The sequence below is a fragment of the Pseudomonas sp. FEMGT703P genome (assembly GCF_002786345.1).
GTDB lineage: Bacteria > Pseudomonadota > Gammaproteobacteria > Pseudomonadales > Pseudomonadaceae > Aquipseudomonas > Aquipseudomonas peli.
In genome coordinates this window covers 229,504-344,846 of sequence record NZ_PGCM01000005.1, presented here as the reverse complement: position 1 = coordinate 344,846, position 115,343 = coordinate 229,504, and the positions used below count along the sequence as shown (strand labels likewise).

The window sequence follows — 115,343 nt, the reverse complement described above, 5'->3', positions numbered from 1 at the left end:
CCGCAATTAAGCGGCGTTTTTGTAGTTGCTTAATCCCGGACGTAAATGATTTCCGGGCCATCATCTTCGTCTTCTTCATCCCAGAAGCTGTCGTCTTCATCGACATCACCGACTGCCTTGACCCCGGAACGACGCAGCGCACGCTTGTCGTCCAGCGCCTGCAGCTGAGCGCGCGCTTCGTCCTCGATGCGCGTATCCAGCTCGGCCAACTCGGCGGCGTACTCTGGGTTTTCCTGAATGCGCTCAGCGCGCGCTTCAAGGAAATCCATGATGTCATAACAGAGCTTCTCAGTGCCCTGGCGCGCCAGGGCAGAAATCACATAAACCGGCCCAGTCCACTCGATCCGCGCGACGATTTCAGCAATCCGCGCTTCCTGCTCTTCATCGAGCATCTGGTCAGCCTTGCTCAGCACCAGCCAGCGCTCACGCTCAGCCAGCGACGGACTGAACTTGGTCAGCTCATCAATAATGGTGGCGGCCGACTCGGCCGGATCGGTCAGATCCAGCGGCGCCATATCAACGAGATGCAGCAACAGACGGGTACGCGACAAATGCTTGAGGAAGCGGATGCCCAAACCAGCACCGTGAGAAGCACCCTCGATCAGCCCCGGAATGTCTGCAACCACGAAGTTTTTGTAGCGATCGACACTGACCACGCCCAGGTTTGGCACCAGAGTGGTGAAGGGATAGTCAGCGACTTTCGGCTTGGCGGCCGACACGGAGCGAATGAAGGTGCTCTTGCCGGCATTCGGCAAACCCAGCAGGCCGACATCGGCCAATACCTTCAATTCCAGCTTGAGATCGCGCGACTCGCCCGGCTTGCCCGGAGTGGTTTGCCGCGGCGCTCGGTTGGTACTGGACTTGAAGCGGGTGTTACCCAGACCATGCCAACCGCCCTGCGCCACCATCAAACGCTGGCCAGCGCGAACCAAGTCACCAATCACCTCCTGAGTGCCGGCATCGATCACCGTGGTACCAATCGGCACCGGCAGGATCAGATCCTCACCCTTGGCACCGGTACAGTCGGTGCTGCCACCCTTCTCACCATTCTGTGCCTGGAAACGACGGGTATAGCGGTAATCCACTAGGGTATTGAAGTTCTCGACCGCCTCGATATACACCGAACCACCGTCACCGCCATCACCACCGTTGGGACCGCCCTTCTCGATGAACTTTTCACGACGAAAAGCCATCATGCCGTTACCGCCGTCGCCGGCTTTTACAAAAATCGATACTTCATCGACGAATTTCATTTTTACGCCTCCCGCAATCACGCGGGTCATCTAAACCGAGAAACACCAGGTTCTTGCAAAATTGACCTGCATTCAAATCGAACGCTAACACCCAGGACAGTTTGGCAAGAACCCCAAGAATACAGAAACAAAAAAGCCCCGTCGCAAGGACGGGGCTTTCCCAGCAGTCGCGCTATTAAGCCGCAACGACGCTCACGTAACGGCGGTTGAACGCGCCTTTTACTTCAAACTTGATCACGCCTTCGATTTTCGCGAAGAGGGTGTGATCTTTACCCATGCCAACGCCGTAACCGGCGTGGAACTGGGTGCCGCGCTGACGCACGATGATGTTGCCTGCTTTGATAGCCTGGCCGCCATACATCTTCACGCCAAGGCGTTTGGCTTCTGAGTCGCGACCGTTGCGGGTACTACCGCCAGCTTTTTTGTGTGCCATGAGTTCAATACTCCTATAAAGGGATCAGACCGAAACGAATCAGGCCTGGATACCGGTGATTTTGATCTCGGTGTACCACTGACGGTGGCCCTGGCGCTTCATGTGGTGCTTACGACGACGGAACTTGATGATGGTGACCTTGTCGTGACGACCTTGAGCGATCACTTCAGCAACAACTTTGGCACCTTCAACAACCGGAGCGCCGATTTGAACGTCGTCGCCATTGCCGACCAGCAGAACACGGTCAAAAGTCACAGCTGCGCCAGTGGCCAGCTCGAGTTTTTCGACCTTGAGGAATTCGCCTTCGGTGACTTTGTATTGCTTGCCACCAGTAACAATTACTGCGTACATGGTAAATCTCCGTTAATCCTGCTCACCCAGCGCTTTATAGGAATAAGTGTCGGCTGGCATGGCTGCTTGGGGCCTTCAAGGACACCCTTGCAATTGCGTAAGGCAGGGAAATACCCAGGGGGAAGTTCAGGGTGCGCGATTGTACGCAAGCAGCCAGCGCGACGCAAGGCCCCGACACCCAGAGCACCAGCCTCTTGCCTTGACAGCCCCTACCCTGCCCCCTAGCATGCCGCGCAACCCATGAGTAGCAGGTGCAAGCGATGCAACCCCAGGCTTTCTACCGCGTGGTGGCGGATGACTTTACCGCCGTCGACGGCATCATCCGCGCCCAACTGGTGTCGCGCGTACCGCTCGTAGAGAAGATCGGCGACTATATTATCTCCGCCGGCGGAAAACGCCTGCGGCCTTTGCTGGTTCTGCTCAGTGGTAAGGCGTTGGGCATTGAAGGCGACAACCTGCGCCTGCTCGCTGCCACCATCGAATTTCTGCACACCGCCACCTTGCTGCACGACGACGTGGTCGACATGTCCGACATGCGCCGCGGCCGCAGCACCGCCAATGCCCAGTGGGGCAACGCGCCAAGCGTACTGGTCGGCGACTTCCTTTATTCGCGCTCCTTCGAAATGATGGTCGAACTTGGCTCCATGCCGGTGATGAAGATCCTTTCAAAGGCCACCAGGGTGATTGCCGAAGGCGAAGTGCTGCAGCTGTCGAAGATCCGCGACGCCAGCACCACCGAAGAAACCTACATGGAAGTCATCCGCGGCAAGACTGCTATGCTCTTCGAAGCCTCGACCCACAGCGCCGCAGCACTGGCGGGCGCCAACACCGAACAGACCGAAGCGCTGCGTACCTTTGGCGACCACCTCGGCGTGGCCTTCCAACTGGTCGACGACCTGCTCGACTACCGTGGTGATGCCACTACCCTGGGCAAGAACGTCGGTGACGACCTGGCCGAGGGCAAGCCGACCCTGCCGCTGATCTACACCATGCGCGAAGGGACCCCTGAACAAGCTGCACTGGTACGCCAGGCGATCCAGAAAGGCGGCATCGAAGACCTGGAAAGCATCCGTAATGCCGTAGAAGCGGCTGGCGCGCTGGACTACACCGCACAGCAAGCGCGTGACTTCGCCGAGCGCGCCATCGCTTGCCTGGATGCGCTGCCGGCCAGCGAATACCGCGACGCACTGATCGAACTCAGCCGCTTTGCCGTAGCCCGCACGCACTAAAGTTTCCCAGGACAGACAAAAGCCCGCCATATGGCGGGCTTTTTATTAGCAGCGATCCACAGCAATCAAACCGTGCGACAAAAGGCAGCGATTAATCCTTGCTATAAATATAATAAGAATTATTCTCATCTGACCACTTGAAAGGGAGATGAGTCATGACCTATCTGATCGATGCCTGGCTGGACCGCCCGCAGCCGTATCTTCGCATTCTCAATCGCAACACCGGCGAGGTTTGCGCCCTGCTTAAGGAAGATGCCCTGGATGAGCTGCGTGATCAGGGGGATCTGGATCTGCACGAGCTGAACTCCAGCGAGCCGCTAGTGCTTAAAGAGTTGGTGCGTAATCTGTTTCTCTACTGCTACGCCCGAGCGTTGCGCCCCTGAAACGCATCGTGAGCATGGCCCGCTCCTACATCAAGTAAGAGCGGGCCATGCCCACGAAGGTAAACCGACTGAGCGTTAGAGAACGTCCAACAGCTCCACATCAAACACCAGCACGCTGTGCGGCGGGATGCTGCCCACGCCTTGCTCGCCGTAAGCCAGCTCGCTCGGCACGTACAGGCGCCATTTGCTGCCGGCATTCATCAGCTGCAGGGCTTCGGTCCAGCCGGCGATCACGCCGCCAACCGGAAACTCGGCAGGCTGGCCACGATCGTAGGAGCTGTCGAATACAGTGCCGTCGATCAGGGTGCCGTGGTAGTGGGTGCGCACTGTATCTTCGCGAGAAGGCTTGGCACCTTCGCCGGCGGCCAGCACTTCGTACTGCAGGCCAGAAGCCAGAACGGTGATGCCGTCACGCTTGGCGTTTTCAGCGAGGAACGCCAGACCCGCGCCGGCAGCCGCTTCGGCCTTGGCAGCCGCTTCGGCTTGCATGATGTCACGGATGACTTTGAAGCTAGCGGTCAGCTCCGCTTCGCTGACGCGGCTTGGCTGGCCGGCGAAGGCATCGGTGATACCGGCGATGATGGCGTCCAGGCTGGCACCCGGCGGCGGGTTGTCGCGCAGCTGACCACCCAGCTGACGGCCAATGCCGTAGCTGACGCGGGTTTCGTCAGTCGAGAGATTGAGTTCGGACATAGCACGGCTCCGCTAGGGCTAAAAAAGGTCGGCCAGCCTAGCACAAACCGCCTGACCGCCCTACCCGCCGGCAGCGCCCTGACGATGACGCCGACAGCGCTCGGAGCAGTACTTCACCTCATCCCAGCAGCGCGCCCACTTCTTGCGCCAGGTGAAGGGCAGCCCACACACCGCACAGGTTTTGACCGGCAATTCGGCCTTTTTCACAGGGCCTCACCCGCATCCAGACGCGCCAGCAACTGCTCACCCCGCGTCCATAAGCCCTGCTGCTTGGCATCGCTCATCTTGTCCAAACCGCGATAGATCATGCCCAACCGATGGTTACCGGACAGCTGCTCGCGGTGGCGCATAAGAAAATGCCAGTACAGCGCATTGAACGGGCAGGCCTGCTCACCCACGCTTTCCGTGACCTTGTAGGCGCAGTCGCCGCAGTAGTTGGACATCCGTTTGATGTACTGACCACTGGCGCAATAGGGCTTGGAGCCCAGATAACCGCCATCGGCGTGCATGACCATGCCCAGGGTGTTGGGCAGCTCGACCCAATCGAAGGCATCCATGTACACCGCCAAGTACCAGTCGCAGACCTGGCTGGGCTGGATACCGGCCAGCAGGGCGAAGTTGCCGGTGACCATCAGCCGCTGGATGTGGTGGGCATAGGCATGTTCCAACGTCTGGCCGATGGCCTGACTCATGCATTTCATGCGGGTTTTACCGGTCCAGTAGAACTCCGGTAGCAGCCGAGTGTTGCCGAAGGCATTGCGCTCGGCGTACTCCGGCATGTGCATCCAGTAGATGCCGCGCACGTATTCGCGCCAACCAATCAACTGCCGGATAAAGCCTTCCGCAGCATTCAGCGGCACCTGGCCACGCCAGTAGGCCGCCTCCACATCCGCACACAGCCGGCGCACATCCAGCAGACCAATATTCAGCGCTGCGCTGATCCGCGCATGGAACAGAAACGGCTCACCGACTGCCATGGCGTCCTGGTAATCGCCAAAAGCCGGCAGGGCGAAATCGAGAAAATGCTGCCACAGCGCTTCGGCCTCGGCATGGGTCACCGGGTAATCGAAAGCCGCCAGACTGCCGTAGTGATGACTGAAGCGCTCGGCCACCAGCACCAGTACGTCCTGAGTAATGGCATCCGCCGGGAAGCGTGCCGTCATCGGCGCCTTGATCTGCTTGGGCAGTGCCTTACGGTTTTCCGCATCGAAGTTCCATGCGCCGCCCACCGGGGTACCGTCACCATTGAGCAGCAAACCGGTCTTACGGCGCATCTCGCGGTAAAAGAACTCCATGCGCAGCTGTTTGCGCCCCTCGGCCCACTGTACGAACTCGTCACGACCACAGATAAAGCGGCTGTCGGCATGCCAGGTGATCGGCACGCCGCTGCGCTTCAACTGATCTTCCAGCCGCCACTCACCACACTCGGTGACATGCACTTCAGTCGCCTGCAACTGCGCGGCCCAGCGCAGCAACTCTCCCGGCAGCGAGCCGCTGTTGTCCGGGTCGTCCAGTGCTACGTACTGCACACGCCAACCGCGCTCGCGCAATGCCTCGGCAAAGTGACGCATGGCACTGAAGATCAGCGCAATTTTCTGCGGGTGGTGCGGCACATAGTCCGTTTCGGCGGCCACCTCTGCGAGCAACACCGCATCCTGCTGCGGGTCCAGAGCCTGCAGACTGGGCAGATCGAAAGACAGCTGATCACCCAGTATCAGGGCGAGCCGGCGAGTGGTCATAACATAACAACCTCGGTGTTTGGGCAGCGCCGTAAATGGCTCAGCACGATGTGGTAGGCATCCAGACTGAATGCCTGAGATGGCTGCTGACTGACGGAATGAAGCAAGGCCGGGTCATCGACCGTGGCCAGGTAGCGCCACTGATCCAACACATGCCACTGCGAGAGCCCATGCTCAGGATCACGCTCAACCAGCGCGACAGTCCCCGGCCAGGGCCAGGCCACCGTACGCAGCTGTTCGCAGGCGGCCAGCAGCCGGGCATCATGCGCAGCACGAGGCTCTTGCCCGCAGCAGGCGCCCTGACAGCCACCCAGTTGAGTGGCAAAGCAAGCGCCCATGCCCGCTTCCAGACCGATCAGACGTAAACACAACTGATGCTTGCGCGCCTGGCTGCGCAACCAGTCCTGAGCCTGACGCCGTGAGCGGAATAAGCCGACACTGCTGTCAATCGGTGCATGGGTGTCGACACCCTGCAATGCCAGCTGCCAACCGCCCGGAGACTGGCTAAGGCTCCACGTCAGCAGTTCACGCTGGCGCCGCAGTTGCCGGTTATACAACGGCAAAAGCCGCTTGACCTCCGCAGCCTCCAACAACAGCGCACCCAGCTCGCCGGCCGTAGGCTGCACGCGCACCTCACGGATCTGCTGAGCCACCTGCAGGCTTCGACGACTGTGGTGATCATTCTGGAAATGCGATTGCACACGCTGGCGCACATTACGGCTCTTACCGATGTACAGCAGCGCCTGATTGTCGCCATAAAAGTAGTAAACCCCCGGCCGCGCAGGCAGCGCTTGCAATCGCTCAGCACTGAGGAACCGGGGGACTGCCGCTTTGCGCAGCTGGCGTTGCACCTGAGCATCCAGTAGTTCAACGGGCACCTGCGCCAACAAACTGGAGAGCAACTGCCAAACGGCATCGGCGTCCGGTAGTGCACGATGACGGAAAAAACGCCGGACCTGTTGACGCTCACACAGCGCCTCCAGACTGTAATCCGGTAAATCCGGCCAGGCGGCACGCGCGAGCCGCACGGTACACAGCTGCCGGTAACGCACCGACAGGCCTGCGAGGGTGAAGGCCCGCCGCAAAAATGCATGCGCCACACGCAGGTTGTGCCCAACCACCACCCGCCCCTCCAGCAACCGGGACAGCTCGCCAGCAATCTCGGCAAACACAGGCTGCTCGTCCAATTCTGCCGGCAACACACCTGACAGCCGCGAAACAGTGCGGGGCAGCGCACAGGCGGGCTTTAACAACCAGGAGTGGCGCGCCACCACCGAACCCGCATCGACCTGCAAAACAGCAATTTCCCAGATGCAGTCCTTGTCAGGATGCATGCCGGTGATTTGCACATCGATAACAGCCAGCGGGCGATCAAGCAGCGGGGTTGGGGGGCTCAAGGCATTACCAAGACGAATTGAAGGAAATCGGTACGCGCAGGGTGTCCTGGGTGCCGTCCTGCATGCCGCACATCTCGTCATGCACCACCGCGTGCACCAGATGGAACGGGACACGCGGCAAGTCATGCAGCAGGTCGCGCGCATGCTCAACTGAGCGCAGGTGCAAGGTTTTGCCTTGGCCATCGTTGAGTGGATGGACCCGACCATCCATGTGCGCTTCCAACAAGTAGATGCCGCCCTCAATCGAGATCAGGTTGAGGGCGTCGATATTTCCGGAATGGGCATGCTGTGACAGCTCTTGAAGATTCATGGCTACGTCCTCGGGCAAGTAAAGTTATACAAAAATCTGTACAAATACAATTCTTGTACAACATAGCGAAAGCACAAGGCACAAACCAAACCGCCCGTCCGTTTTGCAACGGCCGGGCGGCGGGTCCAGCAGCAAACGATCAGTGATCGTGCTTGGTGAGCTTGTCCAGGTAGCCCATGGCAAACGCCGAGAGCACAAAGGCCATATGGATGATCACGTACCACATCAGCTTGGTATCGGGGATGTTCTGCGCATTCATGAACACTTTGAGCAGATGAATGGAGGAGATCGCCACAATGGAAGCCGCCACTTTCATCTTCAGCGAGCTGGAATCCATCTTGCCCAGCCAGCTGAGCTTCTCGGTGCCTTCCTTGATATCCAGTTGGGAAACGAAGTTCTCGTAACCGGAGATCATCACCATCACCAGCAGACCGCCCACCAGCGCCATATCGATCAGCGACAACAGCACCAGAATCAGATCGGCTTCAGCCATAGCAAAGACGTTGGGCAGGATGTGAAAAACTTCCTGAAAGAACTTCAACGCCAGCGCCAACAGGGCCAGCGACAGGCCGAAATAGATGGGCGCCAGCAGCCAACGCGAGGCATACATGGCATTTTCGATAATGCGTTCCATAAGGACTCACTCAGGGTTCAAGACTGCCGGCGAGTATACCCAGCGCCCCCGCCCAGACAACCCTGGCGTGTGGCAATCAAGGCTCGTTGCAGTTATCCCCGACAACTGTGGATAACCTTGTGGGCAGGCTCAGGATGAATGACTGCACGCTTGCACGACAGCGGCTTACAGGAGGCTGGTCAGAAACTCGCCAGACGCCTGCTCAGGTGTCAGGATGGCGCTGGCAGTCGCGCAGTGGATGGCCACGATCACCGTTTAGCCGACGCAACTCCGCCTGGATATGCAGGCGCCAGATCGGCACATCAGCGGCTTGCTCATAGCCCATGCCCTGCAGGTTTTCAGCGATATCGACAAGGATGCTTTCAGCAGCAAAAGCCCCGTGGAATGGGCCTTGTGCCTTAATCGTGGAAGGCTGCGCACCAGCCATGCCTGCCGCACAAATCAGCGTCCAAAGGCCGTTGTTACCGGCCAGCGGCAACACCACGCATTCAATACGGGTGTCCAGGCCCAAGCAGTGACGGGTGAGATTGAGGCTGCGCACCATGGCGACGACCCTCTCGGGAGCAGGTCTTCAGCCTACACCCGAGCGAGCGCCACTGGGAAGCCAACAGTTATCCCCGCTTGCTGTGGATAACTGTGTGGATGAAGTGAGGAAAAGCCGGCCAGAGCCAGGCGCACGGGCCGGCGACGCAATTCGCTCAGTGACTGACCAGCCACCGGGCGAATTGTCGCAGCCGGGCGGTCATTCAGCCGCCGGCTTTTTCGCCCGAGGCTTCTTCTCCTTGGCCGCAGCAGCCGGTTCTTCCTTCTTCGGCTCCTCTTTGTCGTCCTCTTCCATGCCCATGGCAGCGATATCACGCAGGCGTTCAACCACCCGCGCATTGACGCTGCCCGCCGGGAACTGACCCTGCTCATTCGGTGAGCCGGCATCCGCGCCGACCAACAGACTCAGCGCCTCATCGACCTGACGCACGGCATAGATATGGAACTGCCCGGCACGTACCGCCTGCAGCACCCGTTCATCAAGCATCAGGGTGGTGACGTTGGAGTGCGGAATGATCGCGCCCTGCTCGCCCGTAAGGCCGCGGGCCTCGCACAGGCGGAAGAAGCCTTCGATCTTCTCGTTGACCCCACCCACCGCCTGCACCTCGCCAAACTGGTTGATCGAGCCGGTAATGGCGAAGCACTGCTTGAGCGGCGTGCGCGACAACGCCGAGATCAGCGTGCACACCTCACCGAGGGATGCGCTGTCACCGTCGACATAGCCGTAGGACTGCTCCAGGGCGATGCTCGCGGAGATTTCCAAGGGGAATTCCTGGGCGTAACGGCTACCCAGGTAGCCGGTGAGGATCATCACGCCCTTGGAGTGGATCGGCTGGCCGAGATTCACCTCACGTTCGATGTCGACGATACCGCTGCCGCCCGGATAGACCGTGGCAGAAATCCGCGCCGGTACACCGAAGGCCGAGTCGCCAACTTCCAGCACGGTCAAACCATTGCACTTGCCCACGGCCGCTCCGGCGGTATCAATGAGGATGATCCCGGCCAGCATGTCGTCGATGATCCGCGCCGATACGCGACCGGTGCGCGTGGCCTTGGCCTTTAGCGCGCGCTCGATATGCCCGGCGTCGGTCACTTCATCCCCCGCCAGGCTGCGGATAAAGTCGGCTTCGCTGACTAGCTGGAACAGATCGCCAATACGCGCCGACAACCGCCCCTGATGTTCGGCCAGGCGCGCACTGTAGGTCGCCACGCGCGCTACAGCAGCAGCAGTCAGCGGCGCCATGCCCTCTTCCGAGGTGCGGGTTTTCATCAGCTGGGCGAACTGCTCGAGGCTGTCGTCGGCCAGCGGGATGTCTTCATCGAAGTCGACCAGGACGCGGAACATCTCCTGGAAGTCCGGATCGAGATCCTGCAGCGTGTAATAAAGCTGACGCGAGCCGATGATCACAACTTTGAGGTGCAGCGGAATCATCTGGGGGGTCAGGGTCACGGTGGCAATGCGGCCGAGATCGCCCAGCGGCGACTCCATCTTCAGCTGGCGCGATTGCAGGGCGCGCTTGAGCGCATCCCAGACAAACGGCTCGCCGAGCATCTTCTCCGCTTCCAGAATCAGAAAGCCACCGTTGGCGCGGTGCAGCGCGCCAGGGCGCAGCTGGCGGTAGCTGGTGTAGAGGGCGCCCTGATCGGTGTTGTATTCGATGCGGCCAAACAGATTGTCGTAGGTCGGGTGCGGCTCGAACACCACCGGTGCGCCACCCTGGGCGTGATGGCCGACGACCAGGCTCGGGCAGTACTGCTCTTCGAGCAGCTTGCGGGTTTGTGCGTCGGCCTTCTCCACCTCGACCAGTTGATCGACCACGGTTTTCAGCAGGTTGACCTGCACCGCCTGCAGGTAGGCGCAGACTCCGGCGTTTTCCGCGTACTTCTGCGACAGCGGCGCCAGCAGCGGTTGCAGGGCGATGGTGATGGTTTCTTCATTGAGCTGACGCAGCAGATTGCTCGACTCGCGCTTCCACTGCGGCAGACTGGACAGCTCCTCGTTGAGGCGCTCCTCCAGTGTGGCGATATCGGCATGGAAGCGCTCGCGCTCGGCTTCCGGCAGCTGGGCAAACTCGGCTTCATCCAGCGCCTTGCCATCGAGCATCGGGGTGAAGGCGATATTGCTACTGTCACGGTACAGGGCAACGCTCTTTTCCAGCGACAGGCGCTCGACCACATCTAGGGCCTGGTCGTAGCGCTTGTTGAAGTCGCGGTCGATCGCGTTTTTCTTCTGCTGGAACGACGGGTGCTCGAACACCGCCGGAAAGGTCGCCAGCAGGTTATCGATCAGGCCGTTGATGTCAGCGAGAAACTCGCCAGCAGTGCCGGAAGGCAATTCCAGCGCGCGCGGCTCGCGCGGCTCGTCAAAATGGTTGACGTATACCCGGTCAGCCGGGGCTTCCAGGCGCTTGGCTTCAGCCTTGAGGTAGCGTTTGACGAAGGAGAAACGGCCTGTGCCGGGCTCACCCATAACAAACACGTTATAACCGGGGCGCGGCATCGCCACGCCGAACTGCAGTGCTTCGACGGCGCGTTCCTGGCCCAATACGCCACGGAAGGGCTCCAGGTCTTCGGTATTGGTGAAGTTGAACTGCTCAGGGGAAAAGGGACGGGTAAGTGCTTCAGGTGCCAACCGCAAATGGGCTGCGACGGAGTCTGGCATTGGAAATCCTTGGACGGGGGCCTGGTGGAAATCATGGCCGCATCGGCCCGCATCCACAAGCCAAAAGGCGCGTCCTGGCTCGGCAAATCTCGCCAAGTGCCACACCAGTGCACCCGCGCTGAGCAGAGCGCGACCAACCGTACGCCATCACGCTGCCGGTCGTAGCGTCGACTAGCCGGCGCAAACGCAACTTCGCGGCGGGATTGCTGCCCGCCGATGCAGAAGCGCATTCAACGTTCGCGCGCATCGGCACAGGCCAGACAACACTCTGCCGCGGGCATCACCTGTAACCGCGCCGCACTGATGGCCTCACCGCAGCGCAAGCACAAGCCGTAGCGCCCCTCGGCCAGGCGCAGCTTGGCGAGGCCGACTTGGCGCAACCCGGTCTCGGCTTCGGCCAGCAGCGCCTGCAGCACGTCATCGTTTTGCCGCTGCTGCGCCTGCTCGGCAAAACCTGCCGAATGCAGACGCGCCAGATCCTGGCGGATCGCATTGGCGCGAGCGCTGTATTCGTTTACCAAGGTGTACAGGGCGATATGGGGGTCGAAAGCAGGCATGTAGGCAGTCCTCGGGAGCACTGCATTCAGTGTGCTCCCGTGCTGGCGCCAAACACTGTCGCAGATCAGTACTTGCTCGCGCGTTGCACGCGGAACCGGCAAACAAAAACGGAGCCTTTCGGCCCCGTTTTTTTATTGCAACCTGACTTACTGCGCCAGCTTCTTGTAACGCACGCGGTGCGGCTGCGCGGCTGCGTCGCCCAAGCGTTTTTTACGATCCGCTTCGTACTCGGTGTAGTTGCCCTCGAAGAACTCGATATGCGAGTCGTCTTCGTACGCCAGGATGTGGGTCGCCACGCGATCCAGGAACCAGCGATCGTGAGAGATCACAATGGCAGCGCCCGGGAAGTCGAGCAGCGCTTCTTCCAGCGAACGCAGGGTTTCCACGTCGAGGTCGTTGGACGGTTCGTCCAGCAGCAGCACGTTGGCGCCCTCTTTCAGGGTCAACGCCAGGTGCAAACGGCCGCGCTCACCACCGGAGAGGTCCTTGACGAACTTCTGCTGGTCACCGCCCTTGAAGTTGAAGCGCCCGACGTAGGTGCGCGACGGCACTTCATAGTTGCCGATCTTGATCATGTCGGAACCACCAGACACGGCTTCCCACACGGTTTTGCTGCCGTCGAGGTCGTCGCGGCTCTGGTCAACGCAGGCCATCTGCACGGTTTCACCGATCTCGATGCTGCCAGAGTCCGGCTGTTCCTTGCCCATCAACATGCGGAACAGGGTCGACTTACCAGCACCGTTACCGCCGATCACGCCGACGATGGCGCCCTTGGGCATGCTGAACGACAGGTTGTCGATCAGCGCGCGGTCGCCGTAGCCTTTGCTGACGTTAACGAAGTCGATGACCTTGTCGCCCAGACGCGGGCCAACCGGGATGTAGATCTCGTTGGTCTCGCTACGCTTCTGGAATTCCTGCGACTGCATTTCTTCGAAACGCTGCAGACGTGCCTTGGACTTGGACTGACGGGCTTTGGCGCCTTTGCGCACCCACTCCAGTTCTTCCTTCATGGCCTTTTCATGGGCTGACTGCTGCTTGGACTCCTGGGCCAGACGATCCGACTTGGCTTCCAGCCAACCCGAATAGTTGCCTTCGTAAGGAATACCGGCGCCGCGGTCGAGTTCGAGAATCCAGCCGGCGACGTTATCCAGGAAGTAACGGTCGTGCGTGATCGCGACCACGGTGCCCGGGAAGTCGTGGAGGAAGTGCTCCAGCCAGGCGACCGAGTCGGCGTCCAGGTGGTTAGTCGGCTCGTCGAGCAGCAGCATGTCGGGAGCCGACAGCAGCAGACGGCACAGGGCCACGCGGCGCTTCTCACCGCCGGACAGGTGTTCAACCTTGGCGTCCCAGGCCGGCAGACGCAGGGCATCCGCCGCAACTTCCAGCTGACGCTCGAGGTTATGGCCGTCGCTGGTCTGCAGGATGGCTTCCAGCTTGGCCTGCTCGGCGGCCAGCTTGTCGAAGTCAGCATCTGGCTCGGCGTACGCGGCGTAAACCTGATCCAGACGCGCCTGGGCGTCCTTGATCTGGCTCACGGCCTCTTCAACCACTTCGCGCACAGTCTTGCTCGGGTCGAGCTGCGGTTCCTGCGGCAGGTAGCCGATATTCAGCTCCGGCATCGGACGGGCTTCGCCGTCGAACTCGGTGTCGACGCCGGCCATGATCTTCAGCAGGGTGGATTTACCCGAGCCGTTGAGGCCGAGTACGCCGATCTTCGCGCCCGGGAAGAACGACAGGGAGATGTTCTTGAGGATTTCCCGCTTCGGCGGTACGACTTTGCCGAGCCGATGCATGGTGTATACGTAAGAGCCTGTTTTGCCTGATTTGTCACCTTTGGACATGGTTTGATTCGCCTTTAATCCAGTTTTTTCAGTGCTTTGATGGTTGCGACGAGCGCTTAAATTCGGAAAAGCAAAACGTTAGGTTTTGCGCTGACCTTAACTTGTTCCTGACTATACTTAGAAAAGTCATTTTTTATGAGGGAGCAATATGGGTTTCCAGGTCATAGAGCAGGTGGTGAATGGTGCTCGTAGAAAGCTGCTGGTGCAAGACTACATCCCGGTTTACTACCCCAACCTCTACATGACCATGGAGCACTCGGGCAGAGCACTGGAAACAACAAAGAAGTACCTTGAGCATCTGGTTGTGCTTGAGCAGTTTCTGGCTTTTTCCTCTATTGATCTGATTTCTCGAATCGAACAGCGCCCTGCCAGCAAATACCTGACAGACAGCGAGCTTTCCAGATTTGTGTCGGACGCGGGGTTTAGTAAGGAAACCTTGGCCAAGAAGTATGCGGGGATGCGTTTGCATCCGACTGCCTACAAATCCGTTGGCAAAATCCATGCGCAGCAGCGAATCGAGGCGGTACGCGACTATCTGGCCTTCCTCTATGACAAGTTGGGTGATCACTCAACACGATATAAGGCGGTTGACGACCTGAAGGAGCGCATCAAACGCAAGATCGATGCGGCCCGCCCTGCGTGGAAAGAAACGCGATTGGACGAAATGAAAGGGCTTACCAGCCAGGAGCGAACTCGATTGCTGGAAATCATGTATCCGGATAGCGCCGAGAACCCCTTTTCAGATGAAGCCATCAGGCTGCGTAACTACATCATTTTGCTGCTGGGTCTCGACATGGGTCTGCGCCGCTCCGAGATGCTGCTGATCAAGACCAGCGATATTCACTGGCACAGTCGTCAACTAGCGGTGGTCAACCTGGAGGATGAGAGCCTCGATCCACGAACCATGGCCCCGCAATTCAAAACCCACGAGCGCATGATGGTGATGACCGATGACCTGTATGACGCGATCACTGAGTACGAATCGAAATATCGCAACAGAAAGCCCCGTAGCGGCGCATCTCAAGCGAGAAGGCATCCGTTTTTGCTGGTGGCGCACAAGCGAAATGAGGGCGGACCTCTGACCATCAAGGCAGTGGATGGCGTTCTGTCCAGGGTCCGAGAAATAGCACCGGAACTGGCTCATGTGCACCCGCATATTCTGAGGCATGACGCGGTCTACACGATGCTGGAAAGCATGCGTGAGGAACTGGCAGCGTTCACGCCGGAGGATCGCACCACGCAAGTTCAAAAGACCCTGACATACATGTTTGGCTGGAGTCCCGATTCGGACATGCCCGGCCGCTACGGCGCGAAATTCTGGAAGGAAGAGGCAGACAAAGCGATACAGAAACGGGCCGAGCGGTTTAAGGCCATCCGTCAGAACGCCGAGGCGACACAAGGAGGCTCAGAGTGAACATCGCCGTCGAAGCACTTCAGGCACCCACGAAGGATAGCCTCGATGCATGGCTGAACACGCCTCGCTTTGCCAAGTGCGGAGAAGTGTTCACACCTACCCACCCCATGTGGAGACCGGATAAATCGAATGGTCGTTCAGTCAACTGGGAAGCGGCTATTACCTGTGTCTCGCCGGATTGGCAGCCCTGGTTGCACGCCGCCCTGGCGTACCGAATGGCCGATGTGTCAGCGGGCACGGTTCTTGTGGCCACCTCTGTGTTGTCGCGGGCTGCACAAGCCGGGCTTGACCCGCTCAACGAGAATCACCTGATCGATCTGCGGGAGCGCTTTAACCATGCTGAGTTTAGTGTCATTGCCTCTTTCATGGCGTTTTGGCACGACTGCGAATCCCTCGAACAGCGCCCGTCGCAACCCCTTATCGATGCCTACCAGGCACTGCCTAGGAACAAGAAATCCAGCCACGATGTGATCCTCAGCCTGGACCCCGAACAAGGCCCGTTCACGCAGGTGGAACAGGACGGCCTGTACCAATGGATACATGAGCAGTTTTGTCACGGCCAGTTAGATCCCGAGCAGTACCTTTACCTGCGCTTGTTGATGATTTATGGGCCGCGAGGCACTCAGGCGCGAGCGCTGGTTTTTGGTGATTTCACGAAGAGCGATCAGGGCTGCAAGGTCAGGATGCCCTGGGCAAAGCAAAGATGGGACGAGGGAGGTTGGCGAGTAAAGTTCGAAACATTCAGCCTGGATGATGACCTCTACAGCGTGGTGCAGGCCTACAAGGCAATGGTCCTGGCGCAACTCTGGCAAACGTATCCAGACGGTACCGATTGGAATGCAGCCATTCAGAATGTGCCCCTCTTTCGTCGGAAGCTGGATGATGAAGCAGGAGTTAGGGAGCGGGTTTATCCCCCTGTTTTGCTCGATAGCCCCCTCCAAAAAGGCCTCGAAGACGCGCCGCAGGCGATCTTTCATGCCGGAAAAAGCACGATCAATGCTTGGCTTGAGCGCATTGAGCGGATGGAGGACTTTCCGATTTCGCCTCGCACCCATCAGCCGCTGATTGTGACGCGGAGTCACCGGTTCAGGCACACCCTCGGCACGGACCTGTCCAATGCGGGGATGAGTGAGTGGGCGATGGCCCGCGCATTAATGCACAAGGGTACTCAGACAGTGCGAAAGTACCGACAGGTGTCGGCAGAGTTGCTGGCGTTGATCGACGCGAAGATGACCGACCATCTGGCCTTGGTTGTGAATGCGTTCACTGGGATCATCGTCACAGATCGCACCTCAGCGAAAAACGGGGAACTAGCGGATCGACTAATCGAGAATCTGGCGGTGTGTGGTGCCGATGCCGCCTGCCATCTCGATGCGCCGTTTACCTGTTACGCCTGCGGAAAGTTTCAGCCACTTCTGGACGCGGATCACAGTTCGGTCCTTGAGCGATTGGAACGTCGTCGGGAGCAAACCATTGCCACGGACAAAACCACCGGTGTGCTCTGGGATCGGGCCATTCTGGCCTGCCGCAAGGTGATTATAGATTGTGAGGCCATGCGCCGATCATCGGGCGCTGGGAGGACAGAAGAATGACCGAAGGGTTTGATTCTGAACCGACGAACAACATTGTCGATTTTAAGCCCAGGAGCCAACTGGCTGCGGAGGCTCAGCTCGCGGCGTTTATCGAATGGGCAAAACAGACCCTGCCCAAAGGCATTCCCAATCGAGTGCACGCGAGTATTCGCTGGGAAGACGACAGTTGGCACTCGCATGGCGTCCAATCCTGTAGCTTCACGGAGCTCGGATCGACCAAAACCGCCCCAAAGGCGATGCAGGTACCATTCACGGAGTTTGCCAAAGCAATAGTGGTGTACCGAAGGGTGTATTTGCAAAAAAAGAACATCGGTGATTGGCTGTCCCCCCTGAAGGCGCTGGAAGCCGCCCTGTTCGAGTTGACCGGCACGCGGGATGTGACGCGGGTGTCCGCCGCTGTCTGTACTAAAGCGTGCGACCACATGAACCGTCACTGGACAAAAGGCGATACCGCATACAAATACGGTAAGGCACTTGAGGCCGTCATCACATTGATGCGGGCCAAAAAACTGTTCAAGTCGGATTTCCGGTGGACCTCTCCGCTGAGGCGGAGGCTGAGTGGCACGCTCAAGCAGCAAAAAGCGGATCGGGAACATAAGCTGCCCAACCCTGAAGCGATCAAGGCCCTCGGGGAAGTGTTCAATAACGAATTGACCCGCCCCCTCGATATCGTTGTGACATCCGCCTGTGCGCTGCTGCTGAGTGCACCCAGTCGCGTGGGTGAATTGGCGGATGTTGAATTGGATTTCCTAGTATTCAAAGAGGACACCCAAGGCAACCAGCGCATGTTCTTGCGCTGGTACGCGGAAAAGAAAAACCAGGTAATACTGAAGCCCGTCATTACGCCTGAGATGGAGCCGGTCGTCGAGCGGGCCATCACGTTACTGAAACCGATCACCGATGAGGCGCGGGCTTACGCCGCCTGGCTGGAGGACCATCCCGATGAGTTTCCGCCCCATGAAGGACTGCCACCCAAGGGGCCTGATGAACCGCTCACGTACACCGAAGCCTGTGCCGCGCTGAAAATCAGCGCTGGTGAGACCTGCGGCCCGCGAAAAGCATTTAATCGTTCGTTGCTGAAAGGCATGGAGAAGCGAGAGGCGCTCAGCCCCGCCGCCCGAGCCCTAATGGCCGAGATCCGAGACGGGTGGGATGCCAGCGCAGGGAAGAAGATCTTCGTCAAGGGCAAGCTTGGAATCCAGAGCTTTGAATATGACGACCGGTTTGTGATCACGCTGCGCAAGCTCAATGTGCTGTTGCGGGAGAAGTATCTTCCAAAGGATTTTCCATACACCACGCCGTATACGGAGGGCAAAGCTCGGGTGAAGTACCGTAATGCGTTGTTCACAGTGCGCACGGGAGCGCTGGCTGAAGACGCAGGTGGCATTACTGTGACACACGGGTTTGGCGTGGAGATCGCGGTGAACTCTAGCCGAATGACTGTGCAATTAGGTGGTTCGAAACAGCCGACAAGGAAAAGCCTGTTCGAGCGCTATGGCTACCCCGGCGTCACGGTCAACACGCATGCGTTTCGGCACGAATTGAACACGCAGATGCACCGGGCGGGCCTGTCGCAGCTCCTGATTGACGCCTTCTCCGGGCGCACGACGTTGGGGTCGGTCTACAACCATGAAACAGTCGAGGAACGCACCCAAAGGGTTGCGGATTACCACCCACAAACGAAGCACAGCACCGCTGCTCAGCGTCTGGAAAAGGTCAAAACCAATCAGCCGCTGAACCTGATTGAGGTGAGGGAACTGCGCGAGGGTGAGCAGGACCGCATTATCCATCTAACCCCTTACGGCGTTTGTGTGCACAACTTTGCTTCCGAGCCCTGCCCGAAAATGGGTGCCTGTTTGGACTGCGGTCGACTCGGTTGCGTCAAAGGCGATGACGTGAAGCTGGGCAACCTCATGGAAGAACGTGACGACCTTAAACGCCGCCTAGATAAAGCCATGGATGCCCAGTCTCGGGGTGTGTTCGGGGCATCGGAGTCGGCCAAAAAACTGGGTGAGAAGCTCTTTAAGTGCGAGGCGCTCATCCATACGCTGGAAAACCCCGAACTCGAAAACGGTGCCATCGTGTGGAACGCCGATAACGGTTGGACGCTGACCAAGAACGCCGCCGCAATGTCGGGGCTGATCGAAGTCAAATTCGTTGAAGATAACCAGGCGCAAGAGGCGTTGCCATCGTTGGATGACGTCTTGGCCTTGCTGGATGAGATTGAGGGTTAACGATGGGGCATTTAACGCCAAAGGATGAGAAACGCATCATTAAGCTAATTGAGGAATGGTCAGAGCCGAAGCTGACCTGGCCTTTGCTCGTTGAGGCCTGCAAAGAAAAACTGGGTATCAGTCGTGCTCGCCAGTCCCTGATGAATCTACCTGCCGTGGATTTAGCAATGAAGAATGCCAAGGCGGGATTGAAGGCTCAGAAGCTGAAGCCGGGCTGGATTAGCGATATTCAGGCAGCCAACGAGCGCATTGAGAAACTGACAGAGAAAAATCAGAAGCTGTCAGCTGCTGCTCGAGATATGTATCGCCGGTTTTTGATCTGGCAAGCCAATGCGGATATGCACGGGCTAACGCAATCGATGTTGGAGCAGCCGGTTTCACAGCTTCAAAAGAAGACCTGATCCGGTGTTCAGAAACTTATACTTGGAAAAAACTCATGGCAGCTACGTCCTGAAATTCGAGCACTCGGCCCATGCTCCGCGCTACGTTCTGGAAGGGGACGAGTTGATAATCCGGGGCTTTGCGCCCCATACCTCGCGACCTATCGCGTCGATCGGCGAGAGCGAGAGGTCGCGGTGGCGTTCTTGATTGTTGACCTTAAGAGGTCACTTCACGCAGCGCCTGATGCAGTGGGTTCTATTATCTAATAGCGCTCAATGAGCGCCCCAGTTTAGTTGCATCCCAACGACTGCTCCTGGGCGGCAGTTGTCTCAAAAGCCGCGCTTGGCGGGGCTGTTTAACTCGTATGCTATCTGCACATCACTCATGCGCCGTGCATTAGTCATCGCCAATCCGATTCCAGTGCTCGGCCAGCTCATCTGTACGATCCGGAACCCGAGGTGTCTTACTGAGAATAAGGCACCGAACAGTGCCGACATACTCCTCGATCAAATAGAGAGTGTCGCCTACGTCGACACCTAGTTCCTGGAGAACTTCATCAGGAATACGGATTGCGCCATCGCCGTCCCAATCTTCGATCGTCGCTAGTTTGGTATCCATTTTCGCGCTCCAGTTTCTTGCTCGCTCTGACGCTGTCGACCTTAGGCCAAGGTCAGGCCTCTAGTCGAGATCGTAAGTCGGAAAAGACTGCTTCTTGCCGGGTTGAGTCATTTGCGAGTGGCAGCTTCGGGCCGAAGCTGCTGCAAAAGTCCCATCGCGATTTTTGCCCTTGAAAGAGCGCTTTCGACGCTGAAATTTGGTTCGTTCAGAAGACGAAGCTGTCTTGGTTTCTAGGTATCAACGCCCGACCTAGTTCTATCCTCGTACGCAAATCACCTCCTCCCAGCGCGTGGTGTATCGCTGACTTAACATGTCTCGGCGCATAGCCCACTTCGGCTTCTTGGGCACCCGGCCGAAGCGTAGGGTACCCCGGCCGTTCTTCTCATTGATCTGGTCAACTATGGCCATCAATCGCTCTGCGCCTGGACGCGGCCCAAGTTCAAAAAAGTCGCCAGTTAGTTCACCGCGCTGGCTCAAGTCCATCAGCAAGATGGAGCATTTCGAGAAGGGATAACCTGGCCGGAAGATTTGCTCCAGGCCACGCTGGGCGAGCGCCAGAATCTCGCGGGTGTCATCGGTCGGTGCCGGGAGGGCTAAGGTCATAGCGTTGGCATAGCGCGGACCGTCGAGGTCGGCCAGCTGCGTCTGTAGGCCGACTTGAATCGTGCTGCACAACGAGTTCTGGCTGCGGAGCTTCTCAGCCGCCCGGCTCACGTAAGCAGTGAGTGCCTCACGAATCGGCGGCAGCTCCTTTTGACGCTTACCAAACATTTTGCTTGAGCAAATAGCCTGCTTCGGTGGCGGTCCCTGCTTGAAACCAATACAACTAACTCCACGCAACTCCCTAGCCGTGCGCTCCATGGTTACACCGAAGGTCTTGCGTAGCGTTGCCGCATCGAACTGCGCCAGATCCCAGGCCGTGGAGATATTCAGAGTGGCCAACTTGGCTGCCGAACGGTGGCCTACACCCCATACCTCCCATACCGGTGCCAAACGCAGTAACTTTTCCTGACGCACTGGGTCAGTCAGGTCTAGCACGCCACCGGTGGCCTTCCATTTCTTCGCAGCCCAATTCGCTAACTTAGCCAGCGTTTTGGTGGTGCTGATGCCCACTCCCACCGGCATACCAATCTCCTGCGCCAAGCGGTCACGGATATTACGACCAAGCGCCTCAGGGTCGGCTACTCCGGTCATATCGCCCCATGCCTCATCAATGGAGTAAACCTCAATCCCTGGAAGCATCTCAGCCATTACTCGCATGACTCGATTGCTGATGTCTGCATAAAGGGTGTAGTTGCTGGAGCGCACGATCACGCCATGTTTGCGTAGCTCCTTTCGAACATCCTTAAACGACGCCCCCATGGGAATGCCTAAGGCCTTAGCCTCTGAGGTACGCGCAATTACGCAACCATCATTGTTGGACATCACAACCACTGGCCTGCGCTTCAGACCCGGCTGGCAAATGCGCTCGCAGCTGCAGTAGAAAGAATTACAGTCGATCAGCGCGAACACCCGGCGGGAAGTGTTCATGGCGCTACGCGGCTGACCACCCAGCTCACTACGCCCCACACCTCGATAACCACATCACCATCCAGCTGCACGTCCGGCACAATCGGATCGGCCGCCTTCAACCATCGCCCGCCAAACAAATCCCGCGCAACCAAGCGCACTCGATAGCCCTCACCGCCCAAGTCGACTACTACAAATCGGTTATCTAGCTGGCATGCCGCACGATTCACGATCAACCGGTCACCCGGGAAGATGCCAAAACCGAGCAGCGTGTCATCCAGCACCTGCACGCCCCAGATATGAGGCGCACCTAGACCAGTTAGGCGGTCGAGGGAGAGACCCTCCTCCTTTTCGTCCTCAGCAGGCGATTGGAAACCGGTTATGCGCAGGTCAGCCACATCGGTGAGCAGGCGTTCCCGCATGCGCTCACCACGAGCAAGAATGGAAAGAGACATCAGAGCACTTCCAAAATACTGTATATAGACACAGTATTCGAGAAGACACCGAGCTGGTCAACCGAGACCAGGAGGGCGCCGACAGGAGGCGCCCTCTCAAGTATTCAGGCGTTGATCAGCTCCTCGCGGAGAATGGTGATCTGTTTGGGCGCATCGATGCTGATGCGGGCTCGGCTATGGCATTCGGTAAAGCCCACATGGATGGTGATCCCGTCTCGTAGCAGCTGCTTAAGGAGCTTTTCGGGATCAATCCGGGATCGATAGTGAGGCGGATCATTTCGCCTTCGCGGCGGGTGACAGTCAGAAATCCCATGGGGGCAAGTCCTTTGCTTATTGAGGGAATATGCGTCCTGCATCGGTAGTCTAGAACAAGGTGACGGAAGTCGAGCCTGCAGCGGTAGGCAATGTGGGAGGGCCAGTTATGTGCGGAGGAGTAGAAGCTCGCGAGGCGGACAAGGTTTGGAGGATCTATTTCCCCAATCCCAAAGCAGCAATTCCAGTTCAAATGGAAGGAAGCGGTCAGCTGGACTGGATTCACTGGGGCAGGCGCAAAGAGGAGCCAGGCAGCAGCCCCCAGGGTGGCTGGGCGCGTCTCAGCACAGTGGAGGCTGGTGGTTGGGATAGATACAAGCCGCGCCGTGGCTTCGGCATGGTGGAGCGCTTCATGGAAAAGGAAGGGCGGCTAGGTGACAAGAACCGGCCGTCACACTGGTTCGACGTGCCGCAAGGGTATGCGTTGGAATGCCTGATAATTGGTGAAGGGGAACAACGGCGAGTGTATGTGGTTACCACCGATCCGCCGGAGGAGTACGCATGGATTCATGATCGGTGGCCATTGCTGGCAGAGCTTAAAACCACCTAGAGCAATCTAATATCTAGAATCTAGTCGTCCACCGTCGGCATAGGCTGCTTCCGGCCTAAAGTAGGCGAAGCGAATCGGACGTCCAAAATAGGACTCCATGATTGACTACAAACGCCTATGAAGCTCGCCCTAGAGCGGTCAGGCCCTAAGCCGGCAAGCCGTGCTCGAGCGCGTGAATCACTTGCAGTACTGCCCTACGGCCCGGCTCAGTAACGAGCAGATCGATCGGCCGCTCGGAGGCTAGCGTCAGAACCGGTGAGGTCAGCCAGCGGAGCGCGCCATCGAGATCTCCCTCATGGAGTTCCATTAAGGCGTCCAAGGTCTCGACTAGACGACAAAACCCCTCGCCTGTCCGGACAGACATCACGGAGTGTCGAAACGAGGTTCCCACCCACGTTGCGACCTGTGTGCGACGCAGTCCCAGTTCATGCGCCAGATCCGCAACCAGCGTAACCGGAAGCCCGGCCAGCACCGCCTGATGCATCCGGTAATGAGTTTTTGGCAAACCTAGCCGATCGTAGAGCTTTTGCATTAGTAGACCACTACAGTTGTCTCTACCAGCTGGGCCTGGCGTTGGGCGTGAAGCGCGTGTTTCCATACGCCCCCGGCAGCATAGCCCTTGAAGTGCTGAGGCGGATTCCAAACCAACTGAATCGCCCCTAATTTCATAGTCACCAACTGACCAGCTGCTTCTGGCTGGTGTCGGCCAACCGTAGATATTGTTGTTGAAGCGCCTACCCGTCTAAAGTCTCCTTATCCTTTTGGGTGATCAAGATGCCAACACACGAAGAAGCGCAACGCCGCTGCCGCGTAGCCCATGTACAGGCCACCAACAATCTTGCGGGCGCTCACATGAGCGCTTTCATGTCCTCGAAAATGGCTGAATATGTGAAGGGCCGCCTTTCCTCGGCTGAACTTGTAGCAGCCGCAAAGGCTCGCTACGGAATCCATGACTGAGTAAGTCAACTCCTTCCACGCCACGGCCTTTCTGGCCCAATCTATGGCCGCACCTATCCAATCTTTGTCCGCCCTCCTAAACGCCGGCTCCTACCCTCCGTGGCCGGCAACTGTCGGCCACGGAGGGCAGGAGCCACTCACTGGCAGTAGAGTCAGTTCTGGACTTCCCCGTCAGCATCAATATCTTGGTCTACACCGATTACTACCCGATCAACATCGCAGGGGCTGCAGCCTTTGCAGGGCCAGCGGCGCTTGTGTTCGCCCACAATGCAGGATTCGATCGGTGCTTTGCTAAGCCATTGAGCCGCATCTTCACCACCAAGCCACGGGAGCGCACAATGCTCCAGCTCGATTGGGCAGGCTAAAATAACGAGCTACGGCTAAACGGGGTAAGTTATTCGTGCATATTTCAAGGTTACAACTCGTCAACTACCGGAATTTCGAATGCGCGAATGTAGTCTTCAACAAGGGCGTTAACACGATCATCGGCGAGAACGGGTCAGGCAAGACAAACCTGTTCCGGGCGTTGCGTCTTTTGCTAGACGACACGCTGCTGCGCGCGGCATATAGGCTCGACGAGAAGGACTTCCACCGGGGCCTTGGCGACTGGCGCGGTCACTGGATAGTCATTAGCCTCGAGTTCGATGAGGTATCCCAAGACGAGGCGATTCAGTCCCTCTTTCTCCATGGGACCGGTAACATCGCCGACGGTGCGATCGGCAAGGCGACCTACAACCTTATTTTTCGCCCCAAGGCGGCAGTCCGGCGGACCCTGGCCGACCTTGCCGCCGGTGATACGGAAGGACTCGCCGAGGCACGTTCGAAGATCACCATTTCGGATTATGAAACGATCTTTACCGGCAAGAGCACCGCAAACTTCCTCGATCCCGAAACCTATAGGCAACTGGTTGGCGACTTCGACGCGGTATTATTTCCCCAAGAACTGACGAACCCCGCTATCGGGGGCGTCATCCCGGGCATGCTCTCGATCTCGCGCGAAGTGTGCTTCACCTTCGTGCAAGCACTGCGCGATGTGGTCTCCGACTTCCAGAACAACCGCACCAACCCCCTCCTAACTCTGCTCAAGTGTCGAAGCGGTGAGATCGATCCGCAGAGCTTCGAGCCAATCACCGCGCTCGTCAAAGGGCTCAACGATGCAATCGAGGGCCTACCAGATGTAGGTACCATCCGCACCGATATCCGCGACACCATCACCGATGCGGCAGGCGAGACCTACTCCCCGCGATCACTTTCGATCCGCTCGGATCTGTCCGACGAGGCCGACCGCCTTTTCCAGTCGCTCAAGCTGTTTGTGGGCGAGAACGAGGAAGAATATGAGGGCGCGATTCACGAGTTGAGCCTGGGCGGTGCAAACCTAATCTACCTGACGTTGAAGCTGCTCGAGTTCAAATATCAGAAGCAGAAAGAGTCCTTCGCCAATTTCCTCGTGATCGAGGAGCCGGAGGCGCACATCCACACCCATATCCAGAAAACGCTGTTCGACCGGCTGAATTTTGATGACACCCAGATCATCTATTCGACCCATTCGACCCACATATCCGAAGTGAACAACGTCGTGAACATCAACATCCTCGGCCGGCAGGACGGACGATGCGAGGTGTTTCAGCCATCTGCGGGACTTGACTCCGGCCAGATTGGCAATATCCAGCGCTACCTCGATGCGGTCCGCAGCAATCTGCTCTTCGCCAAGAGCGTGGTCCTGGTCGAGGGCGACGCCGAGGAGATCCTCATCCCGATCCTCGTTAAAAAAGTGTTCGGGCTCAGCCTGGACGAGCTGGGGATCAGCTTGATCAACATCCGGAGCACCGGCTTCGAGAATGTTGCGGTGCTTTTCCATAACGAGCGCATCCGCAAGCGCTGCGCGATCATCACCGACCTTGACCGCGCGTTTATCGATACGACCAAGGACATACTCGACAGTGACGATAAGGCGGCCGCAAAGAAGAAGGCACTGGGGTCACAGATCGCTGGACTCCAGCGCCAGGCAGTGCTCAAGGAGTTGTGTGACGGGAATCCCTGGTTGTCGGCGCACTTCGCCGACCACACTTTCGAGGTCGATTTCGTCTCCGCCGGCAATGTCGGCACTGTCGTTTCGGTGCTGGGCGACGTCTATAAGGATAGCGGCACCATCGCGACGTCTAAGATGGAGCTGGAATCGGGCGATATCGCACGTTTCGGGACGCGCGTGCTGACGATGGCACGTTACGCCGGAAAGGGGTGGTTCGCCATCATCCTGGGGCGAATGATCACGCCAGAAACTGTCATTCCGGATTACATCCTCGACGCCATCTTCCAAGCACATCTCCCGGTATCCATCCAGACATGGGCGCGTGTCCTGGACTATCGGGTCTCGGTTCTTGCTGAGTCACAACTACACGCGGTAGTGGACATCGACGCGATGCGCGCGCAAATCAGACGCTACTATCGCGGCGAGATCGACTTTGCAGGGGTCCGCGCCGAAATGCTACAGGCCTTTCCGGCCGACGGCATCAACACGATCCTGGCGAGCTTCTAGATGTTTGTCTGGGACAGGAAAGATCTGAACGACGCCCAAGTCGCAGCCATCGAGCATCCAGGCAGCGTCTTCCTCGTTGCCTGCCCGGGGAGCGGTAAAACGAGAACCCTCACCTACAAGATCGCCCGCCTGTTGTCGGAGCTTAAGTCGGACAAAAAACGCGTCGTCGCGATCACCTACACGCACCGGGCTGCGGATGAGATTCACGAACGGATCGAGCAGCTTGGCGTCGATACGAGCCAGCTTTGGATTGGCACGATCCACTCCTTCTGTCTCGAATGGATCTTAAAGCCCTACGGAATCTATCACTCGGCGCTCAAGCACGGTTTCCGGGTGATCAATGCCCATGACACCGAACGAATGCACGAGGAACTCTGCAGCGCGGTGCAGGGCACTAAGCTCAGTAGCTTCGACTGCGCATATTATTTCAAGCCGAACGGCTATGTCCTGACATGCAACAAGACCGACAAGCATGAAGCAATTAGGGGAGTTTTGCGGGCATATTGGAAGGCGCTTCGTGCCGAGCGGCAGGTCGATTTTGAACTGATCCTTTTCTACGCCTATCAACTCATCGAGAATAATCCGTCGATCAGCGTGCTGCTGGGTTCGATCTTCGAATGCGTACTCCTCGATGAATTTCAGGATACGCGGGAAATCCAATATGCGATCCTCGCGTCGATCCTGAAAGCGTCGAAACGCGGTGCGTCCGCCTTCGTGGTAGGCGATCCTAATCAGGCAATCTATGGCTCGCTTGGCGGCTATGCGATTACGGCGGCGGACTTTGGGACGCAGTGCGGCATCGCCTTCAATGAAATGGAGCTGTCAGACAATTACCGGTCGTCATCGCGCATTGTGAGCTATTTCGGCAATTACAACGTCTGGCCTTCGAAGATCGAGGCGGTGGGGAGGAGCAAAGACTACGCGAGCGTGGTGTCGTTCGATCACCAGACGCACCGCGACGCGCTGGAGGAAGAGCTTGTAAGGCTCATCAAATTCAACGTCGAAACGCTCGGGATCGCTCAGCATGAGGTCTGTATCGTTGCGCCTTGGTGGGTCCATCTCGCAAGCATGACACGCAGGCTGGTCGCGGCGCTTCCAGCTTATTCGTTCGACGGCCCGGGCATGGTGCCCTTTGCGCGCGACGTCGACAATTTCTGGTACAAGCTCGCTCGGATCATTCTGACGGAGGCGTCCCCACAGCTCTATGTACGCCGGATGCGATGGGCGGGAGAGATAATCGCTGACCTCAGCGAGGCGGGCGTCGAGGTTCCAGGTTTGGACCGCAAGACACTGCTGCGCGCCTGCAACGCCATCACCGTCACCGAGACCGATGGCCTTGTCTTCCTCCGGGTGTTCTTCGACCAGCTATGTTCCACTTTAGGAATCGATCGCCACACCTGCGCGGCACTCCAGGAGCATCACGACGCTTTCTTTGAGTGCTCGCAGAAGCGCATTGACAAGCTCATCAAGGAAGGCGCTGAGGCGATCGCTGAATTGGCGATGTTCAGGAAGGTCTTTGCGGACCGGACTGGAATCACCGTATCGACGATCCACGGGGTCAAGGGCGCTGAGTATGACGCAGTGATCGCCTATGGCCTGCTAGAAGGGATGGTTCCCCATTTCAGCGATCCGAACCAGGCCGAGACAGCTAAGAAGCTCATGTATGTGGTGTCGTCGCGGGCCAGAAAGAACCTACATCTGATCTCTGAGCGCGGTCGTAGTCGAGGCTGGAGCGGAGATTATCAACCAACCGACGTACTTACTGGATGTGCATTCCGGTACGACCAGCTTTCTTGACGGGTAAGAATCTGGTCGCAAGTGACCGCTCCTGGCCGATTTCTGCCTATCTCGACCGGCAGCTGGCGGCCAAAAGCAGTCATTGAACGTCTATGAAAGACTGGCCGAATCATTCACTAGATAGTTTTATAAACGCAGAGACCTGTGCTCACTTAGTTCATTTTGCTGACGATGGCGTCGCGCGCTGCTGCAAAGTCGACCAGGCCACCAGCGCAACAATAATCACGGCAAATCCTTCACTGGTGCCTACTACACCAAGGCCCAGACCGCCTTTGGCCACTGAGTGCGACAACCAGTCGCCGCAGGACGCGCCAAACGGTCGGGTGAGAATGTAAGCCATCCAGAAGCTTGGCACAGTACCGAGCTTGAACAGGTAATGCGACATGCCCACCAAGCCAATTGCAGCCAAGAACAGTAGTGCAGACATGGCATAACCCAGGCGCATTTCCTCAGCCAACCAGTCGCCTGCCGCCGTGCCCAAGGCAAAGGTCATCAGAATGGCCAACCAGTAAAAATACTCACGTCGCCCCCGATAAATACTGCGGATCGAAAGGCTCCCTTCGCAGGCATACCAGAGCGCAAATGTCAGCGCCAACGCCACACTGAAAAACATCGTGGTGGTGGTTAGTGCCACCCCGTAGGTGTCCACTAAACTGTCGGTCAGCAAGGTGCCAAAAATGCTCACCTGCACCACGCACAACCAGTAAGCCCAAGGCCCGTAACGTGTGCGACGCAGCTGCAGTGCCATGACCAGCAACAACAGTGCACCCATGATCAGCGTGGTGACGGGCAGGCCGACATGCAGCTTGAAAATTAGAAAATCGGCACCGGTTTCCCCTACCGTGGTGGACAAAATCTTGATCAACCAGAACACCAGCGTCACCGCCGGCACTTTATTCAGCGCAATCTCTTCACTTTGGACAGCGTGCATCACATCATCTCTCGTGGAGTCGGGCTGTACTGGATTAATCAACACGCTGTTCACTGCGCTCAACTTGCAGAGCCACAGTGGACGGCATGCAACCACGAAATATATCCAGCTGCGGCTGATAGACCGACGTGCGTACACCCATCAGGCCGATCACCGAGTGGAACAGGTTGTCTTGCGACACCGGCTGGCCAGCTTGCTGACGCAAGCAGTCAGCTGAGATACCGCTGCTGCGCTGCATGCCGTCGGAGAACCACAGCACCATCGGCACGTGGGTCTGTTCACTTGGGGCCATGGCGTAGGGCACCCCATGCAGGTACATGCCGAGCTCACCGAGGGACTCGCCGTGGTCCGACATATAGAGCATGGCCGTGTCCAACCTCGCTGCATTGTTGCGCAACAGATCGATGGTGGCGGCCAGCACATGGTCGGTGTATAGCAGGCTGTTGTCGTAGGCATTGACGATGCTGGCGGTGTCGCAGCGATCGAGTTGCACGTTTTTGCACACTGGAGTGAAGCGCTCAAACGCTGCAGGGTAGCGCTTGTAATAGGCCGGGCCATGGCTGCCTTTCATGTGTAATACCACCACGGTGTCACGCTCGATGCTGTCCAGGTAGGCCTGCATGTTGTGCAACAGCGCCTCGTCGTGGCACTCGCCATCGGCGCAGTACTCGGCAAGCTTAAGGTGCGAGACATCCTCACTGGGAACCCGATCACAGGCACCTTTACAGCCGGAGTTGTTATCGCGCCAGAGCACGCCAACACCGGCACGCTGCAATACGTCGAGCATGCCTTCGCGATTGCCGGCCATCGACTCCTTGTAATCTGCCCGGCCGACGTCTTGAAACATGCAGGGCACCGAAACCGCCGTGGCGGTGCCGCAGGAAGAAGCTTGCGGGTAGTTGATCACATCGCGCTTGGCCAGCTTTGGGTTGGTCGGGCGAGCATAACCGTTGAGCGAGAAGTTCGCCGCACGCGCCGTTTCACCCACCACCACTACAGTCACCAGCGGCCGGTGGTTTGTGCCTACCACACTTATGCGATGTGCGTCGGCGCCAACCACTTCCAGCGTGACCGGTGCAGCCAGCTCGCGCTTGAGGTAGCCATGCACGGCTCCGACCACATTCGACGGTATCAGCATCAGGCGCACCTCACGGTGGTTACGAATCAGTGAGGCGTAAGGCTGGTACTGGCTCATGACCAGCACGGCAAATACCCCCAACAGTACAGCCATGCTACCCAGCTTGGCGGCCAGCTCCCGCCGCCATGTGAGTGGGCGAGTTGGTATACGACTGATCAATAGCGCAGGTAGCACGCCCAACAACAAAAGCCAAAGCAGCAGGCGACCATTGAACAGCTCCGTGGCTTCTGCCACATCAGTCTGTAGCATGTTGGTGAGCATGTTGTAGTCGATGACGATGCCGTAACTGTTCATAAAATAGCTGGCTCCGGCCGATACCAGCACTAGCCCGCCCAGAACCAGTTTTGTCAGCCGCCCCCAGGCCAGCAGGCTGAGCAGTAGGTAGAGCCAGATCCAAACAAACAGCGGCAGGCTTAGCAGGAACAGCGGGCTGTCATTGCTCATGCCGCCCACGCCCTGCCAGACGCTGTGCCAGAACGGCAGGTTCATGGTCAGCATCAGCCACAAAGCAACCAGCATGGTTAGCACGTTACGGCTTAAGGCCACACGCTTAAGAGTTGATTCACGCACAAAGCACCTGGGTAGATTACGAGACTGCCGTAAATCTACTCAGGCCGATGTGAAATGCCTGTCGGGCGGATGTGAAAAAACTGTTGAGTGGTCACTGCCGCGCCTCAGTGTTCAGCCCGTAGCCTGCGGATACACCCCGGTCATGTGTGAGCAGCGCAGAACTCACGAATTTTTCACATTCTTTTGACATGGAATTGAATGCCTACCTTCTAGGATGCAAGCAGTGTCTACCGATGGATATTGCCCATGCTGCCCTCTTCATTACTCGACAAGCCGCTGCCGACTCACTCCGGCGTGCTGCATGGCCTCAAACTGCGCGGCAAACTCGGCTGGCTACGGGTAGCGCAAGTACTGATGATCGTGCTGCTCGCGACGTTCAGCTACATGGGCTGGCGTCACCTTTACCCTGCGGTGGCCGAAACGGGCTGGCGCTATGAGGTTCTGCTCAACGATATCGAGAAAGTCAGCGCCATCGCTCTGGATGCCGAAGGCGGCCTCCTGCTCAGCGAGGAACTGCAAAGTGGTGAGGGACGAATTCTGCGTTACAGCGCTGACGGCAGCCTTGAACCGGTAGAAGCTGGCCTGTCCAAGCCAGACGGCATGGTCAGCTTCCACGGTGGCGTGGTGTTCAGCCAGGAGCAAGGCGATGAGCCCGTGCTCTGGCGGACACCGCAGCGCACCGTCGAGCTGTTTGCCGGCAGCAATGTTGAGGGTCTGGCCAATGATGGTCGCTACCTCTATGCCATTGAAGACCGTCATGGCGATGGCCGCCTGTTGCGCTACGACCCCAGCAACGACACTACCGTGGTTCTGCGCACCGGCCTGGATCAAGCCGAAGCCATTACCGCCTGTCCCGACGGCCTCCTGTTCTATAGCGAGAAGAGCAGCGGCACGGTTTCTCAGCTACACGCTGAAGGTCATGACAGCGTGGTGCTGACGGGCCTTAACCAACCCGGTTTTCTGCTGTGCAACAACGAGGGTTTGTGGATCACCGAAGATGCCACGCATATGGCCCGTCTGTTGCGGCTGGCCCCGGACGGCCAGTTGCATACCGTATTGTCACACCTGCGTTCGGCACAAACCTTGATCGAAACGCGCCCTGGCCACTATCTATTGGCCGAGCAAGGCCGCAACCGCGTGCTGAGCCTGCAACGCGACCCACAGGAAACTGATTGATGTCCGCCATGTCTACTCGCTCTGCCTCAGGCCACAACGGCTTGCGTCAACACCTGCTGTTCACGGCCCTAAGCGGTGTCCTGTTAATCGTGCTGTACAGCCTGCTGCGCCTAGTGTTACTGGCTTATAACCATGAGCTGATTGGTGACACCACAGCCAACGACTTGTTGGAAGCCTTCGGTAACGGTCTACGATTTGATCTGCGCCTGGTGACTTTTGCCCTCGCGCCGCTGATTTTGGTGATCGGCAGCCGGCGCTTGATGGCGGCGCGCACCTGGCAACTGACCTGGCTCAGCGTGGTGATCAGCCTCACCCTGTTCCTCGGCGTACTGGAACTGGACTTCTACCGCGAATTTCACCAGCGCCTCAACGCGCTGGTGTTTCAATACCTCGGCGAAGATCCTGCTACCGTCATGAGCATGCTCTGGCATGGTTTTCCGGTCGCTCGCTACCTGATCGCCTGGGCAGTGGCAAGCTGGCTGCTGTTCAAAGCCCTGCAAGCCATCCATCGACTGACCCCGCCGGCAGACCCGCGTCTCAGTGCAGCGGCAGGCGAGCGCTGGTACTGGCGCATCAGCGTCCTCACCCTCTGCCTGTTCCTCGCCGTACTCGCTGTGCGCGGCACTCTGCGTCAGGGGCCGCCGCTGCGCTGGGGCGACGCCAGCACCACCGAGTCGGTATTTGCCAACCAACTGGGCCTTAACGGCACCCTGACGCTGATTGATGCGGGTAAAGCGCGCTGGTCTGACCACCGCGACAATCAATGGAAAGCCCGCTTGCCAAGTGCCGAAGCGCAAGCCCTGGTACGGCAGATGCTGCTGACCCCGCAGGATCTGCTTATCGACAGCGGCGAGGCGGCGATCCGCAGGATCAGCACACCAAAGCCACACCTGCAGTTGCCGGTACGCAATGTGGTGGTGATCCTGATGGAAAGCTTCGCCGGGCACTATGTCGGCGCCCTTGGTGCACGAGGCGACATCACCCCCAACTTCGACCGTCTGACTAAAGAAGGGCTGCTGTTTACCCGTTATTTCTCCAACGGCACCCACACCCATCAAGGCATGTTTGCCACCATGGCCTGCTTCCCCAACCTACCCGGCTTCGAGTATTTGATGCAAAGCCCGGAAGGCTCCCATGACTTCTCTGGGCTGCCGCAGTTGCTGGGTGATCGAGGCTTTGACGACCTCTACGTGTACAACGGCGACTTTGGCTGGGATAACCAGAAGGGCTTCTTCGGTAACCAGGGCATGAGCCACTTTATTGGCCGCAACGATTATGTCGACCCAGTGTTTTCCGACCCGACCTGGGGCGTTTCTGACCAGGATATGTTTGACCGCGCCGACCAAGAGCTGCGCAAGATGGACCGCCAGCGGCCGTTTTATGCCCTGCTGCAAACCCTATCCAACCACACACCTTACGCCTTGCCAGACCCACTGCCGGTAGAGCCGGTCAGCGGTTTCGGCTCCAACGACGAACACCTCACGGCCATGCGCTATTCGGATTGGGCCCTGGGCCAGTTTTTCGAGAAGGCGCGCAAGGCCCCTTATTTCAAAGACACGATGTTCGTGATCGTCGGCGACCATGGTTTTGGCAGCCCCGAACAGCTTAGTGATATCGACCTGTACCGCTTCCATGTGCCACTGCTGGTGATTGCCCCTGGGGTTCAAGAACAATTCGGCACCCGCAATGACATTGCCGGCACCCAACTGGATATCGTCCCCACCATCATGGGCCGCCTTGGCGGCCCGGTGCAGCAGCAATGCTGGGGCCGTGACCTGTTGGCGCTTGACTCGGCCGATCCGGGCATTGGCGTGATCAAGCCCTCCGGCAGCGATCAGACAGTCGCTTTGGTTTCCGGCAGCAACCTGCTGATCCAGCCACGGGAAGGCGCACCGCGATTGTATAACTACAAGCTGCATGAAAACGCAGGCATAGAGCCAACTGACAACGCCGCGCTGCAAGATCATTTACTGTCGCGTCTGCAGGCCTTTTTACAAATCGCCACCCAGAGCCTATTGAGCAACACCGCGGGGGTCGGCGATACGCAACCCATCACGCGCCAGACCGCCGCACAAGACAACCCATAACGTCGCCAAGATCGAGGTAATCCGGACGGCCCTATATCGAGCCACCCGCACAGTTCGCCGCAGCAAACGCACATCGAGGTTTGCAAGACGCCTGCCGGGCGGATGCTGAGCAGTATTACCCAGCGCGTGACTTAGTAGCGCGCTGGGCAGATGATCAATAACGCGCTGAAAATGGCCGGCGAACCGAGCCTAGTGCTCGGCATATTCTGCGCTGCCAATGGCGTCTGGCCGATACTGAACATCAGCGACAGCCGTGTGGTGATTGCCGTCCATAGCAACGCTGAATAGCTGCCGCAGGCGCTGACCGGCGCACAGTGCAGGTGTGGGGATTGAGTGGGGCTCTATTAGACTCGGGCGGAATGCTGTGGGATGAATTGTCTGCCTGCACGCCTTGCATCAGATTGCCGATGCACCACGCAGACTGGCCATGATGCGTGAGTTCAGCCGAGTCATCAGCAATAGCATGATCATCACCGCCTGGGTCGACGGCAACTGGTAAGACTGCGCCAGGCTGAGACAGGATACAGCACTGGCGTTATTAGCAGCCACGCGGAGGTTGAGGACGAATGTATTCAGTCCGGTGTTCCCAGCCCTGCGATGGATCACAGGGGACACGAGTTGTACCTCGATGGGCTGCTAGATATTAATGCCCGCCCACCTACGACTTGCTAATCAGCGGTGACAACATGACCGGGGCGGGTATCTTAGAAGGTGACTACCTAATCGTCAGTTGTGATGCTGGGAGCAAAGCCTGGAGACGTAGTGGTGACCTGCTTAAGTAGCGACGTTATTCATCTGACGCTTGGGCAGATGCCATAAGTCGTATGTGCTGCAATCCGAGCCCACTGATTACGCGCCGCACAACGTACTAGATGATGACGAACTGATGATCTGGGGCGTTGTGAGCCATAGTCTGCATCATCACAGTACACATGCCTGAGCCGGTGTTTGCCATTATCGACTGCAACAGCTTTTACGTAAGCTGTGAGCGGATAACTCGGTCTTACCTCCAGCGCATCACATCGTCTTGTTAAGCAACAACGGCGGCTTTGTAATTGCACGCCCTGCCGATGAAGAACCCTTCGTGAAGATAGGTGCCCTTTCCATGAGATTCTTGGCGACCTAAACGCCATGGTTTAGTGGCGCTCAGAGCCGTCATTAACATAGCTCTGTATTAAAGCACCGCAAGGCGGTGCCTTTAATGCATGAGAGGGTTAGCGCGCACTAAGATCTTCATCCCGCAGTTCCTCTGGCTGCCAAGCCATGAGCCCTTTCTGGAACGCATGGCTGGCCCCCTGGTAGTAAGCAATATCACGACGCATCAGTCTGTCATCGGTGCCAACAATCGACTCTATGCTCAGCCCCAGAGCATCTTGATGTTTACGCATTCCTCGCCTCGGACTGAGAATCGCAAGATTGTTGCCATCGAAAAGCCCCAAATGCTGGTAGTTACCGATCAGGGCGCGCCCAGCATTACGATCCTCTCGCAACACGTTGCGCCCGAAAAACGTCGAGACGTAGTCGAAATTGAGCATGCCCAGTAAAGTTGGAGCCAGGTCGATCTGACTGACAACATCAGTGAACTCCCTAGGTTCGATTTGCTCCGGAGCATAAATAAACAGAGGTATGTGGTAGTTGGCCACCGGCAAATCTTCCTTACCGGCGCTTCCTGCTGTGTGGTCGGCGACAAATATGAATAGCGTGTCCTTAAACCAGGGTTTTCCACGCGCTTGGGCTATAAGTTGGCCAATGGCGTAGTCGGTGTACTTCACAGCTCCTTCGCGACCGTCACCGGAAGGTATGTCGATGCGGCCTTCAGGGTAGGTATAGGGCCGATGATTTGAGGTGGTCATCAATTGCAGGAAAAAAGGTTTGCCTGCTTTATGGTCGGCATCCGCAATTTTGAGGGTTTGCATATATAGGTCTTCATCCGACATGCCCCAGGCGTTTTTGAAGGCGATGTCAGCCTCGGCAACACTGCTTTGGTCAACAATGCGATAACCATTGCCGCCGAAGAAAGCATTCATATTGTCGAAGTAACCACGGCCGCCGTAGAGAAATACACTGTCGTACCCTTGGGCTGCGAACTGCTGACCCAGGCTCGCATAACCAGCTTCACGACCGATACGTTTGACGATTGAACGTCCCGGCGTTGGTGGAATAGAAAGGGTGATGGCTTCTAGGCCACGATCAGTTCGGGTGCCCGTGGCGAAAAAATTGCTGAATGCCAGGCTTTGCTTTCGCAGCGCGTCCAGATTCGGAGTCAATCCGCGGCTGTCACCGAAACTCCCCAAGTATTTGGCACTCAAACTCTCGATGGTGACCAGAACTACGTTCAGGCGTTTTGGCTGCCCTGGATTATCGATTTCTCGGCGAATGTCTAGCGCATCACTGCCTATGAAACGGGCATTGGGCTCGCTCACCTCGCTTCGCAACAACCCAGCGACGTCGGATTCCGGGAGGGTCGAATAAAACTGCTGGTAGTCCAGTTCATTATTCCGAAATGCGGCAAAGAACTGGAAAGGACCATTACTCGCCAGCTCGCGCTGATAGGCATTACCGCCTAATCCACGGGGTGCGTTCTGCCCGACAAAGCCGCTACAAAGACCAACCAGCAAGAGCATAGCGACCAGACTATAAAATGCTTGCTTGGGTGCCATGCTTGGAGCGTCCAAGGCTGCTGCAAGCGTTTTTCGAAAAGTGAGTGTCAGGCCAATAGCCAATATGGCGAGGAGTGCTAGCAAGGGGTAAATCGGATAGGACTCCAGAATGTTGTTGATCACCTCCTCTGAGTACACCAGGTAATCGACAGCGATGAAATTGAAGCGTACGCCGAACTCGTCCCAGAACAACCATTCAGCAACAGCAGTGAAAAGCATTACATAAAAGCTGAGCCCCATTACGCAGGCCATCAACTTCTTGTGCCAGCTCTGCTGCCATAACTTGCGCGGGCAAAGCAGCAGGTAAAGCGCCATTGGCAAGGTCGCGTAAAGCAGGAAGCTCAAGTCGTAGATCAGACCTACTGCATACAAGCCTACTAGGTTCGAAATGCTGATATTCGCATCTGCCAAGTGGCTAGCCAGCAACAGGCTACGAGTCAGAGCGAATAACGTTAGCCACGTCAGTATGACGATGGATAAGTAGCGAACTTGCGCATAATGAAGCAGGGGCATCGTATGATCCTTTCTGGATGAACGGGCCGCAGCCTGCATTTGCCTCTGTTAGTAGCCTGTCAAAACAACGTGAAAAAAACGTCAAAATCAAAGAGTATTTAACCGATGCGTATTCTAGTCATCGAAGACAATCGCGACATCCTGGCCAATGTACTGGACTACCTGCAGTTAAAGGGCTTCGGCGTCGACTGCGCGCAGGATGGCTTGAGCGGCTTACACCTAGCCAGCACAGGCCACTACGATTTGATTGTGCTCGACATCATGCTACCGGGCATCGACGGTTATCAGGTATGCAAACGTCTGCGCGAGGATGGCCAGAGCGAGGTACCAATCCTTATGCTGACTGCCCGTGATGCGCTTGATGACAGGCTGCACGGCCTCAACGTCGGGGCTGACGACTATCTGATCAAACCCTTTGCTCTATCCGAGCTAGTCGCGCGTATCGAGGCGATTCTGCGCCGCAGCCAAGGCAGCCGAAAACGCCAATTAAAAGTAGCGGATCTGATCTATGACCTGGATACATTGCATGTCAGTCGAGCAGGCCGACCGCTCAAGCTGAATCCCATTGGCCTAAAGCTATTAGCGGTGTTGATGCAGAAAAGTCCGGCTTTAGTACGCCGCGAAGTACTGGAGGATGCGCTCTGGGGAGATGACTGCCCCGATAGTGACAGCTTGAGAAGCCATATCCACCAACTCCGTCAGGTTCTCGATAAGCCCTTCAATGCGGAGCTGCTGCATACCCAGCATGGTTTGGGTTACCGCCTTGCGGAGAAAACTGATGTTAGCTAAACAACCTTTTGCACGCCGCATCCTGCTTGCCTTTGTACTCATGACGGCGATAGTAAGCGGTACTTTTTCTATTGGCATCACAGCGGTGGTGCATTTTGTCGAAGAGCACTTAATTTCCGAGGAGTTACAGCGGGAACTGGACACCGTGCTGCACCAGGACATCAATCGAGGCCAACCACCACGCTTGGACGCTAGTACCCGCTTTTTTTCCTCTGGCCATTCCGAATATGCCATTCCCGAGCAGTTTGCGAATCTGGAAGAGGGCTTCAATGAGGTGGTCGATGGCAATGAGGCGTTCTATGTTTATGTCCAGGAAACCAACAATCAGACTTATCTATTGGTGCAGGAACAACACGAGTTCGAGGCACGCGAGCAGGTTCTATTCGATGTTGTACTAGCAGGCTTCCTACTGACCATCGCAGGTGCATGGGGGCTCGGACTCGTCATGGCGCGTAAGGTGATGGCTCCGGTCAGTCGCTTGGCTCAGCAGGTGCGTCATCGTGACCAATTGCACTCTTTGGCGCCGCCACTTGCGCCCGAATACCCTGATGACGAAATTGGTCAATTGGCAGCTGCCTTTGATAGCACCCTAGGCCAAGTACGTCACTCTCTGGAACGTGAACGGCTATTCACCAGTGATGTCAGCCATGAATTGCGCACCCCATTAATGATCATTGCCACTTCCTGTGAGTTGCTTGCAGAGGTGAAGCTTGAGCAGCGCGAGCGTGTACAGATTGAACGTATAGGCCGAGCGTGCGAGGAGATGCGCGAGCTAGTTCAGACTTTCCTGCAATTAGCCAGAGATAAAACTAATGAAACAGCCTTTGTCGCGAGTAGCAGTTTAGCCACGGTTGCCACTGAGCAAGCAGAGCGATGGGGACCGATGCTCAGAGAAAAAAATCTTGATTTCCAGTGCGTTGAAGAGGGTACGGATATTGGTCACTACAATCCTACTTTTCTCAACACAGTTATGGCCAACCTTCTGCGAAACGCACTGCATTACACCGAGAGTGGATTTGTACGTCTCGTAATAGGATCTGGAGAGTTTCGCGTTGAGGATAGTGGTAACGGCATTCCTTTAGAGCAGCACGAACTGATTTTCCAGCCATTTATACGCGGTACCCAAGCTCGGGGAGATGGCTTAGGACTGGGGCTTTCATTAGTTAAACGTATCTGTAGTAAGCAGGGCTGGACGATCTCTGTCCATAACCTCCCCAACGGGGGAGCATGCTTCAACGTAACCTTGAAAAGCGTTGTTTGACGACTTTTTCACATCCTTTTGACAGGGCCTTGATGCCTAACTCCCTAATGTGACGAGCGTACCTTCTTGTGGACGCTTCGCCATGTCGAAACCAAATCCCATCGAGCTCGAATTTTCGAGCAAATATGACCAAGAGCATGCTCAGCAGTACCTATTCAAACATCAGGATGGTTTGGCTCGGCAGCTGTCGCACTGGCGTGAGATTCAGGTGGCGCGCAAGGCCCTAAAGATTGCGGATGATCCCAATCTGGTGCTGGACTTAGCCTGTGGTGCTGGACGTTTCTGGTCCATGCTGTGCGAGCAACCCAATCGTGTGATCCTTGCCGCCGATAACTCTGTGGATATGCTTGACACCGCATGCTCCGCCCAAAATCCAGAGGTAGTCGCGCGAGTCAATACCTTCCAGACTTCGGCGTTTGATATTGACCTAGGTGTCAATGCGGTGGACTGCATCTTCTGCATACGCTTGCTGCATCACATCGAATCATCTGAGCACCGCTTGGCCATTTTGCGTGAGTTCCATCGCGTCAGCCGCGATAGCGTAATCCTTTCACTCTGGGTTGATGGCAACTACAAAGCATGGAAGCGTCGTCGCCTGGAAAAGCGGCGAGCAGATGAAGGTCGGCCGTCACAAAACCAAAACCGTTTTGTCGTAGCCAAGTCTGTTATCGAGGAGGAGTTCAAACAAACCGGTTTCCATGTCGTCGGTCACCTGGATTTTCTTCCAGGCTACGCCATGTGGCGCACATATGTGTTGCGCAAGGAGGACTGAGTCATGGGCGTAATGACCGAAAAAGCATCGCCGCAGCTCATCACTACAGAATTTGATCGCTGGTGGAATAGCTCCGGTATCTGGGTTGAACCGGCCAACAAGCGACGTGGTGGCGAAAGCGGCGTTCAATTGTTGCAGCAGCGCGATTTAATGCGGACACCCTTGTACTGCAAGCGCCAGGTTGGGCATATCTACCGAACTTTTTTGCATCCATTTGGCCGCCCGACCATCTTGCGTGAATTGCAGGCCTATCGCGCTTTTGCCCGCCTGGGCATCAAGACACCTAACATCGTCTATTGCGCTGCACGGCAGCAGCACGCCAATTGGCAAGCTTTGCTAGTTACCGACGCACTGCAAGGCTTTGTCAGCCTAGAGCAGTGGTACACCAGCAAGAACAGTGCTGCACTCACGAATGCTGTACTAAGACAACTCGCAGCAACCCTCGCACGCTTGCATCTTGCGGGTTGGCAGCATGGTTGCTGTTACCCCCAGCATATCTTCGTTAAGGCCCAGGCAGACAAAAACGGTGCGGTGGAGGTAGATATAGCCTTGCTCGACCTTGAAAAAAGCCGCCGGCGTTTTCGAATCAAAGATGCGGCTCGCCGTGACTTAGGCCAGTTAGGGCGACACCGTGGAGACATACCTGAAACTGACCTGTTATTTATCCATCAGGCCTATCAGCAAGCCTTGAATGGACCTGCTGGAGCGTTGCAACCATGAGTAACAAACCATACAACGACGAATTGGATGCCCTCTCGTTGAAAGGCCGAAGCGGCTTTACCCGCATTCTTTATGCCACTGGATACTCGCTAGCAGGCTTGCGAGCAGCATTTCAGGGCGAAGCCGCTTTCCGGCAGCTGGTGCTGTTAAACGCAGTGCTTATGCCGCTGGCCTGTGTGGTTGACGTGACCCGCAGTGAGCGAGTTCTGCTAATGCTCGTGCCAATGCTTGCGCTAGTCGTGGAACTGCTCAACTCGGCTATTGAGGCTACCGTCGACCGTATTTCTCTGACCATCCACCCGTTGTCCAAGCAAGCCAAGGATATGGGGAGTGCAGCGCAATTAATTGCTCTGATAATGATCACACTTACCTGGGGCTTCATCCTGCTATAGCTCCCAATTAACAAACTATAGAAGGCTGTCCATTTATGCCTGCCCGTAAAACGGCCAGCGAAGGCACCCTGGCGTAGGCATGTCGCACTGATACGCGAAAATTTGCACCGGCCTGCGACCAGGCGACGGGCGCATAATCACCTACCTGCGCGAGAACCCCAGGCAGTTGTCTGCTGCATGCCAAAAGTTACCGTTCAAGAGCAGCAAGTTTTCACAAATTTTTTTTGGTGAAATCACTATTTGCACATCGACCAAGGGTAAGTTTCGATGCGCAATGCGTGAGAGAATCTGACCATTCAGACTCTGCACACACCTCGCTATGCCCTTTATCACAAGTAATTTTTACGAATGCGCCGCCCGCCTGCGCGCCGGCCACCTGGTCGCCATGCCCACGGAAACCGTCTATGGCCTGGCGGCCGACGCGCGCCAGGATGCAGCCATCCAGCAGGTGTTTGCACTCAAGGGACGCCCGAGCAGCAACCCGCTGATCGTTCATCTACAGCGCGCGGAGCAGGTCGTCGAGTGGGCCGCAGAGGTGCCCGCCGCCGCCCAGCGCCTGATGCAGGCCTGTTGGCCGGGTCCGCTGACCCTGGTTTTACCCGCCCGTGACGAGGTTTCGCGCAACGTCACCGCCGGCCAGGACAGTGTGGCGCTAAGGGTGCCGGCCCATCCGCAGGCGCAGGCTCTGCTGGCGGCGTTCGGCGGTGGCCTGGTAGCGCCGTCAGCCAACCGCTACATGTCGATCAGCCCTACCAGCGCCGCGCATGTGGCGCAGCAGTTTGCCGACAGTGACCTTTGGATTCTCGATGGCGGCGCCTGCCCGGTGGGCCTGGAGTCGAGCATTGTCAGCCTGCTGCCCGGTGACAGCCCGCGCCTACTGCGCCGCGGCATGCTCGGCCAGCTTCAGCTGGAGGCTGTGCTCGGCGAGCCGCTGGAAGGTAAGGACGGTGGCGTGCGCGCCCCGGGCCAGCACCATCGCCATTACGCCCCCAGCACTGTGAGCCTGGCTTTCGACCAGGCACCTGCAGAGGCGCTCGCCTCGCCACTTTACGGCTGGCTCTGGTGCGGTCAGGCGCAATCCAGCCAGGGTCCGGCACTAAACCTGGGGAACGAGCCGCAGGCCTATGCGGCCGGTCTCTATGCGGCGCTTTATCAACTCGATGCACTGGGGCTGGAGCGCCTGTATATCCAGCTGCCACCACATCAGGATGCCTGGGCGGCAGTACACGACCGCCTGGCCCGCGCCAGTCAACGGATTTAAGGCTTCACTCCGGCAGTGTTGGGGTCTCCAGCGGCACTTCGGCAAAGCGACTGAAGGCCTGCGCCGCCGGTGACGGATTCTTGGTCCGCCAGCGCACCAGGTACCAGCGGTTGGGGATCGGAAACCCCTCTACATCCAGCTCGACCAGATTGCCCGGTGCTGTGTGAATCAGGGTATGTCGCGACAGGATGGCAATACCCAGCCCCGCCGCGACGGATTCCTTGATCGCTTCGTTGCTCTCGATGGTCATCTGCGGCTTCAGCACCCAACCAAAGCGGGCAAAGTGCTCCTCAATGGCCAAGCGCGTACCGGAACCTGGCTCACGGCTGAGAAACGGCTCCGCAGCCAGTTGCTCCCAGCGAATACGCTGACCGGTGAAACGATGGCCGGCCGGCGCAATCACCACCAGCGGATTATCGGCCAGCGGCATGGCGTCCAGATCCAGATGGCGCGGCGGCTGGCTGAACACATAGAGGTCGTCCCGATTGTCTTCCAGGCGGCGGATCACTTCCGAGCGGTTTGCGATGTTCAGCTCGACCTCAACCTGAGGGTACTGCCGGCAAAAGGGCCCCAGCAGGCGTGGCACCAGGTACTTGGCCGTGGTCACCGCTCCCAGCCTGAGCTGCCCGGCAGTCAGGCCATTGAGGTGAGCCAGGCGCATTTCTAGGTGATCGAGGGCATCGAAGATTTCCCGAGCCCCGGCCTGCACCTCGCGCCCGGCATCGGTCAGGTGTAAGCGCTTGCCCAGTTGCTCGAACAGGTTCATGCCCAGCGCCTGCTCAAGTTTGGCGACCTGCGTCGACACTGAAGGCTGGGCCAGGTGCAGGGCACGGGCTGCTTCTGTCACGCTGAGACGCTCGGCCACGGCGAGAAAGGTTTCCAGCTGGCGAAACGTGGTCTGACGGGTATGGAAGCGCGGTCTCTGCATTGCTAAATACCGATGGTTTTTAGGCTGATAATCTATTTTTGACTATATCAAGTACTGGAGAAAATGCCTGTGTCGTCATTTCAGGGATTCTCGCCATGTCTGCCGCTCTCGCCCCGCATGGGCACCCCGCTGCGTTGAACCAGGTGCAACCCGTTGCCTTCCTCACCTGCCATGACAAGGGCCGGTTAGTCACCGACGCCTTGGCTCCTCTGGGCTTGTGCATCGAATCGATCAGCAGCTACGACACCGACCACTTTGGCACCTTCAGCCGCGACGTCGCGCGTACGGGCAGCGCCCACGACACTGCGCTTAGCAAAGCCAAACTGGCCTGTGCACTAGGCGGGGTGCGCTACGGGCTGGGCAGTGAAGGCAGCTTCGGCCGTGATCCGCACCTGGGCTGGATGCCCTGGGACTACGAAATTCTCTGCCTATGGGATGCAGAATTGCAGTACCCGGTCTTTGCCTTGGCAGGCTCGGGAGCGACCAACTATGCCCAGGTCGAGGTCGACAGCCTGGAAGGCGCCGAGATTTTTATGCAGCGCGCCCGCTTTCCCGAACATGCCCTGATTCTCGGGCGTCCCGGCGAAGCTTGGTTCCGTAAGGGTATTCGCGAGCGCGACTGGCTGCTCGCTCAACTGGACTGGCTGCTGGCGCGCGAACCGAAGATCTGGCTGGAGACCGACATGCGCGCCCATCTGAACCCGCTACGCCAGACGGTGATCCGTGATGCCGCGGGGCAACTGGCGAAGCGCCTGAGCAGCCACTGCCCGAGCTGTCAGGCATGCGGTTTTGCCGTGGCGCGCAGCGAGCCCGGCCTGCTATGCGTGGACTGTGGTCTGAGCACCCCATTAGCGGCCGCACACATCTGGGTGTGCCCGGCCTGTCAGCATGAAGAACGACATCCCGTGACCCAATTAGCCAGTGCCGGCCAATGTGAGCTATGCAACCCATGAATGCTTTCGTCCCTGCAAATCAGCGCTTGAGTCACCTGCGCGCGCTCGAAGCCGAAGCCATGCACATCCTGCGCGAGGTGGTGGCCGTGATGCGCACCCCCTGCCTGTTCTATTCGATCGGCAAGGACTCCACCGTGCTGCTGCACCTGGCGCGCAAGGCATTCTTTCCGGGGCCGCTGCCCTTTCCGCTGCTGCACGTGGACACCGGCTGGGAGTTTGCCGAAATGGGCCAGTTCCGCGACCGCCTGGCCGCGCGCCTGGGGCTGGACATGCGCGTACACATCAACCCCGATGGCGAGCGCCTGAACATCACCCCGTTCTCCGTGGGTTCGGCCAAGTACACCGACATCATGAAGACCGAGGCGCTTAAGCAGGCGCTGGCGCAGTACGGTTTCGATGCCTGTTTTGGCGGGGCGCGCCGCGACGAAGAGAAGTCACGGGCTAAGGAGCGCGTCTGCTCGTTCCGCGACGCGCACCAGCGCTGGGACCCCAAGCAGCAACGGCCGGAACTCTGGCAGCTGTACAACACGCGGATCAACGCAGGCGAGAGCCTGCGGGTATTTCCCCTGTCGAACTGGACCGAACTGGACATCTGGCAGTACATCCACCTTGAAGGGATCGAGATCGTCGACCTCTACCGGGCGGCGCCGCGCCCAGTGGTCGAGCTGCATGGCACGCTGATCTGCGTGGACGACGAGCGCCTGCTGGCGCACCTCACCCCAGAGCAGCGCGCGAGCATCCAGACACGCTGGTTACGTTTCCGCACCCTCGGTTGCTACCCACTGACTGGCGCTGTCGAGTCGAGGGCGCAATCGCTGCCGGAGATCATCCAAGAAATGCTGCTGACCCGGACCTCCGAACGTCAGGGCCGCATCATCGACCATGACCAGGATGGCTCGATGGAAAAGAAGAAAATCGAGGGGTACTTCTAACCGGCTCGCAGTACTGAATAAAAAGCCGCCTGAATAAACAGGCGGCTTTTTGTTTGCGCTACGCGAAGCCGGCGGCGCGGACTGACCGAGATGTGACAAGGCCGTGCCCTATAGGCGCGGCCATTATCGATCAGGCTCCCGGCAGCGGTTGCCAGCCTGTTGCGGTGCGCCGCTCCAGCTGGGCGGGTTGACCATCCATGCGCAGCAGGTACAGCCAGCCATGCAGGACCAGGTCGCGCACCACGGGGTGGTTGTCGATGACCCGGTCGATCATGGCCTGCGGCGCCTCGATCACCACATGCAGGCGCAGCGGGCGATGCCTCCACTGCTGGCCATCGTGCAGCGACTGGCGGGCCAGGCCGATGCGCAGATCGCCGCCGCTGCCCTCGAACACGCCGATATGCCCGCCGACCACGTTGTGCAGCAACTTGTTGCCACTGCCGAAGCGCGCATTGTCGGTGGTCGAGGTGAAGTACTGCAGGTTGATCCAGTGCGCCACCACCATGGGCGCGGTCATGATCAGCTCCAGCACAGCGCCCTCGGCATCCTCGCGCCAGTCGTAGTCGTGCAGAAAGGCGCGGCCCTGCAGGTCGACACCGCGAGTACGCGCGCGCGGCGCGGCGATAAACGCGGCGTTATTGGCCAGGCCCCATTCGGGCCGGGTCTGCGACCAGTCACGGGCACGCCGGCGCAGCCGATCAAGCAGTTTGACCGGCTGCCCCTGCAGCGCCGTCAGGCCCAACCCGGCCGCGCGCTCCTGGCGCACCTGGGCAGCGGCCAGGTCCAGCGCCTGACGCACGCGCAGCCAGTCCTCTTGAAGGGCCACCGGAATCGACGCGTGGGCAAACACTTGCACCTCGTCGGTGGTGGTGTTGTGCAGGCCGGCCAGCACATGGCAGTGAGCCGGCAGGTCATGCCCGCGCTGGCGCAGTTCGATGCGCACCTCGCGGTCGTTGAGCAGGCCGGCCAGCAGGCGCGCATTGACCTCGCCGCTCTGGCCGCAGCATGCACCGCAGTCGAGCCCGGCCGCCTGGGGATTGTTGGCACTCTGGCTGCCGTGCCCGAGCAGCACCAGCAGCGCCGGGACCGGGCCTTTGAGCCCCATAGCCTGGAGGATGCGCGCGGCCAGATCGGTCTTCTGAGTCAGTGACAGGGCCGGCAATTGCGGGTGCAACTGCTGCCACTCGGCAGGACGCCAGCCGCTGCGATGTGCCTCTTGAGTACCCGAGGACAGGCCACAGGTGCGCCCGAGCAGCGCGCCGGCATAGCCCAGGCCCACACTCTCGACCAGGGTAAAGGTCGACGCTGGCAAGCGCTCAAACAGACGCCAGCCGCCCTGACGGGCCAGCCGCGCCTGGCGGCGCTGCGCCAGGTGGTTATCCTGCGCGGCATCGCCGCTGCTGTCGCTGACCTGCAGCTGCGGTGCCAGCAGCCCTGGCAACTGCGGGCGGGTGGCGGCAGTGCCCAGCGGCGTGTAGGCAATGGGCAGGCCGAAGAAGCCGGCAAAACCACCGGTCTCAAGGTCCGGACAGACCTGCTCCAGAGCGCGGCGCAGGGGCTCGGAGCGCACATCGATGCAGAAAAACAGCTTGGCCAGCGGCGCCTGCAGCGGTGCTGCCGATTCCGCCCGGCAAAGTTTCTGTTGCAGCTGTTCCTGCCAGGCCAGCTCGTCGGCCCGTTGCCACACTTGTAAGGCCTGCCAGGTGGCTGAGGGTGGCTGCTGCAAACCGCTCTGCCAGGCCGCGCGCCAACGCCGCCAGCGGCTCTGCCCATCGCGCTGGCGATCATCCACCAGCCACTCCCAGGCGGCGCGGATGGCCAGCAACTCCAGCGTGGTCGGGTCATCCTGCCCCTGCAGGTTGGCCTGCCAGCGCTTGTACGCACACCAGGAGGCCCACCCCAGGCTGCGCAGCAACAGGCAGTCGAACCAGGGCGCCCAGTCCTCAGCGCTCAGTCCAAGGCGCTGCACCGCGGCCTCAAGCGCCGCGTGGGGCTGCAGCGGCAGCTCGGCAATGCGCCCGTGCAAGTCGCGGCAGTCACTGAGTACGCTCAACCCTCTGTCTGCCAGCATGCTGCTGCGCCAGGTCTGATAAAGCCCGGCGCCGGCTTCCGGGCGCCAGTCGGCCTGCTCGTGGTCGAACCAGGCGGCGCAGCACTGACCAATCTGCTGAGTAATCAGCACCGGCCAACCCGGCAGCGGGATGCCGGGATCGGCCAGGTCTTCCAGCAGAGGTAGCCCGGGGTGTGCCGCAGGCGGTATCTCCAGGGCCTGCAGCACCTGTGCGAGGGTCAAGGGCTCGGCCTGTTCCGCCAGGGCCTGCTGCAGGTGATGGGCGCCGATGCGACCGGCCTGCCAGGCACTCCGGTAGTCGGCAGCGCTTAGCGTCAGCGGACTGCCAGCCCGTTGCCAGAGCTCTGCGGCGACGGTTGACCAGGCGTGCTCTCGGCGCTCCCACAGCGGGTTGACGGCGATCATGCGGTCCAGCGGCCAGGTCGGGGCGATGCGCGCACAGGCCTGCCGCGCAGCCTCGTGCAGCGCATCCCGGTCGAGGCTGGCGAAATGTTCGAGCGCAGTCATGGGCGGTCTCCAGTAGGCGAAGTCAGGGGCTGGGGCGAACGCACCGGCCACAGGCGGAAGGTCAGGCGGGTGAAGTGCTCATCCAGGTAGAAACCAGCAAAGGCCAGCGGATACAGGCGCTGGGCCAGTGCGCCCTGGGGGCGCGCCAGGATCAGCGCCTGCAGCAGGTACAGACCGAAAAACAGCAGCAGGGCCAGCCCAGTCAGCAGCAGTGGCGCGTGCGTTAACGGGGTATCCAGAATCCAGGCGGCGGCCTGGTGCCAGAGCAGGTAGGCCGCCAGCAGCAGCACGAACATGCTCAGCCCCTGCAACACCTGCCCGCGGCGCAGGCACCAGGGGGCAAGACCGATGGCGAGAATGGCCAGGGCCACCAAGGGCAGCTCGTGGGTCGGCAGCAGCCAGGTCCACGTACCCTGCAGCAGCGCCAGGGCCAGGCCGACCAACAACAGGGCCCAGAGCAGATCACCTAAACCTGGCCGCGCAACAGCGGGCTGCAGGGCATGTTGGCGCACCTGGGCCACCGTCTCGCCTGCGGCTAGGAAGGCATGGGCCTTGTACAGCGAGTGTGCCAACAGGTGCACCAGGGCCAGTTCGTAGAGCCCTAGGCCGCACTCCAGCAGCATCAGGCCCATCTGCGCGCAGGTCGACCAGGCCAGGCGGACCTTGATGCTGATGCGCGTCATCATCACCAGCGCGGCGAGCACTGCGGTCAGGCCACCGACCACGACCAGCACGCTTTGCGCCGGCACGGCGGCAGAAAACAGCGGGGCAAAGCGCAGCAGCAGGAAACCACCCAGGTTGACCAGCCCGGCGTGCAGCAGCGCTGACACCGGCGTCGGCGCTTCCATCACCTGGATCAGCCAGCCATGCACCGGCAGCTGCGCGGACTTCAAGATCACTGCCAGGGCCAGCAGCAGCGCCGCCAGTTGCAGGTCCCAGCCGAGCTGCCCGCTGGCCTGCAGGCGGCTGTTCACGGCGTCGAGAATCACCGTGATGCTGCTGTCACCGCCAGAGCGTACCAGCAACCCGGTGGCCAGCAGCAAACAGACATCGGCCAGGCGACTGGCGAGGAATTTCTTGTGCGCCACCACCAGGGCCTGCGGACGGTCGCGGTAAAACGTGAGCAGCTGATGCAGGCACAAGCTGGAGAGAATCCAGGCAGCAACCAGCAGCGCCAGGTCGGTGCTGGTGACCACCGTGGCCACCGCCGCCAACGTACCGAGCAAGGCCAGCACATAGCGCTGCTGCCCGAGCTCGCCCTCCAGATAGCGCCGGGAATAGTCGATGATCACCAACGCCAGCACACTGACCAGCCCCGCCATGGCCAGGCCCAGTCGATCATCACTCTGTTCGTTAAGAGCCGCCTGCAGCCAGGCTGCCAGAACCAGGCTCAAACCGAGGTAGCCGGCGCCCCGGGCCGACCACCAGAAGTGATCGCGAGTGTGTAAGAGGCTGGCTGGAATCAGCGTCAGGGCATACACCCAGGGCAACAGTTCGACCAGGGGCGGGAGAATGATCGGCACGGGCGTAGCTCCTAATCCATCAACTGGATCTAGTCTCCCGTAGCGCTTGAAGTATTAAAAATAGATTGATATGAATGGATCATTCTCTTTTTAGGAATCCAGCGTGCGCCGACTCAACTTTCACCACTTGCACTACTTCTGGGCCGTGGCCAAGGAAGGCAACCTCACACGCGCTGCCCACTCGCTACATGTGTCGCAATCGGCGCTGTCCACACAAATCCGCACCCTGGAAGACGAGCTGGGCCACGCGCTGTTTATTCGCAGCGGTCGCAGCCTGACGCTGACCGAAGCGGGACGACTGGTGCTGGACTACGCCGAAAGCATCTTTGCGCTGGGCAGCGAATTGCAGATGACCCTGCAAGGCGCTCAGCAGGACATCCAGCCTTTACGCATCGGCGCCGTTGCAACCCTGTCGCGTAACTTTCAGGAAAACCTGCTGCGGCCCTTTCTCGGCCGTGCGCAGGTGCGTATCACCCTTGAGTCCGGCAGCCTGGAGGAGTTGCTGGAGCGTCTAGCCTTGCACAAACTGGATGTTGTACTGACCAACCAGGCGGTCAGTGGAGATGGCCAACGAGCCTGGCGTTGCCGCCTGCTGGACCGGCAAAGCGTGTGCCTGGTGGGGCCGCCCCGGACGGGGCTTGCGCCGTTCACCTTGCCCGCTGATCTGCAGCAGGCCCGCCTGATCGTGCCGGGGCGCAGCAGCGATATTCGCAGCCAGTTCGAGGTCTACTGCAACAGCCACGGCCTGAGCCCGCATATCTGTGCCGAGGTGGATGATATGGCCATGCTGCGCCTGCTGGCCCGCGACTCCGGCGACATCGCCCTGCTGCCCGCCGTTGTTGTACAGGACGAGCTGCTCCACGGCACCCTGCAGCTATATGCCGAGCTGCCAGACATTGCCGAGCAGTTCTTTGCGGTCACGCTCCAGCGCCACTTTGGCCTTGGCATTCTTGATGAGTTGCTAAGCAAGTCTTGATCGCAAGGGATTAAGCATCAACACGGAGCAAAGATTTATTGGACTCTTGTCGCGTTCACAAATACTCAACGGCCGCTTCTGGCCGAAAGCAGCCTGGGGGAATGGTTTTAATGTTACGGCCTCAGTGAAAATTCCTACTCCCTACATCAAGTCCTTCGAGCAGGTCGCTTCGGTCTTTCAGATGACCAGCATAGCGGGCCATGATCTCGTCGTATTTTGGGTCACTCAAGTTTCGATAACTCAGAGTGGACTCGCTCAAGCAAATCGCTCGCCGGGACTCCAGCCTGAACATAGGCATAGGCAAGAAGGGTAACTGGATGGACTCCCAACACGGTCGCGATGTCGTCGATCTTCTCAATAGATGGTGACTTCATCCCTCGCTCAACGTCACTCACATAAGACTGACTCGGCCCTAGCCCCTCTTGTGGCACCGCACAAGAAATCCTGATCTTCCGTATCGCAATTCCAACCGCCGCCCTGATTTCCATTTGCCACTCTCGCAAAAGGAATCATGAAGCCGTTCGAGCGCGCAAAGGGCTATACTCGATAGAGCATAGGTCGAGGTATTTTATGTTTTTAACTCACAAGCAGGCAGAGGTTGACCTTGGATCACTATTCGGCAACGAACACCGAATGTGGAAATCCGTAGAGCACACAATTCACCAGCCCTGGTTTTACGTGCGGCTGGTTGAGTGCGGAGGAGATATAGAGCTGAGCAGGATGCTGCTCATTTCGGACGGTCAATCCCTGAAGAATCTGATGGCGTGTCAGAACCAAATTCGTCGAGTCGCGGACGTAATGTTAGTGACCCCTGATCACGTGAATGGCACCAGTGTTTGGCAGATGCAAAAGCTATTGCGTGCAGAGCGCCTTGTTCTCGATACCGCTGTAGCATATGCCTACGTGGTAGATAACCTTGCTCAATATGTAACGGGGAGTCCCTCCGCACTGAACGGCGCAGTGTGCGAGGTTATATACGCGGCAGGACAGTCTTGTTCGGCGCCGTAGTCATGACAACCTTGATTCTGGACGTCTTCGGTACCTTGATTGAAAAGAGACCGCGCCGCACAAATCCTTACTCCAAGCTCGCTGATGCAGCAGGCGGAGAGATGCGGCTTCCGTTTCTTACCCGTAATGAGCCCATTAGTGTTTTGGCAGATGAACTCGATGTGGGATTTTTAGCCCCATATCTAGAGCGCCAGATTAAGACCGAAATAGATAGCTTTCGTCTTTACCCCGACGTGCCGCAGACGCTGCTCGAATGGCGCGGCCGGGGATTTCAGATCGCTGTGTGCAGCAACCTCGCTTTCGAATACTGCGCTGCAGTGCGGGGACTTTTACCTATGGTCAGCGATTTCATTTTCAGCTGTGAAATTGGCGCGGCCAAGCCAGATCCTGAAATTTACGCAAGCACCTGCCGACTTTTGAAATGCCGGCCTCGCGATGCATTGTTTATCGGGGACAGCAAGCGTGCCGATTACGATGGCCCAAGAGCTTTCGGAATTAAGGCCCGTCAAATCAACAGAGGGCAAGGAGAGCTCCTAGCTCATTGCTTCCCAGGCAGCTGCTAATACACCAATACGAATCGTATGAACTACATAGAAACGCTTGATCGTGTTACGGAACAGGTGCTCGACGCAGGAAAGTTGATTATCGCCGAATGGGAGCGCCCATCGGGGCCACGTGGGTCAGGCGACAAGGCAGCGGTCGACATCGAGATCGAAGAGCGGCTGCGTGTCGCTCTACTAGAAATTTCTCGCTGCGACTTTTGGGGCGAAGAAACCGAGGCGAGCTTGAGTCGTGCTAAATACTGTTGGGTGGTGGACCCGAATGATGGAACAGCTGACTTCTTGAATGGGCTTAAGGGCTCCGCAATATCTGTTGCTCTCCTTAGAAACGAAGTCCCAATCCTTGGCGTCGTTTATGCACCCGTAACGGTTGAGGGTCCTCCAGATTGTATCGCTTGGACGGAGGGACTTAGGGGCATTCGCCGTAATGCACAAATCCTTCAAACCAGCCTTCGCGGAGCTGCGCTAGAAGCTGGCTGCAAGGTAATGGTAAGCACCGCCGCCTTTCGCAAACAAATGATCAACGCTGAACTCTGTGAACCTGCAGTATTTCATCCTATGCCTAGCATTGCTTATCGCCTTGCAAGGGTTGCTGCAGGGGACGCAGTTGCTGCGGTGTCAGTCGTCCCGGTATCGGCCCACGATGTAGCGGCAGGGCATGCAATTCTAAAAGGTGCGGGGGGAACTCTGTTAGACCAAGATGGTGTAGAAATCACGCGCTACGCGGAAGACAGTCTTGGCATCGTGGGTAATCGAGTTTTCGGAGGGGCATCGCTTGCATGCATCACACTTGCCAGCCGCAAATGGGAGAGAGTATTCCAATGAGAGGAAGGCCAATGCGCTCCGTAATTTATTGCCGCACAACGGGGAATCGACTGGTGATGCCAGGCAAGACGCAAATATAGGATCACTTACAAAAAGTTAAGTTTGGGAGCCTAAATTTGACCCAAAATCAGCAAAAGCTAACTAAAAGCTCTGCCCTGACATAGAATTGAGAGGAAAAACATACTGGAGAGGCTGGAAAGCCAGTGAACATGAGGGCTCTACTACAGATCGCAAAACGTGACTAAAAGTTAATAAGGCAGATACGCATATTGAGCCATGATGACCTTGGTTCTGGGTTGAAACGAAAGAGAAGCCGCCAACTGATACGTGTAGCCTAAGGCTAAACGGCGGGGACGGAGCCGCCAGGCGCTACCTGCGCAGCATCCTGCTCATACAGCCACGCGCGCGTGCGGCAAAGCTACCGGAATGCGCCGAACAGGGCAAACGACGCTCGTCGGCGGCGCTGGCACTTTGCCACGGTTATGGCATGCTAGCCGCCCCCTGCCTGCCGGCCATTCTGCGCCCCCAGGAACCGTCATCGTCGCCCAGCCCCCAGGATGTAGGTCTTTGCCAACAGTCACGCCCCCAATCACACCGCGTACTCCCGGCGCGCCGCCGGCTGCGACGATGCGTGGGCCGACCCGTGGCGCACTGGTGGTGTTGGTGCTGAGCATGTTGGTGCTGCTGCTCTGGCAACTGCGCCAGGAATCTCAGCAACTGCTCGACAACCAGCGGCAACTGGGCCTGGCCTACAGTTCGCAATTGGCCAACCACCTCAATTTGAACATGGCGCTGAAAGCCAGTGCCGGCCAGGCGCTGCTGCAGCCCCATGTGCTGCCGCCAAACAACCCGGATGAGCTTGAAGAACTGCTGCACACGCTGCGCGGCGTATTCCCGACGCTGCGCAGCCTGGCCTGGCTGAATGCCGAGGGCCGCATCATCGCTGACAGCCATGCGCCCACCGACGACACGTTGTACCTCGAAGAGTTGCTGCAACGGGGTGGCCGTGACAGTTTCTTTTATACCTTCAGTGCCAACGAGCATGGGCGTATCTACCTGCTGCTGCGGCATAACCCCGACAGCACGGCCAGCGGGTTCTGGATATTGCGCCTGACCAACCAGGCACTTACCGGTTGGCTGAATGAACACCATCAAAGCCAGCATCACTGGCTACTGGAAGACCGCAATGCTCAGCGGGTGATTGCCAGCAACGTGGCCCAAGGCATTCAAAATGCAGCCGTCGCGCCGCCTGTGACTGCGGAAAACCTCGACCAGAGCATGTTGGAAACCCCACTCAAAGGCAGCGACTGGCAACTGCGTGCGCTGTTCAACGAGCGCAAGGTGCGCGCCCAACAGCTGCCGCAGCAGGCCAGCAAGCTGCTGCTGTTTATCCTCTGCGCCACCCTCACGCTGTTGGCGCTGTACCGCCTGCTGAATGAGCAACGCAACCTGCACGCACTGAATACCGCCTCGCGGCGCTCATTGCAGCAAGCAGCCAGCGTACTCGGCGCCATCGAAGAACGCGTGCTGGTCACCGACAGCAGCGGCCAATTGCAGTACCTCAACCCGCAAGCGGAAGCGATGTTCGGGTTGAGCAACGATGAGGCGCGTGATTGGCACCTGCTGAAACTGCTGCCACGCCTCGATCCGCTGCTGCTGCACGACACCGCGCTGCACAACGACCTTGGCCCGGACCTGGTAGAAATTCAGCAGAACGGCGTCACTCATCTGTATGACATCAGCCGCAGCGACTTGAGCGAAGACAACAAGCGCACCGGTTTTGTCTGGGTGCTGCGCGATGTCACCGAAGAACAGCATGCCTCGCATGTGCTGCAGGAAACCCGCCGACGCTATCAGGACATCTTCGACGGCACCGGCACCGCCCTTTGCGTGCTCGACCTGGCTGAGTTACAGCGCTACCTGCAACAACAGCAACTGCGCAACATGACCGACCTGCAACGCTGGTTGGACGAAGACCCGCAACATCACATTGAGCTGTGCCAGCGCCTGCGCCTGACGGAAACCAATCAGGTGGCCCTGCAACTCCTCGGTGTCGACTCCAACCAGCAGGCCTGGCAACACTTGTTCAATAGCGGCCCGCTGCGCCCGGAAGGCTTCCGCATGCAGCTGCTCAGTGTTCTGCTCAGCGGTAGCGGTCAGCTGGAAATGGAGCGCCAGATCACCACGCCACAAGGGTATGAGCGCCACCTGTGGTTATTGATGCGCCTGCCGGAGAGTATCGACGACCTGCAGGCCGTGACCCTCAGCATCAGCGATATCACCAACCGCAAACGCATCGAAACGTCACTGATCGAGCGTGAGCGCTTCTGGTCCGATGTGGTCAACGCAGTGCCCGACACCATCTATGTGCACGACATCGCCGGCAAGCGGGTGATGTACAGCAACAACCACCTCGGCCCGCAGCTGGGCTACAGCAAGGCGGAAATGCGTGCCCTCGGTGATCGGCTGTGGGAAAAAATTCTGCATCCCGACGATGTCGAGCTGTACCAACGCATGCGCAATATCCAGCAGGTATTGGGCAATGGCCTGTTGATGCAGTTCGAGCTGCGCTGGAGGCACCGCGATGGCAGCTGGCACTGGTTCGATATCCGCGAGCAGGCCCTGGCGCGCGATGCCAAGGGCCGGGTCAGCCGATTGATTGGCGTGGCCAAGGACATCACCGAACAGATCACCCACAGCGAGTCCCTGCGCACCAGCGAGCAACGCTATCGCCTGCTGGCGGAAAGCATCAGCGACGTGATCTTCTCCACCGATGCCCAGCTGCAACTCAACTATGTCAGCCCATCGGTGATGCCGGTGCTCGGCTATGACAGCGAGTGGGCGCTGGCCAACGGTTTCCAGAGTCTGGCCACCAACCCGCGTCAGCTCAGCGGTTTCTACGCCCTGCTCGACCGCGTGCGCAACGCCCTCGGTGACCCGCAGCGCCTAGCCGAACTGCGCGCCGAATTTCTGCCGCAACTGTTCGTCTTTGACGCCTTGCGTGCGGATGGCCAGAAAATCCCCGTGGAACTGCGCTTGGTGCCAATGTGGGATGACAGCGGCCGTTTCGAAGGCTTGCTAGGTGTTGGCCGCGACATCAGCCTGCAGCGCCGCGCCGAAAAAGACCTGCGCATGGCCGCCACGGTATTCGAGCACTCCACGGCGGCCATTCTGGTCACTGACCCGGCGGGCTATATCGTCCAGGTCAACAACGCCTTCAGCCGGGTCAGCGGCTACAGCTCCAAGCAGATTCTTGACCAGCTGCCGAGCGTATTGACTGCAGACACTCAGCAAGCCAGCCATCTGGCCTATGTGATCAAACAGCTCAACCAGCAAGGCAGCTGGGAGGGCGAGGTGTGGCTCAAGCGCAAGAACGGTGAGAAATTCCCGGCATGGGTCGGCATCACTGCGGTCAAGGACGATGAAGGCGACCTGGTCAGCTACGTATGCTTCTTCAGCGATATCAGCGAGCGCAAGGCCAGCGAGCAGCGTATCCACCGCCTGGCGTATTACGATGCCCTGACCCAGCTGCCCAACCGCACCCTGTTCCAGGATCGCCTGCACAGTGCACTGCAGCACGGTGAGCGGCATCAGGAGTGGGTGGTGCTGATGTTCCTCGATCTCGACCGCTTCAAGCCGATCAACGACTCCCTCGGTCATGCCGCCGGCGACCGCATGCTCAAGGAAGTCGCCGTGCGCCTGCGCGCCTGCGTGGATAGCGACGACACCGTGGCGCGCATGGGCGGCGACGAGTTCACCCTGCTGCTGCAATCCCAGGCGCAGCGTGAAGGCGCACTGACCCGCGCAATCCACGTTGGCGAGCAGATTCTCGCCAGCCTGGCGCAGCCGTTTATCCTCGAAGGCCGCGAGTTCTTCGTTACCGCCAGTATCGGTATCGCCCTGAGTCCGCAGGATGGCAACGAGCTGAGCCAGCTGATGAAGAACGCCGATACGGCGATGTACCACGCCAAGGAACGCGGCAAGAACAACTTCCAGTTCTACCAGGCCGACATGAACGCCAGCGCCCTGCAGCGCCTGGAGCTGGAAAGCGACCTGCGCCACGCCCTCGAACAGGGCGAGTTCAAGCTGTTCTACCAACCGCAATTCTCCGGCGATGGCAAACGCCTGACTGGCGCCGAAGCGCTGTTGCGCTGGCAGCATCCACAGCGCGGCCTGGTACCGCCCAGTGACTTTATTCCGGTCTTGGAAGAGCTGGGCCTGGTGGTCCAGGTTGGCGACTGGGTGCTGCGCGAGTCGTGCCGGCAACTGGCCGAATGGCACGAGGCGAAGATTCGTGTGCCGAAGATTTCGGTCAACCTCTCGGCACGCCAGTTTGCCGAAGGCGACCTGCATCAGCGGATTGCGCAGATCCTGGAGCAGAGCGGTGTTCCCGCCGCCTGCCTGGAGCTGGAACTGACCGAAAGCATCCTCATGGAAGATGTGGCCAATGCCATGCAAACCCTGAGCAGCTTGAAGCAGCTGGGGGTGTTTATCGCCATCGACGATTTCGGCACCGGCTACAGCTCACTGAACTACCTCAAACAATTCCCGATCGACGTGCTGAAGATCGACCGCAGCTTTGTCGACGGCCTGCCGCATGGCGAACAGGACGGACAAATCGCGCGCGCGATCATCGCCATGGCCCACAGCCTGAACCTCACGGTAATCGCCGAAGGTGTGGAAACCCTGGCCCAGCTGGATTTCCTGCGTGGCCACGACTGCGACGAAGTGCAGGGCTTCCTACTGGGCAGGCCAATGCCGGCCCACCAGTTCACCGCGCTGTTTACCGGCACCGCCCTGTTTATGCTGAGCTGAATCGCCGGCGTGCATGAGCCCCGCTTGTCCGTCAGATGACCACGCTTCATATGCCTGTTTAGTACGGATGAGGTAGAATTCGCCCCCTCTTTCTACCGCCCAGCTGATTTTCTCAGGGGAATGCTATGTTCAGCCGTGATTTGACTATCGCCCGTTATGACGCCGAATTGTTTGCCGCGATGGAGCAAGAAGCCCAGCGCCAGGAACATCACATCGAGCTGATCGCCTCGGAGAACTACACCAGCCCAGCGGTGATGGAAGCCCAGGGTTCGGTACTGACCAACAAGTACGCTGAAGGCTATCCAGGCAAGCGTTACTACGGCGGTTGCGAATACGTCGACATCGTTGAGCAGCTGGCCATCGACCGCGCCAAGGAGCTGTTCGGCGCCGATTACGCCAACGTCCAGCCGCACTCCGGCTCGCAAGCCAACAGCGCCGTGTATTTGGCCCTGCTGGAAACCGGTGACACCGTACTGGGCATGAGCCTGGCACACGGCGGCCACCTGACCCACGGCGCCAGCGTCAGCTTCTCCGGCAAAATGTACAACGCCGTGCAGTACGGCATCACCGATGCAGGCCTGATCGACTACGACGAAGTTGAGCGCCTGGCTGTTGAACACAAGCCGAAGATGATCATTGCCGGCTTCAGCGCCTACTCGCAGGTGCTGGACTTCCCACGCTTCCGCGCCATCGCCGATAAAGTGGGCGCTTACCTGTTCGTCGACATGGCACACGTGGCCGGTCTGGTGGCTGCGGGTGTGTACCCGAACCCAGTGCCGTTCGCCGACGTGGTTACCACCACCACTCACAAAACTCTGCGCGGCCCGCGCGGCGGTCTGATCCTGGCTCGCGCCAACGAAGCGCTGGAGAAGAAATTCAACTCCGCGGTATTCCCAGGCGGCCAAGGCGGCCCGCTGGAGCACGTCATCGCCGCCAAGGCCGTGTGCTTCAAGGAAGCCCTGCAGCCTGAGTTCAAGACCTACCAGCAGCAAGTGATCAAGAACGCCCAGGCCATGGCCAGCGTGTTTATCGAGAACGGCTACGACGTGGTCTCTGGCGGTACTGAGAACCACCTGTTCCTGCTCAGCCTGATCAAGCAGGACATCACCGGTAAAGATGCCGACGCCGCTCTGGGTCGCGCCTTTATCACCGTGAACAAGAACAGCGTACCGAACGACCCACGTTCGCCGTTCGTCACCTCCGGCCTGCGCATCGGCACCCCAGCCGTAACCACCCGCGGCTTCAAGGAAGACGAGTGCCGCGCACTGGCGGGCTGGATCTGCGAGATCCTCGCTAACCTGGGCGACGACGCGGTCGAAGCGCGCGTGCGCGAGCAAGTCAAAGCGGTCTGCGCCAAGTTCCCGGTTTACGGCAACTAAACATCGGCTGCTGCTGAAAAGCCCGCCTCCTGGCGGGCTTTTTTATACCTGCCGAACCACCCTCAGCAGCGATAAAACCAAGCCAGCGGCAGCAGCCTTGGCTATAGTGGATAAAACCTCGCAGGAGTTTCTTTGCATGAGCGAAACAGCCAATGAGCGTCGGCGCTTTCACCGCATCGCTTTCGACGCCCCCACCGAGATCGTGCAAGGGGAACGACGCTGGGCGGTCGAATTGCATGACGTGTCGCTGAAAGGTCTGTTAATCAAGCGTCCAAACGGCTGGAATGGCGACCCTAATCAGCCATTCGAGGCCAATATCCAACTGGCCGATGACACCCGTGTGCGGATGGAAGTGGTGCTGACACGCACCCAGTCTGACCTGCTCGGTTTTGTCTGCCGGCATATCGACCTCGACTCGATCAGCCACCTGCGCCGCCTGGTGGAGCTCAATCTCGGCGACGACAGCCTGCTGGAACGCGAACTCGCCGCGCTTGGCGAAGACGAGTAAAAAAGGAGGCCTCGGCCTCCTTTTTTCATCCTGCCTGAGCGGATTTAGAACGTGTTTACGATTTCGCGAGCTAGAGCCAGGCAAGGCAAAAACAGCCGAGAAACGCAGCGCAGCGGAGTAACAGCCAACGGCTGACCCGCAGGGTGAGCGAAGCGAATCACGCGCAGTTTACGAGCTGTAAATGAGCATTCCGAGGCTGTTTTTAACGCCGGGTGGTCGACGCGCAGCAGATCGTAAACAGGTTCTTACTCGAACAACGCATCCAGCGCTTGCTCCAGGCGCGTGACGGCAATCACCTGCAACCCTGGCGGCGGATCTTTCGGCGCATTGCCCTTGGGCACGATGGCGCGCTTGAAGCCGTGTTTGGCCGCCTCTTTCAGACGTTCCTGGCCGCTTGGCACTGGGCGAATCTCGCCAGACAGGCCGACCTCGCCAAACACCAACAGGTCATGCGGCAGCGGCTTATTGCGCAGACTCGAAATCACTGCCGCCATTAGCGCCAGATCGGATGCGGTTTCCAGCACCTTGACCCCGCCCACCACGTTGAGAAACACGTCCTGGTCATAGGTCGGAATGCCGCCATGCCGGTGCAATACGGCCAGGAGCATGGCCAGGCGGTTCTGATCCAGGCCCAGGGTGACGCGTCGCGGGTTGGCCATATGGCTGGTGTCGACCAGCGCCTGCACCTCCACGAGCATCGGCCGGGTGCCTTCCCAGGTGGCCATCACCACGCTGCCGGGGACTTCTTCTTGGGCCCGGGTGAGGAAGATCGCCGAAGGATTGGTGACCTCTTTCAGGCCCTTATCGGTCATGCCGAATACGCCCAACTCGTTGATCGCGCCAAAGCGATTCTTCACCGCGCGCAGCAGGCGCAGGCGGCCATCGGACTCGCCTTCGAAATACAGCACGGTATCAACCATATGCTCGAGCACACGCGGCCCGGCCAGCGCACCTTCCTTGGTCACGTGGCCGACCAGGAAAATCGCCGTGCCGCTCTGCTTGGCAAAGCGCACCAGCAACGCCGCACTTTCGCGCACCTGGGCAACGCCGCCAGGTGCCGACTGCAGCTGCTCGGTAAAGATGGTCTGGATCGAGTCGATCACCATCACCTTGGGCTTTTCCACCCGCGCGGTGGCGATGATGCTTTCAATGCAGGTTTCAGTCATCACCTTGAGCTTGTCTTCCGGCAAGCCCAGGCGGCGGGCGCGCATGGCCACCTGCTGCTGGGATTCCTCACCGGTGACATACAGCGCAGGAAAGCGCGTGGCGATATTGCACAGGGTCTGCAGCAGGATGGTCGACTTGCCGATGCCAGGGTCGCCGCCAATCAGCACCACCGACCCGTCCACCAGACCGCCGCCCAACACGCGATCCAGCTCACCAGAGGCCGTGGAGAAACGCGGTACCTCCTCGACGCTGACCTCGGCCAGGGTCTTGATCTGCACCTGATCACCCGCCCAGCCGGCGCGGCCGCTGGGGGTGGCTGCGTTGGCTTCAAGCAGGGTTTCCACCAGGGTATTCCAGGCCCCGCATTCGCCGCACTGGCCGGCCCATTTCGGGAAGGTGGCGCCGCACTCGGTGCAGCCATACATGCGCTTGGCCTTGGCCATGCCGGACTCCTATAAACGCTGAGCCCGGATCATACGAAATAGCTGGATATATTTACAGTCCCGCACAGCTATCCCTTGCAACCGTTACCACAGCCACAACATTGCCCGGCAGCGCGTTTCAGCCGGCGCGCGAGATCATCCTTGAGGCCAACCCGCTCCTGCTTGAGGGCCAGCAGCGCCTCATCAGCCAGCAGTTCGCTGCCCGCCTCGATCCGGCAGATACGTTTATCCAGGGTTTCGTAGGTATCCGCCAGGCGGGCGAAGTTGGCATCGCCAAGACGCAGCTCATGCAGCGCGCCGCGCAGTTCGGGGAAATCCTTGATCAGCGGATGGTGTTCAACGTGCATGCGGGTAGCCCTCTGAGATAGTCACTGTTTGCAGACTATCCCTCGAACCGGGCCCCGCACTTGACCCGGATCAAAGCAATACCGTTATTACGCGCTGCTAAGAAAATCGGCCAATTCATCCTTGAGGCTGACGCGCTGCATCTTCAGGCCCAGCAGCAGCATCTCATCCATGGCCACCCGCCCGCTCTCCGCCTCATAGATGCGCTTATCCAGCTCTTCATACTCCTCGACCAAGCGAGCGAAATGGCCATTGCTGGACAGCAAGGTATGCAACTGCGTCTTGAACTCGGGAAACTCGCGGTGCAGCGGATGATGTTCCAGTGGCATAACGGCATCCTCGTGGCGGATTCCCCTTGAGCCTAGCCCAGTAGCGCGGGCTCTGCCGAAACGGTCCGGCTGCACGGATGGAGAGCGACTTCTGCTATCTTTGCCCAAGCATCAGGAACCACTTACGAGAACAGGTTATGAGTACGACATCAGGATGTTCGGCTTGCCGTGACGGCCAAGGGTTGGGATTTCCCATCAGCATGGCCTTTCAGCCCATTATCAACCTGAGTACAGGCACCATATTCGCCCACGAAGCGCTGGTGCGCGGCAAAAACGGTGAGTCCGCTGGCAGCCTGCTGAGCAAGCTCAACGCGGATAATTTGTATCCGTTCGACCAAGCCTGCCGAATTACGGCGCTGGAGTGGGCAGCCAAGCTGCAAGTGCCTGCCATGGTCTCGATCAACTTTATGCCCAACGCGGTGTACAAACCCGAGACCTGCATCCGCGCCACGCTGGAGGCCGCTTCGCGATTCAACTTCCCGCTGGAGCGGATCATCTTCGAGGTCACCGAACAGGAGCAGGTGCTGGATATCGACCACCTCACCGGCATTCTGCGCGCGTACCGCAAACAGGGCTTTATGACGGCGATCGATGACTTCGGCGCCGGTTATGCCGGGCTCAATCTGCTGGCCGACTTTCAGCCTGACCTGATCAAGCTGGACATGCAGCTGATCCGCAATATCGAGCAAGACAGCGTGCGGCAGATCCTGGTCGAAGCAACCCTGCAGATGTGCCGCAAGCTGAATATCCGGGTGATTGCCGAGGGCATCGAAAGCATCGGTGAACTGCACGCATTACGCGACATGGGGGTGGAACTGTTCCAAGGCTACCTGCTGGCTAAACCTGCGTTCGAGTCGCTGCCCGAAGTCCATTACCCGGGCTGATAAGTAGCTGGCAAGCGGAGCGTGCTGGATTACACTCAGCGCAACCTCACCTACCAGGGAACGCAGCATGAGCATAATCAGTGAATTCAAAGCCTTTGCGGTCAAGGGCAACGTGGTCGACATGGCCGTGGGCATCATCATCGGCGCGGCCTTTGGCAAGATCGTCTCGTCCTTTGTTGGTGACGTGGTGATGCCACCGCTGGGCGTGCTGATTGGCGGCGTGGACTTCACTGATCTGGCCATCACCCTTAAGGCTGCCGAAGGCGATCTGCCTGCTGTGGTGTTGGCCTACGGCAAATTTATCCAGACCGTGCTCGACTTCCTGATCGTCGCATTCGCCATTTTCATGGGCATCAAGGTGCTCAACAAACTCAAGCGCGAAGAAGAAGCGGCACCCCCAGCACCGGCCCCACCGACCAAGGATCAGGAACTGCTGAGCGAGATCCGCGATTTGCTCAAGACCCAACAAACGAAGGAGTAACACCAGGCAAGCATTGATAAAGGCTCCGGAGGGAGCCTTTGGTTTGCCTGCTAACTGCTACCAGTAATTCTCCACCGCCACCTGCCCCGGCCGTCGGGTCAGGCTAAGCTGCAAGTCGCGCTGTTTTAGCAGCGCGCGGGTGTCGTCGATCATCTGCGGGTTGCCGCAGATCATCAGCCGCGAATGCTCAGGCTCCAGGCTCAGCCCCGCCGCCCGCTCCAGCTCGCCACTGTCCAGCAAGGTGGTGATGCGCCCATGAAGGCAGCCGGGCACCTGCTCGCGGGTGACCAGCGGCAGATAGGTGAAACGATCGGCGTATTCCTGCAGATGTTCCTGCTGCATCAGTCCGTGAATCAGCGGCTGATAGGCTAGCTCGCTGGCCGTGCGCGCGCTGTACACCAGCACCACGCGCTGAAAACGCTGCCACACCTCCAAACCCTGCAGGATCGATAGAAACGGCGCGAGCCCCGTCCCGCTGGCCAGCAGCCAGAGGTCACGGCCATCGGCAAAGCGATCCAGGGTGAGAAAGCCCAGGGCCTGTTTTTCAACTAATAGACTGTCGCCGACCTGCAGCCGACTCAGCTCGGAGGTGAACTCGCCGCCTGGCACGACGATGGAGAAGAACTCAAGAAACTCATCATGAGGCGCCGAGGCCATCGAATAGGCCCGCCAGACCACCGAGCCATCAGCTTTTTCTACGCCAAGACGGGCGAACTGTCCGGCGCGAAAGCGAAATCCGGCATCGCGACTGCAACGCAGGCTGAACAGGCTGGGTGACCAGACCTGAATAGAGCTAAGGGTTTGCCGCGTGTACTTGTCGTCACTAGTCATACGAATACCGGGCCTATGCAGATTGCACAGGCCCAGTGTGGCGCAACGTTCACCGAACAAACACCGGTAAAACCTGGGGGCTCTTGGCTTTGCCCTAAACACGCGCTTAGCGGCGGTTGACGGCCTGAGCGGCACGCAGCACATCTGCGCCGATTTCCGCTTCATAGGTCTTCCACAGCGGGCTCAGTGCGGCGCGCCAGGCGGCACGTTCATCGTCGGTCAAGGTCACCACTTTGGCATGGCCGGCGGCGATGATGCGCTCGCGATCATTGTTGTTCAGCGTTTCGGCATCCTTATTCACCGCGAAGGACACTTCATCGATGATCGCTTCCAGCTCGGTGCGGGTTTTGTAGGGGATGCTGGTCCAGAACTCCTTGCTGCTGATCAGCATATAGCTCAGCGAGCCGTGATTAAGCTCGCTGATAAACGGCTGCACGGTGTCGACCTTCTGGCTGGCGATGTTCGACCAGGGGCCTTCAGTGCCCTGGATGGTGCCGGCCTGCAGCGCTTTGAACGCCTCGGCGAACGGCATTTTCACGGTCTTGGCGCCAAGCTGGCCAAATTGTGCCTGCAGCACCGACGAGGGTTGAATACGGAAGGCCAGATCCTTGGCATCCTCGGGCTTGCGCAGCTCGCGGTTGGCGGTCAGTTGCTTCATGCCGTTGTTCCAATAGGCCAGGCCGTAGATGCCTTGGTTGGACATGGCGTGCAGCAACTCGCGGCTCTTGTCACGCTTCTGGAAGCGTTTGACCGCCTCCAGGTCGTCGAACAGGAACGGCAGGTCAAACACCTGCAATTGCTTGGTGTAAGCCTCGAACTTGGACAGCGACGGCGCCAGCATCTGCACCTTGCCCTCGCGCAGTGCGTTGATCTCCTCGCCATCACCGAACAGCGTCGAGTTCGGGTAAACCTCAACCGCGACCTGCCCGGCTAGGCGCTCTTCGACCAATTTTTTGAACAGCAGTGCACCCTTGCCCTTGGGGGTGTCCTCGGCCACGACATGGGAGAACTTGATCACGATGGGCGCCGTGCCTTCTGCCAGGGCCGGGCTTGCCGCGACCAGCAATGCGCTGAAGGTTAAGGACAACAGTGACTTGAACATGAACATACCTTTTTGCAAATAGAACGCCGTGAAGCCTGCATGGGCAGGCCTCATTGAGTGGGGGTGTGGGCTATGGATGATTCAGTGGACGCGGCAGAGTGCTGCACGGTCCTGATCATCAGGCGCTACCAGATCGCAGCCGGGCTTAATGCTCGGGGCCTGGTTATTATTTGAATGCCGACCTTGCTGACTCATGCTTGCTGACTGATGGGTATCAGACACGACTGAGCGGATCCACAAGGGGGCGGCATTCTTCGGTAAAGCCGTGCGCGGCACAACTGCGATTTGCTGAACCAGCTCTCAGTTCCGAGACTTTTCCGCCACTTGCACCGACAATAGCGACCAACTGCACTTTTTATCGCGCCCTTACGGCCTGCCACCCGAGTTTTCCATGCCTGTGTTCAGCACCCCGTTCGCCCAACTCGACCTGCTTCGCCAACCCGACCAGCCCCACGAGCCGCTGCAGGCGTTCGATGCTGCGGACGAATACCTGCTCAACCATCTGCATGAACAAGGGCTGACGAGCAGCACACGCGTATTGGTGCTGAATGACAGCTTCGGCGCACTGGCGGCCAGCCTCGCTGGGCAGGCGCACGTGACCAGCAGCGGCGACTCACACCTCGGCCACCTGGGCTTGCAGGTCAACCTGCTGCGCAATCAGTTGCCGGCGGATGCCGTGACGTTTGTACCGGCCAGCGCAGTCGCTCAGGGGCCGTTTGATGTGGTGCTGATTCGCGTACCGAAAACCCTGGCGCTGCTGGAGGAGCAACTGATTCGCCTGCACGGCCAGCTCGCCCCAACCGCGCAGGTGATTGCCGCCGCCATGGTCAAGCACCTGCCGCGTGCTGCCGGTGATCTGCTGGAGAAATATATCGGCCCGGTGCAAGCCTCGCTGGCAGTGAAAAAAGCCCGCCTGCTGTTTGCCACATCAGAGGCCAAACCCGCACCCGTATCGCCCTACCCGACGCGTTATCGCCTGGAAAAACCGGCTATCGAGCTGCTCAACCACGCCAACGTGTTCTGCCGCGAAGACCTGGATATCGGCACCCGCGCCTTCCTCCCGCACCTGCCCAAACACCTCAGCCGCGTGCGCGTAGCTGATCTCGGCTGCGGCAACGGCGTACTCGGCATTGCCTATGCACTGGGCAGCCCGCAGGCCGAGCTGACGTTGGTGGATGAGTCTTACATGGCGGTGCAATCCGCCGAAGAAAACTGGCGTGCGGCACTGAATGAGCGCCCGGTAGAGATTCGCGCCGGCGATGGTTTAGCCGAGCAGGCGGAGGATTCGTTGGATCTGGTGCTGTGCAACCCGCCGTTCCACCAGCAACAGGTGGTCGGCGATTTCCTCGCCTGGCGCATGTTCCAGCAGGCCCGCGCCGCGCTGATGACCGGCGGCGAGCTGTGGATAGTCGGCAACCGCCACCTGGGCTACCACGCCAAGCTGAAACGGCTATTCCGTGGTGTCGAACAGGTGGCGGCAACGCCGAAGTTTGTGGTGCTTAAAGCGATCAAATAAGCGCGCTTACGGCGTGCCCATTCCTGCCGCCTGCATAAACAGGCGCAGCAGATAGGACACTGCACCCAGGGCCAGCACACTGCCGGCCCAGATCAGCACCAGCCAGCCGAGGCGCTGCCACAGCGGCTTTTTCTCATCTATGTCGTTCATCACTCGCACCTTAGTGATAGCCGTCTTCTTCAGTGACCTTGCCGCGGAACACGTAATAGCTCCAGGCGGTGTACATCAGGATAAAGGGGATGATGAACAGCGCGCCGACCAGGATAAAGCCCTGGCTCTGCGGCGGTGCGGCGGCTTCCCAGATGCTGATCGACGGCGGGATGATATTCGGCCACAGGCTGATGCCCAGGCCACTGTAGCCGAGGAAGATCAGCGTCAGGGTCAGCAGAAACGGTGAGTAGTTGGCGTTGCGCGCCACCGCGCGCAGCAGCGCCCAGGTGCACAGCAGCACCAGCAGCGGCACCGGCATAAACCAGAAAATATTCGGCAGGCTAAACCAGCGCTCGGCAATTTCCGTATGGGCCAGAGGCGTCCACAGGCTGACAATGCCGGTGACGCCAAGCAGTACAAACACCAGCGGCCGCGCCATATCGTGCATCTGCAGCTGCAGGCGGCCTTCGGTCTTCATGATCAGCCAGGTGCAGCCGAGCAAGGCGTAAGCGGCAATCAACGCCAGGCCGCAGAACAGCGAGAACGGCGTGAGCCAATCCAGCGCGCCGCCGACATAGACGCGATCGACCACCTTGAAGCCGTCGATATAGGCCCCCAGCGCCACGCCCTGGAAGAAGGTCGCAGTCAGTGAGCCGCCGATAAACGCCTTGTCCCAGAGGTGCCGTTTGGCCGCCTTGGCCTTGAAGCGGAACTCGAAGGCCACACCGCGGAAAATCAGCCCCAGCAGCATAAAGATCAGCGGCAGGTACAACGCGCTGAGCACCACCGCGTAGGCCAGCGGAAAGGCGCCGAACAGCGCCGCACCACCGAGCACCAGCCAGGTTTCGTTACCGTCCCAGACCGGTGCCACGGTGTTCATCATCACATCACGCTCGCCTTCGCTTTTGACGAAGGGGAAGAGGATGCCGATGCCCAGGTCGAAGCCGTCCATGACCACATACATCATCACCCCGAAGGCGATGATCACGGCCCAGATCAGCGAGAGATCAATGCCCATGTTCAATTCCTCTCAGCCAGTGAGTCGGTTTCGCCCTCGTCCAAGCCCTCTTCGGGTGCGGACAGCGGACGGGACGGCGTGCGTTTCTGGCCTGGGCCGCCTTCGGCGGGTTCTTTGCCTTCGTCGGTGATCGGGCCCTTGCGCACCAGGCGCATCATGTAGCTGATACCGGCACCAAACAGGGCGAAATACACCACCACAAACAGAATCAGGGTCAGGCTCATCTGCGCAAAACTGTGCCCGGACGAGGCATCGGCGGTGCGCATCAGCCCCTGGATGATCCAGGGCTGACGACCGATTTCCGTGGTGTACCAGCCGGCGAGGATGGCGATGATCCCCGACGGGCCCATCCACACGGCCAGATGGAGGAACGGCCGGCTTTGAAACAGCTTGCCGCGACTGCGCAGCCACAGGCCCCAAAGACCGGTGAGGATCATCAGCATGCCCAGGCCGACCATGATCCGGAAGGTCCAGAACACGATGGTTGAGTTAGGCCGATCTTCCTTGGCGAACTCCTTGAGTGCCGGCACCTGCTTGTCCAGGCTGTGGGTGAGAATCAGGCTGCCGAGGGCGGGAATTTCAATTTTGAAGCGGGTTTCTTCTCGCTCCATATCCGGCCAACCGAACAGAATCAGCGGGGTCGGCTCATCGCCATGATTTTCCCAGTGACCTTCGATCGCCGCGATCTTCGCCGGCTGGTACTTGAGGGTATTCAGGCCATGGAAGTCGCCAATCACCGCCTGAATCGGCGCCACGATCAACGCCATCCACATGGCCATCGACAGCATCTTGCGGATCGCAGGGTTATCACGGCCGCGCAGCAGGTGCCAGGCAGCCGACGCGCCAACAAAGAACGCAGTGGCAAGGAATGCTGCCGTCGCCATATGCGCCAGGCGATAAGGGAACGACGGGTTGAACACCACGGCGAACCAGTCCACCGGAATCACCCGCCCGTCGATGATCTCGAAGCCTTGCGGGGTGTGCATCCAGCTGTTGGAGGCGAGAATCCAGAACGTTGAGATCAGCGTGCCGACCGCCACCATCACCGTGGAGAAGAAGTGCAGGCCCGGGCCGACGCGGTTCCAACCGAACAGCATGACGCCAAGGAAGCCCGCCTCAAGGAAGAACGCGGTAAGCACTTCATAAGTCAGCAGCGGCCCGGTGACCGCACCGGCAAAGTCGGAGAAGGCGCTCCAGTTGGTGCCGAACTGATAGGCCATGACCAGGCCAGACACCACGCCCATGCCGAAGTTGACCGCAAAGATCTTCGCCCAGAAGTGGTAAAGGTCGCGGTATACCTCTTCCCCGGTTTTCAGCCACAGCCCTTCAAGCACCGCCAGGTAACTGGCCAGGCCAATGGTAATGGCCGGAAAGATGATGTGAAAGGAGATGGTAAAAGCGAACTGGATTCGGGCGAGGTCGAGAGCCTCCAATCCAAACATGGCGTTTCCTCAGTCAGGTGATACGGGGCACGGCCACGGGCGCACATGCCAGTCACAAGCAATCAGTCGGGGGGATTATTGTTCTGGGTGAGGCAACTAGCGAGCTGGGCAAAGCCCTCACAACCGCGCGTCGAAGGTGTTGACGCGGGTCATTGCATGTAAAGAGAGTAGCGTTTGCAGGTGCAAGTTCAGCTGTGGTCGATTGTCGCGCGACCGGCTGCCACAAGCACTGCGCGCAGACACAATCTGCCCCTGGCAGCTTGTGCAAGCTCACACCAAGCCCCTAGGCTGCACCTCCCCCCAGTTATCGCTCGAGCCTTTTCGGCCATGTCCCAGCTTCTGCTCCGTCAGCACCGCCCATTCCTGGCCTTCTGGTTCGCCCGGGTGTTCACGGCCAGCGGCTTCCAGATGATTACCGTGGCGATTGGCTGGCAGATGTATTCGCTGACCGGCAACGTGCTGGACCTCGGCCTGGTCGGGCTGATCGAATTCCTGCCGAAGATCCTGTTTATCCTGCTCACCGGGCATGTCGCCGACCGTTTCGACCGGCGCAAGGTGGCGGCGCTCTGCCAGGGCGCACAGGGGCTGATTGCGCTGGGCCTGCTGCTGGGCAGCAGCGCCGGCGGTATCAGCCGCGAAATGATCTTCGTGATTGCCTTTCTGCTCGGCACCGCCCGCGCCTTTGAGATGCCGACCACCCAGGCTCTGCTACCGAATATCGTGCCGCCCGGGCTGTTTCCCGCTGCCGTGGCAGCCTCCGCATCGGCCATGCAGGCCGCCACCATCATCGCGCCGGCGCTGGGCGGTTTGCTCTATGCGCTCGGTACGCACTGGGTCTATGGCCCGGCCGTGCTGTTATACGGTTGCGCCCTGAGCCTGATGCTCAGTCTGCCGGCGCGCCAGTTGCCGCTTAAACAGAAAGTCTCGTTGGATTCGCTACTGGCCGGCTTTCGCTTTATCCGCAGCCGCCCTGCCGTGTTCGGCGCGGTATCGATGGACATGCTAGCGGTGCTACTCAGCGGCGCCACCGCGCTGCTGCCGGTGTTTGCCAAGGACATTCTGCTCACCGGGCCATGGGGCCTCGGCCTGCTGCGTTCGGCACCGGCCGTTGGCGCACTGCTGATGTCGTTGTGGCTGGCGCGCTTTCCCATCGAGCGACGGGTCGGCCCGGTGATGTTCAGCTCAGTGGCGATCTTCGGCGTGGCGACCATCGGCTTCGGCCTGTCCACCTCGCAGTGGTTCAGCCTGGCGGCACTGGTGGTCTTGGGCGCGGCGGACATGATCAGCATGGTGATTCGCGGCGCCTTCGTGCAGCTGCAAACCCCGGACGAGATGCGCGGCCGTGTCGGCGCGGTCAACGGCCTGTTTATCGGTGCGTCCAATCAGCTCGGCGATTTCCGCGCCGGGGTCAGCGCGGCCTGGTTCGGCACCGTACCGGCAGTGCTGATCGGTGGCGTCGGGGCGATTCTGGTCACTGGCCTGTGGATCCGTTTGTTCCCCGAGCTGGCCAAACGTGACCATCTGCACCCGCAAGGGCCCGAGCGAAGTAACGACTAGCTGACCAACATGGCCTCGGCGACCTGCTTGCGCACGGCCTTGCCGCACAGCTGTTCGACCAGGGTCAGAGCAAACGCCAGGGCGGTGCCGGGACCCTGACTGGTGATGCAGTTGCCATCAACCACCACTGGCTGATCGACAAACACACAACCGCTGAGGCGATCACTGAACGCCGGATAACAGGTCATGCGCCGCTGCCTGAGCACGCCGTACTGCTGCAGGGCGACGGCGGGTGCCGCGCAGATGGCCGCAAACAGCTTGCCGGCCTTGGCCTGCTCGCGCACCCGCTCGGCCAACGGCTCGTGCTCGGCGAGGTGTTGTGCGCCAGGCATGCCGCCGGGCAGCACGATCAGGTCGAAGGGCTGGGCCAGAACGTCGACCAGCATGGTATCGGCGGTCAATCGCGTGCCACGGGCACAGGTGATCATCCGTCGGCTTTCGATACTGGCCACCACCACCTCAACCTCGGCCCGCCGCAGTACGTCAATCAGGGTTACGCATTCGAGGTCTTCAACACCATCGGCAACGCTGATAAGAGCCCGTGCAGTCATTGTTTCGCTCCTTGTTCTGGCCGTGCATAAACTGTCCGAGCGGTCATAAATTCACCAGCTCCAGACGAGCTGATATGATGCGCGCCTTTTTCCAGATCGCCAGCAAAAACATGCACCCACGCGTGGATGTGCTTTGCTTTCGGTTTGCATAAACACGGCAAAAAAGCCGTTACGGGGAGCGCCACATGCTGGAAAGACTGTTCCAACTCAAAGCCCATAACACCACGGTACGCACCGAGTGCTTGGCGGGCCTGACCACCTTCCTGACCATGGCCTACATCCTCTTCGTCAACCCGAGCATCCTCGGCGAAACCGGCATGGATAAAGGCGCGATCTTCGTCGCCACCTGCCTGGCTGCCGCCATCGGCTCGGCGATCATGGGCCTGATCGCCAACTACCCGATTGCCCTGGCACCGGGCATGGGCCTCAACGCCTTCTTTACTTACACCGTGGTACTGGGCATGGGCCACACCTGGCAGGTGGCGCTGGGCGCGGTATTCCTCTCAGCCTGCCTGTTCCTGCTGCTGTCGATCTTCAAGATCCGCGAATGGATCATCAACAGCATCCCCCTGGAGCTGCGCTCGGCGATAGCCGCCGGTATCGGCCTGTTCCTCGCACTGATCGCCCTGCAAAGCGCCGGCATCGTGGTCGACCACCCAGCCACGCTGGTGGGCATGGGCGACCTCAGCAAGCCCCAGGCACTGCTGGCAATTCTCGGTTTCTTCGTGATCGTCGGCCTGGAGGCGCGCAAGGTCACCGGCGCAGTACTGATCGGCATTCTGCTGATTACCCTGATCAGCATGGCCCTGGGCATTTCGCAGTTTGGCGGCGTGGTCTCGATGCCGCCGTCGCTGGCACCGACCTTCCTGCAGCTGGACATCATGGGCGCGCTGGATATTGGTCTGATCAGCGTGATTTTCGCCTTCCTGTTCGTCGATCTGTTCGACAACTCCGGCACCCTGATTGCCGTCGCCAAGAAGGCTGGACTGATGCGCAAGGACGGCCATATGCCGAAGATGGGGCGTGCGCTGATCGCCGACAGCACTGCCGCCATGGGCGGCTCGCTGCTGGGCACCTCGACCACCACCAGCTACATCGAATCGGCCGCCGGGGTATCCGCTGGCGGGCGTACCGGCCTGACCGCCTGCGTGGTCGCCGTGCTGTTTCTGCTGGCGCTGTTCTTTGCCCCGCTGGCAGGCAGTGTGCCGGCCTTCGCCACGGCACCCGCGCTGATGTTCGTCGCGGTGCTGATGACCGCCGGGATGGCCGAGATCGACTGGGAAGACATCACCGTTGCCGCACCCGTGCTGATCACCGCCCTGGCTATGCCGCTGACCTTCTCCATCGCGTCCGGCATCGCCTTCGGCTTTATTGCCTGGGTGGCCGCCAAGACCCTGGCTGGCCGCTGGCGCGAGCTGAACCTGATGCTGGTGATCCTTGCCGGCTTCTGCGTGGTCAAGCTCGGCCTGTTCTCTTAAGCCCGTTCGCATCGCCCGCCAGCAGCTATGCCGGCGGGCGCCTCCAGCGCTGATTAGCGAGTAATCCATGAGCCGTTCCCAGTTCGATCCCGCCAACTACGCCGCCCAACTTGCGGAGAAGCAGCAGCGCCTGATCGAGCTGTTGGCACCGTTCAACGCCCCTGCACCCGACGTATTCGAATCGCCGCGCGAGCACTATCGCCTGCGCGCTGAATTCCGCCTGTGGCGTGAAGGTGAGGATCGCCATTACGCAATGTTCGAGGCCGGTGATAACCTCAATCCGATTTTCTTTGAAGATTTCCCCATCGCCAGCGCGCAGATCAACGCCCTGATGCCGCGCCTGAAGGCTGCCTGGCAGGCCAGCAGCGCCCTGAGCTTCAAGCTGTTCCAGGTAGAGTTCCTGACCACCCTGGCCGGCGACGGACTGATTACCCTGTGCTACCACCGCCCACTGGATGCCGCCTGGCAGGCCGACGCTGAAAAGCTCGCCGCCGAACTGCAGGTCAGCATCATTGGCCGCTCCAAGGGCAAGCGCATCGTCATTGGTAAGGACTATGTCGAGGAGAAACTGCAGGTCGCCGGACGCACGTTCAGCTACCGCCAACCGGAGGGGGCGTTTACTCAACCCAACGGTGAAGTGAACCAGAAGATGCTCGCCTGGGCCTATGACGCGCTTGGTGAACGCTCGGACGATTTGCTTGAGCTGTACTGCGGCAACGGCAACTTCACCCTGCCGCTGGCCACCCGCGTGCGCAAGGTGCTGGCCACCGAGATCAGCAAGTCCTCGGTGAATGCCGCACTGGCCAACCTGGCCGACAACGGCGTGGACAACATCACGCTGGTGCGCCTGTCTGCCGAGGAGCTGACCGAAGCGCTGAATGACGTGCGACCGTTCCGCCGCCTAGCCGATATTGACCTGAAGAGTTACGACTTCGGCTGCGTATTCGTCGACCCGCCGCGCGCCGGCATGGACCCGGACACCTGCGAGCTGACCCGACGCTTCGAGCGCATTCTGTACATCTCCTGCAACCCGGAGACCCTGGCCGCCAACATCGCCCAACTCAACGACACGCACAAGGTGACGCGCTGCGCGCTGTTCGACCAGTTCCCCTATACCCACCATATGGAATCGGGTGTGCTGCTGGAGCGCCGTTAAGCCTACAGGCGCTGCAAGCCGCGCAGCGCCCAATAGCTCAGCCCCGCCGATACCACTTCCAACAGCAGCGCGTAGAGATTGAAGGTCTGCTGCGCGCCACCATCCAGCCACAGCCCGCCAATGCGTGCCAACGCCAGCGCGCTGTAGAGCAGCCCCAGCAGAGTCAGCGCAGCGCGCGTCAGGTCCAGCCGACTCAGCGACAAGCCGAGAAACGCCGCCAGCCCCAGTTGCAAGCCACCGTAGAACGCCCGCATATCCGTGGCGGCCGCCGGCGACATCAGCAACATACCGCTGAGGTTGGCCATTTCATGGGGACGCACAAAATAGGCCAGCCCCAGCCCCGCCAATGCCAACAGTTGAATCACCAGTACTGCGCGTGCAAACAACATGAACACCCCTCCCCCTGAAATCGAGCACGCAGCATAAGCTGCGCCCGTCCGATTCGGAAATCGCAGGTGGTTGGCCACGGCCACCCGGCGCTATGCTCAGCCTTTCACCTGCCAGGAGTTACCCGATGCGCCAGTTGCTTGTTCTCGCCGGGCTGTTTGTCAGCAGCCTGAGTTTCGCCGCCGAACCCCTGACCATCGACGTGCATCGCGACGCCAACTGCGGTTGCTGCAAGGCCTGGATCAGCCACCTGCAGGACAACGGCTTTAACGTTGTCGATCATGTCGAAACCGATATGAGCGCGGTCAAACAGCGCCTGGGCGTGCCGCCGCGCCTGTCCTCCTGCCATACCGGAGTGATCAACGGCCAGTTTGTCGAAGGCCATGTACCGGCCGCCGACATTCTCAAAATGCGCAAACAGCCCGACCTGCTCGGCGCGGCCGTACCGGGCATGCCAGCCGGCTCACCGGGTATGGAATACGGCAATGTGCGCGACGCCTATCAAGTCATCGGCCTGGATAAGCAAGGCGCAGAGCGGGTGATCAGCGAATACCCCACCATTGAATAAGTGACGACTGCACTGGCGTAGTTCAAGCCTGCGGACGACACTCACGCTCGACAGACACAGGACGATAGCGATGCGCTGGAAACGCGGTAGACGCAGTGACAACGTGGTGGATGCGCGCGGCAGCGGCTCACGCATGGGCGGCGGCAAAGGGCTGACCCTGGGCGGAGTGGCCATCGTGGTGATCGTCGGCCTGCTCAGCGGCCAGGACCCGATGCAGATACTCGGCCAGCTGGCCGGGCAAGCCATGCAGGGCGGCTCGGTCAGCGCGCCGCAAGGCTCAACGCCTGCCGCCAATGACGAGCAGTCGGAATTCGTCCGCGCGGTGCTCGGCGATACCGAGGACACCTGGCGGGAAATCTTCCAGGGCGCCAACCGGCAGTACAAGGACCCGACCCTGGTGCTGTTTCGCGGCGGGGTGAATTCCGCCTGTGGCTTTGCCAACTCGGCAGTCGGGCCGTTCTATTGTCCAGGCGATCAGCGGGTGTACATCGACCTGGCGTTCTTCCGCGAGCTGGAACAACGCTTTGGCGCCGCCGGCGACTTTGCGCAGGCCTATGTGATTGCCCATGAAGTTGGCCACCACGTGCAGACTCTGCTCGGCGTCTCGGCCAAGGTCAACGCTGCCCGCCAACGCGGCGAACGGGTGGAGGGTGCGAACGGGCTACTGGTACGCCAGGAGTTGCAGGCCGACTGCCTGGCCGGGGTGTGGGCCTATCACGGTCAGCAGCGCCATGACTGGCTGGAGCCAGGCGATATTGAAGAAGCGCTGAACGCCGCCAATGCCATCGGCGATGACCGCTTGCAGAAGCAGGCCCGCGGCCAGGTGGTGCCTGACTCCTTCACCCACGGCACCTCGGAGCAGCGCGTGCGCTGGTTCAAGACCGGTTTCGACGGCGGCGATGTCGGCCGCTGCGATACGTTCAAGGCCACGCGGCTGTAAACCAGACAAACGCCCAAGATATTCAGCGCAAAAAAATGCCGCTTACCGGATCAGGTAAGCGGCATTTTTTATCGGCGGGACGCTCTGTCTATTGCGCCCAAGGCGGTGGTGGCTCTTCGCCTTTGGGTTCGTCTTCGGCACTCAGCAGCGCCTGACGGCGCGCTTCGTCGGCCAAGGCGGCCTTGATTTCGCGCATCACCGCATCGATATCGGCTTCTTCTTCCGGGTCATCGAACTCACCCGTCAGCGGGCTCTCTGGGGTCAGTTCACCGGCCTCATAGAGCGCCCACATTTCCTTGGCGTACTTGGTGAATTTCAATTCCGGGGCAAACTGACCGAAATACTCAGCCATGTTGCGCACATCGCGCTCAAGCATCTTGAACGCATGGTTGTTGCCGGCCGCATCCACCGCTTGTGGCAAGTCGATAATCACCGGGCCACCCGGATCAAGCAGCACGTTGAATTCCGACAGGTCACCATGCACCAGGCCAGCGCAGAGCATTTTCACCACTTCATGAATCATAAAAGCGTGGAATTCGCGGGCATCGTCCGGGTGCAGGTCGACATCATTGAGGCGCGGAGCCGCGTCGCCCTCACCGTCATCGACCAGTTCCATGAGCAACACGCCTTCAAGGAAGTCATACGGCTTGGGCACCCGCACCCCGGCGTTGGCCAGGCGGAACAAGGCGGCAACCTCGGCATTCTGCCAGGCATCTTCCTGGCCCTTACGGCCGTACTTCGAACCTTTGGCCATGGCCCGGGCATCACGGCTGTTGCGCACCTTGCGGCCTTCCTGGTACTCGGCGGCTTGGCGAAAACTGCGTTTATTGGCTTCCTTGTAGACCTTGGCGACGCGCAGTTCCTCACCGCAGCGCACCACGTAGACCGCGGCTTCTTTACCGCTCATCAGCGGGCGTATCACTTCATCGACCAGCCCGGCTTCGACCAGGGGCTCAATACGTTTTGGCGTCTTCATCAGCTTTAATCAGGGGTCCTGTGTTGCCCAAGTCGACTCTGCCGCCCGTTATACGGCAATCTTTACGCAGCGCCCACCCTCCTGTCAGCACACCCCGTATTACCTGGCGCCAGCCAGACCGATCGAAGGCTGAGTAAATCGCTCAATCATGCCGCCTAGCGGTGTGTTAAGTGGCGCACATGCAGCAAACCCGGTGTTACAAACACACGCGCCATGCAACCAAAAGGGATTTAACACTGTCCCATTCGCTGTATATTCGCCAGCCGGTCATGCCACGCGCAAGGACCCTTACCACTACCCCGCGAAGGCGCCTCGCCTGAGCCTGCATGATTGGGGGGAAACAACTGTGAAACATGCCCAATCTGGCAGCAGCACCCTGCCCCAGCAGCCACATCTTCAGGCGCGCAACGCAGTGGGCAGTCTGGCCGCCAAGCGCCACGCGCACCCTAAGCGCTGCAACGGCATCGCTGCGCTGCACATCGCCTCCAGCCATGTCGTCACCGATACGCCTGCACGCTACATCAGCCGCCTGTGTGCGCAGTTTGCGCACAAGTTGCCCGTCAGTTTCGGTGACCACCACGGTCGCATCGAATTTGCCTTCGGCCTCTCGCACCTGCATGCGGATCGCACCGGCCTGCATATCACTGTCCTGAGTAATAACCCGCAGGACCTGAACAAGCTCAAGCACCTGATAGCCACACACTTCGAGCGCTTTGCCTGGCAAGGCGAGTTGGACCTCGCGTGGCAGTAGCCCACGAAACCCCACCACGCAGGTGAGCACCTCAGGGTGCCAATAACTGCTGCCGCAGCGCCTCGATGGCATAACGCACTTTGGCCGGTTGTGCATCGCGGCGCGGTGTCACCAAATAAATACCAAACGGCGGCAGGCGCCAGTGCGGCAGTAGCTCACGCAAACTGCCATTGGCCAACTCTTCGTGCACTTCCTGCTCCGGTTGCAGCGATACGCCCATACCGGCCAAGGTGAAATGGCGCACGGCGAGGATGTTGTTGCAGCCAACCCGGCTTTCCACACGCAGCTTCTCGACCTGGGCGTGTGGCCCATGCAGCTCCAGCAAGTTGAACGCACTGTCACTGTGCAAAATCAGCCAGTCCAGGCCGATCAGGTCCTGAGGCTGAGTGATCGGCGGTTTGCGCAGCAGATAGGCCGGCGCAGCGCACAGCAACATGCGTGTATCACCGATATGCCGCGCCACCAGGCTGGAGTCATCCAGATGGCCGACACGAATGGCCAGGTCGATGCGCTGTTCGACCAGATCGACCTGCTCATCCTGAAAAAACAGCTTGAGGCTCAGGCCACTATGCGCCTGCAACAGCGGCGCCAGTGCCGCGCTAAGCCGCCGCCCGGAAAACCCCACAGGCGCGGCAATACGCAGCTCGCCCACTGGTGCATCGCGCAGCTCGGCCAACCGCTGCTCGGCCTGCTGCGCCAGCGCCAGCACCTGAGCGCAACTCTGGTAGAAGGTCGCACCCGCTTCGGTCAGGGTCAGCTTGCGCGTAGTGCGGTGCAGCAGGCTGACCTGGGTGCTGTCTTCCAGTTTGCGAATCTGCTGACTGACTGCTGAGGCCGTCATCCCCAACACTTCAGCCGCCGCCACCATGGAGCCTCGATCGACCACGGTGGCGAACACCGCCATGCGCTTTAACTGCTCCATTCGTAAGCCCTGCTTAATAGTTAAAGCCTTTTTAGCCTATTTTTCTGCCCTTTACCCAGCTGCGATCATTGCTCTCACCTAATCGCACCTGGAGAACCCCATGAAACTCGCCCTGATCGGCGCCAGCGGCTTTGTTGGCGCAGCTGTTCTGCAAGAAGCCCTGGACCGTGGCCATCAGGTCACCGGCATCGTTCGTAATCCCGCGAAGCTGCCACAGCACCCTGCGCTTAACGCCGTGGCGGGCGATGCCTACAACGCCGAGGCCCTGGCCGCACACCTCAAGGGCCACGATGCAGTGATTCACGCCTTTAATCCCGGCTGGGGCACAGCGGATATTCGCGAACGCTTTATCCAGGGCAGCCAGGCGATCATCGCGGCCAGCAAACAGGCCGATGTGCAGCGACTTCTGGTGGTCGGCGGCGCGGGCAGCCTGTATGTCGCACCGGGCCTGCAATTGATCGACACCCCGGACTTCCCCGCCGAATACAAGGAAGGCGCCGAAGGCGCGCGGCAGGCACTCAACCTGCTCAAGGCTGAAACTGCACTGGCCTGGAGCTTTATCTCGCCACCGGCGCTGCTGCAGCCCGGCGCGCGCAGCGGGCAGTTCCGCATCGGCGGCGATCAGTTGCTGATGAATGGCGACGCCCCGGCGCAGATCTCGGTCGCCGATTTGGCCGTGGCCATCATTGATGAGCTGGAGCGCCCACATCACCTGCGCCAACGCTTTACCGTTGGCTATTAAGCCGTCACTTGACCAGGAGAACCCCATGCCACTGAACGCCAGCGCCTATGTCGCCACGGATACACCGGCCCGCTATATCAGCCGGCTATGCAAACACTTCGCGCACAAGATTCCGGTAAGTTTCGATGAACACCACGGCCGTATCGAGTTCGACAGCGGCCTCGCTCTGCTGCAGGCCGAGACCGACGGTTTGCGCCTGAGTGTGCAAAGCGCCAGCAGCGAAGGCTTGGAAAGCCTGAAGCAGGTTGTCAGTCGGCATTTTGAACGCTTCGCCTGGCAAGCCGAACTCAGCCTCGACTGGCAATAACCACTGCTGAGTAGGGGACAACGGCCTGAGCCCAGCAAATAGCGGCGGCGCGGCAGCCTGTCGCTCAGGGCAGGTTGTCACCGAAAGCCGTCTCGATGTTCAGGCCCAGGCTGATAACGCCGAGCAGTACATCGGTATCGGGGTCGTACAGCGGCGCCGAGACCTTGCTCTGAAAGCTTTGTGTTGAACCGTCATACTCAATCGCGCCGATATACACCTCGTCACGGGGGAGCGACGCGGCCCGCTGAAAATCCAACTCATCTGCCTGCCAATAATCACTGGTGCTCTCGCTCAAGGCCACCAATTGACCGCTGGCATCACTGATAAACAATTCATTAAACAGCGGGGCATATTGCTGAGCGATACCAGCTAACAGCTTGGATGGCTGCAGGTTGAGCATGCGTCGGATCAATGGTTTTTCTTCAAGAATGCGCTCGCGCCGCCACTGCCGATCCAGCTCCTGGATCCGCTCCGCGCTGTTCTCGCGCTGATTCGCCGCCCGCAAAGCCTTAAGCAGATCAGCATGTAGCCCCCAGCGCGCCACATGCTGCGCGACCAGCTGGCGCAGATAGGCCTGTTCCGCATCACTGAGCGCTATGCTGGCCGGAGCGCAGCTTTCCACCTGGCGATTGAAGGCCTTGAGAAAGTCCGGGTGCCCATCGAGAAAGGTCTTGGAAAAATACACGCCCAACGGCGAGTAGCGCACGAAACGCTCGTGCTGCATCTGCTTACCCTCTGCCTGTTCAAGCGTGCTGTGCATGGCGCTGCTATCAGCCAGCACCATATTGATACGGCCATGGCGAAGCATTTCCACCAGCTGCTCCAAGCGGGGCACTTTCTGTTCAACTTTAATACCGCGCGATTCGAGCCAGATCATGCTGTTGCTGCCCAGTACGCTGCCGATCTTCAGCTGCTTGTCCCAAATGGGCAGGTTGAGCAGGCTGGGGTCCAGTGCGTACCAGTACCATTTCTCCATCAGCAGCGGCGCCGAGAGCACGGCATAGCCATCCACCAGACTATTGGGCGCGGAACTGAAGAAGCCGTCGGCAATCTGCCGGCTGACATTGAGGCGAGCCCGCTGCAGCGAGGTCAGCTGAATCTGATAGGGCTGCTGCAGTTGGTTGAAAATGCATTCCAACACCTTGACCGACAAACCGCCGAGTTGGCCATCGACCACTACTTGGTAGGGCTCTTCGAAACTGGTGTCGAGCCGCACGGGCACCGGCGGTTGCGCAGCGGCGCACACGCTGGCCAGCACCAGCAGCAGCCCCATATGGCGCAGTCTGAACATTGCCGTCTCCTTGCGTGAGCGCCGTGGTGGATGCAAAGAGTCTAGGCGAGGTTGGCTAAGTCGCGGTGCAGCAGCTTGGGGCGCTTTGAAAGTCAGATGTGGATTGGCAGACCGCCAGCCGCAGCCGACAATCCGCCCATGATTATTGAGGATCGCGCCATGCTCGATGCCGTCCGCTGCTGGCAAGCCGTATGCGACCGTGATGCCACGCAGGATGGCCGCTTTGTGTTTGCCGTACACAGCACCGGTATCTATTGCCGGCCCAGTTGCCCGGCACGGCGGCCCCGGCGGGAGAACGTCAGCTTCCACCTCGATGCTGATGCCGCTGCTGCGGCAGGCTTTCGCCCATGCAAACGCTGCTCGCCGCAGGGGCATAGCCCGGCCGAACAACTGGATGCGCTGGTGGTGGCGGCCTGTGAACTGCTCGATAACAGTGAGCAGCCGCTGACCCTCGCACAGTTGGCCGCGCGCATCGGTCTATCCGCTTCGCACCTGGCGCGGGCCTTCAAGGCGCGTACCGGGCTGACGCCGAAAGCCTGGAGCGAGGCGCAACGCCGCGCGCGTCTGGAACAGCAGTTGCCAGCAGCACACAGTGTGCTGGATGCCGCACTAAACGCCGGCTACTCCGGCACCCGCGCGTTGTATCAGCAGCCCGCATCCCTGAGCCCGGCACAAAGACGTAAACAGGCCGCTGGCGAGCGGCTGCGCTACAGCATCGCACCCTGCCCGCTCGGCCACTTGCTGCTGGCCAGCAGCGCCAAAGGCATCTGCGCGTTGCTGTTTGGTGATGACCCGACGCTGCTGCTGAGCGAACTGCAGCAACGCTTTGCTGCCGCCGAATTGCATGTGGATAACGCGGGCCTGGGCGATAGCCTGCGCCAGGTATTGGCGCAGATCAGCGAGCCGCAGCGCGCCGCCCAGCTGCCGCTGGATATTCGCGGCACGGCATTTCAGCAGCAGGTGTGGCGCGCCCTGCAGCAAATCCCGGTTGGGCAGACGCGTAACTACGCCGAACTGGCTGCGCAACTGGGCAGCCATCCACGCGCCGTGGCACGCGCCTGCGCCAGCAACTCCTTAGGCCTGCTGGTGCCCTGTCATCGGGTGATCGCCAGCAACGGCAGCCTCAGCGGCTATCGCTGGGGCCTGGCACGCAAGGCGGCGCTGCTTAAGGGCGAAGCCGAGACCCAATAGTCAGCCTCAGCCCGAACTGTCAGTTGAATGCCAGTATTGGGTGGGAGGCGCGCGCGCGGCCATCAATGACGCGCACAAAAAAAGAGCGGCGCCACCTGCGTGGGCCGCTCCAAATCACGGAGTTGCATACATCAGTAGCCGCACAGCGTGCGGATACCGCTGTTTGATTACTTTTCCAGGATTGCAGTCACACCTTGACCGCCAGCGGCGCAAATTGAGATCAATCCACGGCCTTCCTGCGCCACTGAGAGCAGCTTGGCCAGGTTGGCGACGATGCGCCCACCGGTGGCTGCAAAAGGGTGACCTGCAGCCAGCGAGCTGCCCTTGACGTTCATCTTGCTACGGTCGATGGAGCCCAGCGGCGCAGCCAGGCCCAGGCGGGTCTTGCAGTAGTCGGCGTCTTCCCAAGCCTTGAGGGTGCAGAGCACCTGCGCGGCGAAGGCTTCGTGAATTTCGTAGTAGTCGAAGTCCTGCAAGCTCAGCTTGTTGCGTGCCAGCAGGCGCGGCACGGCGTAGGCCGGAGCCATCAGCAGGCCTTCCTTACCGCCGACAAAATCCACCGCCGCCGCTTCGCCATCCTTCCAGTAGGCCAGAATCGGCAGGCCACGGGCTTTGGCCCAGTCCTCACTGGCCAGCAGCACCAGGGAGGCGCCATCGGTCAGTGGCGTCGAGTTGGCGGCGGTCATGGTGCCGCGCGGGCTGCGCTCAAAGCAGGGCTTGAGCGTGGCGAGTTTTTCCAGGCTGATATCGGCGCGCAGGTTCTGGTCGCGGGTCAGACCACGGAACGGCGTGAGCAAATCGTCGTGCCAGCCTTCGGCGTAGGCAGCGGCGAGTTTCTGGTGGCTGGCCACGGCAAGTTGGTCCTGCTCATCCCGCGGAATCGCCCAGGTTTGCGCCATCAGCTCGCAGTGCTCGCCCATCGACAGCCCGGTGCGCGGTTCGCCGTTGCGCGGAATGGCCGGAGCCAGATGGCGCGGACGAATCTGCAGCAGGCTCTTGATCTTCTCGCCCGCGCTCTTGCCTCGGTTGGCCTGCAGCAGGATCTTGCGCAGCCCTTCGTTGACCCCAATTGGCGCATCCGAGGTGGTGTCGACGCCGCCGGCGATGCCGCACTCGATCTGCCCAAGCGCAATCTTGTTGGCCACCAGCAGCGCTGCTTCCAGCCCGGTACCGCAGGCCTGCTGCAGATCATAGGCCGGGGTTTCCGGGGCCAGGCGCGAGCCAAGCACGCATTCGCGAGTCAGGTTGAAGTCGCGCGAATGCTTGAGCACCGCACCGGCCACCACTTCGCCGAGGCGTTCGCCGTGCAGGTTGAAACGCTCGACCAACCCATCAAGCGCGCTGGTCAGCATCTCCTGGTTGCTCGCGGTGGCGTAGACAGTATTGGAGCGGGCGAACGGAATACGGTTACCACCTACGATGGCGACGCGGCGCGGCTGGGTCATGGAAGACTCCTGAGCAGGGATGGGGCTGAGAGGAATGGCGCACAGGCTAACCTGTCCTTGCAGTGTGGCATTGGCCGCCTTGCCAGCGCAGCAGGCGGCGCGGTCAATTGCGCATTTCTGCGGGCTGCGTAGAGTGGGCGCACTTTTGATCCATGCGCAGGAGCCGTTTCATGTCAGACCGTTATCTCGCCTTTGCCAACTCCACCTCAGGTCGTCGATTGGTCAGTGCGCTCGGTCTGCCCGCGCCGCTGCTGCTGGAGCGTTGGATGGCCGGGCGCAGTCGACCGGTGGACGGTGCCCTGCTGATTGGCGGCGAAGGCAGCCTGGCCAGCGCCATGCTGCCCTTTGCCAACAAGCTGACCGACGCCCTGTTCGCCGCCCGTGAAGGCCAATTTGATTTGCCGCGCTGGACCGCAGAGCACGGCCCAAAGCTCAAGGCGCTGGTATTCGACGCCAGCGGGCTGACCCGCTTCGAACAACTGATCGAGCTGCGCGACTTCTTCCAGCCGGCTTTCAAGGGCCTGGATAAATGCCCGCGCGTGGTAATCCTCGGCCGCGCCCCGGAATCGTTGAAAGACCCGATTGCCGCCAGCGTGCAGCGCTCCCTGGAAGGCTTCAGCCGCTCCCTGGGCAAGGAAATCCGCCGCGGCGGTAATGTGCAGCTGATCTACGTCGGCAAAGGCGGCGAGACGCAGCTGGAAGGCGCGCTGCGCTTCTTCCTCTCGCCGAAAAGCGCTTATGTGTCCGGCCAAGTGCTGCGCCTGAATGCCTGCGCCGAACAGGTCAAGGACTGGACTCGCCCACTGGCCGGCAAGAAGGCCCTGGTCACCGGGGCCTCGCGCGGCATCGGTGCGGCCATCGCCGAAACCTTGGCCCGCGACGGTGCCGAGGTGGTGCTACTGGATGTGCCACCGGCCAAAGATGCCTTGGATGCCCTCGCCGCACGCTTGGGCGGGCGCGGCCTGGCCCTAGATATCTGCGCCAGCGATGCCGCCGCGCAGCTGATCGAGGCTCTACCGGACGGTATCGATATCGTTGTGCACAATGCCGGCATCACCCGCGATAAGACCCTGGCGAAGATGAGCGACGCGTTCTGGAACTCGGTGATCAACGTCAACCTGAATGCCCCACAGGTGCTGACCCAAGCCCTGCTGGACGCCGGCAAGCTGCACGACAATGGCCGCGTGGTGCTAATCGCCTCGATCAGCGGTATCGCCGGCAATATGGGCCAGACCAATTACGCGGTGAGCAAGGCAGGCGTGATCGGCCTGGCCCAGGCCTGGGCACCGACACTGGCCAAGCGCGGTATCAGCATCAACGCGGTGGCACCCGGTTTTATCGAAACCCAGATGACCGCCGCGATCCCACTGACCATCCGCGAAGCCGGGCGGCGGATGAACTCCATGGGCCAGGGCGGCTTGCCGCAGGACGTCGCCGAAGCCGTGGCCTGGTTCGCCCAGCCCGGCTCGGGTGCCGCCACCGCACAAGTTTTACGCGTATGCGGACAAAGCCTACTAGGCGCTTAATCGCCCCCGGACTACATCCGAGCTACGGTTTTTAAACCAATGTCAGCAGATAGCAAAAGGCCCCGCAGTGCGGGGCCTTTTGCATTCAGCGCGAGCTTGTACCTGCTCAAGATCTCGCGAGCTAGAGCACTACAAGGCGCTACGTTAGTAACAGCCTTCGGCTGGTCAAAACGGCGAGGAAGCGGAGTGTACTTTTGTACATGAGCATTCCGAGCCTGTTTTTAACGCAGTAGGGCCGACGCGCAGCAGATCGATTGTTCCCTAGGACGACAGGTAAGACGAACGGGTCAGCCCCAGACGCAACGCGTCGAGGAACTGGGTGCGTTCGCGCGGGCTGATCTTGGCGCTAGCAACCTTGTCGCGGTAGTGGTTCATCAACTCCTCCGGCGACAGGTGCACGTAGCGCAGCATGTCCTCGATGGTGTCGTGGGTCTCGATACCGGCGTGGTACACGCTGCCATCGGCGTTCTGGTAGATGTTCACCGAGTCGGTGTCGCCGAACAGGTTGTGCATGTCGCCGAGGATCTCCTGGTAGGCACCGACCAGGAAAATCCCCAGCAGGTAGTCCTCACCCTCGCGCACTTCGTGCACCGGCAGGCTGGTCTCGATGCTCTGCTCGTCGACGTACTGGCGGATCTTGCCGTCGGAGTCGCAAGTCAGGTCCTGCAGCACGGCGCGGCGCAGCGGTTCTTCGTCAAGGCGGTTGAGCGGCAGAATCGGCAGCACCTGGCCGATGGCCCAGGTGTCCGGCAGACTCTGGAATACCGAAAAGTTACAGATGTACTTGTCGGCCAGCTTGTCGTTGAGCTCATCCAGCACCTGACGGTGCGAGCGTTGACGCGCCTTCAGCGAGTTGTGCAGGCGGCGGCACACAGCAAAGTAGCACTGCTCGGCCAGGGCTTTCTCAGTCAGGCTGAGTTTGCCATCGGCGTACTGAGTGGCTACGTCACTCATATAGTGGGTGGCGCGCCAGTAGGTCTCGGTGACCATCTCGATATCGGTCGGGCCGAGCAGCTCAACCAGGTAACGCACGGTTTCCGGCAGGCTGGTGACGTCTTCGATCTTGGGGATCTCGTCGTTGTGTTTTTCCACGTCGGTGACCTGCACCACCAGCATGGCGTGGTGCGCGGTCAGCGAGCGGCCGCTTTCCGAGAAGATGTGCGGATGCGGCAACTCCTGGGCATCGCAGAACTCTTTAAGCATGCCGACCACCACGCCGGCGTAGTCGTCCATGTCGTAGTTGATCGAGCTGGCGTTGCGCGAGTGAGTGCCATCGTAATCCACACCCAGGCCGCCGCCGACGTCGATATGGTCAACCGGCAGGCCCAGACCACGCAGCTCGCCGTAATAGCGGATGGCTTCTTTGAAGCCGTGCTGGTAGTCGGACAGGTTGGCGATCTGCGAACCCATATGGAAGTGCAGCAGGCGGATGCCCTGGTCCAGCTTGGCCGCGCGGAAGCGCTCGACCACCGAAAGCAGCTGCGCTGCGGACAGACCGAACTTGGACTTCTCACCGCCGGTGTCAGCCCACTTGCTCGATGCCAGCGAGGACAGGCGCACGCGCAAGCCGATCTGCGGCGCGACCTTGAGTTCGGCCGCTTCGTCGATCACCAGCTGCACTTCGGATTCTTTCTCGATCACGATAAACACGTTATGACCGAGCTTCTGCCCCATCAGGGCCAGCTTGATAAATTCGCGGTCTTTATAGCCGTTGCAGACGATGGTGCCGCCCTTCGGCGCCAACGCCAGCACCGCCATCAGCTCCGGCTTGGAGCCAGCTTCCAGACCGATGGAGACGTTCTGCGTGGCGATGATGTTTTCCACCACCGCTTCCTGCTGGTTGACCTTGATCGGGTAAAGCGCGGTGTACGGGCTCTGGTATTCCAAACGCGCGATATTGGCATCAAATGCCCCAGTCAGCTGGCGCACGCGGTCTTGCAGAATGTCCGGAAAACGCACCAGCAGCGGCAGCGACAAACCGCTGGAGCGCAGCTCATCAATCTGCTCATAGAGGTCAATCGGCGTGCTTTGCGGGCCATTCGGGCGCACCTCGACACGGCCCTTGTCATTGATCGCGAAGTAACCCGCGCCCCAATGGCGAATACCATAGACGCTGCGGCTGTCCGCTACGGTCCACTGGCTGCCGTCATCTTTACGTGTGCGTCGTGCAGACATCGATGTCTCCCTTGCTGGCGATAGTGGCCTTGGCACAGCCAAGACGCGTACAGATTAAAGTCTGGAAATGACGATTACTCAGCTGTGACCCAAGGTCCGCCGAGGAAGTTTAGAAAAGACGGGATCAGCCGCCGGACTTCTTGGCTTTAAAACCGTGCTTGATCAGCTCGGCCATCAGCAGCTCGACGTGGTCACCCTGAATCTCGATCACCCCATCCTTGAGCGAACCGCCGCAACCGCAGCGTTTCTTCAGGGCACTGGCAAGGTCCTTTAGCGGCTCCTCGGCCAGCGGGACACCACTGATGGTGGTCACCGTTTTGCCGCCACGACCTTTGGTTTCGCGGCGCACGCGGGCGATGCCATCACCGTCGGGGATCAGGGTCTGTTTGCAGGTGCAGGCATCCACCGGCTGACTGCAGTCCGGGCAATGCCGGCCGCTGTCGGTGGAATACACCAGGCCGCTGAGGGCGGCGAATGACGAAGCTTTCTTGACCACCGGTTTGTCCTCGAAGGGGTCAGGATAGCGACTGGTCGACTGAGTGCTCGGGGTCGACCGCGAAGCCCCACTCTGGCAGGGGCAGCGCACCCTGGCGATACACGGCCAGGGCTTGAAGGCGGCGCAGTGTAACGGCAAAAGCCGCGACTGCTAAGTGTAAAAATGCGCCATTAATCGGCGGATTGGCGACCTTGTTCAGGATGCCGAACAAAACGTCCGGATATCCTGCACAAAGCCAGGGCTGACGCGGGGTTCGGCCGGTATCGAGGACCTAGCGAGTGGCGGCCAGATAGCGCTGCAAGGCGGCCAGCGAATCGGGGCAATAGGGCAGGTGCTGGGTTTCGGCCAGCACCTCGTCGATGGAGATAAAGCGCGCCTCCAGCACTTCCTCCGGCTGCAAACGCAACGGCGCATCGGACACCGCCGAGTAGGCCATGCACCACAGGCGGCTTTCCGGCGCGTCGTAGAGAAAATGCGCATGCTCGACCAACTGCGCGTCTTCGATACCCAGCTCTTCAGCCAGCTCGCGCGCGGCGGATTCGGCATAGCTCTCGCCTTCGAGCACCATGCCGCCGGCCGCCACATCCCAATAGCCGGGATACAGAGCTTTGCTCAGGGTACGCCGGTGCACGCAGAGCAAGCCGGCACTGTTGAACAGCAGGATATAGGTGCCGCGCCCGAGCAAGTGCCGCTCGCGCAGTTCACTGCGCAGTACACCGCCGAGCGGACGGTCCTGCTCGTCGACCCAGGCGATGCGCTCAGCATCAGAGGCAGCGCGGTGCGCCACCTCGGCTTCGGACCAGGCCACCGCTTAACCCTGCGACAGCAGTTGGCGCAGGTCAATCAGCCCGGCATTGGCCCGCGAGATGTAGTTGGCCATCACCAGCGAGTGGTTAGCCAACAGGCCATAACCGCTGCCATTGAGGATCATCGGACTCCACAGGGTTTCCTGGGCTGCTTCCAACTCGCGAATGATCTGGCGCACGCTGACGGTGGCGTTCTTCTTCGCCAGCACATCGGCGAAATCTACCTCGATGGCGCGCAGCAAATGCGCCAGCGCCCAGGCCTGACCACGGGCTTCGTAGAACACGTTGTCGATCTGCAGCCACGGCGTTTCGTAATTCACGCCTTCGATAAAATCAGCCTGGTCTGCACTATCGGCCAGTGCCGGATCAACCACTGCGGTATTCAGACGCACCTGGCCGACACTGGCGGACAGGCGCTGCGACAGCGAACCCAGACGCGTGGCGGCGTCGCCCAGCCAGTTATTCAGATTGTCAGCGCGGGTGTAGAACTGGGCATTGCCCTTGCTCGGGTCGCTCAAGCGCTCAAGGTAACCATCCAGTGACTTGATGCCTTCGGCGTATTCCGACTCAGAGGCCGGCAACGCCCAGCTTTTGTGGTCGAAGTGGAAACGCGGTTCGGCCTTGGCCAGGTCGGCGTCTTCGGTCGACTGCGATTGCGAGCGAGTGAAATCTTTGCGCAGCGCACGGGACATGTCTCGCACCTGCACCAGCACACCAAACTCCCAGCTCGGCATGTTGTCGAGCCACAGGCCCGGTGGAGCGAGATCGTTAGCCAGGTAACCGCCCGGCTTGTTGAGCAAAGTGCCAGCGACCTGCTTCAGGGTCTCCACCGTGGTGTAGCCATTCACCAGCTTGCGCCCGCTAGCCTGAGCCGCGGCTTCGGCGCGTTGCTGTACGGAAAACTGCGCGGGCTCCTGGCTCCAGTACCAGCCCACCACCAGCGCCACGACCAGGTAAAGCCCGAGCAGACCCGCGACCAAGCGCGTAGCCGTGCGTCCTGTCGATTGATTCGGTGAGGTGGTGGCGGTGTCTGCGGCGCCAGTGCGCGTTTCGGCCGTTCGGTTTTTCCAATCCAGCATGGCAATGTCCTTTTGTTACCCAAGTAGCAAACTCGCGACCGGCTGTATCACCCGGTGGCTGTTAGTTTGACCACAACCCTCAAGCAGGGTTGCGCAACTGCCCTGCACTATAAGGGAAGCGCAGCCGACTGCGCAGCGGCGAGCGGCAAACTTAGCGCCGGTTATGCCAATGGTGTATCTGTGATGCTATAGACAGAAGGCCGACGCCAATAGATCGACGGCACTCGCAATAATTCAAACGAGTGTTAGCATTGCTAGCACTAAGCCATCACCCGTAGCCCTGCGCTGCCCTTACCGAAAACGGGCCATGATCGAGCAAGAAGACCCTAGCCGCGACCGCCTCAAGCAGCACTTTGCCCAGCGCGTGATCAATCAGGCGCGTCAGGTATTGGAAGTCTGGCAGCGCCTGCAGCGCAGCGAGTGGAATGATGCCGGCATGGGTGAGCTGCGCGAGGCAACACAATTGTTGCAGCGTTATGCCGAGCGCTTCGATCAAGCCGAACACAGCCAACTGGCCCTGGAAATCGACAGCTGCCTGCAACTGGTGACCGACAACCGCGGCCGCCTCAACAGCGAGCTGATCAGCCAGCTCAACCAGCTGCTGCAACGCCTGTCACGCACGGGCCTGCGGCATGGCGATCGCTTTGAGCAAACCGTACTGCCACCCTTGCGCAAGCCGGTGTACTTGGCATTGCAACACCTGGAGCGGGCCGAACAGCTGGTGCAACGCCTGGAATTCTTCGGCATGAATGCGATTGCCTTGGACAGCGCCAACGCGTTTCGCAATGCCATGCTTGAGCGCCATCCGGCAGCGATCCTGATGGAAGTCGACTTCTCCGGCCCCGGTTGCGGCCTGCAATTAGCCAAAAGCGTGCAGGAAGGCCTGGAACACACGATCCCACTGCTGTTCTTTAGCCCTGAAGACACCGACACAATGACTCGCCTGTCTGCTGTGCGCGCGGGTGGCCAGGAGTTCTTCACCGGCAGCCTGGATGCTTCGAACCTTTTCGAGCGCATTGAAGTGCTGACTAACGTGTCGCAATACGAGCCCTACAAGGTGCTGATCGTCGACGATTCGCGGGCGCAGGCCACACACACCGAGCGGGTACTCAACAGCGCCGGGATCGTCACTCGTACCTTGATCGAACCCATCCAGGCGATGAGCCATCTGGCGGATTTCCAGCCGGACCTGATCATCCTCGACATGTACATGCCCGAATGCAACGGCCCGGAACTGGCACAGGTGATCCGCCACAACGACCGTTATGTCAGCGTGCCGATCATCTACCTGTCCGCCGAAGACGACCTGGACAAGCAGCTCGACGCGATGAGCGAAGGCGGCGACGACTTCCTCACCAAACCGATCAAGCCGCGCCATCTGATCGCCACCGTACGCAACCGTGCCGCGCGCGCGCGCAGCCTCAAGGCGCGCATGGTGCGTGACAGCCTGACCGGCCTGTACAACCACACCCACACCCTGCAACTGCTCGAAGATGCGCGCTTCCGCGCCGAACGTGATGGCCTGCCCTTGAGCTTTGCGATGATCGATATCGACTTCTTCAAGAAGGTCAACGACACCTACGGCCACCCCATGGGCGACCGGGTGATTAAAAGTCTTGCGCTGTTTCTCAAGCAGCGTCTGCGCAAGAGCGACCACATCGGCCGCTACGGCGGCGAAGAGTTCGCCGTGGTGATGCCCGATACCGACGCCGAATCGGCCCGCCGGGTCCTCGATGAGATCCGCCAGCGCTTCGCCGAAATCCAGTATTCCGCGCAGCCACATGACCTGTCCTGCACCTTCAGCTGCGGCATCGCCCAACTGGCGCCGCAACTGGACGGTAAACTGCTCTCGCAACAAGCCGACCTGGCGCTGTACGTGGCTAAACACGGCGGCCGCAATCAGGTGGCGATCTACCAGGGCGACTGATCCCACCCGTCACGGCCGATCATCGGCCACTCAGCAGAAAACTGTGACGCAGTCGGCGCAGTCATATTACGGTCACGAAAAAGCAATAAATTCTGAGGCTTAGCAGCCGCCTTGACGTCCACGTCGGCGGCCGAACCGTTCGTCATCGGTCGAGCCTTATGCGCCTGAAATCCCTTACCAACCTCAATACCCTGCTGCTGGTTACCGTCTGCGTGGCCCTTGCCGTCACGCTCTGGTGGTCACAGCGAGCCCTGGAGCGCCCTTACCTGCTGATGGCGCGCTACCTTAGCCTGTCCCAGCAGTTCCAGGGCGAAGCCGCGCAGAACATCAGCGCCTACCTGGAAAGCGGCGACGCCCTGCGCCACAGCGCGGCCCTGCAATCGTTGGACAGCCTCGAACAGGCCATGACTGAATTGCCCACGCAATTGGCGGATAACCTGCGTCCCAGCCTCGCTGAACTCAAAGCCTTCAGTGCAAACGAGCTACTGGCTGCTGGCAAGCTCTCCGCCGACCCGCAAGGCCTGCTGTTACAAGCCGAACGGGAAATGGACGCCGCACTGGAGCAGCTCGCGCAATACGCCGACAGCGGCGAAGCCAATGCCGCGGTTGCTTACCGCAAGCCGCTGTTTAGCGCGGCACGGCACCTCACCCGCCTGGCCCACGCACGCGACAAGCTGGTGCGCAGCGGCCGCAGTGAACTGGCCAGCGAAGTAGAACGTGAACTGACAGCCTTGGGTAAGCAGGCGCAAACCCTCACTGATCTGCCGCTGCTCGGCGTGGCCGACGCCAGCCAGTCGTCCGGCGATTCGTTTGCTGACATGCTGGGCTTGGACACCAGCAGTGAGAGCAGCGAGGCCGAAGACCGTGGTATTGCTCTCAAACGTGACCTGGCCAACCTGATCAGCCGCTACCCGGCCGAACTGCAACGCACCCGTAATCTGATCGAACAACGCGGCGCTCTGGCCACGAGCACGCGCATGCAGATCGATCAGGTGCAGCAGGCGCTGGCCGCGCTGGAACCGCAAGTGCGCGCCGAACATGGTCGCATCCAGGGTGAAGTACAGCTGATACTCGGCTTGATGATCGGTCTGATTCTGTTGATTGCCCTGATCATCGACACCCTCCAGCGACGCCTAACACGGGTACTCACGCACTTGGTCCCCGCACTGTCCGCCTGGGCGCAAGGCGATTTTGCCGCCGACATCCGCCTGGACTCACGCACTCAAGAACTGCGCGATATCGAAGAGTCGCTAAACCGTCTGCGTGCCTATCTGGTCGATTTGGTCGGTACCATTCGCCGGCATGCCGAACAAGTAGTCGGTTCTAGTCGCACCTTAGCTGATCTCAGTGGAGGCCTGCACAGCGGCGCCGAACGCCAGGCCGGCGACACCGCGCAGATCCGCGATGCGCTCGGAGAGCTGCAGGCCACCATCCAGCAGGTTGCCGGCGATGCCAGCCAGGCCGCCGACGCCAGCCGCGACGCCAACCGCGCCCTGGAACAGGGCCAGCAGGTGATCGGCCACAGCCTTACCGGCCTGCACGAACTGGTTGATGAGGTGCAGGGCAACGCCCAGGCCATCGAACGCCTGGCCGAGGAAACCGCGACCATCGGCAATGTGCTGACGGTGATTCGTGGCATCGCCGAGCAGACCAACCTACTCGCGCTGAATGCCGCCATCGAAGCGGCACGGGCCGGCGAGCTGGGCCGCGGCTTTGCCGTGGTCGCCGATGAAGTCCGTTCGTTGTCGCAACGCACCAGCGGCGCGACAGCGCAGATTCAGGAACTGATCGGCCGCCTGCAACAGGCCGCGCTGCAATCTGTACAGGCCATGCGTACTCAGGTCGAACACGCCGAAGCCACCGCCAGCCAGGCGGAAGCCGCCGATGGCGCGCTGGATGAAATCGTCGTGGCGATCCGTACCATCGCCAGCATGGCCGAGCGCATTGCCGACGCCACCGCGCAGCAGAGCGACGCGGTCAGCGAAATTCGCGGGCACAGCGAGCGCATCCACCAACTTGGCGGCGACAACCTGCAGCGCATCGGCGAGGGCCGTAATCAGGGCGACCAACTGCTGCAACTCGGCGGCCAACTGCATACCGCCGTGCAGGCGTTCAGGGTCTAACAGACGGTTAACGGCCGCTGGCGCGGCAATCTGTCGCGCACCATCCAGCCTGCAGACAAGACCGCTTACAGCCTGGGCCGTGCCCTGAGCCTCCCGCCTCCGCTATGATGCGGCGATTCCCGCATCACGAGCCTGCCATGCACCGTCTACTCAGCCTGCTTCTGCTTCTGGTCGTACTGCCGGCAAGCGCCGGCCTGTTCGATAAGCCGCCCGCTCCTGCGCAGCTCGGCGCGCCCCTGAACAACAGCGCGGATTTTCTGCCGGTACGCGAGGCGTTCAAGCTGAGCCTGATCAGCAGCTCCAGCGAGTCAGTGAAACTGCGCTTTGTAGCCGCCGAAGGTTATTACCTGTACCGGCACCGCTTCAGTTTCAGCAGCGAGCCAGCCGACATCAAGCTGAGCCAGGCCGTGCTACCGGCCGGCAAAGCCAAGCATGATGAGTACTTCGGCGATGTCGAGGTGTATTACGAGGTGCTGGATGTCGAAGTGCCGGTCGACAACCCAGACAATCGCCCCTTCAACCTCAGCGTCAACTACCAGGGCTGCGCCGACAAAGGCTTATGCTACCCGCCGGAAACCGAAGTGCTGGCGATTGGTGGCGGTGCAGCGGCCAGCAGCGCCACGCCGGATACCGCAACACCCTGGAGCTGGACAGATCTGGCGCTGTTCTTCCTGGGCGGCCTGGCGCTGACCTTTACCCCGTGCGTGCTACCGATGCTGCCAATCCTCACCGGCGTGGTGCTGCGCGGCCAACCCGGCGGCATGCGCAGCCTGGTGCTGTCGCTGGCCTACGTGCTGCCGATGGCCCTTAGCTTTGCCATCCTCGGCGCACTGATGGGCCTGTTCGGTGCAGAACTCAACCTGCAGGCACGCCTGCAATCGCCCTGGGTGCTGGTGCCGTTTGCGATCTTCTTCGCCCTGTTCGGCGCAGCCAGCCTGGGCTTTCTTGAACTGCGCCTGCCAGCCGCAATTGATGGCCCGTTACAGCGTCTGAGCCAGCGCCTACATGGCGGCACGATTTTTAGTGCAGCGGCGCTTGGCGTACTGTCCAGCGTACTGGTTTCACCCTGTGTATCCGCACCACTGGCCGGCGCGCTGCTGTATATCAGCGCCAGCGGTGACGCCCTAGGCGGCGGCCTTAAGTTGCTAGCCCTGGGCCTCGGCATGGGCGCGCCGCTGGTGCTGTTTGCCGTCGGTGGCGGTGCTCTGCTGCCGAAATCCGGCCCCTGGATGCTCACGGTGCGCAATCTGTTCGGCGCATTGCTGATGGCCGTGGCGATTTGGCTGCTTGAGCGCGTCGTACCCGGCCCAGTCAGCCTGGCGCTCTGGGGCCTGCTGGCCGCAGGCATCGCATTGTGGCTCGGGGCGCTGGAACTGACGCCGAAAACCCATCACCAGAAACTTGCGCAACTGCTAGGCCTGCCCCTGCTGGTCTACGCCTTGGTGGCCTGGGTCGGCGCACTGCAAGGCCAGGATGACCCGCTACGTCCGCTTGGCCGCATGGTCAGCACCGCCGAAGCCACTCAGGTACAAGCTGGCCAATGGCAAACTATCAGCACCCCCGCCGAACTGGATGCCGCCTTGCTTGCCGCAAAGAACAACGGCAAGCCGCTGCTGCTCGACTGGTACGCCGACTGGTGCATCAGCTGCAAGGTGATCGAGCGTGAAGTGCTCAACGCCCCGGAAGTCGGCCGCCAGCTCGGCGACTATCAGCTGGTGCGTTTCGACATCACCGAAAGCAACCCCGCCCAGCGCGCCCTGCTCGACCGCTACCAGCTGTTCGGCCCGCCGGCCATTCTGCTGTTCGACGCCAAGGGTGACGAATGGCTGGATCTGCGTGTCGTAGGTGAGGTGGATGCGGCGACCTTTGCTGCGCGCCTGAGCACGGCGCGGGAACGTTTTTAACGCCCCGAGTCATATATTTGCCGCAATCTGCGGTCATCGTGTCGACTATTGCTGAGAACTGGACAGCCCTGCGCTGTCGCGGCATAGTCCTGCCCAGTAGAAAAACAAGGATTAAGGATCATGGCGACCTTATTGGTACTGCACGGCCCCAACCTCAACCTGCTCGGCACCCGCGAGCCAGGGGTTTACGGCGCCGTCACCCTGGAGCAGATCAACCTCGACCTGGAGCGCCGCGCGCGTGAGGCAGGCCACCATCTGCTGTACCTGCAGAGCAATGCCGAGTACGAGCTGATTGACCGTATTCACGCCGCAAAAGGCGAAGGTGTCGACTTTATCCTGATCAATCCTGCCGCTTTTACTCATACCAGCGTCGCATTACGTGACGCATTGCTGGCAGTGAGCATCCCATTCATCGAAGTGCATTTGTCCAACGTGCACAAACGCGAAGCTTTCCGCCATCACTCCTACTTTTCAGATGTCGCGGTGGGAGTGATCTGCGGCCTTGGCGCCAGCGGTTATCGACTGGCCCTGGAGGCTGCACTCGAACAACTTGAACTTAAGCGCCCCTGACCTCACCGGGAGTTGAACCACTATGGATATTCGTAAAGTCAAAAAACTGATCGAGCTGCTGGAAGAATCCGGTATCGACGAGCTGGAGATTCGCGAAGGCGAAGAGTCCGTGCGGATCAGCCGTCACAGCAAGCAGCCGGCATTTATGCAACAACCGATGTACGCCCAGGCACCTGCGCCTGCAGCTGCTCCGGTTGCTGCAGCACCGGTCGCCACTGAAGCAGCAGCTCCGGCTGCAGCCAAGCTGAATGGCACCGTAGTGCGCTCGCCAATGGTCGGCACCTTCTACCGCGCATCCGGCCCAACGTCAGCCAACTTCGTAGAAGTCGGCCAGAGCGTGAAGAAAGGCGACATTCTCTGCATCGTTGAAGCGATGAAGATGATGAACCACATCGAGGCCGAAACCAGCGGCGTGATCGAATCCATCCTGGGCGAGAACGGTCAGCCGGTGGAATACGACCAGCCTCTGTTCACCATCGTTTGATCCACGGAGAGCCAGCGATGTTGGAAAAAGTTCTGATCGCCAACCGCGGCGAGATCGCCCTGCGCGTCTTGCGCGCCTGTAAAGAGCTGGGCATCAAGACCGTCGCGGTGCATTCCACCGCTGACCGCGAACTGATGCACTTGGGCCTGGCCGACGAGTCGGTGTGCATCGGCCCAGCCTCTGGCGCGCTGTCCTATTTGAATATTCCGGCGATCATCAGCGCAGCTGAAGTCACCGGCGCCACTGCGATCCACCCTGGCTACGGCTTCCTTGCGGAAAACGCTGATTTCGCCGAACAGGTGGAAAACTCCGGCTTCGCCTTTATCGGCCCGAAAGCCGAGACCATTCGCCTGATGGGCGACAAGGTGTCGGCCAAGGACGCCATGAAGCGCGCCGGCGTACCGGTGGTTCCTGGCTCTGACGGCCCACTGCCGGAAGACGAGGAAACTGCCCTGCAGATTGCTCGCGAAGTCGGTTACCCGGTGATCATCAAGGCCGCTGGCGGCGGTGGTGGTCGCGGCATGCGCGTGGTGTACAAGGAAGAAGACCTGATCAAATCGGCCAAGCTGACCCGCAGTGAAGCGGGTTCGGTGTTCGGCAATCCGATGGTCTATCTGGAGAAGTTCCTCGGTAATCCACGTCACGTGGAAGTCCAGGTGATCTCCGACGGCCAGGGCAACGCCATCCACCTGGGTGACCGCGACTGCTCGCTGCAGCGCCGCCACCAGAAGGTACTGGAAGAAGCGCCGGCACCGGGCATCGATGAAAAAGCCCGCGCCGAAGTGCTGCAACGCTGCGTCGATGCCTGCATCGAGATCGGCTACCGCGGTGCTGGTACCTTCGAGTTTCTCTATGAAGATGGGCATTTCTACTTTATCGAGATGAACACCCGCGTACAGGTTGAGCATCCGGTCTCGGAAATGGTCACCGGCATCGACATCGTCAAGGAGATGCTCAGCATCGCCGCTGGCAACAAGCTGTCGTTCAAGCAGAGTGACGTGGTGATTCGCGGTCATTCGCTGGAATGCCGAATCAACGCCGAAGACCCGGACAACTTCATGCCCTGCCCTGGCAAGGTCAAGCACTTCCACGCCCCAGGCGGTAATGGCGTGCGGGTCGATTCGCACCTGTACAGCGGCTACACCGTACCGCCGCACTACGACTCACTGATCGGCAAGCTGATCACCTACGGCGCCACCCGCGAAGAGGCCATGGCCCGCATGCGCAACGCCCTGGACGAGATCGTCGTCGACGGCATCAAGACCAACGTGCCGCTGCACCGCATGCTGGTCCGCGACAAAGGCTTCTGCAAAGGCGGCGTGAATATCCACTACCTGGAAAAGAAACTGGGTATGGATAAGCACTAAGCCCCATGACCTGCTGCGCGTCGGCGGTACTGCGTTAAAAACGGCTGAGGAATGCTCATTTACAGACGTAAACTCCGCTTCCTCGGCCGTTTTCGCCTTGTCCCACTCTAGCTCGCGATGTCATGACTGAAATGCTAAACAAGGGCTGCCATTCGGCGGCCCTTGTCGTTTCTGCCGACCGCAAGCGGTGGCAGCCGCACCATCGCTTCAAGTAAGCTGCGCGCCAATTTGCGCCATCACGCCACAACGTTCACGAGGTTTGCCATGCCCTGGTTACAAGTCCGTCTCGCCATCACCCCGGAGCAAGCGGAAACCTACGAAGATGCGTTGCTGGAAGTCGGCGCAGTCTCGGTGACCTTTATGGACGCCGAAGACCAGCCGATTTTTGAGCCGGACCTGGGCACCACGCCGCTGTGGTCGCACACCCACCTGCTCGCCCTGTTTGAAGCCGATACCGACGCCAACGCGGTATTTGCTCACCTGCAACTGCTGACCGGCGCCGAATTGCCGGAGCACCAGGCTGAAGTAATCGCCGACCAGGACTGGGAGCGCAGCTGGATGGACGGCTTCCAGCCGATGCGCTTCGGTCAACGCCTGTGGATCGTGCCGAGCTGGCACGCCGCGCCGGAGCCGGACGCGGTCAACCTGCTGCTCGATCCGGGCCTGGCCTTCGGCACCGGTACCCATCCGACCACCGCACTGTGCCTGGAATGGCTGGACGGCCAGAACCTGCAGGATTGCAGCGTGATCGACTTCGGTTGCGGCTCGGGCATCCTGGCAATTGCCGCCCTGCTGCTCGGCGCGCCGCAGGCGGTGGGCACTGATATCGATATTCAGGCCATCGAAGCCTCGCGGGATAACGCCGGACGCAACGGTATCGACCCGGAGCGCTTCCCGCTCTACCTGCCGGACGACATGCCGCAACAGCCAGCCGACGTGGTGGTCGCCAATATTCTCGCCGGCCCACTGGTGGCGCTGGCGCCGCAGATCACCAGCCTGGTCAAGCCGGGCGGGCGCCTGGCGCTGTCGGGCATCCTTGCCGAGCAGGCCGAAGAGGTGCGCGCCGCCTATAACGACGCCTTTATCCTCGACCCGACCGCTGACAAAGATGGCTGGGTGCGTATCAGTGGTGTACGCCGCTAACCGCCCCAGCGCGCACAGCTGCTGCATTACCAAGCACTTGCGTTAGACTAGCCGCCTCGTTTAGCCGGATCGCCGCATGACCCAGAGCTTCGTCACCCAGTGCCCCCATTGCCGCACCAGCTTTCGCGTGAACCTCACGCAGCTGGGCGCCGCCCATGGTGCCGTGCGCTGCGGGGCCTGCCTGCATGTGTTCAATGCTGCGCAACAGCTTCGTGAACAGGGCCAGCAACTGCCACCACCCGCAGTGCCTGCCGCTGCGCCAGCGCCGGCACCACAGCCCAGCAAACCGCTTGCGCCACCAGCACCGCAGCCGGCCGCACCCAGCACACCCTCTGCAATACATGCCGCGCCTGCCAGCAGCAAAACCAGCGATACACTGTGGATTCATGACGACCTGGACCTTGACGGCCTCGATCTGGACGAAGAGCTGGCCAAGCTCGAAGCCCAGGAGCAGCAGCTGTCCAAGCAGTTCCTGGCGATTGATAGCGCACCGAAATACGCCGAAAATTTTCTGGCGCCCGAACCGATTGAGCGCGACCCGCATGACGAGCGCTGGGCCGAAGCACTGTTGCAGGACGAGCTGAGCAAGCCAGCGGCCAGCCTGAGCGTCAAACCTCAGCCGCTGACGCCACCTGTGCGGCCGACTCCGCCGTCTACACCTGTAGCGCCCGAGCCAGTCAACGAGCCCGATGACGAGCCGCCGCTCGACCTCAACGCCCTTGACCGCCGCCACCCAGAGCCGGAAATCGAGCACATCGAACTGCATGCCGAGCGCGAGCCATTTAGCTCGCGGGCAGACGAACCAGTTGATGAAGAACCCACTGTTGCGGCACCGAAAAAGACCGCGCGCAGCGAGCCCGAACTGAGGGACGAGCACCTGTTCGAGCTGGATGACGAGCCGCTTCTGCTGGACTGGCAACAACCGAAGAAGCCCTGGGGACGCTGGATCGGCTGGGGGCTTCTGAACCTGATTGGGGCCAGCGCCCTGGCCGGGCAGTACGTGATGTATCACTTCGATGAACTGGCGCGCCAGGATCAGTACCGCCCCTGGTTCGAGCAACTCTGCCCGACAGTCGGCTGTCAGCTGCCCTCCAAGGTAGACATCACCCAGGTCAAGAGCAGCAACCTGGTGGTACGCAGCCACCCGGAATTCAGCGGTGCTCTGGTGGTCGATGCCATCCTCTACAACCGCGCAGCGTTCTCGCAGCCTTTCCCGCTGCTGGAAATGCGCTTTGCCGACATCAACGGCCAACTGCTTGCCAGCCGCCGTTTCAAGCCCAGCGAATACCTCGCTGGCGAGCTGGCTGGCAACGCGGAAATGCCGCCGCAGACGCCTATTCACATCTCCCTGGACATCCTCGACCCAGGCACCCAGGCGGTGAACTACAGCCTGAGCTTCCACTCGCCGGAATAGCCTGCATGCCGCGGATTGCTTGAAAATCCGCGCTAACCAAACCCTTCGCGATAAGGCCAGAGCTGTTCAGAATTTGTTCAAAACAGCCTTTCTCCGGTCATCCAGAGCGGGTATCATGCCCACCCTTTTTCGCACTCTCCTATTTGTTCAACAGCTGGTCTCTTGAGCAGGGAAGCCCTATGTCGGCGCTACGCATCGGCCCTTATACATTGCAAAATTCGCTGATTCTCGCCCCGATGGCGGGGGTCACTGATCAGCCGTTTCGACAGCTGTGCAAGCGTATGGGTGCGGGTCTGGTGGTGTCGGAAATGGTCACCAGCGATGTGCGCCTGTGGAACACCCGCAAGTCGAGCCTACGCATGATGCACAGCGGTGATCCCGAGCCACGCTCGGTACAGATCGCCGGTGGTGATCCCGAAATGCTCGCCGAAGCGGCGCGGCGCAACGTGGAAATGGGCGCGCAGATCATCGACATCAATATGGGCTGCCCGGCCAAGAAGGTCTGCAACAAGGCCGCCGGTTCCGCCCTATTGAAAGACGAAGTGTTAGTCCGCGAGATTCTTCAGGCTGTGGTCGCCGCCGTAGATGTGCCGGTGACCCTGAAAATCCGCACCGGCTGGGACCGTGAGAACAAGAACGGCATTGCCGTGGCGAAGATCGCCGAAGACGCCGGCATTGTCGCGCTGGCCGTGCATGGCCGCACCCGCGCCGACCTGTATATGGGCGAGGCCGAGTACGACACCATCGCCGCGATCAAGCAGGCGGTGTCAATTCCGGTGCTGGCCAATGGCGATATCGATTCGCCGCAGAAGGCCAAAATGGTGCTCGCCGCCACTGGCGCTGATGGCCTGCTAATCGGTCGCGCGGCTCAGGGCCGGCCGTGGATATTCCGTGAGATCGAGCATTACCTGTGTACCGGTGAACAGCTCCCGGCACCTAGCCTGCTCGAAGTGGAACGCATTCTGCTTGAACATCTGGCTGCACTGCACGCCTTCTACGGCGATGTAATGGGCGTTCGCATTGCCCGCAAGCATGTCAGTTGGTATCTCGCAACCTTGCCGGGCGCCAGGGAGTTCCGCGCCCAATTCAATCGTCTGGACAGTACGGACGCGCAGTGCACCAACGTTCGCGAGTTCTTCAGCGAGCGTCATAACAATGGAGAAGGGGTGGCCGCATGACGATGTTGACTGAGACTTTAGGAAGTGGAATGGCTCCCGTGAGTGACAACAGCAGCTTGAAGCAGCATCTCAATACGCCAAGCGAAGAGGGGCAAACCCTGCGCGGCAGCGTTGAGAAGGCTCTGCACAATTATTTTGCCCATCTTGAGGGCGCAGACGTCAGTGACGTGTACAACCTGGTGCTCACCGAAGTGGAAGCGCCGCTGCTGGAAACCGTGATGAACTACGTCAAGGGCAACCAGACCAAGGCCTCCGAGCTGCTCGGCCTGAATCGCGGCACCCTGCGCAAGAAGCTCAAGCAATACGACCTGCTGTAACCCCGAACTCCCGAAAAGGGCGGCCCACATGAGCCGCCTTTTTTGCTGATATCCCTGCTCTGATGGATTCTGAAATGACCGACCAGACCACCCGCCTCCCCGTTCGCCGCGCCTTGATCAGTGTTTCCGACAAGACCGGCATCCTCGAGTTTGCCCGCGAGCTCGTCGCCCTGAACGTGGAAATCCTCTCCACCGGCGGCACTTACAAGCTGCTCAAGGACAACGGCATCGCTGCTGTGGAAGTCGCCGACTACACCGGCTTCCCGGAAATGATGGACGGTCGCGTCAAGACCCTGCACCCGAAGATCCACGGCGGCATCCTCGGCCGTCGCGCCATCGACGGCGCGGTAATGGATGAGCACGGCATCAAGCCAATCGACCTGGTCGCGGTCAACCTCTACCCCTTCGCCGCCACCGTAGCCAAGCCGGGTTGTGACCTGGCCGACGCCATCGAGAACATCGACATCGGCGGCCCGACCATGGTTCGCTCTGCCGCGAAGAACCACAAAGACGTGGCCATCGTGGTCAACGCCAGCGACTACGCCGGCATCATCGAGTCGCTGAAAGCCGGCGGCCTGAGCTACGCCCAGCGCTTCGACCTGGCGCTGAAAGCCTTCGAGCACACCGCCGCCTACGACGGCATGATCGCCAACTACCTGGGCACCATCGACCAGAGCCGCGACACCCTGAGCACCGAAGAGCGCGGCGCGTTCCCGCGCACCTTCAACAGCCAGTTCATCAAGGCTCAGGAAATGCGCTACGGCGAGAACCCGCACCAGAGTGCGGCGTTCTACGTGGAAGCGCAGAAGGGTGAAGCCAGCGTGGCCAGCGCCATTCAGCTGCAAGGCAAAGAGCTGTCGTTCAACAACGTGGCCGACACCGACGCCGCGCTGGAATGTGTGAAGAGCTTCGTCAAACCGGCCTGCGTAATCGTCAAGCATGCCAACCCGTGCGGCGTGGCCGTGGCCCTGGACAGCGAAGGCGGCATCCGCCAGGCCTATGAGCTGGCCTACGCCACTGACACCGAGTCGGCCTTCGGCGGCATCATCGCATTCAACCGTGAGCTGGACGGTGCCACCGCCCAGGCCATCGTCGAGCGCCAGTTCGTCGAAGTGATCATCGCCCCGAAAATCAGCGCAGAGGCTCGCGCCATCGTCGCCGCCAAAGCCAACGTACGCCTGCTGGAATGCGGCGAATGGCCGGCCGAGCGCAGCGCTGGCTGGGACTTCAAACGCGTCAACGGTGGCCTGCTGGTGCAGAGCCGCGACATAGGCATGATCAAGGCCGAAGACCTGAAGATCGTTACTCAGCGTGCGCCGAGCGAGCAGGAAATCCATGACCTGATCTTCGCCTGGAAAGTGGCCAAGTTCGTCAAATCCAACGCCATCGTCTACGCCAAAGGCCGCCAGACCATCGGCGTCGGCGCCGGCCAGATGAGCCGCGTCAACTCCGCGCGCATCGCCGCCATCAAGGCCGAACACGCCGGGCTGCAGGTCGCCGGCTCGGTCATGGCCAGCGACGCCTTCTTCCCGTTCCGCGACGGCCTGGACAATGCGGCGGCCAATGGCATTACTGCGGTGATCCAGCCGGGCGGCTCGATGCGTGACAACGAAGTAATCGCGGCTGCCGACGAAGCCAATATCGCCATGGTGTTTACCGGCATGCGCCACTTTAGGCACTAAAATCGGCCGCACTCGGACAGGCATCTGCGGCGTTGTCCGGCCCCCCCATGCTCATTGCCAGAAGGCAACTCCGCTGGGTGAAGGGCCGGACGCCTTGCATCTACCAGCCCGATCGCGACCTCGAAATTTGTAGGGTGGATAACGCTTCGCTTATCCACCAAACGGCCATACGCCGGCCTCCATTGGGAGAGAAACATGAACGTATTGATCATCGGCAGCGGCGGTCGCGAACACGCCCTGGCCTGGAAAGTGGCACAAGACAAGCGCGTCACTAAAGTCTTCGTCGCCCCCGGCAACGCTGGCACCGCCGTTGAGCCCAAGTGCGAAAACGTCAACATCGATGTGCTGGCTATCGAGCAGCTGGCCGATTTCGCTGAGCAGAACGTGCAGCTGACCATCGTTGGCCCGGAAGCGCCGCTGGTTAAAGGCGTGGTCGATCTGTTCCGTTCGCGCAAGCTGGATATCTTCGGCCCAACCGCCGCCGCTGCGCAGCTGGAAGGCTCCAAGGCCTTTACCAAGGATTTCCTGGCACGCCAGAACATCCCAACAGCCGACTACCAGAACTTCACCGAAGTCGAGCCGGCCCTGGCCTACCTGCAAAAAGTCGGCGCGCCGATCGTGATCAAGGCTGACGGCCTGGCTGCGGGCAAAGGCGTGATCGTCGCCATGACCCTGGCTGAAGCCGAGGACGCCGTACGCGACATGCTCGCTGGCAACGCTTTCGGTGACGCGGGTTCGCGCGTGGTCATTGAAGAGTTTCTGGACGGTGAAGAAGCCTCCTTTATCGTCATGGTCGACGGTGAGAACGTGCTGCCGATGGCCACCAGCCAGGACCATAAGCGCGTCGGTGACGCCGATACCGGCCCGAACACCGGCGGCATGGGCGCTTATTCGCCAGCTCCGGTGGTCACCGCAGACGTGCACCAACGCGTGATGGACGAAGTGATCTACCCGACCGTGCGCGGTATGGCGGCAGAAGGCAACGTCTACACAGGTTTCCTCTACGCCGGGCTGATGATCGACAAGGCCGGCAAGCCCAAGGTTATTGAGTTCAACTGCCGCTTCGGCGACCCAGAAACCCAGCCGATCATGTGCCGCCTGGAAAGCTCTCTGGTTCTGCTGGTCGAAGCCGCACTGGCCAAGGCGCTGGACAAGGTCGAAGCCACCTGGGACCCACGCCCAACCGTGGGTGTGGTGATCGCCGCTGGTGGTTATCCGGCCGATTACGCCAAGGGCGATGTGATCGAAGGTCTGGATGCTGCCGCGCAATTGGAAGGCAAAGTGTTCCATGCGGGCACCGCTCTGAAGGACGGCCAGATCGTCACCGCAGGTGGCCGCGTACTCTGCGCCACCGCAATCGGTCGTACGGTTGAAGAAGCTCAGCAGCAGGCCTACCGCCTGGCTGAGAAAATCCGCTGGAACGGCAGTTTCTACCGCAACGACATCGGTTACCGCGCCATCGCCCGCGAACGCGGGGAAAAATGAAGGTAAATAAAGGGTAAAACACGACAAAGGTGGCCAATTGGCCACCTTTGTCATATTTCCCTCGCGAACAGCTTGGCTATAATCCAAGCACTTATTTTTGAAGGGACTTCACTGTGCGCCGGCTGAGGATTGCCACCTACCTGCTACTCAGCACGCTGCTGATGGCGCTTACTGTAGCGTCAGCTCAGGCAGATGCGCAGGCGTCCTGGTCAAGCCTCACCGACCCGAGCGCTGAGCTGCAATTCAATGATGTACGTAGCCCCGAGCGCCAGGCGCAGTTCCGCTCAACCGACCTCACCCAGCTTTACACCCCTGGCGGCAACAGTGCGCTGTGGCTGCATCACCGCATGCCAGTCAACACTGATGCGCAGATGCTGCGGGTGTTCGCGCCCTATCTGGCCTATCTCGACCTGTACGTGCTGCAGGGCGATACGCTGATCGAGCAGGCGCACACCGGTAGTAACCTGCCATTTTCCAGCCGCCCCCTGGCCAGCCGCGACTTCCTCTTGCCGCTGCCAAGTGCTGAGCAGCCACTGGATATCTACCTGCGCCTGGCCTCGGAACATTCGCTGCGCCCTAGCATTACCCTGCAAAGTGCGCAGGCGATGGTCGCCGATGACAAGCGCCCATTGATGTTTGGCTTACTGCTCGGCTGCCTGGGTATGCTGGTGGCCTATAACCTTGTGCGCTTTGCCTATACGCGTGCTGTTAGCGGCCTGTGGCTGGCGGCCACCCAGGTCTGCCAGCTGGTGGCGGTGGTCAGCCTGCTGGGGATCAGCACGCCCTGGCTCAGCGAATGGCAAAGCCTGCAACCGCAGATTGCCAATCTGTCGATGCTATTGGCCGCACTCTGCGCCCTGTGCTTTACCGCCAGTTTTTTCCACAAGGTCTGCCCGAGCACGCCGCTGAACCACCTGCTCACCGGCGAAGTGGTGGTGATCAGCCTGGTCTGCGTGGCACTGCTGGTCGCAACCAATTTGCAGTTCAATCAACTGGTCTACCTGCTGAATGCCGTCGCCGGACTGAGCATCCTCATGGTTGCATTGACGCACTGGCGGCATGGCTACCAGCCGGCACGGCTGTTCAGCCTGGCAGTGCTACTTTTTTGTGCAGCCTTTATCTGCGCCCTGCCAATCCTGTTCGGCTACTGGGCGGTACAGAGTGAGTGGATCGCTTACGGCCTGCTCGCCACCACCGCCGTCAGCGGTTTTATCCTCAGCATGGCCTTGAGTGAGCGACAGCGACGCATCATGCAGGACCAGTTCAGCACCAGCCGCGCCCTCGCCGCCAGCTCCGCCGAATTGAAAGCCAAGGCGGAATTTCTCGCCAAGATCAGTCACGAAATCCGCACGCCGATGAATGGCGTGCTGGGCATGACCGAACTACTGCTAGGCACGCCACTGTCCGCCAAGCAACGCGACTACGTACAGACCATCCACAGCTCGGGCAACGAGCTGCTCACCCTGATCAACGAAATCCTCGACATCTCCAAGCTCGAATCCGGGCAGATCGAGCTGGATGACGTGCAGTTCGACCTTAATGCACTGATCGAAGACTGCCTGGATATCTTCCGCGCCAAGGCCGAGCAGCAGAAAGTCGAGCTGATCAGCTTTATGCAGCCGCAGGTGCCACGGGTGATCAGCGGCGACCCCACGCGCCTGCGCCAGACCCTGCTGAGCCTGCTGGACAATGCCTTCAAACAGACCGACGAAGGTGAAATCCTTCTGGTGGTCGCACTCGACACCAATACCGAACAACCGCGCCTGCGCATCGCTGTGCAGGACAGTGGCAAACCGCTGGATGCCAGCGAGCGCGACGCGCTGCTGAATGCCGAACTGCACAGCAAGGACTTCCTTGCCGCCACCAAAATCGGCGGCCGCCTCGGCCTGATCATCGCCCGCCAGCTGGTGCGCTTGATGGAAGGCGAATTCGGCATCCAGAGCGGCGGCAGCCAGGGCTCCACCCTGTGGTTGACCCTACCGCTGGACGCAACGCGACTGGAACAACCCACCGCCGACCTCGATGCCTCGCTGCAGGGCGCTCGCCTGCTGGTGGTGGACGACAACGACACCTGCCGCAAGGTGCTGGTGCAACAATGCAGCGCCTGGGGCATGCAGGTCAGCGCCGTGCCCTCAGGTAAAGAGGCCATGGCCCTGCTGCGGACCAAGGCGCATCTGCGTGAATACTTCGATGCGGTGCTGCTCGATCAGGACATGCCCGGGATGACCGGCATGCAGCTGGCCGCGCGGATCAAGGAAGACGCCAACCTCAACCACGACATTCTGGTGATCATGCTCACCGGCATCAGCAATGCGCCGAGCAAGATCATCGCGCGCAACGCCGGGATCAAACGCATCCTGGCCAAGCCGGTGGCTGGCTATACCCTGAAAACCACCCTGGCCGATGAACTGGCGCAACGCGGCAAGGGCGATTCACCGATGTTCAGCCCAACGCCGGTTAGCGCGCAGCTGAACGTGCCCAATGACTTCCGCATTCTGGTGGCCGAGGACAACACCATCTCCACCAAGGTGATCCGCGGCATGCTCGGCAAGCTGAACCTGCAGCCCGACACTGCCAGCAACGGCGAAGAAGCCCTCAGCGCGATGAAAGCTAAGCAATACGACCTGGTGCTGATGGATTGTGAAATGCCGGTACTCGACGGTTTCTCCGCCACCGAGCAGCTGCGCGCCTGGGAAGCCGCCGAACAGCGCACACGCACCCCGGTGGTGGCGCTCACCGCGCACATCCTCAACGAACACAAAGAACGCGCCCGCCAGGTTGGTATGGACGGGCATATGTCCAAACCGGTGGAAATGTCGCAACTGCGCGAGCTGATCGAACACTGGGTCGCCGAACGGGAAATCCGCCGCCAACGCGACGCCCTGCCTTCCTGAGGATACGGCCGGGATTGCCTGGCAGCCTCTACACTCTTACCCTGCCACCCTTCTTTATCGAGACGAGTTCTTTCCATGGCGTCCGCGCTGTTCAGCCTGTATTTGAAACTGCTGGTGCTCTATAGCCCGTTCTTCGTGCTGTCGTGCTTTATCGGCCTGAGCCGTGGCTACACGGTCAAGGAACGCAAGCGCCTGGCCTGGAAAGTCGCCCTCGGAGTACTGATCGCCAGCGTGCTGCTGTACTTGTTCGGTAAACACATCTTCACCCTGTTCGGCATCACCATCGACGCCTTCCGCATCGGCGCTGGCAGCGTGCTGTTTATCTCGGCCCTAGGCATGGCCCAGGGCAAGTCGGCAGTGCAGAGCGATAACGTGCAGCAGGACGTAACCATCGTGCCGCTGACCATCCCGCTCACCGTCGGCCCCGGCACCATCGGTGCGCTGCTGCTGATGGGCGCCAGCCAGCCGGACTGGGGCGACAAGGCCGTGGCCGTGCTGGGCATCGCCCTGGCCAGTCTCACGGTGGGCGTGGTGCTGTATATGTCCAACCAGTTCGAGCGCCTGCTCGGCGATCAGGGCCTGCAGATCGTCAGCCGCCTAATGGGGCTGTTTGTCTGCGCCCTGGCCGCGCAGATCATCTTTACCGGAGTCAAGAACTACCTAGCCCTCTGACCCAGCCCGGATGCGCTTCGGGCTGCACCACAAGCTGGCAATCGGCCCCGCTGCGGTGCACCAACCGTTCTGCGCCGCTCTCTGAAAAGCCGCAATACGCGGCTAACTCATTGAAATAGATCGACTTAGCAAACCTGGCACCAGGCTTGCTCTGATCACTCCATCACTTGGATACAAGATGGAATATCAGCGCATGTCCAACGCCCCGATCACCCTCACCCTCACCGACTGGCAACAGACCTACCGCGACGGCCAATCACCCGCCGAGCTGCTGCATAGCCTGCGCCTCGAACTGAGCACAGAGGACAATGCCTGGATCACCCTGGCCAGCGAAGTGCAGCTCAATGCCCAGCTCGATGCGTTGTCAGCGCTACTCGACGCCGCCAACGGCGAGCTGAGCAAGCTGTCGCTGTACGGCGTGCCCTTCGCCATCAAAGACAATATCGACGCTGCCGGCTGGCCCACCACCGCTGCCTGCCCGGAGTTCGCCTACACCGCTGCAGCCGACGCCACGGTGGTGGCCAAGCTGCGCGCTGCGGGCGCCATCCTGATCGGCAAGACCAACCTTGACCAGTTCGCCACTGGCCTGGTCGGCACCCGTTCGCCGTATGGCGCGGTGCGCAACAGCTTTAATCCGGATTACGTCAGCGGCGGTTCCAGCTCCGGCTCAGCCAGCGTGGTGGCGCGTGGCCTAGTGCCCTTCTCGCTGGGCACCGACACCGCCGGCTCCGGCCGTGTTCCAGCGGGCTTCAACAACATCGTCGGGCTCAAGCCGAGCAAGGGCTGGCTGTCAAATAGCGGCCTGGTGCCGGCCTGTAAAACGCTTGATTGCATTTCTGTATTTGCCCTGACCGTCAGCGATGCCCTGAGCGTGGCGCAGATTGCCGGTGGCTATGACGCAGCTGACCCTTACAGCCGCAAGAACCCCAATAGCGCCAAGGTCGGCATGCCGGCCAAGCCGCGCCTGGCAGTGCCAAGCAACCCCGAGTTCTTTGGCGATAGGCAGAACCAAGCGGTGTTTGAGCAGGCCCTGGCCAAGTTGCGCGAGTTGGGCGCTGATCTGGTGGAGATCGATTTCACGCCCTTCCAGCAACTGGCCGAGCAGCTGTATTACGGCAGCTGGGTCGCCGAACGCACTGTGGCGCTCGAAGACGTCGACCCGGCACATATCAACCCGGTGGTGCGCGGTATCGTCGAAAACGGCCATAAATACAGCGCCTGCGATGCCTACAAGGCCGAATACACTCGCGCCGCACTGAGCCGGACGATCAATGACGTGCTGGCCGGTTTCGATGCCCTGGTGGTACCGACCTCGCCGACCCTTCGCAGCCTGGCCGAGATGGACGCAGAGCCGGTGCTGTTCAACAGCCAGTTCGGCACCTACACCAACTTCACCAACCTCGCCGACCTGTCGGCCCTGGCCGTACCCGCTGGTATGCGTGCCGACGGTCTGCCCGCCGGTATCACCCTGATCGCTCCAGCCTGGCACGACCAGGCACTCGCCGCCTTTGGCCAGCGCTGGCAGCAGGCCCTCAAGCTGCCGCTGGGCGCCACGGGTAAAGCATTGCCCGAGCAGGCGCTGAGCAGCACGCCAGCCCCCGGCAGCGTGCGCGTCGCCGTAGTCGGCGCACACCTGACCGGTATGCCGCTGAACTTCCAACTCACCAGCCGCGACGCCGTATTGGTTGAGCAAACCACCAGCGCTGCCACGTATCGCCTGTATGCCCTGCCCGGCACTGTGCCGCCGAAACCGGGGCTGGCGCGGGTGGCCGAAGACGGCGCGGCGATCATCGTCGAGCTGTGGGATATCCCACAGGCGCGCTTTGGCGAATTCGTCGCAGAGATTCCCGCGCCACTGGGCATCGGCAATCTGCAGCTGGCCGATGGTCGCTGGGTCAAAGGCTTTATCTGCGAACCCTATGCGCTAGATGGCGCGCGCGATATCACCAGCTTCGGTGGCTGGCGCGCGTTTATCACCAGCCAGCAGCAGGGCTGACGCCATGCAACTGAGCGGCGCCGCCAGCAGCAGTAAGGAACGCCCGGACAACCTCGCCGAGCGCATCTACCTGCAGCTCAAGGACGACATCTTCGAGTTCCGCCTGCTGCCCGGTGATCGCTTCTCCGAAGGCGAGATCGCCGAGCGTGTGGCCGCCAGCCGCACCCCGGTGCGCCAGGCGCTATACCGCCTGCAGCGCGAGGGCTACCTGCAGGTGTATTTCCGCAGTGGCTGGCAGGTGATGCCGTTCGACTTCGCGCATTTCGAGGAGCTGTATGAAGTACGCATCGTCCTCGAACTGGAAGCCGTGCGGCGGTTGTGCGAACGCCCCCAAGACGAGCACAGCGACGCACTGGTGCAACTGCAGCGCACCTGGCTGGTGCAACCCGAGCAGCGTTTACAGGACGGCCGCGAAGTCTCGCGCCTGGATGAGCGATTTCACTGCCAGTTGCTGGAAGCCGCCGGCAACCGCGAGATGGCCCGCCTGCACGCCGAGGTGAGCGAGAAAATCCGCATTATCAGGCGCTTGGACTTCACCCAGAGCCCGCGCGTGGCGGCCACTTATGACGAGCATGGCGAAATTCTCGCGGCAATTTTGTCGCGGCGATGCGAAGAGGCACAGCTATTGCTCAAGACCCACATAGAGGTCAGCAAGGCCGAAGTGCGCAAGATCACCCTGCACATGCTGCACAGCGCGCGTCAGCGCACCATGCCGGCACCAGAGGTGAAGACCTGAAGTGAAGACCCAGGGCCCTGTCCTGTTTCAACTGCCAGACAAACAACTAAAAACCAGCAGCTCAAACACTTAAGTTCGTGAATGGAGATCGCACCATGCAACGTCGCAACCTGATCAAGGCCTTTACCCTCACAGCGTCCATCGCCGCCATGGGCATGACCTGGACCGTGCAAGCCGCCGAGACCATCAAAGTCGGCATCCTGCACTCGCTGTCCGGCACCATGGCCATTTCGGAAACCTCGCTGAAAGACATGGCGTTGATGACCATCGACGAGATCAACGCCAAGGGTGGCGTGAATGGCAAACAACTGGAAGCCGTAGTGGTCGATCCGGCCTCGAACTGGCCGCTATTCGCCGAGAAGGGCCGCCAACTGCTGACCCAGGACAAGGTCGACGTGGTGTTCGGCTGCTGGACCAGCGTGTCGCGCAAATCCGTGCTGCCGGTATTTGAAGAACTCAACGGACTGCTGTTCTACCCCGTGCAATACGAAGGCGAAGAGATGTCGCCGAACGTCTTCTACACCGGCGCCGCGCCAAACCAGCAGGCCATCCCGGCGGTCGAGTACCTGATGAGCGAAGATGGCGGCGCGGCCAAGCGCTACTTCCTGCTCGGCACCGACTACGTCTACCCGCGCACCACCAACAAGATCCTGCGCGCCTTCCTGATCAGCAAGGGCGTGGCCGAGAAAGACATCGAAGAGGTCTACACCCCGTTCGGTCACAGCGACTATCAAACCATCGTCGCCAACATCAAGAAGTTCTCCGCCGGCGGCAAGACTGCGGTGATCTCCACCGTCAACGGCGACTCCAACGTGCCGTTCTACAAGGAACTGGCCAACCAGGGCCTGGAAGCCACCGACGTGCCGGTGGTGGCCTTCTCCGTGGGTGAAGAAGAACTGCGTGGCATCGACACCAAGCCACTGGTCGGCCACCTGGCCGCGTGGAACTACTTCCAGTCGGTGGAAAACCCGGTCAACACCGAGTTCGTCAACAAGTGGAAGGCCTACGCCAAAGCCAAGAACCTGCCAGGCGCCGACAAGGCCGTGACCAACGACCCAATGGAAGCCACCTATGTCGGCATCAATATGTGGGCGCAAGCGGTCGAGAAAGCCGGCACCACCGAGGTCGACAAGGTTCGTGAGGCGCTCTACGGCCAGACCTTCGCTGCACCAAGCGGCTACACCCTGACCATGGACAAGACCAACCACCACCTGCACAAGCCAGTGATGATCGGTGAAATCCAGGAAGACGGGCAGTTCTCCGTGGTCTGGGAAACCAGCAGCCCGGTCCGCGCCCAACCGTGGAGCCCGTTCATCGAAGGCAACGACAAGAAGCCGGATTACGCGGTCAAGTCGAACTAAGTACCTGCCAGTAAGCCCGGATGACATCCGGGAACGCCCTGCCCGGATCGCCTCCGGGCCAAGGCTGACCAGCCGCCGCGCCTACGCGGCGGCTGGTACTCCCAAAGGACTGCCCTATGCCCACTGCCGTTACCCGAATTCTGCTGAGCCTGCTATTGCTGCTGCCCCTGGCCGCACACGCCGGTGACGCCCAGGACTTCGTCGCCGCCAACCCGGCCAAGCAGGCCAGCCTGCTCGAACACTGGTCCGCAGCGCCCGATGCCGCGCGCCTGCCGCTGCTCGAAGCCCTGCAACAAGGCCGCGTCGCTGCTGACAGCGCCAAGACCGCCTTTATCGAAACCGCCGGCAACTACCAGGCCGCCGAAGGTGAAGCACAGCCCCTCGACACGCCAAAGAAGCTGCGCCTGAACAACCGCCTGCGCGGCCTGATCGCCACTGCGGTGGCCAGCCACCAGCTGCTGGTTGATGACCCGGCGCTGCGCCTGGCCGCCGCCCAACAACTGCAGAAGAGCGCCAAGCCGGCGCAGCTGCAACTGCTTAATGCCCAGGTGGCCAGCGAAACCGATGATGCGGTGCGCGACGCCCTGACCCTGGCGCTGGCCAACCTGCAGCTGGTCGACAGCGACCTGGCCGTGCGCCTGGCTGCCGTGCGCCTGCTCGGTGAAACCGGCGACCCGCTGGCTCGCACCCGCCTGGAAACCCTGCTCGACCCGGCCGTGGAAAGTGACCCGACGGTACGCACCGCCGCCGAAACCAGCCTGGCCCAGGTCAAACGAAAACTGTTGATTGGCGAGCTGCTCGGCCAGGCGTTTAGCGGCCTGTCGCTCGGCTCGATTCTGCTGCTGGCCGCACTCGGCCTGGCCATCACCTTCGGCCTGCTCGGCGTGATCAACATGGCCCACGGCGAGATGCTGATGCTCGGCGCCTACTCCACCTACATGGTGCAGGTGCTGTTCCAACGTTTCGCCCCGGAAGCCCTGGCGCTCTACCCGCTGGTGGCGCTGCCGGTGGCGTTCTTCGTCACCGCCGCCATCGGCATGGCGCTGGAACGCACGGTGATTCGCCACCTCTACGGTCGCCCGCTGGAAACCCTGCTGGCCACCTGGGGCATCAGCCTGATTCTGATCCAGCTGGTGCGGGTGATCTTCGGCGCGCAGAACGTTGAAGTGGCCAACCCCTACTGGCTGTCCGGCGGCATTCAGGTGTTGCCGAATCTGGTGCTGCCGTACAACCGCATCGTAATCATCGGCTTCGCCCTGTTCGTGGTGGTGCTGACCTGGCTGCTGCTGAACAAGACCCGCCTGGGTCTTAACGTGCGTGCCGTGACGCAGAACCGCAATATGGCGGCCTGCTGCGGCGTGCCGACCGGCCGGGTGGACATGCTGGCGTTCGGTTTGGGCTCCGGTATCGCCGGCCTCGGCGGTGTTGCCCTGAGCCAGATCGGTAACGTCGGCCCCGACCTGGGCCAGAGCTACATCATCGACTCGTTCCTGGTGGTGGTACTCGGCGGTGTCGGCCAGCTCGCCGGCAGTGTGATGGCAGCCTTCGGTCTGGGCATCGCCAACAAGATTCTTGAACCGCAGATCGGTGCCGTGCTCGGCAAGATCCTAATCCTCGCGCTGATCATTCTGTTTATTCAGAAACGCCCGCAAGGTCTGTTTGCTTTGAAAGGACGGGTGATCGACTGATGACTATGCCCATGAATCAAACGTTGCTGGCGCGCGCCAGTGCCAAACTCGGCCCGCAAGCCTCCATGGCCATCGGCCTGCTGGTACTCGCAGTGCTGCTGGCCATGCCGCTGCTGCACCTGCTGCCGGCGGACAACGCCCTGCATGTCTCGGCCTACAGCCTGACCCTGGTCGGCAAAATCCTCTGCTACTGCATCGTCGCCCTGGCGCTCGATCTGGTCTGGGGTTACGCCGGCCTGCTGTCACTCGGCCACGGCCTGTTCTTCGCCCTCGGCGGTTACGCCATGGGCATGTACCTGATGCGTGAAGCGGCCGGCGACGGCCTGCCAGCCTTTATGAGCTTCCTCGCCTGGACCGAGTTGCCCTGGTACTGGTACGGCACCAGCAACTTCCTCTGGGCCCTGTGCCTGGTGGTGTTAGCGCCGGGTTTGCTCGCGCTGGTGTTCGGCTTCTTCGCCTTCCGCTCGCGGATCAAAGGCGTGTACTTCTCGATCATGACCCAGGCGCTGACCTTTGCCGGCATGCTGCTGTTCTTCCGTAATGAAACCGGCTTTGGCGGCAACAACGGCTTTACCAACTTCCGCACCATCCTCGGCTTCGACATCACCTCGGCTCATACCCGCGCAGTGCTGTTCCTCGCCACCGTCGTTCTACTCGTGGCCAGCTTGTATCTGGGCTGGCGGCTTGCGCGTAGCAAGTTCGGCCGGGTGCTGA

The 115,343-nt window shown here is 60.2% G+C and carries 103 protein-coding genes and 1 pseudogene (1 of these 104 running past the window's edge); 60 read left to right on the top strand and 44 right to left on the bottom strand.

Annotated elements, in window-relative coordinates:
- Positions 1-29: 29 nt before the first annotated feature.
- From cgtA to rplU, 3 genes are all read right to left on the bottom strand, one after another.
- Positions 30-1,253: an Obg family GTPase CgtA gene (cgtA, locus tag CUR33_RS05420; protein ID WP_289238923.1), complete on the bottom strand. Its 1,224-nt coding sequence runs from the start codon at positions 1,251-1,253 to the stop codon at positions 30-32.
- Between the two features lie 175 nt (positions 1,254-1,428).
- Complete coding sequence (gene rpmA, locus CUR33_RS05415; protein ID WP_085584170.1) at positions 1,429-1,686, bottom strand: 50S ribosomal protein L27; 258 nt, start codon at positions 1,684-1,686, stop codon at positions 1,429-1,431.
- A gap of 39 nt (positions 1,687-1,725) precedes the next feature.
- Positions 1,726-2,037, bottom strand: coding sequence for a 50S ribosomal protein L21 (gene rplU, locus CUR33_RS05410; protein ID WP_090249415.1), 312 nt, complete (start codon positions 2,035-2,037; stop codon positions 1,726-1,728).
- Between the two features lie 260 nt (positions 2,038-2,297).
- Between rplU and CUR33_RS05405 the strand changes: the two genes are divergently transcribed.
- Both CUR33_RS05405 and CUR33_RS05400 read left to right on the top strand, forming a co-directional pair.
- Positions 2,298-3,266 carry a polyprenyl synthetase family protein gene (locus tag CUR33_RS05405; protein ID WP_289238922.1) on the top strand — a complete coding sequence of 323 codons (969 nt, stop codon included), beginning with the start codon at positions 2,298-2,300 and terminating at the stop codon, positions 3,264-3,266.
- A 155-nt stretch (positions 3,267-3,421) separates the two neighbouring features.
- On the top strand, positions 3,422-3,649 hold the full coding sequence (locus tag CUR33_RS05400; protein WP_090249418.1) for a PA4570 family protein: 228 nt from the start codon (positions 3,422-3,424) through the stop codon (positions 3,647-3,649).
- Between the two features lie 75 nt (positions 3,650-3,724).
- Here CUR33_RS05400 and CUR33_RS05395 read toward each other — a convergent pair whose 3' ends face one another.
- The 10 genes from CUR33_RS05395 to ettA all read right to left on the bottom strand — a co-directional run bounded on the left by CUR33_RS05395 (position 3,725) and on the right by ettA (position 14,026).
- Entirely contained in the window at positions 3,725-4,342 is a 618-nt protein-coding gene (locus tag CUR33_RS05395; protein WP_289238921.1) for an FKBP-type peptidyl-prolyl cis-trans isomerase, read from the bottom strand.
- A gap of 60 nt (positions 4,343-4,402) precedes the next feature.
- Entirely contained in the window at positions 4,403-4,549 is a 147-nt protein-coding gene (locus CUR33_RS05390; RefSeq protein ID WP_160085563.1) for a DUF2256 domain-containing protein, read from the bottom strand.
- Positions 4,546-6,081, bottom strand: a complete 1,536-nt coding sequence (locus CUR33_RS05385; RefSeq protein WP_289238920.1) for a cryptochrome/photolyase family protein — start codon at positions 6,079-6,081, stop codon at positions 4,546-4,548. The genes CUR33_RS05390 and CUR33_RS05385 overlap by 4 nt, the downstream gene beginning before the upstream one ends.
- Positions 6,078-7,478 carry a 3'-5' exonuclease family protein gene (locus CUR33_RS05380; RefSeq protein ID WP_289238919.1) on the bottom strand — a complete coding sequence of 467 codons (1,401 nt, stop codon included), beginning with the start codon at positions 7,476-7,478 and terminating at the stop codon, positions 6,078-6,080. The genes CUR33_RS05385 and CUR33_RS05380 overlap by 4 nt, the downstream gene beginning before the upstream one ends.
- Before the next feature lie 4 nt (positions 7,479-7,482).
- Positions 7,483-7,788, bottom strand: coding sequence for a DUF6482 family protein (locus CUR33_RS05375; RefSeq protein WP_289238918.1), 306 nt, complete (start codon positions 7,786-7,788; stop codon positions 7,483-7,485).
- Between the two features lie 139 nt (positions 7,789-7,927).
- Entirely contained in the window at positions 7,928-8,422 is a 495-nt protein-coding gene (locus tag CUR33_RS05370; protein WP_090249435.1) for a TIGR00645 family protein, read from the bottom strand.
- Positions 8,423-8,624: 202 nt separating this feature from the next.
- A complete protein-coding gene (locus CUR33_RS05365) occupies positions 8,625-8,966 on the bottom strand; it encodes a PA4575 family protein (protein ID WP_090249438.1) in 342 nt (113 codons plus the stop codon).
- Positions 8,967-9,164: 198 nt separating this feature from the next.
- Complete coding sequence (locus CUR33_RS05360; RefSeq protein WP_289238917.1) at positions 9,165-11,627, bottom strand: Lon protease family protein; 2,463 nt, start codon at positions 11,625-11,627, stop codon at positions 9,165-9,167.
- 230 nt (positions 11,628-11,857) lie between these two features.
- Complete coding sequence (locus CUR33_RS05355) at positions 11,858-12,184, bottom strand: TraR/DksA family transcriptional regulator (RefSeq protein ID WP_282874957.1); 327 nt, start codon at positions 12,182-12,184, stop codon at positions 11,858-11,860.
- Positions 12,185-12,331: 147 nt separating this feature from the next.
- Entirely contained in the window at positions 12,332-14,026 is a 1,695-nt protein-coding gene (ettA, locus tag CUR33_RS05350; protein ID WP_289238916.1) for an energy-dependent translational throttle protein EttA, read from the bottom strand.
- A 148-nt stretch (positions 14,027-14,174) separates the two neighbouring features.
- Between ettA and CUR33_RS05345 the strand changes: the two genes are divergently transcribed.
- From CUR33_RS05345 to CUR33_RS05330, 4 genes are read left to right on the top strand one after another with little or no spacing between them, the layout of a single operon-like run.
- A complete protein-coding gene (locus CUR33_RS05345) occupies positions 14,175-15,440 on the top strand; it encodes a site-specific integrase (RefSeq protein ID WP_160085569.1) in 1,266 nt (421 codons plus the stop codon).
- Entirely contained in the window at positions 15,437-17,032 is a 1,596-nt protein-coding gene (locus tag CUR33_RS05340; RefSeq protein ID WP_289238915.1) for a site-specific integrase, read from the top strand. Before CUR33_RS05345 ends, CUR33_RS05340 begins: the two co-directional genes overlap by 4 nt.
- Positions 17,029-19,266, top strand: a complete 2,238-nt coding sequence (locus CUR33_RS05335) for a hypothetical protein (protein WP_289238914.1) — start codon at positions 17,029-17,031, stop codon at positions 19,264-19,266. Before CUR33_RS05340 ends, CUR33_RS05335 begins: the two co-directional genes overlap by 4 nt.
- 2 nt (positions 19,267-19,268) lie before the next feature.
- Entirely contained in the window at positions 19,269-19,667 is a 399-nt protein-coding gene (locus CUR33_RS05330) for a hypothetical protein (RefSeq protein WP_160085572.1), read from the top strand.
- 376 nt (positions 19,668-20,043) lie between these two features.
- Here the strand turns inward: CUR33_RS05330 and CUR33_RS05325 are convergent, their stop codons facing one another.
- The 3 genes from CUR33_RS05325 to CUR33_RS05315 all read right to left on the bottom strand — a co-directional run bounded on the left by CUR33_RS05325 (position 20,044) and on the right by CUR33_RS05315 (position 22,229).
- Complete coding sequence (locus CUR33_RS05325; protein ID WP_160085573.1) at positions 20,044-20,265, bottom strand: AbrB/MazE/SpoVT family DNA-binding domain-containing protein; 222 nt, start codon at positions 20,263-20,265, stop codon at positions 20,044-20,046.
- A gap of 255 nt (positions 20,266-20,520) precedes the next feature.
- Positions 20,521-21,795, bottom strand: a complete 1,275-nt coding sequence (locus tag CUR33_RS05320; protein WP_289238913.1) for a Y-family DNA polymerase — start codon at positions 21,793-21,795, stop codon at positions 20,521-20,523.
- Positions 21,792-22,229: a S24 family peptidase gene (locus CUR33_RS05315; protein WP_289238912.1), complete on the bottom strand. Its 438-nt coding sequence runs from the start codon at positions 22,227-22,229 to the stop codon at positions 21,792-21,794. The genes CUR33_RS05320 and CUR33_RS05315 overlap by 4 nt, the downstream gene beginning before the upstream one ends.
- 421 nt (positions 22,230-22,650) lie before the next feature.
- Here CUR33_RS05315 and CUR33_RS05310 point away from each other — a divergent pair, with 421 nt between their 5' ends.
- Positions 22,651-23,091: a hypothetical protein gene (locus CUR33_RS05310; RefSeq protein WP_289238911.1), complete on the top strand. Its 441-nt coding sequence runs from the start codon at positions 22,651-22,653 to the stop codon at positions 23,089-23,091.
- Positions 23,092-23,236: 145 nt separating this feature from the next.
- On the opposite strand, the gene CUR33_RS20610 is transcribed toward CUR33_RS05310, so the two are convergent.
- On the bottom strand, positions 23,237-23,398 hold the full coding sequence (locus CUR33_RS20610; RefSeq protein ID WP_354000949.1) for an MbcA/ParS/Xre antitoxin family protein: 162 nt from the start codon (positions 23,396-23,398) through the stop codon (positions 23,237-23,239).
- Positions 23,399-23,865: 467 nt separating this feature from the next.
- Between CUR33_RS20610 and CUR33_RS20605 the strand changes: the two genes are divergently transcribed.
- From CUR33_RS20605 to CUR33_RS05300, 3 genes are all read left to right on the top strand, one after another.
- On the top strand, positions 23,866-24,048 hold the full coding sequence (locus tag CUR33_RS20605; RefSeq protein ID WP_160085578.1) for an antitoxin VbhA family protein: 183 nt from the start codon (positions 23,866-23,868) through the stop codon (positions 24,046-24,048).
- Between the two features lie 400 nt (positions 24,049-24,448).
- Complete coding sequence (locus CUR33_RS05305) at positions 24,449-26,584, top strand: ATP-dependent nuclease (protein WP_160085579.1); 2,136 nt, start codon at positions 24,449-24,451, stop codon at positions 26,582-26,584.
- Positions 26,585-28,381, top strand: a complete 1,797-nt coding sequence (locus tag CUR33_RS05300; protein ID WP_160085580.1) for a UvrD-helicase domain-containing protein — start codon at positions 26,585-26,587, stop codon at positions 28,379-28,381.
- A gap of 157 nt (positions 28,382-28,538) precedes the next feature.
- Here CUR33_RS05300 and CUR33_RS05295 read toward each other — a convergent pair whose 3' ends face one another.
- Together CUR33_RS05295 and CUR33_RS05290 are read right to left on the bottom strand one after the other, a co-directional pair.
- Entirely contained in the window at positions 28,539-29,312 is a 774-nt protein-coding gene (locus tag CUR33_RS05295) for a COG4705 family protein (RefSeq protein ID WP_289238910.1), read from the bottom strand.
- A gap of 34 nt (positions 29,313-29,346) precedes the next feature.
- Entirely contained in the window at positions 29,347-30,996 is a 1,650-nt protein-coding gene (locus tag CUR33_RS05290; RefSeq protein ID WP_289239506.1) for a phosphoethanolamine transferase, read from the bottom strand.
- A 270-nt stretch (positions 30,997-31,266) separates the two neighbouring features.
- On the opposite strand from CUR33_RS05290, the gene CUR33_RS05285 reads away from it, so the two are divergent.
- The 3 genes from CUR33_RS05285 to CUR33_RS05275 all read left to right on the top strand — a co-directional run bounded on the left by CUR33_RS05285 (position 31,267) and on the right by CUR33_RS05275 (position 34,571).
- On the top strand, positions 31,267-32,196 hold the full coding sequence (locus CUR33_RS05285) for a hypothetical protein (RefSeq protein WP_289238909.1): 930 nt from the start codon (positions 31,267-31,269) through the stop codon (positions 32,194-32,196).
- Between the two features lie 8 nt (positions 32,197-32,204).
- Positions 32,205-34,283, top strand: coding sequence for an LTA synthase family protein (locus tag CUR33_RS05280; protein WP_374725300.1), 2,079 nt, complete (start codon positions 32,205-32,207; stop codon positions 34,281-34,283).
- Between the two features lie 150 nt (positions 34,284-34,433).
- Positions 34,434-34,571, top strand: coding sequence for a hypothetical protein (locus CUR33_RS05275; RefSeq protein WP_289238907.1), 138 nt, complete (start codon positions 34,434-34,436; stop codon positions 34,569-34,571).
- Between the two features lie 108 nt (positions 34,572-34,679).
- Here CUR33_RS05275 and CUR33_RS05270 read toward each other — a convergent pair whose 3' ends face one another.
- Complete coding sequence (locus CUR33_RS05270) at positions 34,680-34,832, bottom strand: hypothetical protein (protein ID WP_185965360.1); 153 nt, start codon at positions 34,830-34,832, stop codon at positions 34,680-34,682.
- A gap of 383 nt (positions 34,833-35,215) precedes the next feature.
- Between CUR33_RS05270 and CUR33_RS20680 the strand changes: the two are divergent.
- Positions 35,216-35,379 (top strand): annotated as a pseudogene (locus tag CUR33_RS20680) (DNA polymerase V subunit UmuC); the annotation flags it as partial.
- 118 nt (positions 35,380-35,497) lie between these two features.
- On the opposite strand, the gene CUR33_RS05260 reads toward CUR33_RS20680, so the two are convergent.
- Complete coding sequence (locus CUR33_RS05260; protein ID WP_143508057.1) at positions 35,498-37,456, bottom strand: LTA synthase family protein; 1,959 nt, start codon at positions 37,454-37,456, stop codon at positions 35,498-35,500.
- 105 nt (positions 37,457-37,561) lie between these two features.
- Here CUR33_RS05260 and CUR33_RS05255 point away from each other — a divergent pair, with 105 nt between their 5' ends.
- The 6 genes from CUR33_RS05255 (at position 37,562) to CUR33_RS05230 (ending at position 42,651) form a co-directional block, all read left to right on the top strand.
- Positions 37,562-38,245, top strand: coding sequence for a response regulator transcription factor (locus tag CUR33_RS05255; RefSeq protein WP_289238906.1), 684 nt, complete (start codon positions 37,562-37,564; stop codon positions 38,243-38,245).
- Complete coding sequence (locus tag CUR33_RS05250) at positions 38,235-39,506, top strand: sensor histidine kinase (RefSeq protein ID WP_289238905.1); 1,272 nt, start codon at positions 38,235-38,237, stop codon at positions 39,504-39,506. Before CUR33_RS05255 ends, CUR33_RS05250 begins: the two co-directional genes overlap by 11 nt.
- A gap of 82 nt (positions 39,507-39,588) precedes the next feature.
- A complete protein-coding gene (locus CUR33_RS05245) occupies positions 39,589-40,278 on the top strand; it encodes a class I SAM-dependent methyltransferase (protein ID WP_143508056.1) in 690 nt (229 codons plus the stop codon).
- A 3-nt stretch (positions 40,279-40,281) separates the two neighbouring features.
- Positions 40,282-40,998: a lipopolysaccharide kinase InaA family protein gene (locus CUR33_RS05240; RefSeq protein WP_289238904.1), complete on the top strand. Its 717-nt coding sequence runs from the start codon at positions 40,282-40,284 to the stop codon at positions 40,996-40,998.
- Positions 40,995-41,390 (top strand): diacylglycerol kinase, encoded by a 396-nt coding sequence (locus CUR33_RS05235; RefSeq protein ID WP_289238903.1) that lies wholly within the window; start codon positions 40,995-40,997, stop codon positions 41,388-41,390. Before CUR33_RS05240 ends, CUR33_RS05235 begins: the two co-directional genes overlap by 4 nt.
- 319 nt (positions 41,391-41,709) lie before the next feature.
- Entirely contained in the window at positions 41,710-42,651 is a 942-nt protein-coding gene (locus CUR33_RS05230) for an L-threonylcarbamoyladenylate synthase (protein WP_289238902.1), read from the top strand.
- A gap of 4 nt (positions 42,652-42,655) precedes the next feature.
- Here the strand turns inward: CUR33_RS05230 and CUR33_RS05225 are convergent, their stop codons facing one another.
- Positions 42,656-43,579 (bottom strand): LysR family transcriptional regulator, encoded by a 924-nt coding sequence (locus CUR33_RS05225; RefSeq protein ID WP_003245867.1) that lies wholly within the window; start codon positions 43,577-43,579, stop codon positions 42,656-42,658.
- Positions 43,580-43,674: 95 nt separating this feature from the next.
- Between CUR33_RS05225 and CUR33_RS05220 the strand changes: the two genes are divergently transcribed.
- The gene (locus CUR33_RS05220; protein WP_234427171.1) at positions 43,675-44,532 is read left to right on the top strand and encodes a DUF6671 family protein; all 858 of its coding nucleotides are present in this window, start codon (positions 43,675-43,677) and stop codon (positions 44,530-44,532) included.
- Positions 44,529-45,464 carry a sulfate adenylyltransferase subunit CysD gene (gene cysD / locus CUR33_RS05215; protein ID WP_045734604.1) on the top strand — a complete coding sequence of 312 codons (936 nt, stop codon included), beginning with the start codon at positions 44,529-44,531 and terminating at the stop codon, positions 45,462-45,464. The genes CUR33_RS05220 and cysD overlap by 4 nt, the downstream gene beginning before the upstream one ends.
- Before the next feature lie 130 nt (positions 45,465-45,594).
- Here the strand turns inward: cysD and CUR33_RS05210 are convergent, their stop codons facing one another.
- Together CUR33_RS05210 and CUR33_RS05205 are read right to left on the bottom strand one after the other, a co-directional pair.
- Positions 45,595-48,042, bottom strand: coding sequence for a YbcC family protein (locus tag CUR33_RS05210; RefSeq protein ID WP_289238901.1), 2,448 nt, complete (start codon positions 48,040-48,042; stop codon positions 45,595-45,597).
- Complete coding sequence (locus tag CUR33_RS05205) at positions 48,039-49,565, bottom strand: NADH-quinone oxidoreductase subunit L (RefSeq protein ID WP_289238900.1); 1,527 nt, start codon at positions 49,563-49,565, stop codon at positions 48,039-48,041. The genes CUR33_RS05210 and CUR33_RS05205 overlap by 4 nt, the downstream gene beginning before the upstream one ends.
- 103 nt (positions 49,566-49,668) lie before the next feature.
- Here CUR33_RS05205 and CUR33_RS05200 point away from each other — a divergent pair, with 103 nt between their 5' ends.
- Positions 49,669-50,541, top strand: a complete 873-nt coding sequence (locus CUR33_RS05200) for a LysR family transcriptional regulator (protein WP_289238899.1) — start codon at positions 49,669-49,671, stop codon at positions 50,539-50,541.
- Positions 50,542-50,762: 221 nt separating this feature from the next.
- On the opposite strand, the gene CUR33_RS20600 is transcribed toward CUR33_RS05200, so the two are convergent.
- Entirely contained in the window at positions 50,763-51,029 is a 267-nt protein-coding gene (locus CUR33_RS20600; RefSeq protein ID WP_160085583.1) for a helix-turn-helix domain-containing protein, read from the bottom strand.
- Positions 51,030-51,551: 522 nt separating this feature from the next.
- Between CUR33_RS20600 and CUR33_RS05195 the strand changes: the two genes are divergently transcribed.
- The 5 genes from CUR33_RS05195 (at position 51,552) to CUR33_RS05175 (ending at position 59,636) form a co-directional block, all read left to right on the top strand.
- Positions 51,552-52,112, top strand: coding sequence for an HAD family hydrolase (locus CUR33_RS05195; protein WP_160085584.1), 561 nt, complete (start codon positions 51,552-51,554; stop codon positions 52,110-52,112).
- 18 nt (positions 52,113-52,130) lie between these two features.
- Positions 52,131-52,934: an inositol monophosphatase family protein gene (locus CUR33_RS05190; protein ID WP_160085585.1), complete on the top strand. Its 804-nt coding sequence runs from the start codon at positions 52,131-52,133 to the stop codon at positions 52,932-52,934.
- Between the two features lie 627 nt (positions 52,935-53,561).
- Complete coding sequence (locus tag CUR33_RS05185) at positions 53,562-57,749, top strand: bifunctional diguanylate cyclase/phosphodiesterase (RefSeq protein ID WP_289238898.1); 4,188 nt, start codon at positions 53,562-53,564, stop codon at positions 57,747-57,749.
- Between the two features lie 125 nt (positions 57,750-57,874).
- Complete coding sequence (glyA, locus tag CUR33_RS05180) at positions 57,875-59,128, top strand: serine hydroxymethyltransferase (protein ID WP_289238897.1); 1,254 nt, start codon at positions 57,875-57,877, stop codon at positions 59,126-59,128.
- Positions 59,129-59,264: 136 nt separating this feature from the next.
- A complete protein-coding gene (locus CUR33_RS05175) occupies positions 59,265-59,636 on the top strand; it encodes a PilZ domain-containing protein (protein WP_090249454.1) in 372 nt (123 codons plus the stop codon).
- 245 nt (positions 59,637-59,881) lie between these two features.
- Here the strand turns inward: CUR33_RS05175 and radA are convergent, their stop codons facing one another.
- The 3 genes from radA to CUR33_RS05160 form a co-directional block, all read right to left on the bottom strand.
- On the bottom strand, positions 59,882-61,246 hold the full coding sequence (gene radA, locus CUR33_RS05170) for a DNA repair protein RadA (RefSeq protein WP_090249458.1): 1,365 nt from the start codon (positions 61,244-61,246) through the stop codon (positions 59,882-59,884).
- 68 nt (positions 61,247-61,314) lie between these two features.
- A complete protein-coding gene (locus CUR33_RS05165; protein WP_160085589.1) occupies positions 61,315-61,593 on the bottom strand; it encodes a YdcH family protein in 279 nt (92 codons plus the stop codon).
- An 87-nt stretch (positions 61,594-61,680) separates the two neighbouring features.
- A complete protein-coding gene (locus CUR33_RS05160; RefSeq protein WP_090249465.1) occupies positions 61,681-61,920 on the bottom strand; it encodes a YdcH family protein in 240 nt (79 codons plus the stop codon).
- 137 nt (positions 61,921-62,057) lie between these two features.
- On the opposite strand from CUR33_RS05160, the gene CUR33_RS05155 reads away from it, so the two are divergent.
- Both CUR33_RS05155 and mscL read left to right on the top strand, forming a co-directional pair.
- Positions 62,058-62,804, top strand: a complete 747-nt coding sequence (locus CUR33_RS05155; protein WP_090249468.1) for an EAL domain-containing protein — start codon at positions 62,058-62,060, stop codon at positions 62,802-62,804.
- 67 nt (positions 62,805-62,871) lie between these two features.
- Entirely contained in the window at positions 62,872-63,285 is a 414-nt protein-coding gene (gene mscL / locus CUR33_RS05150) for a large-conductance mechanosensitive channel protein MscL (protein WP_289238896.1), read from the top strand.
- Positions 63,286-63,342: 57 nt separating this feature from the next.
- On the opposite strand, the gene CUR33_RS05145 is transcribed toward mscL, so the two are convergent.
- Both CUR33_RS05145 and CUR33_RS05140 read right to left on the bottom strand, forming a co-directional pair.
- Positions 63,343-64,116: a ferredoxin--NADP reductase gene (locus tag CUR33_RS05145; RefSeq protein WP_289238895.1), complete on the bottom strand. Its 774-nt coding sequence runs from the start codon at positions 64,114-64,116 to the stop codon at positions 63,343-63,345.
- Positions 64,117-64,222: 106 nt separating this feature from the next.
- Positions 64,223-65,218, bottom strand: a complete 996-nt coding sequence (locus tag CUR33_RS05140) for a DctP family TRAP transporter solute-binding subunit (protein ID WP_282874952.1) — start codon at positions 65,216-65,218, stop codon at positions 64,223-64,225.
- Positions 65,219-65,609: 391 nt separating this feature from the next.
- Between CUR33_RS05140 and CUR33_RS05135 the strand changes: the two genes are divergently transcribed.
- Entirely contained in the window at positions 65,610-66,734 is a 1,125-nt protein-coding gene (locus CUR33_RS05135; protein WP_289238894.1) for a methyltransferase, read from the top strand.
- Positions 66,735-66,740: 6 nt separating this feature from the next.
- On the opposite strand, the gene CUR33_RS05130 is transcribed toward CUR33_RS05135, so the two are convergent.
- From CUR33_RS05130 to CUR33_RS05120, 3 genes are read right to left on the bottom strand one after another with little or no spacing between them, the layout of a single operon-like run.
- On the bottom strand, positions 66,741-66,884 hold the full coding sequence (locus CUR33_RS05130; RefSeq protein ID WP_275960633.1) for a DUF2474 domain-containing protein: 144 nt from the start codon (positions 66,882-66,884) through the stop codon (positions 66,741-66,743).
- A gap of 10 nt (positions 66,885-66,894) precedes the next feature.
- Positions 66,895-67,902 carry a cytochrome d ubiquinol oxidase subunit II gene (gene cydB / locus CUR33_RS05125; protein ID WP_167142834.1) on the bottom strand — a complete coding sequence of 336 codons (1,008 nt, stop codon included), beginning with the start codon at positions 67,900-67,902 and terminating at the stop codon, positions 66,895-66,897.
- 2 nt (positions 67,903-67,904) lie between these two features.
- Entirely contained in the window at positions 67,905-69,344 is a 1,440-nt protein-coding gene (locus CUR33_RS05120; protein ID WP_289238893.1) for a cytochrome ubiquinol oxidase subunit I, read from the bottom strand.
- Between the two features lie 327 nt (positions 69,345-69,671).
- On the opposite strand from CUR33_RS05120, the gene CUR33_RS05115 reads away from it, so the two are divergent.
- Positions 69,672-70,901, top strand: coding sequence for an MFS transporter (locus CUR33_RS05115; protein ID WP_289238892.1), 1,230 nt, complete (start codon positions 69,672-69,674; stop codon positions 70,899-70,901).
- On the opposite strand, the gene CUR33_RS05110 is transcribed toward CUR33_RS05115, so the two are convergent.
- On the bottom strand, positions 70,898-71,452 hold the full coding sequence (locus tag CUR33_RS05110) for a DJ-1 family glyoxalase III (protein ID WP_282874948.1): 555 nt from the start codon (positions 71,450-71,452) through the stop codon (positions 70,898-70,900). The genes CUR33_RS05115 and CUR33_RS05110 overlap by 4 nt on opposite strands.
- A gap of 185 nt (positions 71,453-71,637) precedes the next feature.
- On the opposite strand from CUR33_RS05110, the gene CUR33_RS05105 reads away from it, so the two are divergent.
- Together CUR33_RS05105 and trmA are read left to right on the top strand one after the other, a co-directional pair.
- A complete protein-coding gene (locus CUR33_RS05105) occupies positions 71,638-72,930 on the top strand; it encodes an NCS2 family permease (protein WP_090249495.1) in 1,293 nt (430 codons plus the stop codon).
- 67 nt (positions 72,931-72,997) lie between these two features.
- Positions 72,998-74,086: a tRNA (uridine(54)-C5)-methyltransferase TrmA gene (trmA, locus tag CUR33_RS05100; RefSeq protein ID WP_289238891.1), complete on the top strand. Its 1,089-nt coding sequence runs from the start codon at positions 72,998-73,000 to the stop codon at positions 74,084-74,086.
- Positions 74,087-74,088: 2 nt separating this feature from the next.
- On the opposite strand, the gene CUR33_RS05095 is transcribed toward trmA, so the two are convergent.
- On the bottom strand, positions 74,089-74,475 hold the full coding sequence (locus CUR33_RS05095; protein ID WP_289238890.1) for a DUF4345 domain-containing protein: 387 nt from the start codon (positions 74,473-74,475) through the stop codon (positions 74,089-74,091).
- Between the two features lie 125 nt (positions 74,476-74,600).
- Between CUR33_RS05095 and CUR33_RS05090 the strand changes: the two genes are divergently transcribed.
- The gene (locus CUR33_RS05090; RefSeq protein ID WP_167142849.1) at positions 74,601-75,041 is read left to right on the top strand and encodes a DUF411 domain-containing protein; all 441 of its coding nucleotides are present in this window, start codon (positions 74,601-74,603) and stop codon (positions 75,039-75,041) included.
- A gap of 70 nt (positions 75,042-75,111) precedes the next feature.
- The gene (gene ypfJ, locus CUR33_RS05085) at positions 75,112-75,981 is read left to right on the top strand and encodes a KPN_02809 family neutral zinc metallopeptidase (protein WP_289238889.1); all 870 of its coding nucleotides are present in this window, start codon (positions 75,112-75,114) and stop codon (positions 75,979-75,981) included.
- A gap of 88 nt (positions 75,982-76,069) precedes the next feature.
- Here the strand turns inward: ypfJ and CUR33_RS05080 are convergent, their stop codons facing one another.
- Positions 76,070-76,957 (bottom strand): PA4780 family RIO1-like protein kinase, encoded by an 888-nt coding sequence (locus CUR33_RS05080; protein ID WP_289238888.1) that lies wholly within the window; start codon positions 76,955-76,957, stop codon positions 76,070-76,072.
- A gap of 346 nt (positions 76,958-77,303) precedes the next feature.
- Between CUR33_RS05080 and CUR33_RS05075 the strand changes: the two genes are divergently transcribed.
- Positions 77,304-77,708 (top strand): DUF2218 domain-containing protein, encoded by a 405-nt coding sequence (locus CUR33_RS05075; RefSeq protein WP_354000939.1) that lies wholly within the window; start codon positions 77,304-77,306, stop codon positions 77,706-77,708.
- Between the two features lie 31 nt (positions 77,709-77,739).
- Here the strand turns inward: CUR33_RS05075 and CUR33_RS05070 are convergent, their stop codons facing one another.
- Positions 77,740-78,630 carry a LysR family transcriptional regulator gene (locus tag CUR33_RS05070; protein ID WP_289238887.1) on the bottom strand — a complete coding sequence of 297 codons (891 nt, stop codon included), beginning with the start codon at positions 78,628-78,630 and terminating at the stop codon, positions 77,740-77,742.
- Positions 78,631-78,730: 100 nt separating this feature from the next.
- On the opposite strand from CUR33_RS05070, the gene CUR33_RS05065 reads away from it, so the two are divergent.
- Both CUR33_RS05065 and CUR33_RS05060 read left to right on the top strand, forming a co-directional pair.
- On the top strand, positions 78,731-79,372 hold the full coding sequence (locus CUR33_RS05065; protein WP_289238886.1) for an NAD(P)-dependent oxidoreductase: 642 nt from the start codon (positions 78,731-78,733) through the stop codon (positions 79,370-79,372).
- Positions 79,373-79,397: 25 nt separating this feature from the next.
- The gene (locus CUR33_RS05060; protein WP_289238885.1) at positions 79,398-79,679 is read left to right on the top strand and encodes a DUF2218 domain-containing protein; all 282 of its coding nucleotides are present in this window, start codon (positions 79,398-79,400) and stop codon (positions 79,677-79,679) included.
- A 64-nt stretch (positions 79,680-79,743) separates the two neighbouring features.
- Here the strand turns inward: CUR33_RS05060 and CUR33_RS05055 are convergent, their stop codons facing one another.
- Complete coding sequence (locus CUR33_RS05055; RefSeq protein ID WP_289238884.1) at positions 79,744-80,970, bottom strand: transporter substrate-binding domain-containing protein; 1,227 nt, start codon at positions 80,968-80,970, stop codon at positions 79,744-79,746.
- A 159-nt stretch (positions 80,971-81,129) separates the two neighbouring features.
- Between CUR33_RS05055 and ada the strand changes: the two genes are divergently transcribed.
- A complete protein-coding gene (gene ada, locus CUR33_RS05050) occupies positions 81,130-82,161 on the top strand; it encodes a bifunctional DNA-binding transcriptional regulator/O6-methylguanine-DNA methyltransferase Ada (RefSeq protein ID WP_289238883.1) in 1,032 nt (343 codons plus the stop codon).
- A gap of 167 nt (positions 82,162-82,328) precedes the next feature.
- Here ada and CUR33_RS05045 read toward each other — a convergent pair whose 3' ends face one another.
- Positions 82,329-83,606 (bottom strand): acetyl-CoA C-acetyltransferase, encoded by a 1,278-nt coding sequence (locus CUR33_RS05045; protein WP_289238882.1) that lies wholly within the window; start codon positions 83,604-83,606, stop codon positions 82,329-82,331.
- Between the two features lie 170 nt (positions 83,607-83,776).
- Here CUR33_RS05045 and CUR33_RS05040 point away from each other — a divergent pair, with 170 nt between their 5' ends.
- Positions 83,777-85,132: a 3-oxoacyl-ACP reductase gene (locus CUR33_RS05040; protein ID WP_289238881.1), complete on the top strand. Its 1,356-nt coding sequence runs from the start codon at positions 83,777-83,779 to the stop codon at positions 85,130-85,132.
- A gap of 261 nt (positions 85,133-85,393) precedes the next feature.
- Here the strand turns inward: CUR33_RS05040 and speA are convergent, their stop codons facing one another.
- The 5 genes from speA to CUR33_RS05015 form a co-directional block, all read right to left on the bottom strand.
- Positions 85,394-87,307 carry an arginine decarboxylase gene (speA, locus tag CUR33_RS05035; RefSeq protein WP_170049405.1) on the bottom strand — a complete coding sequence of 638 codons (1,914 nt, stop codon included), beginning with the start codon at positions 87,305-87,307 and terminating at the stop codon, positions 85,394-85,396.
- Between the two features lie 124 nt (positions 87,308-87,431).
- Positions 87,432-87,803, bottom strand: a complete 372-nt coding sequence (locus CUR33_RS05030; protein WP_167142876.1) for a translation initiation factor Sui1 — start codon at positions 87,801-87,803, stop codon at positions 87,432-87,434.
- A gap of 19 nt (positions 87,804-87,822) precedes the next feature.
- On the bottom strand, positions 87,823-88,014 hold the full coding sequence (locus tag CUR33_RS05025; RefSeq protein WP_090249535.1) for a hypothetical protein: 192 nt from the start codon (positions 88,012-88,014) through the stop codon (positions 87,823-87,825).
- Between the two features lie 60 nt (positions 88,015-88,074).
- On the bottom strand, positions 88,075-88,611 hold the full coding sequence (locus tag CUR33_RS05020; protein WP_090249539.1) for an NUDIX hydrolase: 537 nt from the start codon (positions 88,609-88,611) through the stop codon (positions 88,075-88,077).
- Between the two features lie 3 nt (positions 88,612-88,614).
- Positions 88,615-89,688 carry a DUF2333 family protein gene (locus CUR33_RS05015; RefSeq protein WP_282874934.1) on the bottom strand — a complete coding sequence of 358 codons (1,074 nt, stop codon included), beginning with the start codon at positions 89,686-89,688 and terminating at the stop codon, positions 88,615-88,617.
- A 307-nt stretch (positions 89,689-89,995) separates the two neighbouring features.
- On the opposite strand from CUR33_RS05015, the gene CUR33_RS05010 reads away from it, so the two are divergent.
- From CUR33_RS05010 to urtC, 19 genes are all read left to right on the top strand, one after another.
- Complete coding sequence (locus CUR33_RS05010; RefSeq protein ID WP_090249544.1) at positions 89,996-91,615, top strand: diguanylate cyclase; 1,620 nt, start codon at positions 89,996-89,998, stop codon at positions 91,613-91,615.
- A 158-nt stretch (positions 91,616-91,773) separates the two neighbouring features.
- Positions 91,774-93,738, top strand: a complete 1,965-nt coding sequence (locus CUR33_RS05005) for a methyl-accepting chemotaxis protein (RefSeq protein ID WP_289238880.1) — start codon at positions 91,774-91,776, stop codon at positions 93,736-93,738.
- A 137-nt stretch (positions 93,739-93,875) separates the two neighbouring features.
- Positions 93,876-95,642 carry a protein-disulfide reductase DsbD gene (locus CUR33_RS05000; RefSeq protein ID WP_289238879.1) on the top strand — a complete coding sequence of 589 codons (1,767 nt, stop codon included), beginning with the start codon at positions 93,876-93,878 and terminating at the stop codon, positions 95,640-95,642.
- A 120-nt stretch (positions 95,643-95,762) separates the two neighbouring features.
- Positions 95,763-96,212 (top strand): type II 3-dehydroquinate dehydratase, encoded by a 450-nt coding sequence (aroQ, locus tag CUR33_RS04995; RefSeq protein WP_160085619.1) that lies wholly within the window; start codon positions 95,763-95,765, stop codon positions 96,210-96,212.
- A gap of 22 nt (positions 96,213-96,234) precedes the next feature.
- Complete coding sequence (gene accB / locus CUR33_RS04990; protein WP_275960600.1) at positions 96,235-96,696, top strand: acetyl-CoA carboxylase biotin carboxyl carrier protein; 462 nt, start codon at positions 96,235-96,237, stop codon at positions 96,694-96,696.
- A 17-nt stretch (positions 96,697-96,713) separates the two neighbouring features.
- Positions 96,714-98,063, top strand: a complete 1,350-nt coding sequence (gene accC / locus CUR33_RS04985; RefSeq protein ID WP_090249556.1) for an acetyl-CoA carboxylase biotin carboxylase subunit — start codon at positions 96,714-96,716, stop codon at positions 98,061-98,063.
- Between the two features lie 264 nt (positions 98,064-98,327).
- A complete protein-coding gene (gene prmA / locus CUR33_RS04980) occupies positions 98,328-99,206 on the top strand; it encodes a 50S ribosomal protein L11 methyltransferase (RefSeq protein WP_289238878.1) in 879 nt (292 codons plus the stop codon).
- Between the two features lie 76 nt (positions 99,207-99,282).
- The gene (locus CUR33_RS04975; protein WP_289238877.1) at positions 99,283-100,620 is read left to right on the top strand and encodes a DUF3426 domain-containing protein; all 1,338 of its coding nucleotides are present in this window, start codon (positions 99,283-99,285) and stop codon (positions 100,618-100,620) included.
- Between the two features lie 179 nt (positions 100,621-100,799).
- A complete protein-coding gene (dusB, locus tag CUR33_RS04970) occupies positions 100,800-101,798 on the top strand; it encodes a tRNA dihydrouridine synthase DusB (protein WP_289238876.1) in 999 nt (332 codons plus the stop codon).
- Positions 101,795-102,115, top strand: coding sequence for a DNA-binding transcriptional regulator Fis (gene fis / locus CUR33_RS04965; RefSeq protein WP_090249568.1), 321 nt, complete (start codon positions 101,795-101,797; stop codon positions 102,113-102,115). Before dusB ends, fis begins: the two co-directional genes overlap by 4 nt.
- A gap of 74 nt (positions 102,116-102,189) precedes the next feature.
- Positions 102,190-103,797 carry a bifunctional phosphoribosylaminoimidazolecarboxamide formyltransferase/IMP cyclohydrolase gene (gene purH / locus CUR33_RS04960; RefSeq protein WP_289238875.1) on the top strand — a complete coding sequence of 536 codons (1,608 nt, stop codon included), beginning with the start codon at positions 102,190-102,192 and terminating at the stop codon, positions 103,795-103,797.
- A gap of 195 nt (positions 103,798-103,992) precedes the next feature.
- A complete protein-coding gene (gene purD / locus CUR33_RS04955) occupies positions 103,993-105,282 on the top strand; it encodes a phosphoribosylamine--glycine ligase (RefSeq protein WP_289238874.1) in 1,290 nt (429 codons plus the stop codon).
- A 113-nt stretch (positions 105,283-105,395) separates the two neighbouring features.
- Entirely contained in the window at positions 105,396-108,176 is a 2,781-nt protein-coding gene (locus CUR33_RS04950; RefSeq protein WP_448703126.1) for a response regulator, read from the top strand.
- A gap of 75 nt (positions 108,177-108,251) precedes the next feature.
- A complete protein-coding gene (locus CUR33_RS04945) occupies positions 108,252-108,848 on the top strand; it encodes a MarC family protein (RefSeq protein WP_090249576.1) in 597 nt (198 codons plus the stop codon).
- A gap of 193 nt (positions 108,849-109,041) precedes the next feature.
- Positions 109,042-110,844 carry an allophanate hydrolase gene (gene atzF / locus CUR33_RS04940; RefSeq protein WP_289238873.1) on the top strand — a complete coding sequence of 601 codons (1,803 nt, stop codon included), beginning with the start codon at positions 109,042-109,044 and terminating at the stop codon, positions 110,842-110,844.
- 4 nt (positions 110,845-110,848) lie between these two features.
- Complete coding sequence (locus tag CUR33_RS04935; RefSeq protein ID WP_289238872.1) at positions 110,849-111,580, top strand: GntR family transcriptional regulator; 732 nt, start codon at positions 110,849-110,851, stop codon at positions 111,578-111,580.
- Between the two features lie 95 nt (positions 111,581-111,675).
- Positions 111,676-112,941, top strand: a complete 1,266-nt coding sequence (gene urtA / locus CUR33_RS04930; RefSeq protein WP_160085629.1) for an urea ABC transporter substrate-binding protein — start codon at positions 111,676-111,678, stop codon at positions 112,939-112,941.
- A gap of 116 nt (positions 112,942-113,057) precedes the next feature.
- Positions 113,058-114,629, top strand: a complete 1,572-nt coding sequence (gene urtB, locus CUR33_RS04925) for an urea ABC transporter permease subunit UrtB (protein WP_289238871.1) — start codon at positions 113,058-113,060, stop codon at positions 114,627-114,629.
- On the top strand, positions 114,629-115,343 hold the 5' portion of the coding sequence (gene urtC, locus CUR33_RS04920) for an urea ABC transporter permease subunit UrtC (RefSeq protein WP_289238870.1). Its footprint extends 377 nt past the window's final position; the window shows 715 of its 1,092 coding nt (coding positions 1-715); its start codon is at positions 114,629-114,631; the stop codon falls past the right edge of the window. Before urtB ends, urtC begins: the two co-directional genes overlap by 1 nt.

What these genes read in the sequence shown, in the direction of transcription:
- cydB (WP_167142834.1), bottom strand. Translation starts at nt 67,902, where the DNA reads ATGGGCATTGATCTCTCGCTGATCTGGGCCGTGATCATCGCCTTCGGG.
- CUR33_RS05245 (WP_143508056.1), top strand. Translation starts at nt 39,589, where the DNA reads ATGTCGAAACCAAATCCCATCGAGCTCGAATTTTCGAGCAAATATGAC.
- CUR33_RS05210 (WP_289238901.1), bottom strand. Translation starts at nt 48,042, where the DNA reads ATGACTGCGCTCGAACATTTCGCCAGCCTCGACCGGGATGCGCTGCAC.
- CUR33_RS05010 (WP_090249544.1), top strand. Translation starts at nt 89,996, where the DNA reads ATGATCGAGCAAGAAGACCCTAGCCGCGACCGCCTCAAGCAGCACTTT.
- CUR33_RS05185 (WP_289238898.1), top strand. Translation starts at nt 53,562, where the DNA reads ATGCGTGGGCCGACCCGTGGCGCACTGGTGGTGTTGGTGCTGAGCATG.
- CUR33_RS05130 (WP_275960633.1), bottom strand. Translation starts at nt 66,884, where the DNA reads ATGAACGACATAGATGAGAAAAAGCCGCTGTGGCAGCGCCTCGGCTGG.
- CUR33_RS05230 (WP_289238902.1), top strand. Translation starts at nt 41,710, where the DNA reads ATGCCCTTTATCACAAGTAATTTTTACGAATGCGCCGCCCGCCTGCGC.
- CUR33_RS05285 (WP_289238909.1), top strand. Translation starts at nt 31,267, where the DNA reads ATGCTGCCCTCTTCATTACTCGACAAGCCGCTGCCGACTCACTCCGGC.
- CUR33_RS05370 (WP_090249435.1), bottom strand. Translation starts at nt 8,422, where the DNA reads ATGGAACGCATTATCGAAAATGCCATGTATGCCTCGCGTTGGCTGCTG.
- CUR33_RS05385 (WP_289238920.1), bottom strand. Translation starts at nt 6,081, where the DNA reads ATGACCACTCGCCGGCTCGCCCTGATACTGGGTGATCAGCTGTCTTTC.
- CUR33_RS05155 (WP_090249468.1), top strand. Translation starts at nt 62,058, where the DNA reads ATGAGTACGACATCAGGATGTTCGGCTTGCCGTGACGGCCAAGGGTTG.
- CUR33_RS04935 (WP_289238872.1), top strand. Translation starts at nt 110,849, where the DNA reads ATGCAACTGAGCGGCGCCGCCAGCAGCAGTAAGGAACGCCCGGACAAC.
- urtA (WP_160085629.1), top strand. Translation starts at nt 111,676, where the DNA reads ATGCAACGTCGCAACCTGATCAAGGCCTTTACCCTCACAGCGTCCATC.
- CUR33_RS05190 (WP_160085585.1), top strand. Translation starts at nt 52,131, where the DNA reads ATGAACTACATAGAAACGCTTGATCGTGTTACGGAACAGGTGCTCGAC.
- atzF (WP_289238873.1), top strand. Translation starts at nt 109,042, where the DNA reads ATGTCCAACGCCCCGATCACCCTCACCCTCACCGACTGGCAACAGACC.
- purH (WP_289238875.1), top strand. Translation starts at nt 102,190, where the DNA reads ATGACCGACCAGACCACCCGCCTCCCCGTTCGCCGCGCCTTGATCAGT.
- aroQ (WP_160085619.1), top strand. Translation starts at nt 95,763, where the DNA reads ATGGCGACCTTATTGGTACTGCACGGCCCCAACCTCAACCTGCTCGGC.
- CUR33_RS05360 (WP_289238917.1), bottom strand. Translation starts at nt 11,627, where the DNA reads ATGCCAGACTCCGTCGCAGCCCATTTGCGGTTGGCACCTGAAGCACTT.
- CUR33_RS05365 (WP_090249438.1), bottom strand. Translation starts at nt 8,966, where the DNA reads ATGGTGCGCAGCCTCAATCTCACCCGTCACTGCTTGGGCCTGGACACC.
- cysD (WP_045734604.1), top strand. Translation starts at nt 44,529, where the DNA reads ATGAATGCTTTCGTCCCTGCAAATCAGCGCTTGAGTCACCTGCGCGCG.
- CUR33_RS05375 (WP_289238918.1), bottom strand. Translation starts at nt 7,788, where the DNA reads ATGAATCTTCAAGAGCTGTCACAGCATGCCCATTCCGGAAATATCGAC.
- CUR33_RS05065 (WP_289238886.1), top strand. Translation starts at nt 78,731, where the DNA reads ATGAAACTCGCCCTGATCGGCGCCAGCGGCTTTGTTGGCGCAGCTGTT.
- ypfJ (WP_289238889.1), top strand. Translation starts at nt 75,112, where the DNA reads ATGCGCTGGAAACGCGGTAGACGCAGTGACAACGTGGTGGATGCGCGC.
- CUR33_RS05355 (WP_282874957.1), bottom strand. Translation starts at nt 12,184, where the DNA reads ATGCCTGCTTTCGACCCCCATATCGCCCTGTACACCTTGGTAAACGAA.
- CUR33_RS05145 (WP_289238895.1), bottom strand. Translation starts at nt 64,116, where the DNA reads ATGACTAGTGACGACAAGTACACGCGGCAAACCCTTAGCTCTATTCAG.
- ettA (WP_289238916.1), bottom strand. Translation starts at nt 14,026, where the DNA reads ATGTCCAAAGGTGACAAATCAGGCAAAACAGGCTCTTACGTATACACC.
- CUR33_RS05060 (WP_289238885.1), top strand. Translation starts at nt 79,398, where the DNA reads ATGCCACTGAACGCCAGCGCCTATGTCGCCACGGATACACCGGCCCGC.
- accC (WP_090249556.1), top strand. Translation starts at nt 96,714, where the DNA reads ATGTTGGAAAAAGTTCTGATCGCCAACCGCGGCGAGATCGCCCTGCGC.
- purD (WP_289238874.1), top strand. Translation starts at nt 103,993, where the DNA reads ATGAACGTATTGATCATCGGCAGCGGCGGTCGCGAACACGCCCTGGCC.
- CUR33_RS05080 (WP_289238888.1), bottom strand. Translation starts at nt 76,957, where the DNA reads ATGAAGACGCCAAAACGTATTGAGCCCCTGGTCGAAGCCGGGCTGGTC.
- CUR33_RS05160 (WP_090249465.1), bottom strand. Translation starts at nt 61,920, where the DNA reads ATGCCACTGGAACATCATCCGCTGCACCGCGAGTTTCCCGAGTTCAAG.
- CUR33_RS05250 (WP_289238905.1), top strand. Translation starts at nt 38,235, where the DNA reads ATGTTAGCTAAACAACCTTTTGCACGCCGCATCCTGCTTGCCTTTGTA.
- CUR33_RS05240 (WP_289238904.1), top strand. Translation starts at nt 40,282, where the DNA reads ATGGGCGTAATGACCGAAAAAGCATCGCCGCAGCTCATCACTACAGAA.
- accB (WP_275960600.1), top strand. Translation starts at nt 96,235, where the DNA reads ATGGATATTCGTAAAGTCAAAAAACTGATCGAGCTGCTGGAAGAATCC.
- CUR33_RS05115 (WP_289238892.1), top strand. Translation starts at nt 69,672, where the DNA reads ATGTCCCAGCTTCTGCTCCGTCAGCACCGCCCATTCCTGGCCTTCTGG.
- CUR33_RS05055 (WP_289238884.1), bottom strand. Translation starts at nt 80,970, where the DNA reads ATGTTCAGACTGCGCCATATGGGGCTGCTGCTGGTGCTGGCCAGCGTG.
- CUR33_RS05335 (WP_289238914.1), top strand. Translation starts at nt 17,029, where the DNA reads ATGACCGAAGGGTTTGATTCTGAACCGACGAACAACATTGTCGATTTT.
- CUR33_RS05110 (WP_282874948.1), bottom strand. Translation starts at nt 71,452, where the DNA reads ATGACTGCACGGGCTCTTATCAGCGTTGCCGATGGTGTTGAAGACCTC.
- rpmA (WP_085584170.1), bottom strand. Translation starts at nt 1,686, where the DNA reads ATGGCACACAAAAAAGCTGGCGGTAGTACCCGCAACGGTCGCGACTCA.
- CUR33_RS05260 (WP_143508057.1), bottom strand. Translation starts at nt 37,456, where the DNA reads ATGCCCCTGCTTCATTATGCGCAAGTTCGCTACTTATCCATCGTCATA.
- CUR33_RS05405 (WP_289238922.1), top strand. Translation starts at nt 2,298, where the DNA reads ATGCAACCCCAGGCTTTCTACCGCGTGGTGGCGGATGACTTTACCGCC.
- CUR33_RS05280 (WP_374725300.1), top strand. Translation starts at nt 32,205, where the DNA reads ATGTCTACTCGCTCTGCCTCAGGCCACAACGGCTTGCGTCAACACCTG.
- CUR33_RS05330 (WP_160085572.1), top strand. Translation starts at nt 19,269, where the DNA reads ATGGGGCATTTAACGCCAAAGGATGAGAAACGCATCATTAAGCTAATT.
- CUR33_RS05300 (WP_160085580.1), top strand. Translation starts at nt 26,585, where the DNA reads ATGTTTGTCTGGGACAGGAAAGATCTGAACGACGCCCAAGTCGCAGCC.
- CUR33_RS05235 (WP_289238903.1), top strand. Translation starts at nt 40,995, where the DNA reads ATGAGTAACAAACCATACAACGACGAATTGGATGCCCTCTCGTTGAAA.
- CUR33_RS05070 (WP_289238887.1), bottom strand. Translation starts at nt 78,630, where the DNA reads ATGGAGCAGTTAAAGCGCATGGCGGTGTTCGCCACCGTGGTCGATCGA.
- CUR33_RS05275 (WP_289238907.1), top strand. Translation starts at nt 34,434, where the DNA reads ATGATCAATAACGCGCTGAAAATGGCCGGCGAACCGAGCCTAGTGCTC.
- glyA (WP_289238897.1), top strand. Translation starts at nt 57,875, where the DNA reads ATGTTCAGCCGTGATTTGACTATCGCCCGTTATGACGCCGAATTGTTT.
- CUR33_RS05005 (WP_289238880.1), top strand. Translation starts at nt 91,774, where the DNA reads ATGCGCCTGAAATCCCTTACCAACCTCAATACCCTGCTGCTGGTTACC.
- CUR33_RS04975 (WP_289238877.1), top strand. Translation starts at nt 99,283, where the DNA reads ATGACCCAGAGCTTCGTCACCCAGTGCCCCCATTGCCGCACCAGCTTT.
- CUR33_RS05045 (WP_289238882.1), bottom strand. Translation starts at nt 83,606, where the DNA reads ATGACCCAGCCGCGCCGCGTCGCCATCGTAGGTGGTAACCGTATTCCG.
- CUR33_RS05345 (WP_160085569.1), top strand. Translation starts at nt 14,175, where the DNA reads ATGGGTTTCCAGGTCATAGAGCAGGTGGTGAATGGTGCTCGTAGAAAG.
- urtB (WP_289238871.1), top strand. Translation starts at nt 113,058, where the DNA reads ATGCCCACTGCCGTTACCCGAATTCTGCTGAGCCTGCTATTGCTGCTG.
- CUR33_RS05220 (WP_234427171.1), top strand. Translation starts at nt 43,675, where the DNA reads ATGTCTGCCGCTCTCGCCCCGCATGGGCACCCCGCTGCGTTGAACCAG.
- CUR33_RS05225 (WP_003245867.1), bottom strand. Translation starts at nt 43,579, where the DNA reads ATGCAGAGACCGCGCTTCCATACCCGTCAGACCACGTTTCGCCAGCTG.
- CUR33_RS05090 (WP_167142849.1), top strand. Translation starts at nt 74,601, where the DNA reads ATGCGCCAGTTGCTTGTTCTCGCCGGGCTGTTTGTCAGCAGCCTGAGT.
- prmA (WP_289238878.1), top strand. Translation starts at nt 98,328, where the DNA reads ATGCCCTGGTTACAAGTCCGTCTCGCCATCACCCCGGAGCAAGCGGAA.
- CUR33_RS20600 (WP_160085583.1), bottom strand. Translation starts at nt 51,029, where the DNA reads ATGGAAATCAGGGCGGCGGTTGGAATTGCGATACGGAAGATCAGGATT.
- ada (WP_289238883.1), top strand. Translation starts at nt 81,130, where the DNA reads ATGCTCGATGCCGTCCGCTGCTGGCAAGCCGTATGCGACCGTGATGCC.
- trmA (WP_289238891.1), top strand. Translation starts at nt 72,998, where the DNA reads ATGAGCCGTTCCCAGTTCGATCCCGCCAACTACGCCGCCCAACTTGCG.
- CUR33_RS05040 (WP_289238881.1), top strand. Translation starts at nt 83,777, where the DNA reads ATGTCAGACCGTTATCTCGCCTTTGCCAACTCCACCTCAGGTCGTCGA.
- CUR33_RS20610 (WP_354000949.1), bottom strand. Translation starts at nt 23,398, where the DNA reads ATGGAACTCCATGAGGGAGATCTCGATGGCGCGCTCCGCTGGCTGACC.
- CUR33_RS05165 (WP_160085589.1), bottom strand. Translation starts at nt 61,593, where the DNA reads ATGCACGTTGAACACCATCCGCTGATCAAGGATTTCCCCGAACTGCGC.
- CUR33_RS05120 (WP_289238893.1), bottom strand. Translation starts at nt 69,344, where the DNA reads ATGTTTGGATTGGAGGCTCTCGACCTCGCCCGAATCCAGTTCGCTTTT.
- CUR33_RS05105 (WP_090249495.1), top strand. Translation starts at nt 71,638, where the DNA reads ATGCTGGAAAGACTGTTCCAACTCAAAGCCCATAACACCACGGTACGC.
- CUR33_RS20605 (WP_160085578.1), top strand. Translation starts at nt 23,866, where the DNA reads ATGCCAACACACGAAGAAGCGCAACGCCGCTGCCGCGTAGCCCATGTA.
- mscL (WP_289238896.1), top strand. Translation starts at nt 62,872, where the DNA reads ATGAGCATAATCAGTGAATTCAAAGCCTTTGCGGTCAAGGGCAACGTG.
- CUR33_RS05095 (WP_289238890.1), bottom strand. Translation starts at nt 74,475, where the DNA reads ATGTTGTTTGCACGCGCAGTACTGGTGATTCAACTGTTGGCATTGGCG.
- cgtA (WP_289238923.1), bottom strand. Translation starts at nt 1,253, where the DNA reads ATGAAATTCGTCGATGAAGTATCGATTTTTGTAAAAGCCGGCGACGGC.
- CUR33_RS05135 (WP_289238894.1), top strand. Translation starts at nt 65,610, where the DNA reads ATGCCTGTGTTCAGCACCCCGTTCGCCCAACTCGACCTGCTTCGCCAA.
- CUR33_RS05310 (WP_289238911.1), top strand. Translation starts at nt 22,651, where the DNA reads ATGTGCGGAGGAGTAGAAGCTCGCGAGGCGGACAAGGTTTGGAGGATC.
- CUR33_RS05320 (WP_289238913.1), bottom strand. Translation starts at nt 21,795, where the DNA reads ATGAACACTTCCCGCCGGGTGTTCGCGCTGATCGACTGTAATTCTTTC.
- CUR33_RS05000 (WP_289238879.1), top strand. Translation starts at nt 93,876, where the DNA reads ATGCACCGTCTACTCAGCCTGCTTCTGCTTCTGGTCGTACTGCCGGCA.
- CUR33_RS05315 (WP_289238912.1), bottom strand. Translation starts at nt 22,229, where the DNA reads ATGTCTCTTTCCATTCTTGCTCGTGGTGAGCGCATGCGGGAACGCCTG.
- radA (WP_090249458.1), bottom strand. Translation starts at nt 61,246, where the DNA reads ATGGCCAAGGCCAAGCGCATGTATGGCTGCACCGAGTGCGGCGCCACC.
- CUR33_RS05295 (WP_289238910.1), bottom strand. Translation starts at nt 29,312, where the DNA reads ATGCACGCTGTCCAAAGTGAAGAGATTGCGCTGAATAAAGTGCCGGCG.
- dusB (WP_289238876.1), top strand. Translation starts at nt 100,800, where the DNA reads ATGTCGGCGCTACGCATCGGCCCTTATACATTGCAAAATTCGCTGATT.
- CUR33_RS05140 (WP_282874952.1), bottom strand. Translation starts at nt 65,218, where the DNA reads ATGTTCAAGTCACTGTTGTCCTTAACCTTCAGCGCATTGCTGGTCGCG.
- CUR33_RS05175 (WP_090249454.1), top strand. Translation starts at nt 59,265, where the DNA reads ATGAGCGAAACAGCCAATGAGCGTCGGCGCTTTCACCGCATCGCTTTC.
- rplU (WP_090249415.1), bottom strand. Translation starts at nt 2,037, where the DNA reads ATGTACGCAGTAATTGTTACTGGTGGCAAGCAATACAAAGTCACCGAA.
- CUR33_RS05255 (WP_289238906.1), top strand. Translation starts at nt 37,562, where the DNA reads ATGCGTATTCTAGTCATCGAAGACAATCGCGACATCCTGGCCAATGTA.
- fis (WP_090249568.1), top strand. Translation starts at nt 101,795, where the DNA reads ATGACGATGTTGACTGAGACTTTAGGAAGTGGAATGGCTCCCGTGAGT.
- CUR33_RS05015 (WP_282874934.1), bottom strand. Translation starts at nt 89,688, where the DNA reads ATGCTGGATTGGAAAAACCGAACGGCCGAAACGCGCACTGGCGCCGCA.
- speA (WP_170049405.1), bottom strand. Translation starts at nt 87,307, where the DNA reads ATGTCTGCACGACGCACACGTAAAGATGACGGCAGCCAGTGGACCGTA.
- CUR33_RS04945 (WP_090249576.1), top strand. Translation starts at nt 108,252, where the DNA reads ATGGCGTCCGCGCTGTTCAGCCTGTATTTGAAACTGCTGGTGCTCTAT.
- CUR33_RS05395 (WP_289238921.1), bottom strand. Translation starts at nt 4,342, where the DNA reads ATGTCCGAACTCAATCTCTCGACTGACGAAACCCGCGTCAGCTACGGC.
- CUR33_RS05195 (WP_160085584.1), top strand. Translation starts at nt 51,552, where the DNA reads ATGACAACCTTGATTCTGGACGTCTTCGGTACCTTGATTGAAAAGAGA.
- CUR33_RS05325 (WP_160085573.1), bottom strand. Translation starts at nt 20,265, where the DNA reads ATGGATACCAAACTAGCGACGATCGAAGATTGGGACGGCGATGGCGCA.
- CUR33_RS05400 (WP_090249418.1), top strand. Translation starts at nt 3,422, where the DNA reads ATGACCTATCTGATCGATGCCTGGCTGGACCGCCCGCAGCCGTATCTT.